At 65.0% G+C, this 86,690-nt stretch carries 82 protein-coding genes, 1 tRNA gene, 1 pseudogene and 1 riboswitch; of the genes and pseudogenes, 42 read left to right on the top strand and 42 right to left on the bottom strand.

Annotated features, from left to right (window positions below):
* Nucleotides 1-481 precede the first annotated feature (481 nt).
* A complete protein-coding gene (locus tag E9536_RS38010) occupies nucleotides 482-1,753 on the bottom strand; it encodes an SGNH/GDSL hydrolase family protein (RefSeq protein ID WP_136472731.1) in 1,272 nt (423 codons plus the stop codon).
* 198 nt (nucleotides 1,754-1,951) lie between these two features.
* Here E9536_RS38010 and paaA point away from each other — a divergent pair, with 198 nt between their 5' ends.
* From paaA to E9536_RS37970, 8 genes are all read left to right on the top strand, one after another.
* Entirely contained in the window at nucleotides 1,952-2,950 is a 999-nt protein-coding gene (paaA, locus tag E9536_RS38005; RefSeq protein WP_027788584.1) for a 1,2-phenylacetyl-CoA epoxidase subunit PaaA, read from the top strand.
* 37 nt (nucleotides 2,951-2,987) lie between these two features.
* On the top strand, nucleotides 2,988-3,272 hold the full coding sequence (gene paaB, locus E9536_RS38000; RefSeq protein ID WP_027788585.1) for a 1,2-phenylacetyl-CoA epoxidase subunit PaaB: 285 nt from the start codon (nucleotides 2,988-2,990) through the stop codon (nucleotides 3,270-3,272).
* A gap of 10 nt (nucleotides 3,273-3,282) precedes the next feature.
* Entirely contained in the window at nucleotides 3,283-4,086 is an 804-nt protein-coding gene (gene paaC, locus E9536_RS37995; protein ID WP_027788586.1) for a 1,2-phenylacetyl-CoA epoxidase subunit PaaC, read from the top strand.
* A gap of 23 nt (nucleotides 4,087-4,109) precedes the next feature.
* Nucleotides 4,110-4,676: a 1,2-phenylacetyl-CoA epoxidase subunit PaaD gene (gene paaD, locus E9536_RS37990; RefSeq protein WP_027788587.1), complete on the top strand. Its 567-nt coding sequence runs from the start codon at nucleotides 4,110-4,112 to the stop codon at nucleotides 4,674-4,676.
* A 5-nt stretch (nucleotides 4,677-4,681) separates the two neighbouring features.
* A complete protein-coding gene (gene paaE / locus E9536_RS37985) occupies nucleotides 4,682-5,770 on the top strand; it encodes a 1,2-phenylacetyl-CoA epoxidase subunit PaaE (RefSeq protein ID WP_059620901.1) in 1,089 nt (362 codons plus the stop codon).
* Nucleotides 5,771-5,898: 128 nt separating this feature from the next.
* Complete coding sequence (locus tag E9536_RS37980; protein ID WP_059490190.1) at nucleotides 5,899-6,723, top strand: DUF1835 domain-containing protein; 825 nt, start codon at nucleotides 5,899-5,901, stop codon at nucleotides 6,721-6,723.
* 16 nt (nucleotides 6,724-6,739) lie between these two features.
* On the top strand, nucleotides 6,740-7,345 hold the full coding sequence (locus E9536_RS37975; RefSeq protein ID WP_011350658.1) for a TetR/AcrR family transcriptional regulator: 606 nt from the start codon (nucleotides 6,740-6,742) through the stop codon (nucleotides 7,343-7,345).
* 244 nt (nucleotides 7,346-7,589) lie between these two features.
* Nucleotides 7,590-8,237 carry a GNAT family N-acetyltransferase gene (locus E9536_RS37970; protein WP_027788590.1) on the top strand — a complete coding sequence of 216 codons (648 nt, stop codon included), beginning with the start codon at nucleotides 7,590-7,592 and terminating at the stop codon, nucleotides 8,235-8,237.
* Between the two features lie 59 nt (nucleotides 8,238-8,296).
* Here E9536_RS37970 and E9536_RS37965 read toward each other — a convergent pair whose 3' ends face one another.
* On the bottom strand, nucleotides 8,297-8,821 hold the full coding sequence (locus tag E9536_RS37965) for an Lrp/AsnC family transcriptional regulator (RefSeq protein WP_021158575.1): 525 nt from the start codon (nucleotides 8,819-8,821) through the stop codon (nucleotides 8,297-8,299).
* 212 nt (nucleotides 8,822-9,033) lie between these two features.
* Here E9536_RS37965 and hppD point away from each other — a divergent pair, with 212 nt between their 5' ends.
* Nucleotides 9,034-10,131, top strand: a complete 1,098-nt coding sequence (hppD, locus tag E9536_RS37960) for a 4-hydroxyphenylpyruvate dioxygenase (protein ID WP_060175012.1) — start codon at nucleotides 9,034-9,036, stop codon at nucleotides 10,129-10,131.
* A 132-nt stretch (nucleotides 10,132-10,263) separates the two neighbouring features.
* Here the strand turns inward: hppD and E9536_RS37955 are convergent, their stop codons facing one another.
* Nucleotides 10,264-10,458 carry a hypothetical protein gene (locus tag E9536_RS37955; protein WP_027788593.1) on the bottom strand — a complete coding sequence of 65 codons (195 nt, stop codon included), beginning with the start codon at nucleotides 10,456-10,458 and terminating at the stop codon, nucleotides 10,264-10,266.
* 329 nt (nucleotides 10,459-10,787) lie between these two features.
* Between E9536_RS37955 and E9536_RS37950 the strand changes: the two genes are divergently transcribed.
* Nucleotides 10,788-14,378, top strand: coding sequence for an indolepyruvate ferredoxin oxidoreductase family protein (locus tag E9536_RS37950; protein ID WP_136472729.1), 3,591 nt, complete (start codon nucleotides 10,788-10,790; stop codon nucleotides 14,376-14,378).
* Nucleotides 14,379-14,520: 142 nt separating this feature from the next.
* Here E9536_RS37950 and E9536_RS37945 read toward each other — a convergent pair whose 3' ends face one another.
* Complete coding sequence (locus E9536_RS37945; RefSeq protein ID WP_027788595.1) at nucleotides 14,521-16,791, bottom strand: NADP-dependent malic enzyme; 2,271 nt, start codon at nucleotides 16,789-16,791, stop codon at nucleotides 14,521-14,523.
* A 458-nt stretch (nucleotides 16,792-17,249) separates the two neighbouring features.
* Between E9536_RS37945 and E9536_RS37940 the strand changes: the two genes are divergently transcribed.
* The 7 genes from E9536_RS37940 to E9536_RS37910 all read left to right on the top strand — a co-directional run bounded on the left by E9536_RS37940 (nucleotide 17,250) and on the right by E9536_RS37910 (nucleotide 24,844).
* On the top strand, nucleotides 17,250-17,936 hold the full coding sequence (locus E9536_RS37940; RefSeq protein ID WP_011546659.1) for an orotate phosphoribosyltransferase: 687 nt from the start codon (nucleotides 17,250-17,252) through the stop codon (nucleotides 17,934-17,936).
* A 240-nt stretch (nucleotides 17,937-18,176) separates the two neighbouring features.
* Nucleotides 18,177-18,797, top strand: coding sequence for a YbhB/YbcL family Raf kinase inhibitor-like protein (locus E9536_RS37935; protein ID WP_027788596.1), 621 nt, complete (start codon nucleotides 18,177-18,179; stop codon nucleotides 18,795-18,797).
* 245 nt (nucleotides 18,798-19,042) lie between these two features.
* The gene (locus E9536_RS37930) at nucleotides 19,043-19,615 is read left to right on the top strand and encodes a flavodoxin family protein (protein ID WP_021158582.1); all 573 of its coding nucleotides are present in this window, start codon (nucleotides 19,043-19,045) and stop codon (nucleotides 19,613-19,615) included.
* 165 nt (nucleotides 19,616-19,780) lie between these two features.
* Nucleotides 19,781-20,731: an N-acetyl-gamma-glutamyl-phosphate reductase gene (argC, locus tag E9536_RS37925; protein WP_021158583.1), complete on the top strand. Its 951-nt coding sequence runs from the start codon at nucleotides 19,781-19,783 to the stop codon at nucleotides 20,729-20,731.
* 437 nt (nucleotides 20,732-21,168) lie between these two features.
* Nucleotides 21,169-22,602 carry a DUF2957 domain-containing protein gene (locus tag E9536_RS37920; protein ID WP_136472727.1) on the top strand — a complete coding sequence of 478 codons (1,434 nt, stop codon included), beginning with the start codon at nucleotides 21,169-21,171 and terminating at the stop codon, nucleotides 22,600-22,602.
* A 139-nt stretch (nucleotides 22,603-22,741) separates the two neighbouring features.
* Nucleotides 22,742-23,992: a DUF2957 domain-containing protein gene (locus E9536_RS37915; protein WP_059694355.1), complete on the top strand. Its 1,251-nt coding sequence runs from the start codon at nucleotides 22,742-22,744 to the stop codon at nucleotides 23,990-23,992.
* A gap of 18 nt (nucleotides 23,993-24,010) precedes the next feature.
* Nucleotides 24,011-24,844, top strand: coding sequence for an OmpW family outer membrane protein (locus E9536_RS37910; protein WP_060175007.1), 834 nt, complete (start codon nucleotides 24,011-24,013; stop codon nucleotides 24,842-24,844).
* A gap of 184 nt (nucleotides 24,845-25,028) precedes the next feature.
* Here E9536_RS37910 and E9536_RS37905 read toward each other — a convergent pair whose 3' ends face one another.
* A complete protein-coding gene (locus E9536_RS37905; RefSeq protein ID WP_060175006.1) occupies nucleotides 25,029-25,958 on the bottom strand; it encodes a LysR family transcriptional regulator in 930 nt (309 codons plus the stop codon).
* Between the two features lie 97 nt (nucleotides 25,959-26,055).
* On the opposite strand from E9536_RS37905, the gene E9536_RS37900 reads away from it, so the two are divergent.
* Nucleotides 26,056-27,339 carry an MFS transporter gene (locus E9536_RS37900; protein WP_136472725.1) on the top strand — a complete coding sequence of 428 codons (1,284 nt, stop codon included), beginning with the start codon at nucleotides 26,056-26,058 and terminating at the stop codon, nucleotides 27,337-27,339.
* A 76-nt stretch (nucleotides 27,340-27,415) separates the two neighbouring features.
* Here E9536_RS37900 and E9536_RS37895 read toward each other — a convergent pair whose 3' ends face one another.
* Together E9536_RS37895 and E9536_RS37890 are read right to left on the bottom strand one after the other, a co-directional pair.
* A complete protein-coding gene (locus tag E9536_RS37895; protein ID WP_059694362.1) occupies nucleotides 27,416-28,057 on the bottom strand; it encodes a LysE family translocator in 642 nt (213 codons plus the stop codon).
* A 75-nt stretch (nucleotides 28,058-28,132) separates the two neighbouring features.
* Nucleotides 28,133-29,077 (bottom strand): NAD(P)-dependent oxidoreductase, encoded by a 945-nt coding sequence (locus E9536_RS37890; protein WP_269139246.1) that lies wholly within the window; start codon nucleotides 29,075-29,077, stop codon nucleotides 28,133-28,135.
* Nucleotides 29,078-29,098: 21 nt separating this feature from the next.
* On the opposite strand from E9536_RS37890, the gene E9536_RS37885 reads away from it, so the two are divergent.
* On the top strand, nucleotides 29,099-29,878 hold the full coding sequence (locus E9536_RS37885) for a Mut7-C RNAse domain-containing protein (protein ID WP_136472723.1): 780 nt from the start codon (nucleotides 29,099-29,101) through the stop codon (nucleotides 29,876-29,878).
* A 79-nt stretch (nucleotides 29,879-29,957) separates the two neighbouring features.
* On the opposite strand, the gene E9536_RS37880 is transcribed toward E9536_RS37885, so the two are convergent.
* A complete protein-coding gene (locus tag E9536_RS37880) occupies nucleotides 29,958-30,191 on the bottom strand; it encodes a hypothetical protein (protein WP_027788607.1) in 234 nt (77 codons plus the stop codon).
* A 370-nt stretch (nucleotides 30,192-30,561) separates the two neighbouring features.
* On the opposite strand from E9536_RS37880, the gene E9536_RS37875 reads away from it, so the two are divergent.
* Genes E9536_RS37875 through E9536_RS37860 form a run of 4 tightly spaced genes read left to right on the top strand, consistent with a single transcriptional unit; the run spans nucleotide 30,562 to nucleotide 34,824 of the window.
* Complete coding sequence (locus tag E9536_RS37875) at nucleotides 30,562-31,767, top strand: efflux RND transporter periplasmic adaptor subunit (RefSeq protein ID WP_136472721.1); 1,206 nt, start codon at nucleotides 30,562-30,564, stop codon at nucleotides 31,765-31,767.
* A gap of 7 nt (nucleotides 31,768-31,774) precedes the next feature.
* Nucleotides 31,775-32,473, top strand: coding sequence for an ABC transporter ATP-binding protein (locus E9536_RS37870; protein ID WP_027788609.1), 699 nt, complete (start codon nucleotides 31,775-31,777; stop codon nucleotides 32,471-32,473).
* Between the two features lie 21 nt (nucleotides 32,474-32,494).
* On the top strand, nucleotides 32,495-33,649 hold the full coding sequence (locus tag E9536_RS37865) for an ABC transporter permease (protein WP_060084488.1): 1,155 nt from the start codon (nucleotides 32,495-32,497) through the stop codon (nucleotides 33,647-33,649).
* Between the two features lie 8 nt (nucleotides 33,650-33,657).
* Nucleotides 33,658-34,824 (top strand): ABC transporter permease, encoded by a 1,167-nt coding sequence (locus tag E9536_RS37860; RefSeq protein ID WP_059694370.1) that lies wholly within the window; start codon nucleotides 33,658-33,660, stop codon nucleotides 34,822-34,824.
* 13 nt (nucleotides 34,825-34,837) lie between these two features.
* Here the strand turns inward: E9536_RS37860 and E9536_RS37855 are convergent, their stop codons facing one another.
* The 3 genes and pseudogenes from E9536_RS37855 to E9536_RS42710 all read right to left on the bottom strand — a co-directional run.
* Nucleotides 34,838-36,175: a carotenoid oxygenase family protein gene (locus E9536_RS37855; RefSeq protein WP_027788612.1), complete on the bottom strand. Its 1,338-nt coding sequence runs from the start codon at nucleotides 36,173-36,175 to the stop codon at nucleotides 34,838-34,840.
* A gap of 17 nt (nucleotides 36,176-36,192) precedes the next feature.
* The gene (locus tag E9536_RS37850; protein WP_136472719.1) at nucleotides 36,193-36,819 is read right to left on the bottom strand and encodes a DUF2239 family protein; all 627 of its coding nucleotides are present in this window, start codon (nucleotides 36,817-36,819) and stop codon (nucleotides 36,193-36,195) included.
* A 122-nt stretch (nucleotides 36,820-36,941) separates the two neighbouring features.
* A pseudogene (locus E9536_RS42710) lies at nucleotides 36,942-37,148 on the bottom strand (glutathione S-transferase); the annotation flags it as partial.
* A gap of 186 nt (nucleotides 37,149-37,334) precedes the next feature.
* Between E9536_RS42710 and E9536_RS37840 the strand changes: the two are divergent.
* The 3 genes from E9536_RS37840 to E9536_RS37830 all read left to right on the top strand — a co-directional run bounded on the left by E9536_RS37840 (nucleotide 37,335) and on the right by E9536_RS37830 (nucleotide 40,572).
* Nucleotides 37,335-38,675 (top strand): MFS transporter, encoded by a 1,341-nt coding sequence (locus E9536_RS37840; RefSeq protein ID WP_027788615.1) that lies wholly within the window; start codon nucleotides 37,335-37,337, stop codon nucleotides 38,673-38,675.
* Between the two features lie 62 nt (nucleotides 38,676-38,737).
* A complete protein-coding gene (locus E9536_RS37835) occupies nucleotides 38,738-40,135 on the top strand; it encodes an enolase C-terminal domain-like protein (RefSeq protein WP_136472717.1) in 1,398 nt (465 codons plus the stop codon).
* Nucleotides 40,132-40,572, top strand: coding sequence for a hypothetical protein (locus tag E9536_RS37830; RefSeq protein ID WP_247873557.1), 441 nt, complete (start codon nucleotides 40,132-40,134; stop codon nucleotides 40,570-40,572). The genes E9536_RS37835 and E9536_RS37830 overlap by 4 nt, the downstream gene beginning before the upstream one ends.
* Before the next feature lie 422 nt (nucleotides 40,573-40,994).
* Here the strand turns inward: E9536_RS37830 and E9536_RS37825 are convergent, their stop codons facing one another.
* The 3 genes from E9536_RS37825 to E9536_RS37815 are packed head-to-tail and all read right to left on the bottom strand — an operon-like array spanning nucleotide 40,995 to nucleotide 43,362.
* On the bottom strand, nucleotides 40,995-41,252 hold the full coding sequence (locus E9536_RS37825) for a PAAR domain-containing protein (RefSeq protein ID WP_136472715.1): 258 nt from the start codon (nucleotides 41,250-41,252) through the stop codon (nucleotides 40,995-40,997).
* An 8-nt stretch (nucleotides 41,253-41,260) separates the two neighbouring features.
* Complete coding sequence (locus tag E9536_RS37820) at nucleotides 41,261-42,727, bottom strand: virulence factor (RefSeq protein WP_136472713.1); 1,467 nt, start codon at nucleotides 42,725-42,727, stop codon at nucleotides 41,261-41,263.
* Nucleotides 42,724-43,362: a DUF3274 domain-containing protein gene (locus tag E9536_RS37815; RefSeq protein WP_166741990.1), complete on the bottom strand. Its 639-nt coding sequence runs from the start codon at nucleotides 43,360-43,362 to the stop codon at nucleotides 42,724-42,726. Before E9536_RS37815 ends, E9536_RS37820 begins: the two co-directional genes overlap by 4 nt.
* 208 nt (nucleotides 43,363-43,570) lie before the next feature.
* On the opposite strand from E9536_RS37815, the gene E9536_RS37810 reads away from it, so the two are divergent.
* Nucleotides 43,571-43,894, top strand: a complete 324-nt coding sequence (locus E9536_RS37810) for a hypothetical protein (RefSeq protein ID WP_136472711.1) — start codon at nucleotides 43,571-43,573, stop codon at nucleotides 43,892-43,894.
* A 555-nt stretch (nucleotides 43,895-44,449) separates the two neighbouring features.
* Here the strand turns inward: E9536_RS37810 and E9536_RS37805 are convergent.
* The 4 genes from E9536_RS37805 to E9536_RS37790 are packed head-to-tail and all read right to left on the bottom strand — an operon-like array spanning nucleotide 44,450 to nucleotide 51,420.
* Nucleotides 44,450-46,057: a type I restriction-modification system subunit M gene (locus E9536_RS37805; protein ID WP_136472709.1), complete on the bottom strand. Its 1,608-nt coding sequence runs from the start codon at nucleotides 46,055-46,057 to the stop codon at nucleotides 44,450-44,452.
* Nucleotides 46,054-47,148, bottom strand: coding sequence for an AAA family ATPase (locus E9536_RS37800; protein WP_136472707.1), 1,095 nt, complete (start codon nucleotides 47,146-47,148; stop codon nucleotides 46,054-46,056). Before E9536_RS37800 ends, E9536_RS37805 begins: the two co-directional genes overlap by 4 nt.
* Nucleotides 47,145-48,458 carry a restriction endonuclease subunit S gene (locus E9536_RS37795; RefSeq protein ID WP_136472705.1) on the bottom strand — a complete coding sequence of 438 codons (1,314 nt, stop codon included), beginning with the start codon at nucleotides 48,456-48,458 and terminating at the stop codon, nucleotides 47,145-47,147. The genes E9536_RS37800 and E9536_RS37795 overlap by 4 nt, the downstream gene beginning before the upstream one ends.
* Nucleotides 48,448-51,420 carry a type I restriction endonuclease subunit R gene (locus E9536_RS37790; protein WP_136472703.1) on the bottom strand — a complete coding sequence of 991 codons (2,973 nt, stop codon included), beginning with the start codon at nucleotides 51,418-51,420 and terminating at the stop codon, nucleotides 48,448-48,450. Before E9536_RS37790 ends, E9536_RS37795 begins: the two co-directional genes overlap by 11 nt.
* A gap of 1,184 nt (nucleotides 51,421-52,604) precedes the next feature.
* Here E9536_RS37790 and E9536_RS37785 point away from each other — a divergent pair.
* The gene (locus E9536_RS37785; protein WP_136472701.1) at nucleotides 52,605-53,606 is read left to right on the top strand and encodes a replication protein RepA; all 1,002 of its coding nucleotides are present in this window, start codon (nucleotides 52,605-52,607) and stop codon (nucleotides 53,604-53,606) included.
* Nucleotides 53,607-54,007: 401 nt separating this feature from the next.
* On the opposite strand, the gene E9536_RS42300 is transcribed toward E9536_RS37785, so the two are convergent.
* Entirely contained in the window at nucleotides 54,008-54,427 is a 420-nt protein-coding gene (locus tag E9536_RS42300; RefSeq protein ID WP_247873556.1) for a hypothetical protein, read from the bottom strand.
* A 397-nt stretch (nucleotides 54,428-54,824) separates the two neighbouring features.
* On the opposite strand from E9536_RS42300, the gene mobA reads away from it, so the two are divergent.
* The 6 genes from mobA to E9536_RS41950 all read left to right on the top strand — a co-directional run bounded on the left by mobA (nucleotide 54,825) and on the right by E9536_RS41950 (nucleotide 58,212).
* On the top strand, nucleotides 54,825-55,094 hold the full coding sequence (mobA, locus tag E9536_RS37775) for a plasmid mobilization protein MobA (protein WP_211097529.1): 270 nt from the start codon (nucleotides 54,825-54,827) through the stop codon (nucleotides 55,092-55,094).
* A gap of 2 nt (nucleotides 55,095-55,096) precedes the next feature.
* A complete protein-coding gene (traI, locus tag E9536_RS37770; RefSeq protein ID WP_247873555.1) occupies nucleotides 55,097-57,109 on the top strand; it encodes a TraI/MobA(P) family conjugative relaxase in 2,013 nt (670 codons plus the stop codon).
* Between the two features lie 50 nt (nucleotides 57,110-57,159).
* Nucleotides 57,160-57,474: a hypothetical protein gene (locus tag E9536_RS37765; protein WP_009932169.1), complete on the top strand. Its 315-nt coding sequence runs from the start codon at nucleotides 57,160-57,162 to the stop codon at nucleotides 57,472-57,474.
* Entirely contained in the window at nucleotides 57,467-57,592 is a 126-nt protein-coding gene (locus E9536_RS42595) for a hypothetical protein (RefSeq protein ID WP_259647389.1), read from the top strand. The genes E9536_RS37765 and E9536_RS42595 overlap by 8 nt, the downstream gene beginning before the upstream one ends.
* 78 nt (nucleotides 57,593-57,670) lie before the next feature.
* Nucleotides 57,671-57,925 carry a hypothetical protein gene (locus tag E9536_RS37760; protein ID WP_232509860.1) on the top strand — a complete coding sequence of 85 codons (255 nt, stop codon included), beginning with the start codon at nucleotides 57,671-57,673 and terminating at the stop codon, nucleotides 57,923-57,925.
* Nucleotides 57,926-58,068: 143 nt separating this feature from the next.
* Nucleotides 58,069-58,212, top strand: a complete 144-nt coding sequence (locus tag E9536_RS41950) for a hypothetical protein (RefSeq protein ID WP_211097528.1) — start codon at nucleotides 58,069-58,071, stop codon at nucleotides 58,210-58,212.
* A gap of 32 nt (nucleotides 58,213-58,244) precedes the next feature.
* Here the strand turns inward: E9536_RS41950 and E9536_RS37755 are convergent, their stop codons facing one another.
* The 4 genes from E9536_RS37755 to E9536_RS37740 all read right to left on the bottom strand — a co-directional run bounded on the left by E9536_RS37755 (nucleotide 58,245) and on the right by E9536_RS37740 (nucleotide 62,041).
* Entirely contained in the window at nucleotides 58,245-58,754 is a 510-nt protein-coding gene (locus E9536_RS37755; protein WP_136472696.1) for a hypothetical protein, read from the bottom strand.
* Between the two features lie 11 nt (nucleotides 58,755-58,765).
* A complete protein-coding gene (locus tag E9536_RS37750; protein ID WP_136472694.1) occupies nucleotides 58,766-60,934 on the bottom strand; it encodes a DotA/TraY family protein in 2,169 nt (722 codons plus the stop codon).
* Entirely contained in the window at nucleotides 60,931-61,497 is a 567-nt protein-coding gene (locus E9536_RS37745; protein WP_136472692.1) for a hypothetical protein, read from the bottom strand. The genes E9536_RS37750 and E9536_RS37745 overlap by 4 nt, the downstream gene beginning before the upstream one ends.
* Nucleotides 61,498-61,813: 316 nt before the next feature.
* Nucleotides 61,814-62,041, bottom strand: a complete 228-nt coding sequence (locus E9536_RS37740; protein ID WP_009971166.1) for a hypothetical protein — start codon at nucleotides 62,039-62,041, stop codon at nucleotides 61,814-61,816.
* Between the two features lie 560 nt (nucleotides 62,042-62,601).
* On the opposite strand from E9536_RS37740, the gene E9536_RS37735 reads away from it, so the two are divergent.
* Complete coding sequence (locus tag E9536_RS37735) at nucleotides 62,602-62,985, top strand: hypothetical protein (RefSeq protein ID WP_136472690.1); 384 nt, start codon at nucleotides 62,602-62,604, stop codon at nucleotides 62,983-62,985.
* 200 nt (nucleotides 62,986-63,185) lie between these two features.
* Here E9536_RS37735 and E9536_RS37730 read toward each other — a convergent pair whose 3' ends face one another.
* The 7 genes from E9536_RS37730 to E9536_RS37700 all read right to left on the bottom strand — a co-directional run bounded on the left by E9536_RS37730 (nucleotide 63,186) and on the right by E9536_RS37700 (nucleotide 67,212).
* The gene (locus tag E9536_RS37730) at nucleotides 63,186-63,470 is read right to left on the bottom strand and encodes a hypothetical protein (protein ID WP_136472688.1); all 285 of its coding nucleotides are present in this window, start codon (nucleotides 63,468-63,470) and stop codon (nucleotides 63,186-63,188) included.
* Nucleotides 63,471-63,544: 74 nt separating this feature from the next.
* Nucleotides 63,545-64,636: a site-specific integrase gene (locus E9536_RS37725; RefSeq protein WP_136472686.1), complete on the bottom strand. Its 1,092-nt coding sequence runs from the start codon at nucleotides 64,634-64,636 to the stop codon at nucleotides 63,545-63,547.
* Nucleotides 64,637-64,756: 120 nt separating this feature from the next.
* Nucleotides 64,757-64,832 (bottom strand) — tRNA-Ala (locus E9536_RS37720).
* A gap of 66 nt (nucleotides 64,833-64,898) precedes the next feature.
* A complete protein-coding gene (locus E9536_RS37715) occupies nucleotides 64,899-65,261 on the bottom strand; it encodes a c-type cytochrome (protein ID WP_136472684.1) in 363 nt (120 codons plus the stop codon).
* Entirely contained in the window at nucleotides 65,258-66,055 is a 798-nt protein-coding gene (locus E9536_RS37710; protein ID WP_027788619.1) for a BON domain-containing protein, read from the bottom strand. The genes E9536_RS37715 and E9536_RS37710 overlap by 4 nt, the downstream gene beginning before the upstream one ends.
* 17 nt (nucleotides 66,056-66,072) lie before the next feature.
* The gene (locus E9536_RS37705; protein WP_027788620.1) at nucleotides 66,073-66,657 is read right to left on the bottom strand and encodes an SIS domain-containing protein; all 585 of its coding nucleotides are present in this window, start codon (nucleotides 66,655-66,657) and stop codon (nucleotides 66,073-66,075) included.
* A gap of 126 nt (nucleotides 66,658-66,783) precedes the next feature.
* Nucleotides 66,784-67,212 carry a YraN family protein gene (locus E9536_RS37700; RefSeq protein ID WP_185734092.1) on the bottom strand — a complete coding sequence of 143 codons (429 nt, stop codon included), beginning with the start codon at nucleotides 67,210-67,212 and terminating at the stop codon, nucleotides 66,784-66,786.
* A gap of 46 nt (nucleotides 67,213-67,258) precedes the next feature.
* Between E9536_RS37700 and rsmI the strand changes: the two genes are divergently transcribed.
* The gene (gene rsmI / locus E9536_RS37695; RefSeq protein WP_136472682.1) at nucleotides 67,259-68,140 is read left to right on the top strand and encodes a 16S rRNA (cytidine(1402)-2'-O)-methyltransferase; all 882 of its coding nucleotides are present in this window, start codon (nucleotides 67,259-67,261) and stop codon (nucleotides 68,138-68,140) included.
* A gap of 108 nt (nucleotides 68,141-68,248) precedes the next feature.
* Here rsmI and E9536_RS37690 read toward each other — a convergent pair whose 3' ends face one another.
* On the bottom strand, nucleotides 68,249-68,860 hold the full coding sequence (locus E9536_RS37690) for a septal ring lytic transglycosylase RlpA family protein (RefSeq protein ID WP_027788623.1): 612 nt from the start codon (nucleotides 68,858-68,860) through the stop codon (nucleotides 68,249-68,251).
* A 657-nt stretch (nucleotides 68,861-69,517) separates the two neighbouring features.
* On the opposite strand from E9536_RS37690, the gene E9536_RS37685 reads away from it, so the two are divergent.
* From E9536_RS37685 to E9536_RS37675, 3 genes are all read left to right on the top strand, one after another.
* On the top strand, nucleotides 69,518-70,162 hold the full coding sequence (locus E9536_RS37685) for an MBL fold metallo-hydrolase (protein ID WP_119339135.1): 645 nt from the start codon (nucleotides 69,518-69,520) through the stop codon (nucleotides 70,160-70,162).
* On the top strand, nucleotides 70,159-70,818 hold the full coding sequence (locus E9536_RS37680) for an exonuclease (protein WP_027788625.1): 660 nt from the start codon (nucleotides 70,159-70,161) through the stop codon (nucleotides 70,816-70,818). Before E9536_RS37685 ends, E9536_RS37680 begins: the two co-directional genes overlap by 4 nt.
* Nucleotides 70,819-70,897: 79 nt before the next feature.
* Nucleotides 70,898-71,368, top strand: a complete 471-nt coding sequence (locus E9536_RS37675) for an Lrp/AsnC family transcriptional regulator (protein ID WP_006477376.1) — start codon at nucleotides 70,898-70,900, stop codon at nucleotides 71,366-71,368.
* 45 nt (nucleotides 71,369-71,413) lie between these two features.
* Here the strand turns inward: E9536_RS37675 and E9536_RS37670 are convergent, their stop codons facing one another.
* From E9536_RS37670 to E9536_RS37660, 3 genes are all read right to left on the bottom strand, one after another.
* The gene (locus tag E9536_RS37670; protein ID WP_136472680.1) at nucleotides 71,414-72,571 is read right to left on the bottom strand and encodes a cation diffusion facilitator family transporter; all 1,158 of its coding nucleotides are present in this window, start codon (nucleotides 72,569-72,571) and stop codon (nucleotides 71,414-71,416) included.
* 243 nt (nucleotides 72,572-72,814) lie between these two features.
* Nucleotides 72,815-73,108: an H-NS histone family protein gene (locus E9536_RS37665; RefSeq protein WP_006491875.1), complete on the bottom strand. Its 294-nt coding sequence runs from the start codon at nucleotides 73,106-73,108 to the stop codon at nucleotides 72,815-72,817.
* A gap of 365 nt (nucleotides 73,109-73,473) precedes the next feature.
* A complete protein-coding gene (locus E9536_RS37660) occupies nucleotides 73,474-74,133 on the bottom strand; it encodes a pyridoxamine 5'-phosphate oxidase family protein (RefSeq protein WP_059694409.1) in 660 nt (219 codons plus the stop codon).
* Between the two features lie 237 nt (nucleotides 74,134-74,370).
* On the opposite strand from E9536_RS37660, the gene E9536_RS37655 reads away from it, so the two are divergent.
* Nucleotides 74,371-75,588, top strand: coding sequence for an MFS transporter (locus E9536_RS37655; RefSeq protein WP_060174994.1), 1,218 nt, complete (start codon nucleotides 74,371-74,373; stop codon nucleotides 75,586-75,588).
* Between the two features lie 104 nt (nucleotides 75,589-75,692).
* Here E9536_RS37655 and E9536_RS37650 read toward each other — a convergent pair whose 3' ends face one another.
* Nucleotides 75,693-76,835 (bottom strand): branched-chain amino acid ABC transporter substrate-binding protein, encoded by a 1,143-nt coding sequence (locus tag E9536_RS37650; protein WP_027788629.1) that lies wholly within the window; start codon nucleotides 76,833-76,835, stop codon nucleotides 75,693-75,695.
* A gap of 415 nt (nucleotides 76,836-77,250) precedes the next feature.
* Nucleotides 77,251-78,330, bottom strand: a complete 1,080-nt coding sequence (locus E9536_RS37645) for a nitronate monooxygenase (RefSeq protein WP_136472678.1) — start codon at nucleotides 78,328-78,330, stop codon at nucleotides 77,251-77,253.
* A 284-nt stretch (nucleotides 78,331-78,614) separates the two neighbouring features.
* Here E9536_RS37645 and E9536_RS37640 point away from each other — a divergent pair, with 284 nt between their 5' ends.
* Both E9536_RS37640 and E9536_RS37635 read left to right on the top strand, forming a co-directional pair.
* A complete protein-coding gene (locus tag E9536_RS37640; RefSeq protein ID WP_136472676.1) occupies nucleotides 78,615-79,307 on the top strand; it encodes a dienelactone hydrolase family protein in 693 nt (230 codons plus the stop codon).
* Between the two features lie 81 nt (nucleotides 79,308-79,388).
* A complete protein-coding gene (locus E9536_RS37635) occupies nucleotides 79,389-80,867 on the top strand; it encodes an amidase family protein (RefSeq protein WP_136472674.1) in 1,479 nt (492 codons plus the stop codon).
* A gap of 98 nt (nucleotides 80,868-80,965) precedes the next feature.
* On the opposite strand, the gene metF is transcribed toward E9536_RS37635, so the two are convergent.
* From metF to flhF, 6 genes are all read right to left on the bottom strand, one after another.
* Nucleotides 80,966-81,796 (bottom strand): methylenetetrahydrofolate reductase [NAD(P)H], encoded by an 831-nt coding sequence (gene metF / locus E9536_RS37630; protein WP_021164275.1) that lies wholly within the window; start codon nucleotides 81,794-81,796, stop codon nucleotides 80,966-80,968.
* 25 nt (nucleotides 81,797-81,821) lie between these two features.
* The gene (locus E9536_RS37625) at nucleotides 81,822-82,175 is read right to left on the bottom strand and encodes a phage holin family protein (protein WP_006477367.1); all 354 of its coding nucleotides are present in this window, start codon (nucleotides 82,173-82,175) and stop codon (nucleotides 81,822-81,824) included.
* Nucleotides 82,176-82,337: 162 nt separating this feature from the next.
* Entirely contained in the window at nucleotides 82,338-83,756 is a 1,419-nt protein-coding gene (gene ahcY / locus E9536_RS37620; protein WP_027788633.1) for an adenosylhomocysteinase, read from the bottom strand.
* A 32-nt stretch (nucleotides 83,757-83,788) separates the two neighbouring features.
* A riboswitch (S-adenosyl-L-homocysteine riboswitch) is annotated at nucleotides 83,789-83,914 on the bottom strand.
* 99 nt (nucleotides 83,915-84,013) lie between these two features.
* Nucleotides 84,014-84,748 carry an RNA polymerase sigma factor FliA gene (locus tag E9536_RS37615; protein WP_136472672.1) on the bottom strand — a complete coding sequence of 245 codons (735 nt, stop codon included), beginning with the start codon at nucleotides 84,746-84,748 and terminating at the stop codon, nucleotides 84,014-84,016.
* A gap of 22 nt (nucleotides 84,749-84,770) precedes the next feature.
* Nucleotides 84,771-85,589, bottom strand: coding sequence for a flagellar biosynthesis protein FlhG (locus tag E9536_RS37610; protein ID WP_027788634.1), 819 nt, complete (start codon nucleotides 85,587-85,589; stop codon nucleotides 84,771-84,773).
* Nucleotides 85,582-86,690: flagellar biosynthesis protein FlhF (gene flhF / locus E9536_RS37605; RefSeq protein WP_136472670.1), on the bottom strand; the 1,109-nt coding region annotated here is incomplete at its 5' end. The genes flhF and E9536_RS37610, both read right to left, overlap by 8 nt.

Here is an 86,690-nt window from a genome sequence, read left to right as displayed (position 1 = left end):
ACTTACTTTAGTGTGAGACTCTTGATACTTTTGCTATCTGATCCGAAGATCAGCTCGCTTCCATCAAGCGCCCACACTTATCGGCTGTTAATTTTTAAAGAGCAATCTGCGAGGAACTTCGTGTTTCTCAGCAGCGCTGCGTTTTCAGCAGCAGAGAAGCGAGATTATGAACCGTGTTTCGCAGCTCGTCAACAACTTTTTACACTACATCGTTGCGACTGCGGGGTTCGACTTCCAGGCCAGCCGCGCGCCCGACACTGCGGCACACCACCAGCTTTGCTTCCCTCTCCCGCGCCGCGTTTCCGTTAGCGCGAAAGAGGCGTGATTCTAAGCACCCGCCCCCATCTACGCAAGCCCTTTGTGAAAATATTTTGAAAAGCCCCCGTGCGCTGACGCGCACGGGGGCTGGGGCTCGGCGGGCCGCCGGTGGCCATCGACCACAAGGGGGCCGGCAACACTTCCCTCTATATATAGAAGCTCATTACTTGCCGCCCACCGCGGCCTGCAGTTGCTCGACCGGCACCGCGTCGGCCATCGCCGTGTATCCAGCGTCGCTCGGATGAATGCCGTCGCCACTATCGAATCGACGCTGCAGCACGCTCGGGCGCGCCGGATCGCGCAGCACCGCGTCGAAGTCCACTACGCCGTCGAACCCGCCACCGCTCCGGATCCACCGGTTCACCTCGAGCCGGATCGCCTCCCGCCCCGCCGGCAGCCCGGCCGGTGTCAGCGTCGCGCCGAAGACCTTCACGCCCTGACGGTGTGCCGTGTCGATCAGCCGGCGGTAGCCGTCGATCAGCGATGCAGCCGTGACCTGCGTATGCGGGTGGTCGCAATCGAGCCCCGCGCGCGGCGGCATCGCCGCAAAGTTGATGTCGTTGATCCCGATCAGCACGATCGCCGCCTTTACGCCCGTGCGCGACAGCGCATCGCGCTCGAACCGCGACGCCAGCGACGTGCCATAGCAAGCCGAATCGCTGAGCAGCCGGTTTCCGCTGATCCCGAGATTCGCGACGCCGATCGATTCCGCGCCCGAGGCGGCCAGCCGACGCGCCAGTGCGTCCGGCCAGCGGCGGTTCCGGTTCACGCTCGAGCGCAGCCCGTCGGTGATCGAATCGCCGATCGCGGCTACGCTTGCGCGCGCGGAACCGGTCTCGACCGCGAGCTCGGTCACCCATGCAAATTGGGTAAAGCGGGTGCGGAACGCGGCAGCCCCCGGATCACTCACGTGCTCGCCCGGCACCGACACATAATTGAACTGGTTCGACACGCGGTGCCAGACCGTCATCCGCTGGTTCGCCCCCATCTGGAGGCTGATCGCATACGGCTGCCCGGCCCTGACGTCGATCCCCACCGGATCGCTTTCGAGTTCCTGGCCCGGCGCAAGCGTCACCGACACCTTGCCGCCGAACCGGACCGGCACGGCCGCGTCGCCGGACAGCGCCGCGCCCTCGCCAGCGCGCGCGAGGCTCGCCGCCTCGACGACGAGGGGGGAACGACCGTATGCATTGCTGACGCGGATCCGTGCGGCGCGCCCCGACACTGTCGGATAGACGATCTGGCGCACGGTGCGACCGGCAACGTCGGGCGCGCGATAAAGCGGCGGCGGTGCGGCAAGGTCGGGAATCGGCTGCAACGCGGTCGCCCACGCGGCAACCCATCCCGCCGGCGCGGCCGAAGCCGACGCCACGAGCGGCGAGACAAAAGCGGCCGCACCCAGCACGGCCGCGGCGATACTGCTTCGGAATGACATCGGCAAAATCCTCGTCGGAAAGCAGGCATTGTGCCGCAGAAGGCGCGGCTCCCGCGTGCCGGCCGCCATCACGCAGCACCATCGCGCCCCGATGTCCCTCGTTTACCCGAGTCTTTCCGCAAATCCGCAAGAAATTTATTAACCGACCGGTCGGTTGGTTTATACTTCGCACACATTCAACCGGACGAGAGCCTCGCCATGTACACGCAATCCCTCGACATCCCCGGCAACGTCGCGCCGCTCGACGCCGCAGCCGAGTCGCCCGAGCAGGCGCGGTTCGATGCGGTCATGGCCGCCGACGGCAAGATCGAACCGCAGGACTGGATGCCCGACGCCTATCGCAAGACGCTGGTCCGCCAGATCTCGCAGCACGCGCACTCGGAAGTCGTCGGCATGCTGCCGGAAGGCAACTGGATCTCCCGCGCGCCGAGCCTGAAGCGCAAGGCGATCCTGCTCGCGAAGGTCCAGGACGAAGCCGGCCACGGCCTCTATCTTTATAGCGCGGCCGAAACGCTCGGGGTATCGCGCGATTCGCTGATCGACGCGCTGCACGCCGGCAAGGCGAAATACTCGAGCATCTTCAACTACCCGACGCCGACCTGGGCCGACGTCGGCGTGATCGGCTGGCTGGTCGACGGCGCCGCGATCATGAACCAGATCCCGCTGTGCCGCTGCACGTACGGCCCGTACGCGCGCGCGATGATCCGCGTGTGCAAGGAAGAATCGTTCCACCAGCGCCAGGGCTTCGACGCACTGCTGTCGATGATGAAGGGCAGCGACGCGCAACGCGCGATGGTCCAGCAGGCCGTGAACCGCTGGTGGTGGCCGGTGCTGATGATGTTCGGCCCGAGCGATGCCGATTCGGTCCACAGCAACCAGTCCGCGAAATGGGGCATCAAGCGGATCACGAACGACGACCTCCGGCAAAAATTCGTCGACGCGACGGTCGACCAGGCGAAGGTGCTCGGCGTGACGCTGCCCGATCCCGACCTGAAGTGGAACGAAGCACGTGGCCACCACGACTACGGCACGATCGACTGGGACGAATTCTGGCGCGTGGTCAACGGCGACGGCCCGTGCAACAAGGAACGCCTCGCGACCCGCGTGAAAGCGCACGAGGACGGCGCATGGGTGCGCGAAGCCGCCCTCGCCCACGAAGCAAAACGCCGCGCGCGCGCCGAACAGCACGCCGCCTGAGCGGCACACCATCGAATTCAGGATTCAGGAGAAAGTGATGAACAAGGAATGGCCGATCTGGGAAGTGTTCGTGCGCAGCAAGCAGGGGCTCGACCACAAGCATTGCGGCAGCCTGCATGCCGCCGACGCGTCGATGGCGCTGCGCATGGCGCGCGACGTCTACACGCGCCGCCAGGAAGGCGTGAGCATCTGGGTGGTGCCGTCGTCGGCGATCACCGCGTCGGATCCGAGCGAGAAGGCCGAGCTGTTCGAACCGGCGGGCGACAAGATCTACCGTCACCCGACGTTCTACACGCTGCCCGACGAAGTCAACCACATGTAACGCCCGCGCCATGACGATCACGCCCGAACACCTCTCCTACGTGCTGCGCCTCGCGGACAACACGCTGATCCTCGGTCAGCGCAATGCCGAATGGTGCGGCCACGGCCCGATCCTCGAGGAAGACATCGCGCTCACCAACATGAGCCTCGACCTCATCGGCCAGGCACGCATGCTGTATACGCATGCGGCCGAACTCGAGCGCCAGCTCACCGGCGCGACGAAGACCGAGGACGACTACGCGTACTTCCGCACCGAGCGCGAGTTCGCGAACTTCACGCTCGCCGAACTGCCGCATTACGGCCCGCTCGCCGGCACCGCGCACGCCGACAAGGACTACGCGGTGACGATCGTGCGCAACTTCCTGTACTCGGCGCTGATGCTGCACGTGTGGAGCGCGCTGGAAACGTCGACCGACACGCAGCTCGCCGCGATCGCCGCGAAATCGGTGAAGGAAACCCGCTATCACGTGCAGCACGCACGCGAGTGGCTCGTGCGCCTCGGCGACGGCACCGACGAATCGCACCGTCGCGCGCAGGACGCGCTCGACTACCTGACGCCGTATACGCGCGAATTCTTCGCCGCCGATGCGATCGACGACGCAGTCGCGGCCGCGGGCATCGCCCCGGCACCGGCCACGCTCGAAGCGGCGTGGCGCGCGGACGTGGACGACGCGCTCGCGGAGGCGACGCTCACGCTGCCGGCCCCCGTGCAGCACGTGACGACCGGCAAGCAGGGCGAGCATTCGGAACACATGGGCTACCTGCTCGCGGAACTGCAAAGCCTCGCACGCCAGCACCCCGGCGCGACCTGGTAACCCCGACGCCACGGAGCCCGACGATGTCCGTCCAGACCGCCCCCGCCAACGCCAACGCCGTGCCTGCCGCGCGCCGCGACGATCCGCTGCTCGCCCGCGCATGGGACGTGCTCGAAGCCGTGCCCGATCCCGAGATCCCGGTCGTGTCGATCCGCGAGCTCGGCATCCTGCGCGACGTCCGCCGCGCGGACGACGGCCAGCTCGAGGTCGTGATCACGCCGACCTACTCGGGCTGCCCGGCCATGTCGCAGATCGCCGAAGACATCGCCGCCGCGCTGCAGGCCGCCGACCTGCCGCCGCACCGGATCGAGACGGTGCTCGCGCCCGCTTGGACGACCGACTGGATCACGCAGGAAGCGCGCGACAAGCTGCGTGCGTACGGCATCGCGCCGCCGGTCGGCCAGTGCGGCACCGCCGCGCCGCGGGAAAACGTCGTGCGCTTCGTGCCGCGGCCCGTCGCGGCGCCCGCGTGCCCGCGCTGCGGCTCGGCACGCACCGAGCGTCTCGCGCAATTCGCGTCCACGGCCTGCAAGGCGCTGTATCGCTGCGTCGACTGCCGCGAACCCTTCGACTACTTCAAACCCTACTAATCGATATGGCGACCCCGCAATTTCATCCGCTGCGTATCCGCGACGTGCGGCCCGAGACCGCCGACGCCGTGACCGTCTCCTTCGACGTGCCGCCCGAGCTGCGCGACGCGTACCGCTTCACGCAGGGCCAGTTCGTCACGCTGAAGACCCACATCGACGGCGAGGAAACGCGCCGCTCGTATTCGATCTGCGTCGGCACGACGGACTACGACCGTGACGGCGAACTGCGCATCGGCATCAAGCGCGTACGCGGCGGCCGCTTCTCGAACTTCGCCTTCGATACGCTGAAGCCCGGCCACACGATCGACGTGATGACGCCGGACGGCCGTTTCTTCACGCACCTGAACGCCGACCACGGCAAGCAGTACGTCGCGTTCTCCGGCGGCTCCGGGATCACGCCGGTGCTCGCGATCGTGAAGACGACGCTCGAACTGGAGCCCCGCAGCACGTTCACGCTGATCTACGGCAACCGCAGCGTCGACGCGATCATGTTCGCGGAGGAGCTCGAGGACCTGAAGAACCGGTACATGAACCGCTTCGTCCTCTATCACGTGCTGTCGGACGACCAGCAGGACGTCGAACTGTTCAACGGCGTGCTCGACCAGGCGAAATGCGCGGAATTCCTCGGCACGCTGACGCCGGCCGACGCGATCGACGAAGCGTTCATCTGCGGCCCGGCGCCGATGATGGACGCGGCGGAAGCCGCGCTGAAGGCAGCCGGCGTGCCGCAGGCGAAGGTGCACGTCGAGCGCTTCGGCACGCCGCTGCCGCAAGCCGGTGCGCCGGTCGTCGAAATCACCGACCAGACGCCGGCCGCCGACCTCGAAATCGTGCTCGACGGCAAGAAGCGCAAGCTGCGGCTGCCGTACGAAGGCGTGAGCCTGCTCGATATCGGCCTGCGGGCGGGCCTCGCGCTGCCCTACGCGTGCAAGGGCGGCGTGTGCTGCACGTGCCGCGCGAAGGTGCTCGAGGGCGAAGTGCGGATGGAGAAGAACTACACGCTCGAGGAGCATGAAGTGAAGGACGGCTTCGTGCTTACGTGCCAGTGCCACCCCATCAGCGACAAGGTCGTCGTGAGCTTCGACGAGCGTTGAGCGACGTCGCGTCGCGGCGCCGGACGGTTTCTCGCCGTCACACATCTCGCTTACACTAGGGGCCGCCGGCCGGCTGGACATCGCAACGTCCGCCCGGCCGGCGGTTTTCTTTTGTTGACGACAGGCCGATGAGTACCATTCATGTGATTCAGGGCGGCACCGCCGCCGCGTCGCTGCGCGAGGCACTCGCGCAAGCCGGGCGCGACGAGCATGTCGTCGGATTGCTCGACGATCTCGGCGTCGGGCCGCTCAAGGGCGCCGACGAGACGCCCGACACGCGCGCAGCCTTCTGGCAGCGCGTGCTCGGCGACCAGATTCCCGACTGGAACGCAGAGATCGAAGCCGAGTTCGCACGCCTCGACCAGCTGGCGACGGAGACGGGCCAGGTGGTGGTGTGGCATGCGCCGAGCGTCGGCGACAAGCTGCTGCTGCGGCGCGTCGCCTATCACCTGCGCAATGTCCCGCAACGCCTGAACGAAGTGCGGCTGTCGGCCGCCGACCTCGACCCGGCGCAGCGCGCGTCGCTGTCGCGCACCGACCAGGCATGCGCGACCGGCATGTTCTCGCCCGCCGAACTGGCGCGCAAGCGTCCGGTGGCCGCGCCGATCTCGGTGCTGCGCATCGGCCGCCTCGCGCTCGAATGGCAGGAGGCGAAGCACCAGAACGCCGAACTTCGCTACTGGGTCAGCAACACGATCAAGAGCGGCCACTATGAAGAACTCGACGCGCTGATCCTCGCGCGCGCGGAAACCGACTGGCTGCCCGCGCGGCGCCTCGTCGGCAGCATCATGGCCGACGCCGATCGCGGCGGGCTGTTCGTCAGCGACTCGATCGCCTGGTGGCGCTGCCGCGAACTCGCGGCGGCCGGCCGGCTCGAGCTGCAGGACGACACGCCCGACGCCCTCTCCTCCACGCAGGTGCGCGCGGCCCGCGCGGCCGCCACGCACCGCTAATCTTCCGCATTCGACCATGGCCCGTACCCGAGCGCCCGACCACGAATCCCAGCGCGAGCAGATCCTCGATCTGGCCGCCGACAAATTCGCGCAGACGAGCTATCCGAGCACGTCGATGTCCGATCTCGCGACCGCGAGCGGCACGTCGAAAGCACGCCTCTATCACTATTACGAGAGCAAGGAAGCGATCCTGTTCGACCTGCTCGACCGCTACACGAAACGGCTGATGCTGATCATCGCCGAGGTCGAAGGGGCGAGCCAGCGGCGCGGCCTCAGCGAGCGCGACGCGTTCGCGGAGCTCGTGCGCGCGTTCCTCGCCGAATACGAGACATCGCACAGCCGCCACGTCGCGCTGCTCAACGACGTGAAGTATCTCGAGGACGCGCAGCGTGAAATCGTGCTCGACCGCCAGCGCGACATCGTCGCGGCATTCACGCGACAGCTGGCGCGCGCGTACCCGGACCGCATCTCGAAGGAAAACCAGACTTCCGTGACGATGATGGTGTTCGGGATGATCAACTGGACGTTCACGTGGCTGAAGCCCGGCGGCCGCCTCGGCTACCGCGACTTCGCCGAGCAGGTGATCGACCTGATCGAACGCGGGCTGTCGACGGCCGCCTGATTGCCGCGCAGCAGCAAGCGTTGCGCGACGGGCACACTGCGACCGCCCGCCGCGCGTTTCATATGATGAATTTTAAATTCGTTTAAAATCAAATAGATAGTGGATTAACTAAGCGGATTTAGAATTCATCCTCCAGCTCAAACATCGTTAAATACGGGTTTTCCCCAATCCGAGGGCTGACGGTCGGGTAAAATGCTGCTGCATTGCACAACCCGCTGTACGGTCACACATTGAGGAACCCACGATGAACACGCGATTCAACGGCTCTGCCGATGTCGTCGGCACCGCCGGTACTGCGCCGGTTCTCGTCAGGGAACTGGCTTCCAAAGACCGTGAGCAGATGCTCACCCACTTTCTCTCGCTCGACGAAGAGGACCGCCTGCTGCGCTTCGGCCAGATGGTGCCCGACCACGTGCTCGAGAACTATGTCCGTACGATCGACTTCGGTCGCGACACCGTGTTCGGCGTGTTCGACCACGACCTCGAACTGATCGGCGTCGGCCACCTGGCCTACCTGCCGGCCGAGGGCGACAAGCGCACGGCCGAATTCGGCGTGTCGGTGCTCGAAAGCGCACGCGGCCGCGGTGTCGGCTCGAAGCTATTCGAACGCGCGGCGATCCGCAGCCGCAACACGCACGTGACGACGCTGTACATGCACTGCCTGTCGCGTAACGCGACGATGATGCACATCGCGAAGAAATCCGGGATGCGGATCGAGTATGCGTACGGCGAAGCCGATGCGTACCTGTCGCTGCCGCCGGCCGACCACTCGACGATCATCGCCGAGATGCTGCAGGAGCAGGCCGCGGTGTTCGACTACGCGATGAAGCGCCAGGCGCGCCGCACCACGAAGTTCATCGAATCGCTGATGCCCGCCGCCCTGACGGCGTAACGTCAGCCAGCCGGGCCGCGCCTTCCGCGCCCCCGGCCCCTCCCTCCCCCGCCGCGCAACTAGCGCACCGACCGAATCGGCAACGCCGTCGTCTCCTTGAAGCATTCGAGCGAAAAGCTCGTCTTCACGTCGATCACCGACGGGTGATGCAGCAAATGCTCCTGCACGAAGCGGGAGAAATGCGCCATGTCCTCGACCTGCACGCGCAGCAGGTAATCCATGTCCCCCGTCATCGCGTGGCACGCGACCACTTCCGGCCAGGTCTGCACGGCCGCGCGAAACAGCTCCGCATGGGTCGCGCCCGCGCGCGCCGACGTTTCGTCGACCCGTACCGGCGCCAGGCCGCCGCGTTTCTCGAGCCGCACGCTCACGTACGCGAGCAGGTCGAGCCCGAGCTTCTGCGGATTCAGCAGCGCGACATAACCGGTGATCACGCCGATCTCCTCGAGCCGCCTGATCCGCCGCAGGCACGGGCTCGGCGACAGGTTCACGCGCTCGGCGATCTCCTGGTTCGACAGGCGCCCGTTCTCCTGAAGAATTGCGAGAATCCGCCGGTCGATGGCATCCAATTCGGCGTGCGCCATCTTCTGCCCTCCAATGATTATTTCAAGACTGGAAATTGCGCCATCGTAGGTTCGGGCGATCAAGTTCGCAAGTTTACGCTCGCGACTGCCCGCTACACTCTGTCGCACGTACCGATTCGTCGCGCACGCCGCCGCGTGTGCCACGTTCGACATCGAACCAGGCCGGACAGGCGCACGTCGCCGCGGCCGATCGCCCCCACAGGAGACACGCCATGCAGATCCCGAACTGGGACAACCCCGTCGGCACCGACGGCTTCGAATTCATCGAATACACGGCGCCGGACCCGAAAGCGCTCGGACAGCTGTTCGAACGGATGGGTTTCACCGCGATCGCGCGCCACCGCCACAAGGACGTGACGCTGTACCGCCAGGGCGACATCAACTTCATCATCAACGCCGAACCCGATTCGTTCGCCCAACGCTTCGCGCGCCTGCACGGCCCGTCGATCTGCGCGATCGCGTTCCGCGTGCAGGACGCCGCGAAGGCGTACAAGCGCGCGCTCGAACTCGGCGCATGGGGCTTCGACAACAAGACGGGCCCGATGGAGCTGAACATCCCGGCGATCAAGGGCATCGGCGATTCGCTGATCTACTTCGTCGACCGCTGGCGCGGCAAGAACGGCGCGCAGCCGGGCGCAATCGGCGACATCAGCATCTACGACGTCGACTTCGAGCCGATCGCCGGCGCGAACCCGAACCCGGTCGGCCACGGCCTCACCTATATCGACCACCTGACGCACAACGTGCATCGCGGCCGCATGCAGGAATGGGCCGAGTTCTACGAGCGCCTGTTCAACTTCCGCGAAGTGCGCTACTTCGACATCGAAGGCAAGGTGACGGGCGTGAAGTCGAAGGCGATGACGTCGCCGTGCGGCAAGATCCGCATCCCGATCAACGAGGAAGGCTCGGATACGGCCGGCCAGATCCAGGAATACCTCGACGCATACCACGGCGAAGGCATCCAGCACATCGCGCTCGGCGCCAGCGACATCTACCGGGCGGTCGACGGCCTGCGCAGCAAGGAAGTGAAGCTGCTCGACACGATCGACACGTATTACGAACTGGTCGACCGCCGCGTGCCGAACCACGGCGAATCGCTGGACGAACTGAAGAAGCGCAAGATCCTGATCGACGGCGCGCGCGACGACCTGCTGCTGCAGATCTTCACCGAGAACCAGATCGGACCGATCTTCTTCGAGATCATCCAGCGCAAGGGCAACCAGGGCTTCGGCGAAGGCAACTTCAAGGCGCTGTTCGAATCGATCGAGCTCGACCAGATCCGTCGCGGCGTCGTGCAGGACAAGGCCTGACGCATCCGGCGGGCGGCTGCCCGGGGCAACCCGGCAACCCGCCCGATCCGGCGGCACAAAGAAAAAGGGCGGGAATCCGAGGATTCCCGCCCTTTTTTCATTCCGGCGCGGCCCGCCGGCCGCGCGAACGGATCAACGCGCGTTCGCCTTCGACGCGACGGCGCGCTCGGCCGACGGCTGCGCGACGGCGTCCTGGGCCGGCGCGATCTGCTGCATCTGCGCGCCGGCTGCCGCCAGTGCGCTCGCGCCTCGCGCGTGCACCGGGCCGGTCATCGAGAAAAACGCGGCGGACACGATCAGGAAACTCTGGATATGACGTGTGTTCATTGCACCTCCTGTAAAACTGCCGGCGCCTCCCCGATGCGTCGAAACAGACCGACGCGACCGGGCACCTCCGGCAGGCCGACAAGATTAACGGCATTTGCGCGCAGATGAACGCGGCCTTACATGCTTTTACATGATGTAACGCATGATTCAGCCCCTTTTTACGGTGCGCCGCCGCGCTTCTCCCCGCATTCCAACCGATGGGCGGCGGGTTTGCCCCAGTGCTACCATCGCTTAAAACCGGCGAACATGCCGGCCACTGCCGACGCATCCAAAAGATGCCGACGCAACCGAAGTTTTGGTGATCCCAGACCGGGTGGAGGAGACAGTTAATGAATGCCCCGCTAGACGCAGACCAACGCGCGTCGCTAGAAGCCGCGCTGAAGTCCGTCACGCTTGACGACAAATACACACTTGAGCGCGGTCGCGCGTACATGAGCGGCATCCAGGCCCTCGTGCGCCTGCCGATGCTCCAGCAGGAACGCGACCGCGCCGCCGGTCTCAATACGGCCGGCTTCATCTCCGGCTACCGCGGCTCGCCGCTCGGCGGCCTCGATCTGTCGCTCTGGAAAGCCAAGCAGCACCTGGCAGCCCACCAGATCGTCTTCCAGCCCGGCCTCAACGAAGATCTCGCCGCCACCGCCGTGTGGGGCTCGCAGCAGGTGAACCTGTACCCCGGCGCGAAGCACGACGGCGTGTTCGGCATGTGGTACGGCAAGGGCCCGGGCGTCGACCGCACCGGCGACGTCTTCAAGCACGCGAACTCGGCCGGCTCGTCGCAGCACGGCGGCGTACTGGTGCTCGCCGGCGACGACCACGCGGCGAAATCGTCGACGCTCGCACACCAGTCCGAACACATCTTCAAGGCCTGCGGGCTGCCCGTGCTGTTCCCGTCCAACGTGCAGGAATATCTCGATTTCGGCCTGCACGGCTGGGCGATGAGCCGCTACTCGGGCCTGTGGGTCGCGCTCAAGTGCGTGACGGACGTGGTCGAATCGTCGGCATCGGTCGACATCGACCCGCATCGCACCGAGATCGTGCTGCCAACCGACTTCATCCTGCCGGAAGGCGGCCTGAACATCCGCTGGCCCGACCCGCCGCTCGTGCAGGAAGCGCGGCTGCTCGACTACAAGTGGTATGCGGCGCTCGCCTATGTGCGCGCGAACAAGCTCGACCGCATCGAAATCGATTCGCCGAACGCGCGCTTCGGGATCATGACCGGCGGCAAGGCCTACCTCGACGTGCGCCAGGCGCTGACCGACCTCGGCCTCGACGACGAAACCTGCGCGCGGATCGGCATCCGGCTCTACAAGGTCGGCTGCGTGTGGCCGCTCGAAGCGCAGGGCGCCCAGGCGTTCGCGCGCGGCCTCGACGAAATCCTCGTCGTCGAGGAAAAGCGCCAGATCCTCGAATACGCGATCAAGGAAGAGCTGTACAACTGGCCCGACGGCCAGCGGCCGCGCGTGTTCGGCAAGTTCGACGAAAAGGACGGCGCCGGCGGCGAATGGTCGGTGCCGATGGGCAACTGGCTGCTGCCCGCGCACTACGAGCTGTCGCCCGCGATCATCGCGAAGGCGATCGCGACGCGCCTCGAGAAGTTCGAGCTGCCGTCCGACGTGCGCGCGCGCATCGCCGCGCGGCTCGCGGTGATCAACGCGAAGGAAATGGCGCTCGCGAAGCCGCACGTGCAGACCGAGCGCAAGCCGTGGTTCTGCTCGGGCTGCCCGCACAACACGTCGACCAACGTGCCGGAAGGCTCGCGTGCGATCGCCGGCATCGGCTGCCACTACATGACCGTGTGGATGGACCGCAACACGAGCACCTTCAGCCAGATGGGCGGCGAAGGCGTGCCGTGGATCGGCCAGGCGCCGTTCACGGACGAGAAGCACGTGTTCGCGAACCTCGGCGACGGCACCTATTTCCACTCGGGCCTGCTGGCGGTGCGCGCGGCGATCTCGTCGAAAGCGAACATCACCTACAAGATCCTCTACAACGACGCCGTCGCGATGACGGGCGGCCAGCCGGTCGACGGCGTGCTGACGGTGCCGCAGATCACGCACCAGCTCGCGTCGGAAGGCGCGAAGAAGATCGTGATCGTCACCGACGAGCCGGAGAAGTACGACAGCCAGAAGGCGCTGCTCGCGCCGGGCGTGCCGATCCATCATCGCGACCAGCTCGACGACGTGCAGCGCGAGCTGCGCGAGATCGAAGGCACGACGATCCTGATCTACGACCAGACCTGCGCGACCGAGAAGCGCCGCCGCCGCAAGCGCGGCACCTATCCGGATCCGGCGAAGCGCGTCGTGATCAACGACGCGGTGTGCGAAGGCTGCGGCGACTGCTCGGTGCAGTCGAACTGCCTGTCGGTCGAGCCGCTGGAAACCGAATTCGGCACGAAGCGCCAGATCAACCAGTCGAGCTGCAACAAGGATTTCTCGTGCGTGAAGGGCTTCTGCCCGAGCTTCGTCACGGTCGAGGGCGGCCAGTTGAAGAAGCCGAAAGCCGTGTCGGTCGACGGCAACGCACTGCCGCCCATTCCCGAACCGACGCTGCCGGAGATCGACCGCGCATACGGCGTGCTCGTCACGGGCGTCGGCGGCACGGGCGTCGTCACGATCGGTGCGCTGCTCGGGATGGCCGCACACCTGGAGAACAAGGGCGTGACCGTGCTCGACGTCACCGGCCTCGCGCAGAAGGGCGGCGCCGTGATGAGCCACGTGCAGATCTCGCACGCGCCGACCGACATCCACGCGACGCGGATCGCGATGGGCGAAGCCGACCTCGTGATCGGCTGCGACGCGATCGTCACGGCCGGCGACGAGTGCACGTCGCGGATGCGGCACGACGCGACGCGCGTGGTCGTCAACAGCGCACAGACGCCGACCGCCGAGTTCATCAAGAACCCGAACTGGGCATTCCCGGGCCTGTCCGCCGAGAATGACATCCGTGCGGCGGCCGGCGAAGCGGTCGACTTCATCGACGCGAACCGCTTCGCGGTCGCGCTGCTCGGTGACGCGATCTACACGAACCCGTTCGTGCTCGGCTACGCATGGCAGAAAGGCTGGCTGCCGCTCACGCTCGTGTCGCTCGTCCGCGCGATCGAGCTGAATGCGGTATCGGTCGAGAAGAACCGTGCGGCATTCGACTGGGGCCGCCGCGCCGCGTACGACCTGGCGAGCGTGAAGCAGGCCGCGGCCGGCGATGCGCGCCCCGCGCAAGGCGCCACGGTGATCGCGCTGCACACGAAGAAGGCGGTCGACGCACTGATCGCGAAGCGCGTGGAATTCCTCACCGCGTACCAGAACGCCGCGTATGCGGCGCGCTATGCGGCGTTCGTCGACAAGGTGCGCGCCGCCGAGCGGGCACTGGCGGACGGCGACACGGTGCAGGAGCAGCTGACTGAAGCAGTCGCCCGCAACCTGTTCAAGCTGATGGCGTACAAGGACGAATACGAGGTCGCGCGGCTGCAGTCCGATCCCGCGTTCCTCGCACGCCTGTCCGCGCAGTTCGAAGGCGACTGGAAGCTGAAATTCCACCTCGCGCCGCCGCTGTTCGCGAAGACGGACTCACACGGCCATCTGGTGAAGAAGGCGTACGGCCCGTGGATGATGACGGCCTTCCGCTGGCTCGCGAAGGCGAAGTTCCTGCGCGGCACGGGGCTCGACCCGTTCGGCCGCACCGAGGAACGCCGCTCCGAGCGCGCGCTGATCGGCGAGTACGAAGCGCTGATCGACGAAGTGCTGGCCAGGCTGAACGCGGCCAACCGCCCGCTCGCCCTCGAGCTCGCGGCGCTGCCGGACGGCATTCGCGGCTACGGCCACGTGAAGGAGAACAACCTGCGCGCGGTACGCCAGAAGTGGAGCACGCTGCTCGCGAAGTGGCGGGCGCCGGCAGGCGGCCAGTCGCACCAGCAGGTCGCGTGACGGCCAGCCGACGGGCGCGGGCATTCGCGGTTCGAACGCCCGCCCCGGCCGGCGATTCGCAATAAAAAAACGCCACGGAACGCAGGTTCCGTGGCGTTTTTCCTTGCGCCGCGCCTGAAGCGCGGCACACGCGGGCGTGGACTTACTTCGTGTTCACGTTCGCGGCGGCAACGGCCGTCATGTTGATGATCCGGCGCACGGTCGCAGCCGGCGTCAGGATGTGGACCGGCTTCGCCGCGCCGAGCAGGAACGGACCGACCGTCACGCCTTCGCCGCCGACCATCTTCAGCAGGTTGTACGCGATGTTCGCCGCTTCGACGTTCGGCATGATCAGCAGGTTCGCTTCGCCCGACAGCGTCGTGCCGGGGAACGCCTGCTTGCGGATCATTTCCGACAGCGCCGCGTCGCCGTGCATTTCGCCGTCGACTTCCAGGTTCGGCGCACGTTCGACGATCAGCTTGCGGGCCTCGCCCATCCGGCGCGACGACGCCGACGGCGCGCTGCCGAAGTTCGAGTTCGACAGCAGCGCGGCCTTCGGCGCGATGCCGAAGCGCTCGATCTCGGCCGCGGCCTGGATCGTCATGTCGGCGAGCTGTTCGGCGCTCGGCAGCTCGTTCACGTACGTGTCGCACACGAACAGGTTGCGGCCCGGCAGCATCAGCAGGTTCATCGCGGCGAAGTGCTCGGCGCCCTTCGCGCGGCCCAGCACCTGCTCGATGAACTTCAGGTGGCTGTGGAACGTGTCGATCATCCCGCAGATCATCCCGTCCGCATCGCCCAGGTGCACGAGCATCGTGCCGATCAGCGTGTTGAACTTGCGCATCGCGGCCTTCGCGACTTCCGGCGTCACGCCGTCGCGCGCGCCGATCTCCTGATACGCCTGCCAGTAGCGGTGGTAGCGCGCATCGTCTTCCGGATCGACGATTTCGAAATCGGTGCCGGCCTTGAGCTTCGAGCCGATCTTCTGCAGGCGCATGTCGACGACCGACGGACGGCCGATGATGATCGGCTTCGCGATCTTTTCCTGCAGCACGAACTGCGCGGCGCGCAGCACGCGCTCGTCCTCGCCTTCGGCGAACACGATGCGCGCCTGCTTCTGCTTCGCGGTCGCGAACACCGGGCGCATCACCATGCCGGTGCGGTAGACGGTCGCGCCGAGCTGCTCGCGGTAGGCGTCCATGTCCTGGATCGGACGCGTGGCGACGCCCGAATCCATCGCGGCTTGCGCGACGGCCGGCGCGATCTTGATGATCAGGCGCGGATCGAACGGCTTCGGAATCAGGTAGTCCGGCCCGAATTCGAGCGAGTGGCCTTCATACGCCTTCGCGACTTCCTCGCTCTGGTCGGTTTCTTCCGCCAGTTCGGCGATCGCGCGCACGCACGCGAGCTTCATTTCTTCCGTGATCGTCGTCGCGCCGACGTCGAGCGCGCCGCGGAAGATGAACGGGAAGCACAGCACGTTGTTGACCTGGTTCGGGTAGTCCGAACGGCCGGTCGCGACGATCGCGTCCGGGCGCACGGCCTTCGCGTCTTCCGGGCGGATTTCCGGTTCCGGGTTCGCGAGCGCCAGGATCAGCGGCTTGTCGCCCATCGTCTTGACCATGTCCTGCTTCAGCACGCCCGCGCTCGAGCAGCCGAGGAACACGTCCGCGCCGACGATCGCGTCGGCGAGCGTGCGTGCGTCGGTGGTCGCCGCATAGCGCTGCTTCGACGGATCGAGATTGCCGCGCCCTTCGTAGATCACGCCCTTCGAATCGGCGACGAGGATGTTCGACTTCGTGAGACCCAGGTTCACCAGCAGGTCCAGGCACGCGATCGCTGCGGCGCCCGCGCCCGAGCACACGAGCTTCACTTCGGCGAGCTTCTTGCCGACGACCTTCAGGCCGTTCAGGATCGCGGCCGACGCGATGATCGCGGTGCCGTGCTGATCGTCGTGGAAGACGGGGATCTTCATGCGCTCGCGCAGCTTCTGCTCGATGTAGAAGCATTCCGGCGCCTTGATGTCCTCGAGGTTGATGCCGCCGAGCGTCGGCTCGAGCATCGCGATCGCCTCGACGAGCTTGTCGGGGTCGGATTCCGACAGTTCGATGTCGAACACGTCGATGCCCGCGAATTTCTTGAAGAGGCAGCCCTTGCCTTCCATCACCGGCTTCGCGGCCAGCGGGCCGATGTTGCCGAGGCCCAGCACGGCCGTACCGTTCGTGATGACGCCGACGAGGTTGCCGCGCGACGTGTACTTCTGCGCATCGAGCGGATCGGCGTGGATCGCTTCGCACGCAGCGGCAACGCCCGGCGAATACGCGAGCGACAGGTCGAGCTGGTTCGACAGCGGCTTGGTCGGGGTGACCGAAATCTTGCCGGGTTTCGGATTCTGGTGATAGGCGAGCGCCGCCTGCTTCAGTTGTTCGTCCATGATTGACCTGCGAGAGACATGCGAAATATTGACGGTTCAGTACACAGCACCTTGGGCCGCGTCTGCTTGAATCGAGGGGATGGTCGACTGCGAGACGGCACGCAGCGCGCCGGGTCGGCACGCCATCGAACCTTGGCGGATGGCAAGAGGAAAGTACAAAGTACTGAACGATTTCTAAGGGTCGCCTAGTGTACACCCCCTAAATGACCTCCGTTGGTGCAGCGCCGCATCCTCCGCATCAGCGCGAGCGGTCCCGCCCCGTTTGTTTCGCCGGTGGTGAGCCGAGCGGCGAACCCGCGTGAATTCCGCCGAAAACCGGCCTGAATCGGGTAAAATAGCCGGCTACGCGCGCAGCGATGCGATTGGCCCTCCGATCGCGCCCCGGCCCCCAGGGCAGGTTCCCCTTGCTGCGCCACCGGGCCCGCGCCCGCTCTTCGCTCATCACCCAAGGAATGCCCATGACAGGCTACGATCGTCAGTCGATCTCGGATACGACCGCCAAAATCCTGCTCGAAGTGCAGGCAGTGCACTTCAACGCAGAAAAACCGTTCATCTTCACGTCCGGCTGGGCAAGCCCCGTCTATATCGACTGCCGCAAGCTGATTTCGTATCCGCGCGTGCGCCGCGCGCTGATGGAAATGGCTGAAACGACGATCACGCGCGACATCGGCTTCGAGCAGATCGACGCGGTGGCGGGCGGCGAGACGGCCGGTATCCCGTTCGCGGCATGGATCGCGGACCGGATGATGGTGCCGATGCAGTACGTGCGCAAGAAGCCGAAGGGTTTCGGCCGCAACGCGCAGATCGAAGGCCATCTGGAAGAAGGCTCGCGCGTGCTGCTCGTGGAAGACCTGACGACCGACAGCCGCAGCAAGATCAACTTCGTCAACGCGCTGCGCACCGCGGGCGCGACCGTGAACCACTGCTTCGTGCTGTTCCACTACGACATCTTCAAGGAAAGCGTGTCGGTCCTGAAGGACATCGACGTCGACCTGCACGCGCTCGCCACGTGGTGGGACGTGCTGCGCGTCGCGAAGGCTTCGGGCTACTTCGAGACGAAGACGCTCGACGAAGTCGAGAAATTCCTGCACGCACCGGCCGAGTGGTCGGCGGCGCACGGCGGCGCGACGGCCCCGAAGGAATGACGCCGCGCCGGCCCGCAGGCCGGCGTCCTGGCTGAACAAGCCGCCCGCTTCATCGCGGGCGGTTTTTTTTCGTCCACCGATTCGCGCAGCAAACGATCGCGACCATGGGTCGCGGCGTGCATCGCTCATCGAACCCTAATGCTAGACTTGATCCATCGTCGCCATCAGCTGCGCGGGCAACGCACAACGCCAACAACGCCGGAAGCATCGGTCCGGCCCACGTGACGGGAGAAGCGCCATATGCGTGTGGATCGCCGGATCACTCCGCCTGCGCCATCGGGTCGCCCGTCGCCGTTCCTTGCCGCCCTCCTCGCTCTCTTCGCCCACCTCGTCCTCCTTTATGCCGCCGCGTTCGCCGCCGTGCCCGCGCATGCAGAAGGCGCGTTCACCGTGACGAGCGACGACCTGACGCCGGGCGGGCGCGTCCGTGCCGCGAACGTGTTCGACCGCGGCGACTGCAAGGGCGGCAACCACTCGCCGCAGCTCGCCTGGCACAACCCGCCGCCCGGCACGCGCGGCTACGCGGTCACGATCTTCGATCCCGACGCGCCGGGGCACGGCTGGTGGCACTGGGCCGTGGCGGGCATTCCCGCGACGGTCACGAGCCTGCCCGCCGACGCGAGCGCATCCGGCTTCCTGCGGCGCATCGGTGCAAGCGAAGCGCGCAACGACTTCGGAATCGACGGTTACGGCGGCCCGTGCCCGCCGCCCGGCAAGCCGCACCGCTACGTGGTCACCGTCTACGCGCTGAAGGGCGACGACCTGCGCGTCGCGCAGGGGCGCCCCGCGCCGATGTTCGAGCACGAGATCGGCACGCTGGCGATCGGCACCGCGCAACTCACGGTCAACTACGGGCAATAACGGGTGACGGGCACCCGGCGGCGGGCATCGCCCCCTGCCGCGCGCCGCCGCGATTGCCTGCCGCCGCGCACTGGCGTACTCCGGGCGTATTCCGCGCCCGCGTGTTTTCGCGTCATTTCGGCTTGCTAGACTCGTCGTCACCGGTCGCGGCGCCACGCCGCGCTTCCGTCGCGTCGCCGGCCGGCGACGCGTGACCCGGCGTGCCGCAACGGCCGCCGTTCCCGTTCCTTTCCGGAGAACGCCTCATGTCGAACATCGTCATCGTCTATCACAGCGGCTACGGTCACACGCAGAAACTGGCCGAGGCCGTTCACGCGGGCGCGCAGGACGCCGGCGCGACCGTGCGCCTGCTCGCGGTCGGCGACGTCGACGACGCGGGCTGGGCCGCGCTCGACGCGGCCGACGCGATCGTCTTCGGGGCACCGACCTACATGGGCGGCCCGTCGGCGCAGTTCAAGCAATTCGCCGATGCAACGTCAAAAGCGTGGTTCACGCAGAAATGGAAGGACAAGATCGCCGCGGGCTTCACGAACTCCGCGACCATGAACGGCGACAAGTTCTCGACGATTCAATACTTCGTCACGCTGTCGATGCAGCATGGGATGGTGTGGGTCGGCACGAGCCTGATGCCGGCCAACTCGAAGGCGGCCACGCGCAACGACATCAACTACCTGGGCGGCTCGACGGGCCTGCTCGCGCAGTCGCCGGCCGATGCGACGCCCGACGAAGGCCCGCTGCCGGGCGACCTCGAAACCGGGAAGGCATTCGGCCGGCGGGTCGCCGAAGCGACGGCCCGCTGGGTCGCCGGCCGCGGCTGAGCACGCGCCGGCGAGCGCGCCGATGAGCGCGCCGGCGTGCGTCAAAGGGACACAAGACGGCCCGCCGGCCGTCTTTTTTTCGACCCGTGCGATGCAGGCCCGCCGGATGACGTCTTAAAATGGCGGATTCAGGGCGCGGGCCCCGTTTCATTCAGTGAGAGCGAAATGAGCACCAAAGTTTTTGTCGACGGCCAGGAAGGCACGACCGGCCTCAAGATCTTCGAATACCTGTCGGCACGCAGCGACATCGAGATCCTGCGCATCGATGAAGCGAAGCGCAAGGACGTCGAAGAGCGCCGCCGCCTGATCAACGCGTCGGACGTCACGTTCCTGTGCCTGCCGGATGTCGCGTCGCGCGAATCGGCGTCGCTCGTCGAGAACCCGAACACGACGCTGATCGACGCGAGCACCGCGTTCCGCACCAGCGCCGACTGGGCCTACGGCCTGCCGGAACTGACCCGCGCGCAGCGCGAGAAGATTCGCACGTCGAAGCGCATCGCGGTGCCGGGCTGCCATGCATCGGCCTTCGTGCTCGCGATGCGTCCGCTCGTCGATGCGGGCATCGTCGCACCGACGTTCGCCGCGCACAGCTACTCGATCACCGGCTACAGCGGCGGCGGCAAGTCGATGATCGCCGACTACGAAAGCGCGGCGCCGGGCGGCAAGCTCGCGAGCCCGCGCCCGTACGCGCTCGGCCTCACGCACAAGCACCTGCCGGAAATGGCCGCGCACACGGGCCTCGCGAACCCGCCGATCTTCACGCCGATCGTCGGCCCGTTCCTGAAGGGCCTCGCGGTGACGACCTACTTCACGCCCGGGCAGCTCGCGAAACGCGCGACGCCGCAGGACGTGCAGCGCGTGTTCGCCGAGTACTACGCGGACGAAGCCTTCGTGCGCGTCGCGCCGTTCGATGCGGACGCGAACCTCGACGGCGGCTTCTTCGACGTGCAGGCGAACAACGACACGAACCGTGTCGACCTGTTCGTGTTCGGCAACGAAGAGCGCTTCGTCACGGTCGCGCGCCTCGACAACCTCGGCAAAGGCGCATCGGGCGCCGCGATCCAGTGCATGAACCTGAACATCGGCGCGGCCGAGGATGCGGGTCTCAAACGCTGATTCAACATCGCATGCAATGCAAAGCCGGCCGCTGGCCGGCTTTTTATTTACCGGTATCACGCAATATATAAAAAAATTACCGATCGCGTATTTACAAATATTTACAAGCTTTCGATTGCGCGATTACCAGTGAATTAATTCCACCCCCTCTTTATCCAGTCAATCCCGAATAGGGATAAACCGGATACCGACCGCTTTAAACGCTGCCGTTATACGCGGGAAGGCTCTTCGCCGGCCTATCCGGCGTCGCACATTCCCCACTCCGGCAGCTTCAGGCAGCCTGTCTCACGTTTTAATTCTTACTGAATACCGTGTCAGACAAGGATTCAAAACACGATGCCCGTTTCAATCGCCTTTTTTAGACGGGTTCATCAATTGACAGCAAAAATCCAGGCAGCGACATTAGCTCGCACAATTAAACGATTGGAGACAGCGGCATGTCGCACGCCTTATCGAAGGGGGTGGCAACGGCCTTTGCCATTGCCCCTTTCCTGGTTGCATGTGGTGGGGGGGACGGCGGCGCACCCGCGCCGATCAATGCGCCCCAATGTTCCGGATCGAGCTGCGGCACGCAAGGGCCGCCGCCTTCGCAGCCCGTCAACGGCGCGCTGTGCCCGGCCAACGCGGACATCGTGAAGAGCACGTACCTCGGCGGCGCCGGTAGCGGCGAGATCGTCAGCGTCAACATCGACGCCGTGGCGATGACCTACACGCTCAAGTGGCTCGAATCGCCGATTCCGCTCGCGACCGGCACGGTCACGCCGAGCCGCGCCGGCACGACGATCACCGGTGCGGTCATGCACCCGCCGACCGGCACGCTGCCGACCGCCGAGCAGACGCGCTGCGCGTTCATCCTCACGCCGGGCACGGGCAAGGCGCCGGGCGGCGCCACGTACTCGACGGCCGCCGACTTCAACCGGGCGAACCCGCCGATGCTGCTGGTCGGCATGGGCGTCGCGGGCGGCGGCATTCCCGGCGCGACGATCCAGTACGACGGGCTGACGATCGCCATCGGCCCGATCGTGGTGGCAAAGGACGTCGGCAAGGTGCCGAACCGTCACTTCGACTTCTATCCGTTCCTCGGCTTCGCGAACACGACGACCGACCTGTCGAAGCTGCCGGGCACGTACAACGCGCTGATCTACCACCTGGTGCCGTCGGGCGACTACGCGACGAAAGGCACGAACTCGAGCGAGACGTTCGATGCGAACGGCGCGTGCACGTCGAGCGGCTCGGGCGGCTGCCAGACGACCGGCGACCCGTGGAAAACGAGCGCGAACGGCGGCTACTTCGACAGCACGAAGGCGCCGCAGACGCTGCCGCAGACGCAATTGCCGATCGTCGGCGCGACCGGCAAGTCGGCCACCGCGCATATGGTGATCGGCCAGCTCAACGGCGCGACGGTGCCGGTGATCGTGCGTACGGGCAACGTGAACCTCGGCACGCCGCCGCTGCATACCGACGCGCAGGTCGACGACGAATCGGGCATCGCGGTGCTCGGTGCGGCAACGGCGATCCAGTCGGGCGCGATCGACGGCGGCTACGCGGGCGCGGACTCGAACTTCAAGTACACGGCGGCCCTGATCCGCGGCAGCAACGCGTCGTTCATCAACCCGAGCACGCAGGTCGAGGAAGACGGCTTCTCGCTCGACTACGGCCAGGCGACGCCGGGCCTGCTGAACGCGACGACGACGCCGAAGCCGCCGCCCGGCACGAACTACCCGTCCGCAACTGGCGTCGTGATCGCGACGGGCGGGCTGTACGCGGCGCTGGTCCAGGGCACGGTGAACGGCGGCGTCACGTCGACGTCGGCGAACTCGACGACTTCGTCGACACCGTACTTCGGCGTGGGCGCGCAGATCAGCAAGTAGCGGACGAGGACGCGACGGCGGGCTGGCCGCCGTCGCGTGACGCACGAGCGCGCGGCACGGCGCAGGCAGGACGAGCACAAGCAACAGAAGCGGCCGACAGGGAGCTGGCCGCCGTACAAGACAAATCTGGAGGAGCAACATGAAGCGCAACCTCATTCTGGCGGCGGCCCTTGCCGCCCCCCTTCTTTCTGCCTGCGGCGGCAGCGGCAGCGGCGGCGACAATCCGCCCCCGCTCGTCGAAGACCGGCTCTGCCCTGCCTCGCTCGACTACACCACCGTGTTTACGGGCGGCGCGGGCAGCGGCGAACTCGCCAAGGTCCAGCTCGACACGACCAAGATGACCTGGCAGGTCACCTATGTCGAATCGCCGGTTCCGCAAACGACCGGCACCGTCGTGCCGACCCGCGCGGGCACCGTCGACAGCGGCACGCTCACGCAGGAAACGCTGCTGCCGACCAACAAGCTGAACCAGTGCGCATTCCGCCTGAACGGCGCGAGCCTCGATCCGTCGCGCCCGGCGCGCATCTTCGTCGGCATGGGTGTCGCGGGCGGCACGATTCCCGGCAAGGAGATCCAGTTCAACGGCGTGCTCGGCCAGGCCGCGGTGCCCGACACGAAATTCCCGTACTACCCGTTCATCGGCTTCTCGTCGATCGAAACCGACATCACGAAGGTGGCGGGCACGTACAGTCACACGGGCTTCGGTGAAGTGCCGTCGCAGAACTTCGCGCCGGCATCGATCGACGCGAAGGTGACGATCAACGCCGACGGCACCTGGACCAAGTGCGACTCGACCGGCCAGTTCGCCGGCGGCGCGTGCACGCAGCGCGGCACGAACTTCGTGCAGTCGGCGGACGGCAGCGGCGCATTCCAGTCGAACAACTATGCGAGCCAGCTGAAACCGACGCTGTCGGCGACGCCACAGGGCAAGGCCTTCATGATCGTCGGCAAGCTGCGCAACCAGCTCGTGCCGATTCTCGTGCGCACCGGGGTGGCGAACCCGAACCCGACACCCGACAGCAACGGGGTGCCGGGCCTCACCGCCGACGACGAATCGAGCATCTCGATCCTCGCGCCGCAGACGGCCATCGCGGCCGGTTCGCAGAACGGTGAATACATCGGCGTCGACAGCCAGTTCGATTACCGGACCACCGCGCTGATCGACAAGCAGGCCACGCTGCTCGATCCGTTCCAGCCGTCGCAGGCATCGCTCGCGACCGCGCTCGACCTGGACTACACGCAGAAGGTGCCGGGCACGGTCACGACAATCCACACGGGTTCGGGCAGCACGTCGCCGACCGGCAAGTTCATCTTCTCGGGCGGCGTGTTCGGTTTCCTCGACAACGCGGGATCGACGCCGTATTTCACGATCGGCGCATTCGTCCAGTAAGCGGAGGGAAATGCCGTGATGAAGAGAACCCTACGCTGCGCGGCGGCCGGCGCCGCCGTGCTGGCGCCGCTCGCGGCGCACGCGCAGAGCGCCGGCAGCAACGTCGTCACGCTGGGCTGGTTCCACGTGATGCCGCAGCAGAGCAGCACGCCGATGACGACCAACGTCGCACCGACACCGATCAACACGCCGCTGCGGCTGCCGCCGTCGTTCACGTCGCCGGGCACCGGGCTGCACACGAGCGGCGCCGACACCGTCGGCCTGACGGTCAGCCACTTCCTGACCGACCACATCGCGGTCACGTCGGTGGCCGGCGTGCCGCCGGTGTTCAAGGTGTCGGGCCAGGGCACGATCAGGCCGCCCGGCCCGGCCGGCGCGCTCGGCACGCAGAACATCGGGCTCGCGTCGGTCAACCCGATCGTGAAGAGCGTGCGGCAGTGGAGCCCGGCCGTGCTGCTGCAGTACTACTTCGGGCAGGCCACCGCGAAGTTCCGGCCGTTCCTCGGCCTCGGCGTGTCGTACAACTGGTTCAGCGACCTTCAGCTCAACACGAACTTCATCAAGCAGACCCAGGACAACCTCGGCGCGATTCTCGCGGCGGGCGCGGGCAAGCCGGGTACGACATCGGTGGAGGCGAAGGCGTCGTCGTCATGGCAGCCGGTGTTCAACGCCGGCCTGCAGTACAACATGACCGAGCATTTCGGGCTGATCGCGTCGGTGACGTACATCCCGCTGAAGACGACGTCGACGGTGACGATCAAGGCGGCCGACGGCACGGTGCTCTCGGAATCGAAATCGGACCTGAAGGCCGACCCGATCATCAGCTACGTCGGGATGACGTACAAGTTCTGAGCGCCGCGACGGACGACGCATGGCATGCCGCGGCAAAATCGCAGGCAAAAAAAAGCCCGCCTAAGAGGCGGGCTGAATCCATATCAGAGGAGACATGGAGGAGACAGGTGCAATTCTAGCGAATCGGTTTCCGCATTGCAACATTTCCGTAGAGAAAATACGGACTTTCCCTCGAATGCCGACTCTAGATCGCCTTCACTGCATCTGACCCCACCCTGTTTTCCCGGTCGAGCACTTCGCCCAGCGCATCGCGCAGCAGCGCGACGGGCCGCACCAGCCGGCCCGGCAGCGCGCCGTGCACGATCCACACGTTGATCCGCGTCTCGAGTCCCGCCGTTTCCACCACCCTCAGCGCGTCGCGGTGCGCGCTGCGCGCCAGCGCGTTCGGCGCGGCGATGCCGATGCCCGCGCCGCGCGCGACGAGCGACAGCTGCAGCTCCGAGCCGAATGCCTCGACCGCGACGTCGAACGGCAGCCCGGCCGCGCCGAGCGTGCGGCTCAGCGCCGAACGCATCCCGCAGCCGTCCTGGCTCAGCACCCACGGAAAACGCGACAGCATGTCGATCGACAACGGGCCGTCGGGCAGCGGAAAGTCGCGCGCGGCGACGAGCACCGTCGGCTGGGTGCCGAGCAGCGTCGACGTGAACGTATCGGGCAGTACCGAACTCGCCGGCACCATCACGGCCGCGACGTCGAGCGTGCCGCGCTCGACGCCCTGCATCAGCGCCGGCGACCAGCCGGCCGTCACGCGCAGCGTGAGGCGCCCGAACGCGTCGCGCAGCCGGTCGATCGGCTGCTCGAGCGCCAGCTCGGACAGGAACGGCGGCACGCCGATGCGCAGCTCGCCGGACGGCTCGCTGTCCGGCGCGCCCGCCGCCATCAGCTCGTCGACCGCGCCCAGCACGTTGCGCGCGAGCGCGTAGACGTCGCGCCCGGCGGCAGTCGGCTTCAGCGGCTTGCTTTGCCGTTCGAGCAGCGACATGCCGAGCAGCGTTTCGAGATTCTGCACGCGCCGCGTCAGGCCCGGCTGCGTCAGGTGGAGCTTCGCGGCTGCGGCGACCATCGACCCGCTGTCGACCACCGCGACGAACGCCTGGAGATCACGCGTATTCAAAACAAACTCGCATAATCATATTAGAGATATTTCAATTGTCGCATAAACATCAGGCACCTACGATGGGGACTCCTTCGACTCACTCGCCAGGCTTCCGATGAACTGCCCCGCCAACCCTTGCCCCGCCGCCGTCCGCATGCCCGCCGGCACGCCGCCCGCGTTGAGCGCGGGCATGACGCTGTTCTTCGCCGCGACGGTCGGCGTGATCGTGATGGACCTGTTCGCCGCGCAACCGCTGACGGGCCCGATCAGCGCCGATCTGCATCTGCCGCCCGGCCTTGCCGGCCTCGTCGCGATGTTGCCGCAGCTCGGCTACGCGGCCGGGCTCGTGCTGCTCGTGCCGCTCGTCGACCTGCTCGAGAACCGCCGCCTGATCGTCGCGACGCTGGCCGCATGCGCGGCTGCACTCGCGCTGCCCGCGTTCACGCGCTCGGGCACCGTATTCCTGCTCGCCACCCTCGTGGCCGGTGCCGCGTCGAGCGTGATCCAGATGCTCGTGCCGATGGCCGCGTCGATGGCGCCCGAGGCGCAGCGCGGCCGCGCGGTCGGCAACGTGATGAGCGGGTTGATGCTCGGCATCCTGCTGTCGCGGCCGCTCGCGAGCCTGATCGCGGGCTCGGCCGGCTGGCGCGGCTTCTATCTGCTGGCCGCGCTTGCGAACGCTGCAATCGCCGTCGTGCTGGCCCTGCGCCTGCCGTCGCGTACGCCGTCGATCACGGCCGGCTACCGCGCGCTGCTCGCGTCGATGGGGCGCCTGCTGGCCGACGAGCCGGTGCTGCGCCGGCATGCACTGTCGGCCGCGCTCGCGATGGCCGCGTTCAGCGCATTCTGGACCGCGGTCGGGCTGCGGCTCGCGCAGCCGCCGTTCGGCCTCGACCTGCACGGGATCGCGTGGTTCGCGTTCGCCGGCGCGAGCGGCGCGATCGTCACGCCGCTCGCGGGCCGCGCCGGCGACCGCGGTCACGGGCCGGCCGCGCAGCGGATCGCGCACGGCACGATGCTCGTGGCGCTCGCCCTGCTCGGGATCGCGGGTGCCGGCTGGTTCGGCTTCGACGCGCACGCGCATCGCGGCCTCGCGCTCGCGCTGCTGGCCGGCGGCGCGGCGCTGCTCGACGCGGGCGTGATCGTCGACCAGACGATCGGCCGCCGCGCGATCAACCTGCTGAACCCGGCCGCACGCGGCCGCCTGAACGGGCTGTTCGTCGGGCTGTTCTTCATCGGCGGCGCGCTCGGCGCGGCGCTCGCAGGCAGTGCGTGGGCGTGGGGCGGGTGGAGCGCGGTGTGCGGCGTCGGGTTCGCGTTCGCCGGCGCGGCCGCCGTCTTCGGGCGCTCGGCCGGACGCGACGCCGGCGCAGCGGCATTGACTCGCCCGCGCGCCTGAGGCGAGCCCCAAAAAGCGGAACGCCCCGCCCTCTCGCGAGGGACGGGGCGTTCGGCGCACCGGCGTCGGATCGAAATCAGTGACGGACCAGCGCCATCATCGCACCGAAGCCGACGAACAGTCCGCCCGTCAGCCGGTTGAAGATCTTCGCAACGCTCTGGCTCTTCAGCGTCGCGCCGATGCGCGTGCCGAACGATGCGTAGACGAGATACCAGCTCACCTCGATCACCGCGAACGTGACGACGAGAATGCCGAATTGCGGCAGCGTCGGCTCGGCCGCGTTGATGAACTGCGGCAGCAGCGCGGCCGCGAACAGGATCGCCTTCGGGTTGCTGCCCGCGACCAGGAAACCGTTGCGGAACAGCACCCCGCGCGATGCCGGCGTGGCCTGGCGCGGCACGGTTTCGACGTCGGCGGCAGGCTGCTCGTCGTCCACGCGTGCGCGCCACGCCTTCACGCCGAGGTAGATCAGGTAGGCCGCGCCCGCGAAGCGCAACGTGTTGAACATCGCCGGCCAAGCCTCGAGCACGGCCCCGAGGCCCGCCGCCGACACCGACAGCATCAGCACCAGCGCGGAGAGGCAGCCTGCCATCGTCCATGCCGAACGCCGCAGCCCGTGGCGCGCGCCGTGCGTCATCACCAGCAGCATGTTCGGGCCCGGAATCGCCGACACGACGAACACCGTCGCCACGAAAAGCCACCACGTATGCAAGTTCATGAACGCCTCTGCCTCGATGCAAGGAAAACGAAACGTCGATTATGCCGGTGCGCCCGACTTCTGTCGCGGGGCGGATCAGCGGCCCGCGCGGCGCAGCGCGACTTCGCCGAGCACCGCGAAATCCTGTTCGCCGCCGCCGTGCGCAAGCGCGTCGAGCAGGTTGTCGCGCACGACGCTCGCCACCGGCAGCGGCACCGACACGGCGTCGCCGGCTTCCAGCGCCAGGCGAACGTCCTTCAGCCCGAGGCGCGCCTTGAAGCGCGCAGGCTCGTAGCGCCGCTCGGCGATCATCGAGCCGTAACCCTCGTAGACGGGCCCCGGAAACACGCTGCCGGTGATCACGTCGAGGAAGTCGCGCATCGCGACGCCGTGCGCGCCCAGCAGCGCGGACGCCTCGCCGAGCGTCTCGATCGCCGACGCGAGCGTGAAGTTCGCGGCGATCTTCGCGACGTTCGCGTGCTGCGGCAGCGAACCGAACCGCCAGGTCTTCTGGCCGATCGCGTCGAACAGCGGCTGCACGCGGTCGATCGCCTCGGCCGGGCCGCCCGCCATGATCGTCAGGCGCGCGGCGGCCGCGACATCGGGGCGCCCCATCACCGGCGCGGCGACGTAATGGATGCCGCGCGACGCATGTGCGTGCGCGAGCGATTCGGCCAGCGCGACCGACACCGTCGCCATGTTGACGTGGATCAGGCCGCGCGGCGCCTGCGTGAGCAGCGCATCGTCGAAGATCTCGCGCGCGGCGGCATCGTCGGCCAGCATCGAGAACACCGCGTCGCCGCGAAACGCGTCGGCCGGCGTGTCGACGATCTGCGCGCCGACCGCGGCCAGCGGCTCGGCGCGCTCGCGCGACCGGTTCCAGACCCGCACCGTGTGTCCGGCCTTCAGCAGGTTCGTCGCGATTGCCTGCCCCATTTCGCCCAGCCCGATAAATCCGAGATCCATTTCCCGCTCCTTCGCTCCGTGAAGCGGGGAGTTAAACACAGATGCGGGGTGCCTGCAGGGCACGCGGCCGGCCATGCGCGGTGCCATACTGCGCGCATGGCGATCGCGACCTTCCGCTTCCACGACGAACTGAACGCGTTTCTCCCGCGCGCGCAGCGCGACCGCGCGTTCGGGCACGCCTGCGCGCGCGATGCGACGGTGAAGCACGCGATCGAGGCGCTCGGCGTCCCGCATACCGAAATCGGCCGGCTGTGCATCAACGACGTGCCGGCCGCGCTCGACCGGCCGCTCGACGACGGCGACCGGGTCGAAGCCTTTCCGGAGCGCGCGCAACCGGCAGCCCGCGGAGTCGCCGCGCCGCCACCGGGGCCATGGCGCTTCGTCGCCGACGCGCATCTCGGCGGCCTCGCGCAACTGCTGCGCCTCGCGGGCTTCGACACCTGCTACGACAACCACTACCGCGACGACGAACTGGCGGCGCTCGCCGCGCGCGAGGGCCGGATCGTGCTGACCCGCGACCGCGAGCTGCTCAAGCGGCGTGCGGTCGAGCGCGGCTGCTACCTGCACGCGCTGCAGCCGGCCGACCAGCTGCGCGAACTGTTCGAGCGGCTCGATCTCGCGCCGCACATGCGCCCGTTCCGGCTATGCCTGCGCTGCAACGCCCCGCTGCATCCGCTCGACGCGGCCGCCGCCGCGCCGCGCGTGCCGGCCGGCGTCCGGCAGCGGCACCGGCGCTTCGCCGCGTGCGACGTGTGCCGGCGCGTGTTCTGGGAAGGCTCGCACTGGCGGCGCATGCGCACGGTGGTCGACGCGATGCGCGCGCCGCCGCCCGGCCGGCTCGACGAACCGGGCGAATCGGGCGAATCGGGCGCCTGAAAAAACAAAACCCCGCATGCCGGAGCATGCGGGGTTGGCCGACCGATGACCGGCAACGCCGGCCGTGGCGGCGAGCCGCTCAGTTCTGCGTGCCTGCGTCGTTCGTGCCGGCGGCCGATGCGGCTGCAGCCTTCGCCTGGCCCTTCTTCGAACCGTGGTGCTTCAGCTGGTGCTTCGGCTTGCTGTGATCCTTCTTGGCGGGTGCAGCAGCCGACGTGTCGCCTGCCGGTGCCGATGCTGCTTCCTGTGCGAATGCCGAAACCGATGCGAGCGCGAATGCTGCAGCGATGATCGAAGCGAGCGTCTTCTTCATTGTTCTTCCTTTAGCGGAGAAAAAATCAAACGTACCGGTAAGTAAAGATGCGAGGCATTCGCATCGGAGCCCCAGGCCGCGAGGCCGGCTTCCGCCGTTCCGTCGCGACAAAACCTGACGCACTGGTTCCATAACGCACCGCATTCGCGGCGAGTTGACACGTTGCTTGCACCCTTCGGGTTTCCCCGGAGGCGTACCCGTATTTCCCTGTCCGTAACCGATCCGCCGGCCGTCGCAGCGGCGCCGCAACCCGCTCGCACGCCGTCGGGGCGACGCTTATACTGGCGTCCATCCGTCCCTTTCCCCGGAAACCGGATCGCGGCCGGCCCCGATACCGATACGGGGCCGCCGCCGTCTCGAGGCGCTCAAATTGCCCGATCACAATCTGGACAAACTGAAGATCGACCGGCGTCCGCTCGCATCGGCGCCCCGCCCGCGCCGGTGGCCCCGCTATGCGGCCGCCGCCGCGATCGTCGTCGTCGCGATCGCCGCCGGCCTCGCGCTGACCGGCCGGCCGGCCGTCGATACCACCACCGTCACGTCCGCCTACCCGTACCAGAACGACACGCAGCTCAATGCGACCGGTTACGTCGTGCCGCAGCGCAAGGCCGCGGTCGCGTCGAAGGGCCAGGGGCGCGTCGAATGGCTCGGCGTGCTGGAAGGCACGCGCGTGAAAAAGGACGAAATCATCGCGCGGCTCGAAAGCCGCGACGTCGAGGCATCGCTTTCGCAGGCGCTCGCCCAGGTGAAGGTCGCCCGCGCGAACCTCGGCGTGCAGCAGGCCGAGCTGAAGGACGCCGAAATCGCGTTCCGCCGCACCGCGGCGCTCGCGCCGAAGGGCGCCGTGCCGGCCGCGCAGCTCGACATCGACACGGCCCGCGTGAACAAGGCGCGCGCATCGCTCAGCAGCGACCAGGCCGCGATCGCGTCCGCCGAGGCCAACGCGCAGGCCGCGCGGGTCGCGGTCGACCAGACGGTGATCCGCGCGCCGTTTGACGGCATCGTGCTCGCAAAACACGCGAACGTCGGCGACAACATCACGCCGTTCTCGTCCGCGTCGGACAGCAAGGGCGCGGTCGTGACGATCGCCGACATGGACACGCTCGAGGTCGAAGCCGACGTCGCCGAATCGAACATCGCGAAGATCCGCGCCGAGCAGCCGTGCGAGATCCAGCTCGACGCGCTGCCCGACATGCGCTTCGCGGGCCGCGTGTCGCGCATCGTGCCGACCGTCGACCGCTCGAAGGCCACCGTGCTCGTGAAGGTGCGCTTCGTCGACCGCGACGAGCGCGTGCTGCCCGACATGAGCGCGAAGATCGCGTTCCTGTCGAAGCCGGTGTCGGCGCAGGACCGGCAGCCCGTGACGGCCGTGCAGGCGAGCGCGGTGGTCGAGCGCGACGGCCGGCCGGTCGTGTTCGTCGTGAAGGACGACGTCGTGCATGCAACCGCCGTGACCGCCGGCATGCGGATCGGCGAGCTCGTCGCGATCCGCGGCGTGAAGCCCGGCGACACGGTCGTGCTCGCGCCGGGCACGAAGCTGAAGGACGGCGCGAAAGTGGCCGTCGCGAAGAAGTAGCGCACGCGTGAACGACGCCCCGCCGCCCCTCGTCGAGCTCAGCCACGTCGCGAAGTCGTACCGGCGCGGCAACCAGATCGTGCCCGTGCTGACCGACATCACGCTCGACATCGGCGAAGGCGACTTCGTCGCGCTGATGGGGCCGTCCGGCTCCGGCAAGAGCACGCTGCTGAACCTCGTGGCCGGCATCGACCGGCCCGACAGCGGCGAGCTGCGCGTGGGCGGGCTCGACATCTCGCTGCTCGCGGAGGCGCAACTGGCCGAATGGCGCGCGGCGAACGTCGGCTTCATCTTCCAGTTCTACAACCTGATGCCGGTGCTCACCGCGTTCGAGAACGTCGAGCTGCCGCTGATGCTCACGCACCTGTCGCGCCGCGAGCGGCGCGAGCGCGTCGAGCTCGTGCTCGACATGGTGAACCTCGGCGACCGCACGAGCCACTACCCGTCCGAGCTGTCGGGCGGCCAGCAGCAGCGCGTCGCGATCGCGCGCGCGCTGATCACCGACCCCGTGCTGATCGTCGCCGACGAGCCGACCGGCGACCTCGACCGCGCGTCGGCCACCGATGTGCTCGCGATGCTGCAGCGGATGAACGCCGAACTCGGCAAGACGATCATCATGGTGACCCACGACGCGCACGCGGCCGGCGCCGCGCGCTCGCTCGTGCACCTGGAAAAAGGGGAGCTGATCGATGGGCACGCCGGCTGACCGGCTGCGGGAGCGCGCGCGATGTACGTGCTGAAGCTGATCGCGCGCAACGCGCTGCGGCACCGGCTGCGCACGCTGCTGACCGTGCTCGGGCTCACCATCGCGGTGCTCGCGTTCGGGTTGCTGCATACGGTGGTCGACGCGTGGTACGCGGGCGCGGCCGCCGCGTCCAGCGGGCGGCTCGTCACGCGCAACGCGATCTCGCTCGTGTTTCCGCTGCCCGTGAGCTACGAGAACCGGATCCGCGGCGTCGAAGGCGTGACGGCCGTGGTGCGCTCGAACTGGTTCGGCGGCATCTACCGCGACCCGAAGAACTTCTTCGCGAGCTTCGCGGTATCGGACAACTACCTCGACCTGTACCCGGAATTCATCGTGCCCGGGCAGCAGCGCGCCGACTACAACCGCGACCGGCGCGGCTGCCTGGTCGGGCGCCAGCTCGCGGATCAGTTCGGCTTCAAGGTCGGCGACGTGATCCCGCTGAAGGGCACGATCTATCCGGGTACGTGGGACTTCGTCGTGCGCGGGATTCTCGACGGCCGCGACGATTCGACGATCACGCGCCAGCTGGTGTTTCACTGGGAATACCTGAACGAGACGGTGCGGCAGCGCACGCCGAAGCAGGCCGACCAGGTCGGCGTATTCGTGCTCGGCGTCGCGAACCCCGACGACGGCGCGGCGATCGCACGCAACGTCGACGCCGTGTTCAAGAACTCGCTCGCCGAGACGCTGACCGAAACCGAGCAGGCGTTCCAGCTCGGCTTCGTCGCGATGTCGAACCAGATCATCGCGGCGATCCGCCTGGTGTCGTACGTGGTGATCCTGATCATCATGGCCGTGATGGCCAACGCGATGGCGATGAGCGCGCGCGAACGCACGGCCGAATACGCGACGCTGAAGGCGCTCGGCTTCGGCCCCGGGTTCCTCGCGCTGATCGTGTTCGGCGAATCGGTCGTGATCGCGGTGGCCGGCGGCGGGCTCGGGATCCTCGCGACACCGCCCGCCGCGAGCCTGTTCAAGCAGGCGGCGGGCGGCATCTTCCCGGTGTTCAAGGTGTCGACCGGGACGGTCGCGCTGCAGGCCGCGTGCTCGGTCGCGGTCGGCTTCGCGGCCGCGATCGTGCCGGCGTGGCAGGCGGCGCGCGTGCGTGTGGTCGAAGGCCTGCGGGCGATCGGATAACGACACGCATGGCCATCCCGCTCAACTACATCGCGCGCAACCTGTGGACCCGGCGGCTCACCACCGCGCTGACCGCCGGCGGGATGGCGCTCGTGATCTTCGTGTTCGCGACGGTGCAGATGCTCGACGCGGGGCTCACGAAGACGCTCGTCTCGACCGGCGAACCCGACAACGCGGTGGTGATCCGCAAGGGCGCCGAAACCGAGATCCAGAGCTCGATCGACCATCAGCAGGCCAATGCGCTCGAGATGCACCCGGCCGTCGCGCCCGGCCCCGACGGCCGGCCGCTCGTGTCGAAGGAAGCGGTCGTGCTGATCTCGCTGGTGAAGACGTCGACCGGCAAGCCGTCAAACGTCGTGATCCGCGGCGTGTCGCCGGCCGGCCTCGCGCTGCGCCCGCACGTGACGCTCGCCGCCGGCCGCATGTTCGCGCCCGGCTCGTCGGAAATCATCGTCGGCAGCGCGATCGCGAAAGGCTTCAGCGGCACGCAGCTCGGCGACAGCCTGCATTTTGCGCAACGCGACTGGACCATCGTCGGCATCTTCGACGCGGGCGGCAGCGGCTTCGATTCGGAGATCTGGGGCGACGTCGACCAGCTGATGCAGTCGTTCCGGCGCACCAGCTATTCGTCGATGGTGCTGCGCATCCCGAGCGCCGACGGCTTCGCGCGCTTCAAGGCCGACATCGACGTCGACCCGCGGCTGACCGACGAGGCGAAACGCGAGCAGACCTTCTACGGCGACCAGTCGAAGGCGCTGTCGAAGTTCATCAACATCCTCGGCATCACGCTGTCGACGATCTTCTCGATCGCCGCGATGATCGGCGCGATGATCACGATGTACGCATCGGTCGCGAACCGCGTCGCCGAGATCGGCACGCTGCGCGCGCTCGGCTTCAAGCGCAGGAACGTGCTCGCCGCGTTCCTGCTCGAAGCGCTGCTGCTCGGCTTCGTCGGCGGCGTCGCGGGGCTCGCGTGCGCGTCGCTGATGCAGTTCGCGTCGTTCTCGACGACCAACTTCCAGACCTTCGCGGACCTGTCGTTCCGCTTCGTGCTGACGCCCGCGATCGTCGTGAAGACGCTGCTGTTCTCGCTCGTGATGGGGCTCGTCGGCGGGTTCCTGCCGGCGATGCGCGCCGCGCGGCTGAAGATCGTCGACGCGCTGCGCGCGCAGTGACGCGCGCCGCCGCTCACGTTCGACGCTCGCGCGGCACCCACGCGCCGTGGAACCCGGCCGGCACGCGGCGCGGCAGGTGCACGGTCGCGACCGGCCCCGCGTCGATCGCGCGCGCATCGAGGATCACGACGTCGCTGGTATCCGTCGCCGCGCGGTAGACCATCACCAGCAGCCAGCCGTCGTCCTCGTCGACGCCGCCCGGGCGCGGCACGAACACCGGCTCGCTGTTCTGGTCGCCGGCCGGCACCGCATAGCGCGTCGTCGTGCCGCTCGCGTGGTCGAAGCGCATCACGCCGCGCATTTCCGCATTGTTCGGCTGTTCCACCGCATACAGGTAGCGGTAGCGGCGCCCCGTGCGGCTTTCGTTGATGCGCGGCATCTCGATGCCGCCGTCGGCGAGCGGCCCTTCGTCGATCAGCCCGTTCGCCGTATCGATCACGTAGCGCCACAGCTCGCCGACCGGGTTGTCGGCGAAGCGGCCCGTGCGCGCGTCGAGCCGCAGGAACCACGGATAACGCACCGCATCGAGCACGATGCACGACGCGTCGCAGTCGTACGCGTTCACGACGTGCTGGATGAAGCACGGCTCGATGCCGAACCAGCGCACCGCGCCGCCGTGGCGCGGGATCACGCCGATGCGCGCGGGCCGGTCGTCGTGCCAGCGCAGCGGCATCCGGTGGCCCTGCTTCAGCAGCGAGAAGTCGTAGCCGACGTTCAGGTCGAGCAGCAGGCTGCGGGTTTCGGTGATCGCGAGGTCGTGCATCATCGACGGCGCGTTCAGGTCGATTTCGATCTCGACGCGCTGCACGCCCTGCGCGTCGGCCACGCCGTAGCGCAGCCACGGCGCACGCCAGTCCGCACGAAAGGCAATCAGCTCGCCCGTTACCGGATCGACCTTCGGATGCGCGGTCATCCCGCCGCCAAGGCCCGCGTGCCGCGCCGGCGCGCCGAGCGAATCGAGCGCGGCCGTGATCGCGAGCGGCGCGCCGCCTTCGGCCAGCGCGAGCAATTCGCCCGCATGCTGCAGCACGTTCACGTTCGGATTGGTGTCGGGAAGATGCGGCGCCTGCCCGGGTGCATGCACCGCGGCCCAGCGCTGCGTGCGTGCCCAGCGGTTGCGGTAGCCGGTCGCGCGGCCGCCTTCGAACGCGATCGCGTGCAGCATCGCGGCTTCCGGCCACCACGACAGCATGTCGTTCCCTTCGAAGCGGCCGCCCGGCGGATTCGGGCCGTTGCGCAGCAACGTGCCGTCGAGATCGTGCGGGACGGCGCCGGTCACGCGCAGGTCGACGAGATCGGCCTCGTCGGCCACCGGCGCGATCGCGCCACGGTTCAGGTCGAATACGGTCATTGCGTCGGAAGCTCCTTTCAGCAGTCGTCGGTGGACGGCGGCAGATCGCCGCGCGCCAGCGCGAGCGCATGGTCGCGCACGTCGTCCGGCCAGCCGGCGATCAGCCCGGCGAGCCGCGCCAGGTCGTTCGCATACAGCGCGCGCGCGGCCTCCTCGAAACCGGGCAGGTCGCCCGCCATCGCCGACATGAAGTGGTAGGCGCGCGCCTGCGCGTCGCGCAGACGATCGGCCGCCGCATGCGTGCGCCGCGCGTCCTCGACGAGCTTGCGCAATGCGACGGACGCGCCGCCCGGCTGCGCGGCAAGCCATTCCCAGTGACGCGGCAGCAGCGTGACCTCGCGCGACACGACGCCGAGCTTCGGCCGGCCGCGGCCGCGCGGTTCGCCCGCGCCGGCCGGCTCGCCGACGGTTGCGGATGCGTCGTCGCCCGACGGCGGCGCGAAGCGCGCGCGGATCTCGTCCGACGTGCCGCGCAGGTCGAGGTCGATCGAGCGGCCGGTCGCGTCGTCGAAGATCAGGATCGTGCCGGCGGCCGCGTCGCCGGCCTCCCGGGCCGCGAGCGCGACCGACACGAGCGGGCCCGTCGCGAGCCGCCGGTGGCCGTCGAACACCGTGTACGAAGGAAGAAGCGTGGAGGTTGTCATCGTGGTCGCCTGCAGGCAGGAATCGGAATGCGCCATTTTCATCCGGGTATAAATTGAATGTCAATATCATCCGGGTAAAAATATCGCCAGCCTCCCGCCGTGCGTGCGACCGCGTGGTGCGGTCAGTTCTTCAGTGCAGGCGTCGCCGCGCCGCGCACGCTCGCGAGCACGTCGTCGAGCGAAACATGGCCCTCGAACGCCGACGAAGCCGGCAGCGGCAGGCCTTCCTCGACGGCGTGCGCGAATCGCACGCCGGCATCGTCGGCGAGCCGCGCCCGCAGCGCGGCGATGCGCGGGAACGCGTCGCGGCCGATCGATTCAAAGACTGAATCGATCAAGTCAGTAATTGGCATGAAAGCGCAAATATCGACATGACAGAATGATCCGGACGCCCCGCTCCGGCCCGCACGGGCCTCGGCGTCCGGCCTCCGGCCGGCAGCACCGTCACCCAGAAACGCGCGCTTTCGACGCGCCAGCCGCACGACGGCACCTTCCGCCCTTCGGAGGAGACAGTCATGAATCCGCTTCACGCGCTGCCGGCGTCCGCGTCGGCAACGGCCCGGCGCACCCGCGTGCGCTGGCTGGTGCTGGCCGTCCTGTTCGCGGTCACGACGATCAACTACGCGGATCGCGCCGCGATCGCGATCGCCGGCCCAAGCCTCGCCCGCGCGCTGCACCTAAGCCACGTGCAGATCGGCTTCATCTTCTCCGCATTCGGCTGGTCGTACGTGGTCGCGCAGCTGCCGGGCGGCTGGCTGCTGGACCGCTATGGATCCCGCATCGTCTATGCGTTCAGCATCTTCTTCTGGTCGCTGTTCACGCTGCTGCAGGGCACGATCGGCTTTTTCGGCGGCGCGGCCGCGTTCGCGCTGCTGTTCGGGCTGCGCTTCCTGGTCGGCGCGGCCGAAGCGCCGTCCTTCCCGGCCAACAGCCGGATCGTGTCCGCGTGGTTCCCGGCCGCCGAACGCGGCACCGCATCGGCGATCTTCAATGCCGCGCAGTACGCGGCGACCGTCGTGTTCGCGCCGCTGATGGGCTGGCTCGTGCACGCGTTCGGCTGGCAGTCGGTGTTCGCGGTGATGGGCGTGCTCGGCTTCGCGTTCGTCCTGGTGTGGAACCGCACGATGTACGACCCGAAGGACCACCCGACCATCAACCGCGCGGAACTCGACTACCTCGCCGAAGGCGGTGCGCTCGTCAACATCGACCAGGCGACGGGCGGCCGCGACGGCGGCCCGTCGATGCGTCACGTGAAGGCGCTGCTGAGGAACAGGATGCTGGTCGGCGTGTACGTCGCGCAGTACTGCATCAACGCGCTCACCTATTTCTTCATCACGTGGTTTCCCGTCTATCTCGTGCAGGCGCGCGGGATGTCGATCCTCAACGCGGGGCTCGTCGCGTCGATCCCGGCCGTGTGCGGGTTCCTCGGCGGGATTCTCGGCGGCATCGTGTCCGATGCGCTGCTCAGGCAGGGCCGCTCGCTGTCGGTCGCGCGCAAGGTGCCGATCGTGTTCGGCATGCTGCTGTCGATGTCGATGATCGTCTGCAACTACACCGATTCGCACGTGCTCGTCGTGCTGTTCATGGCGCTGTCGTTCTTCGGCAAGGGACTCGGCGCGCTCGGCTGGGCCGTCAACGCCGACACCGCGCCGCGCCAGATCGCGGGATTGAGCGGCGCGCTGCTCAACACGTGCGGCAATCTCTCCAGCATCACGACGCCGATCGCGATCGGCTACATCGTCGACCGCAGCGGCTCGTTCAACGGCGCGCTCGTCTATGTGGTCGCGCACGCGCTCGTCGCGGTGATCTGCTACGTGTTCGTCGTCGGCGAGATCCGCCGCGTCGAGCTTCGATGAACGGCGCGGGCCGCGCCGGCCCAGCCGGCGGCCCGTGCACCACCGGAACCAGGAGCGAACCGATGTCCGAATCCCGCCATGCCGGCACCCCGCGCGTCACGCGCATGCGGGTGATTCCCGTTGCCGGCCGCGACAGCATGCTGCTCAACCTGTGCGGCGCGCACGCGCCGTACTTCACGCGCAACCTCATGATCCTCGACGACAGCAGCGGGCACACGGGTGTCGGCGAAGTGCCGGGCGGCGAAGGCATCCGGCACGCGCTCGAGCGCATGACGGATCTCGTGGTCGGCCAGTCGATCGGACGCTATCAGGCCACCCTCAACGCGGTGCGCGCGGCGCTGTCCGGCACGGGCCCGGGCGCGGGCCGCACGATCCGGCACGAGGTGACGTCGGCCGGCGAGGCGGCCGTGCTGCGCCAGCCGCACGAGATCAATCTGCGGCTCGACAACGTGATCACCGCGATCGAGGCCGCGCTGCTCGACCTGCTCGGGCAGTTTCTCGACGTGCCCGTCGCCGCGCTGCTCGGCGAAGGGCAGCAGCGCGATGCGGTGCCGATGCTCGCTTATCTGTTCTATATCGGTGACCGCGGCCGCACCGACCTGCCGTATCGCGACGAGGCGCAGGCGCGCGCCCCGTGGTTCCGGCTGCGCAACGAGGAAGCGCTCACGCCGGCCGCGATCGCGCGGCAGGCGGAAGCCGCCGTCGAGCGTTACGGCTTCGCCGATTTCAAGCTGAAGGGCGGCGTGATGGCCGGCGCCGACGAGATGGAAGCGATCGCCGCGATCAAGGCGCGCTTCCCCGACGCACGCGCGACGCTCGACCCGAACGGCGCGTGGTCGCTCGACGAGGCCGTCGCGCTGTGCCGCGGCCAAGGCCACCTGCTCGCGTATGCGGAGGACCCGTGCGGGCCGGAAGACGGCTATTCGGGCCGCGAGGTGATGGCCGAATTCCGCCGTGCGACCGGGATTCCGACCGCGACCAACATGATCGCGACCGACTGGCGGCAGATGGATCACGCGGTGCGGCTGCAGGCGGTCGACATCCCGCTCGCCGATCCGCATTTCTGGACGATGCAGGGCTCGGTGCGGCTCGCGCAGCTGTGCCGCGACTGGGGGCTCACGTGGGGCTCGCATTCGAACAACCACTTCGACGTGTCGCTCGCGATGTTCACGCATGCGGCGGCGGCCGCGCCCGGCACGATCACCGCGATCGACACGCACTGGATCTGGCAGGAAGGCGACGCGTGGCTCACGCGCGAGCCGCTCGCGATCGTCGGCGGCAAGGTGGCCGTGCCGGAGCGGCCGGGGCTCGGGATCGAGCTCGACATGGCGCAGGTCGAGGCCGCGCATGCGTTGTACAACGCGGTCGGCGGGACGGCGCGCGACGACGCGGTCGCGATGCGGTATCTCGTGCCGGGGTGGACTTACGATCCGAAGCGGCCGAGTTTCGGGCGGGGGTGAGCCTGACGGTGGGCGGTGGGCGGTGGTTGCCAAACACCGGAAACGCCCGCATCCTGCCGGCTGCCCGAGCCGGCCCGCTTGGCGGACGGTTCGGCGCCCTTCTCACCCAACGTGAAGCGCCCGCCATGACGTCTCCCGACCCAACACCGCGGCAAATCGTCGTCTTCGTGCTGTATTCGGTGCTGTGCCTGCCCGCGAGCATGACCGTCGCTGGTTATGCCGCGCCCCGGATCACGCAGAACGTATCGAATTTCGAAGGCGGTGCAGGCTACGCTGCGCTCTGGTGGGTTCTCATTCTGACCTGCGTGTTCTGCGGACTGTCGATCGCCCTCTTCGCGCTGCTGCGCAAGAGGATCGCGATCCTTGCGGCCATCACGGTGGCGTTTGCCGTGCTGTCGGTGCCGGCGTTCAGGTTCATTCACGGATTGCTGACCTGACCCGCCCGTCGTCGCACGACGCTGACCGCGTTACCCCACTTGCTCGCAATCGCGCTCAGTACCAATAGCCCTGGATGCCGTAGTTCGTGCCGTGACGTCGCCCCCCACCACGGCGGATAGGCGTCGTCTTCCCCGCGGATCTGCCTCGCATCAAGCAGTCGGTTGCATCTGAGATTTTTTTACACGGAACACTGACCTGCTTGGCGACGAGTCAGGGAACGAATTGATTACGCAGTCGTGTCGAGCCTCATCCGGCACCGACACGCTCACGGTCATATTTCGTTATGCGTGGTGATTCGATGATTGCCAATGTCGAACAGATGTCCCCAACGCTCTACCCGCGCCCCTCAGCGGAGAGGCACGGATCGAACGAAGCAGTTGTGATACTCCGGCAGAAATCGGGATACACCCGCGCGCCCGGCTCAGGAACGTCCGGACGTAGGCACTGACGAAATGAGTACCGCGCCGCACGACGTCTTGTGACCGTCGAACGACGCGGGTGCACCCTCCACGTCGAAACCGGCATCACCGTCGATGATCACGACCTCACCGTGCAGCGGGCACGTGCAGCGATCTCCCTGACGGGCGACTGCACGTCCCATGACTTCACTGTTCGCGGCACCGGTCTCCACACGGCCACCGTGGCTATGGACGTCTCCTACGCGAATGATGCCGCGCATGCTTCTCCTTAATACGAATAGCCCTGAATGCCGTAGTTCGTGTCGTGACGTCGCCCCCACCACGGCAGATAAGCGTTGTCTTCCCCGCGGGCACGGAACCAGTCGCTATTTGGATTGATCGGCGTGAGCTTCGACGGCGGCAAAACGACAACGGCAGTCGGATGGCCCGCATCCGTTGTGCCCGCAACCAGGGCATTGCCGCCGAAGTGATTGACCCGGCCGATCGCGAGCGCGACGTCTGTCAGCGCCGTGCCCGCGCCCATGTCGCCGAGCAGCGCCGGCGTATTGAAGACCTGCTTCTTATAGTCGAACTCCGGCAGCGTTTCCGTGAGCGTCTGCGACAACGAGGCCAGACGCGCCGAGGCCGCATCGCTGCCCTTGCCCGCGTCGTGCACGACGAACTGAATGCTTGCAGGTTCGACGTTCGCGTTATGGGCGGCCTGTGCGATCGTCGCCTTCCATGCCTGGACTGCACGCGTGGTCCCGGCCCTCGCCTCGTAGTCGCTCACCTTGCCCGTCGCAGCCTTACCGATCCATCCGAGCGGCTCACGTTCAGTCTTCAGATCAGGGCCCGCCAGAAACAGCACGGTGAGGTTTTCGTTTATCTGCTCGTCTTTGGGTGGGAAGCTAGGCGCGTCCCAGTTCATCACCCATACGCTTTCCTGCGGGTGCGCCTGCAGATAGTCGAGCGCGGCGTTCAGCGACGCGAAACCAGCATTGGCACCGCCAACGTGGAGTTGAATATCCGGAGGCGTATCCTTACTCCACAGATCGGGGAAGGATTTGCTCCCAATTGAAAAGGCCGTGATCATTTCATCGCTAAGGTGCGAACGCGCCTCCTGTGGCGACAGTCGTGAGGGAATCGCGAATTCAATACGGATGCCCGCCAGCTCTCGCCAGTGCCGCCTCTCGGACGGCTGGACCGTATAAAAATACTGTCCATTCATGGCGTACTTGCTGTAAAGCAATACTAGAAACGCGTCAATATACTTCTCATAGAACCCATCGAAGCTTTCCCTTCCATTCGAGCCATACGCGATACCGGCGACTGGGCGAACTGTACTGAATCCTTTGGGATCCGTTCTGACCATATCGTCGTTCCTGTTCGGCTTGACCAGCCCCATCGTCCACAGCAGTTGCCATTCCGTCGGATAGTCACGGCGCTGCAGTGGATTGAGCCATTCCAGCCCAACGACCTGGGCGAGAAACGGTTTCTCCTGCATAGGAGCCGACGGTGCCAGTGCGGAAGCGGTCTGAGCAGCCTCGACTGTTGGTACTGCCCATGCAGTGACAAAAGCGAAAACTGCAACTCCTGCCAATGCTGGCAGTCCTATCCATCGAGTCATTTCCTCTCCCATACTTCGCGTGTGCGCACCGTGATTGAACGCCTCAACGGCAACGATACTAATCACTAGGAGTGCTCCGAACAATGCCAGTGCCAGCCGGCGTGGTCGGGACGCAAACAGCGATCTCATAACGCTCCCCCGATTCCGAGCATCGCACCACCCTGGCGCGTGTCATCGATTGAAGCTGGCAGCGTCGCCTCCTGGTCATTTGCGATCCAATCCACAAGCGATGTTTTTTTCATCGTGCCAAACTTAAAGTACTCTGAATAAGGCCTGTTCGAATTATTTTTATCTAACTGCCGACCAAATCGCCAATCCGCTTCGATTCTGAAGTCGTTCAACTGTTGCTGGGAAATGCGACAAATGCCGATCGCGACATCGTAAGCCAGCGCCAACCTGGCGTGCTTTGGATTAGTCATGATCGTCGAGTGGTTCGTCGGGTTATTCACAGCCTCGCCGAGGATATGCACGATCTGCTTGTTTCGCCATTTTTCATACCCGTCGGGCATTTGGGCGTTGGGCCCAGCCTCTCCGATGACCACATCGTTCTTGACCCACTCAGAATTGTCGTCGTGACGGGCCTCCATGCGCGCGATTGCATGGTCCTCATAGCGTTGAGATGCCTCACTGTCCGCGTCACCCTTGGGTGCCATCTCGGCTGCATGCTTGCCTTTGGCCTTATATGTGTCATACGGATCGGCCGTGTTGATGGTTGTCTTGTTCTTGTTTCGCGCAGCCGCCACCGGATCGTTATCCGGACTCACTCTTCCGGCCGATGAGCGATCACAACTCGCCATCGGATGCCTTGACGTCACACTCGAACATCAAGCGGCTATCGCTCTTTTGCATTCCTCAGAGCTCTACGGTTCGATGATGGCGCTGCTTAGAGTCCTGTCGGAGTCATTGGTCAGAGGTCTCTGGCTTCACGCCTGTGCAACTGACGTAGAGCTAACCAAGTTCAAGAGAGGGCGTTTGGAAAAGTCGTTCGGCGCGCTTATCAAGGAATACGAAAACACCACGGAGACATCGGAAGGTGTCCTCTCAGGATTCAAATTATCCGCGTGGACTCAGATGAACGATTTCACCCATACCGGCCTTTTGCAGGTGAGCCGTCGCCACAAGCCTGGCCGAGTGGAAGGAAACTACCCAGACCACGATCTCAGGACGGCTCTTGGTGTCGCCGGTGCTCTAGGTTTGGTGGCCGCAGGGCAACTTATTGCGCTCGCGGAGCGAGCACGATCTCTTGCCGCTGTTTCTGGAGAAGATGTCCGAATACGCCGGATCAAAGGGAACTGATCAAAAACCAGACGTCCCAGAGTCGCAGTAAGCCATGCAGGAGGCGAAGTGGCGTGTGCGCCAACGCTTGCCGCTCTCGACACCTCGAGTGTGTGGCCGTCCGACATGGGCCTAGACCACACCCAGCATATGTTCGGCCCAAGTAGACCATCGCAAGTCGCGTAAAAACAACAAAGCCGGCTTTAAGCCGGCTTTGTATGCGAAGCATAAGGCTGCACTTTTAAGCTGAAGCATAACTCTGCACCCGGTGCAAAATTATCCTACCTGTCTCATGCGATCGGGCCTTTCAAATTCCGTTGGTGGAGCGGAGGAGGATCGAACTCCCGACCTTCGCATTGCGAATGAGGTTTCGATCCGCTTGGGGCCACCTGATCAAAGTTCTTGATTCCGAAGCACTTTTCAGCGATGGCACAAAACCTTTGAAAATCAGCTGCTTGCCGAATATTTCGGGCCGCGCACAAATTTCGGTAGACTCGGGTATGCGCCGGGATTTGGTATCGTACCGAAAAAATCCGTAGTCGAGTGGAGCAGATTTGGAGCGTCGGCCGTGGACAATCACGGCAGCAAAGGCAGTCCCAGTTCGGTGAGGAATTCGTTGTGCTGCTCGGCGGCCTCCCTGATCTTCTTATCCAGCGAAACCAGTTCAGCATGCACCGCCGCGAGGCCGATCGCCTCCTCGGCCTCTGCCGTGCTCACATAGCGCGAGATGTTCAGGTTGAAATCGTTCTTCTCGATTTCCTCCATGCCCACCCGCCGCGAATAGCGTGCCTCTTCCTTGCGGAACTGGTAGGCGTCGATGATCTTGTCAATGTGCTCGGGCAGCAGCTGGTTCTGCCGCTTGCCCTTCTCGAAGCGCTCAGCTGCGTTGATGAACAACACGTCGTCCGGCTTCTTGCACTTTTTCAACACCAGGATGCACACTGGAATACCGGTGGAAAAAAACAGGTTGGCGGGCAGGCCGATCACCGTGTCGACGTAGCCGTCCTTGAGTAGCTTGGCGCGAATGCGCGCCTCCGCGCCACCTCGGAACAGCACGCCATGCGGCAGGATGATGGCCATCACTCCGTCTTGCTTCAGGAAATGTAAGCCGTGCAGCAGGAAGGCAAAGTCCGCAGCCGATTTGGGTGCCAAGCCGTAATTCTTGAACCGCACGTCCTCGGCCAGTGCTTCAGTGGGTTCCCACCGGTAGCTGAAGGGCGGGTTGGCCACCACTGCGTCGAACTTTGGCATCTTGGCCGGGTTGGTCTCACGCAGCATGTCCCACTCGTTGAGCAGAGTGTCCCCATGGAATATCTCGAACTCCGAATCCTTCACCCCATGCAGCAGCATGTTCATGCGCGCCAGGTTGTAGGTGGTAATGTTCTTCTCCTGGCCATAAATCTTGCCGATGCCGTGCGGTCCCATGCGGTGGCGCACGTTGAGCAGCAATGATCCCGAGCCACAGGCGAAGTCCATCACGCTGTCCATATGCTTGCGCTGGCCGGTGGCCGGCTCCTGCCCATCCAGTGTGACGATGGCCGAGAGGATGCTGGAGATACGTTGCGGTGTGTAGAACTCGCCGGCCTTCTTGCCGGAGCCTGCGGCAAACTGGCCGATCAGGTATTCATAGGCGTCGCCCAGGGTGTCGCTGTCAGTGGAAAACTGCGTCAGCCCCTTGGCAATTTCGCTAATGATCTTGCACAGGCGCGCATTGCGCTCGTCGTAATTCTTTCCAAGCTTGTCGGAGGCCAGATTGATCTCGGAAAACAGTCCCCGGAACGTGCTGGCGAAAGATTCGGTTTCGATGTAACCGAAACCCTGTTGAAGTGTATCCAGCAGATACTTGCTCTGCTCACGCGCCATCTGCGCGACGTTACCCCACAGGTATTGCGGCTTTATCACATAATGCACCTTGCGACGCATCTGTTTTTCGAACTCGGGCACATCCTCTAGATTGCCCTCATACCAAAGTTGCAACGGCGTGGAAGCCGCGCCGTCGACCTGTGTGGGGTAATCCGGCCCCAGCTCCTTTTGAGCGGCGACCTCGTAGTTGTCAGACAGGTAGCGCAGGAACAGGAAGGCAAGCATGTAATCGCGGAAATCGTCCGCGTTCATCGCGCCGCGCAATTGGTCGGCGATGGCCCAGAGGGTCTTGCCCAGCTTCTGTTTTTCGAATTCAGTCATGGCTTGCCTGCGGCCTGCTCTGCGAATAAATCGGGATTGAAAGGATAGCGGTTCAGGAAATCGTGCAGAATCTTCCTGAAGTAGGTCTTGTTTTCGTCCAGCATCTGCTGGGGCTCGAACAGTGAATAGTTGCCGTGACTCAGGATGTTGATCAGGCGGGTGTGCAGGATGCCATCCGGGTCGTCGTCCTCTTGCTTGATGCAAGCCGAAAAGTTCTTGTGGCCGTGAAAGCTCGCCGTCTTCTCCAGAATCGTGCGCAGCATGTTGAAGTGGTGAGTGAACAGCCGGTCTTCCTGCGCAGCCTGATACAGCTCGGCCAAAGCGGCGACGTGGTGAAAGAACGGCGTGTCAGCCGTTTCCTCCCGCAACACGTAGCCGCCACCGATTGAGTTCTTGTTGATGAAATACCTCTTGGCATTCTTCAACTCATTGCAGAGGACATTGAAGAACAGCGTGTGGTGCGTCGAAAGGATGGTCTTGAGTTTGCTGTCGGGCCGTTTGAGCAATTGCGCCAGGTGGTTGGCCACAGCGATGGCGTTGTGCTCATCCAATGACGAAATCGGATCGTCGATGTAAATGTATTTGACCCACTGATAAGCCTCAGCGCCATCCAAGACCAATTGCACGATAGCGAGAAAGAAGCACCAGACGAAAATGTTTTCCTCGCCGCGCGAGACCTTGATGTTGTCGATGACCTGCCCGTCCACCGTGCGCGAGAAGCGCACCACCCATTCCTGCGTATCGATGCGAAAATCGAAATCAGCATAACGTTGCAGCAGTGGGCGAATGCGGTTGTCCATCTCCAGCTCCGCCAGGCCGACGAAGAAGCGCGACACCGCATTGAGCGTGAGCCTGCGGTCACTGTCACCATCGAGGTCGTTGTCCCAGTGGAACAGGTCTTCGGTGAAGGCATTGAAGTAGAGCGTGTCGCGCACATCACCCTGCTTGCCGATGTCTTTGAACGCCATGGACAGCCGAGTCTTGCCGGTGCCGTTGTAGGCATAGAGCAGGATGGTTTTCTTATTCTCCAGTTCCTGCCGCAGATGCGCGGCCAGCGCGGGCAGGTCGGCCAAGGTTTGGCTCGGCTTCATGCCTGCACCTCAGCCATGACGGGGAAAAGCTGCTGCATCAAGCCCTTCTTATGGGCTTTCAGAGCGTTGATTTTCTGGCTTTGAGCAGTGATCAGGTTGCCGAGGGCCGAAAGGCAGGAAATGATCCGCTGTTGCTCTGCGATTTTGGGAACGGATACGACCAGTTCATTCCTAAACGTTGTGGGATTGATGTTCGCCTGACTAATACTCGGACGCGCCAATGCCTTGATCTTCTTCTGGTATTGCTGCGTGTTTAGCATGAGGTTACAGAACGCAGGAACAATCTGCTTTTCATCAAGGCGATAGGTGACGATGTACGACGCCGCAATGCACTCGACATCTCGATCAAACATCGAAATTTTCCCAACAAGATCAAGGCTATTTGTGCGGTTCAGAAGAATGTCACCGCGAATCAATCGAATTTTTTCGAATGAGTCAGGATCGAGATCGATGTAGGCCAGGTTGGAGAAATCGAGTCCGCCGTCGACCATGTTTCCCATTCGAAGGACGGGATATTGACCACTCTCCGATGTCGAGCTTGATGTTCCGTAAAATGATCTGACAACCAACCTCTCAAAAGGCATACTTTCCCACTCCCCCGCATCCCGAAACTCAGGAAAGCGCACGCGGGGGACGGTTTCGCCGACACTGGGGAAGAGTTGCTGCATCAGGCCCTTTCTGTGGACCTTGAGAGCGCCCAGCTTTTGGCTTTCCGCAGCGATCAGATCGTCGAGGGAAGACAGACAGTCGGCAATCTTTTGTTGTTCTTTCGGCGTGGAGACTGGAAGAGGCATGCCCATAAAGTCATCATTCGTGATGCTCATGCGGTCATGCCTTGCCCCGGTACTCGAAGCTTGGCGCATGTAATGATGCCAATGCGTCGACTTGAAGTAGTGAGCAAAAAAATCGTTGTCGCTGCCGGTCATCCTGAAGACCGTATATAAGGGAGACATTACCCCAGTGCCGACATTATTCTTGGAAATCGGCCCAACCGGCGCGCTCGTTGACATGCGAGGGTTATAAACGTAGTCGCCTTTTTCAACGATGTAATAGCCCTCAAGATTTCCTTGATTGGCTATGTCTTTTTCGAAGTAGTCGCGCTGATCAACCACCCCATACTCGGCAGAATTGGTCAGCACTCGAGTGTGTTCGCCCTTAGCGTTCTTGCTAGTGCATCGTTGAGCTAATTTTCTTAGCGGTTCAGCCTTCCACTCCCCCGCCCCCCGAAACTCGGGAAAGCGCAACCGTGGCACCAGCGCCCGCTTCTCGTTGCTTTCTTTGTTCATCGCGCCCGTGTCCTTATTGCTCATACGCACTCAGCCCCGAAATCTCGCGTCCCTGGGCGAGCTTGTGCAGCAGCGGCGTCAGGTCTTCCACCAGTGCCAGTTCTTTTTGCGTGCGCGCCTTCCAGCCTAGGCCCAGCGGAGCCATCAACTCGCTCAGTGCTTCGCCGTCGAAGATGCTGCGGCGAAGCACTTCGTCCACAAAGGCTTGCAGCGCATCAGCGGCCAGCCCATGTTTGATGGCGATGTCGGTGAGTTCGCGGGCCTTCTTCTCGGCCTTGAAGCGCTCGTAACCGACGCGGATTTGCTTCTCGTCCAACGCCTCACCCACCGGTAGACCACGAATGTATTCGGCAATGTCCTCGCGCTCGTCGATAAACTTGGCGTCGGACTGGATCAGGCCGATAAGCTGCTCGCGGTTCAGGGTCAGCTTGCCGGGCTTCTCCTGCGTCATGCGGGCGATCAGCCCCATGATGTAGTCGTAGTCGATGACGGCGGAGGCGAAGAGCACAAACTCGAAATCGAGCTGCTGCACCTCGGGCAGAGCCTGATCGCCTTCTTTGTCCTGCTGCTCCTTAAGCCGTTTGGCGGTCTCCAGATACACGCCTTTGAAACCTTGCAACTGCTCGGGTGGCGTGATTCGGCCGATCTGCGCTTTCTGCTCCTCGCTCAGGTCGGTGTACTGATCGAGCTGAGTCTTGAAGCGCTGCACTTCCTTGAACAGATTGACGAACTGGCTGCGCGCAGCGTCGCCCTTGAGGTTAGCCACCTCTTCCGGTGCATTGGCTAGCCCCTGCGATTGCATGAAGTCGGCCAGCTTCTGGGTGGCCGTCTGCAGACTGTCGATGACCATCGGTGCAGGATCCACCAGCCAGATCTCGCGTGGATTGTCGATCTTCTCGCCGGAGAAGAGAGCAATGGCTTCTTCCACGGGCTTTTGCTGCTGACGAAAGTCCAGGATGTTGCCGTAGGGCTTGCTGTCGTTGAGCACGCGGTTAGTACGCGAGAAGGCCTGAATCAGCCCATGGTGCTTGAGGTTCTTGTCCACGTACAGGGTATTGAGGTACTTGGAATCGAAGCCAGTGAGCAGCATGTCCACTACGATGGCGACGTCGATCTTCTGGGCGTGCGGCAGATCGGCATTGGGGTATTGCTGATCCTTGATGCGTTTTTGCACGTCCTGATAGTACAGATCGAACTCGCCGATACGGTGGTTGGTGCCACAGCGAGCGTTGTAGTCGGCAATGATGCGGGTGAGTGCGGCTTTCTTGCCTTCGGGATCCTCTTGGTTATCTTCCTTTTCCTGCGGCAGGTCTTCCTGAATCTGCTGCACGTCCCTGTTACCCTCGGCGGGCGGGGAAAATACGCAAGCCACGTTCAGCGGCTGGAAAGTGTCGTCTTCTTCCAGCCTCTTGGCTTGAAGCGTTTTGAAAGCCTCGAAATACTCTATGGCGTCGTTGATGCGGGCGGTGGCCAGTACGGCGTTGAACTTACGCCCGTTGGTGGCGGCATCGTGCTTGGCGAGGATAGTCTCGATGACCTTGGCCTTGGCCAAGCCTTCGCCGGGCTTGGGCGGGTTCTTGCCCTCGGGCTTGAAGTAGTCCACGTGGAAGCGCAGGACGTTGCGGTCCTCGATGGCGTGGGTGATGGTGTACTGATGCAGGCAGCGCTGAAAGAGATCGTCCGTGGTGCGGTAGCTGGCCTGTTGCCCCTCGACCTGTTGATAGCTGGCGTTCTGCTCAAAGATGGGCGTGCCGGTGAAGCCGAACAACTGGGCATTGGGAAAGAATTCCTTGATGGCCTTGTGGTTCTCACCGAATTGCGAGCGGTGGCATTCATCAAAGATGAACACCATGCGTTGGTTGCGCAGTGGCTCAAGGCGCTCCTTGTAGTTGCGCTTGTTGGTGCCGTCGAGCGCCAAACCGAGCTTCTGGATGGTAGTGACAATGACCTTGTCTGCGTAGTCGTCAGACAGCAGGCGGCGAACCAGCGTTTCGGTGTTGGTGTTCTCTTCGACGCAACCCTCCTGGAAGCGGTTGAACTCCTCTCGGGTCTGGCGATCTAGGTCTTTGCGGTCCACCACGAACAAGCATTTATCGATGTCCGGGTTGTCCTTGAGCAGGGTCGAGGCCTTGAACGAGGTGAGCGTCTTTCCGCTGCCAGTGGTATGCCAGATGTAGCCATTGCCGCAGTTCTGGTGGATGCAGTCCACGATGGCCTTGACGGCATAAATTTGATAAGGCCGCATCATGAGCAGCTTTTGCTCGCTGGCCACCAACACCATGTAGCGGCTGATCATCTGCCCCAAGGTGCACTTAGCCAGAAATTTCTCGGCAAAGCTGTCTAGTTGCGTGATCTTCTTGTTGTCCTCGCTCGCGAACTGGTAAACGGGCAAGAAGCGTTCGTCAGCATTGAAGCTGAAGTGGCGCGCGTTGTTGTTGGCAAAGTACCAGGTATCGGTGCGGTTGCTGACGATGAAAAGCTGGACGAAGCACAACAGCGTCCTGCCGTACCCGTTGCCAGGCGCGCTTTTGTAGTCGACGATCTGCTGCATGGCCCGGCGCGGGCTGACGTCCAGGGTTTTCAGCTCGATTTGCACCACCGGCACACCGTTGATCAGCAGCATCACGTCGTACCGGTGATGGCTGTTGTCGGTGTTGATACGCAACTGGTTGACCACCTCAAAGTCGTTCTTGCACCAGTCACGAATGTTGACGAGGGTGTAGTTCAGCGGCGTTCCGTCGTCGCGCTCGAAGCTGTTGATGTTGCGCAGCGTCTGGGCGGCGTTGTAAACGTCGGGAGTGGTGATGCTGTCGAGCAGGCGCTGAAACTCGCTGTCGGTCAGCCGCACCCGATTGAGCGCCTCGAACTTCGCGCGGAAGTTGGCTTCGAGAGCGGCGCGGTCGCGAATATCGGGCCGGTAGCTGTACTTGAGGTCGCCGAGCTTCGTGATCAGTTCCAGCTCGATCTGGTTTTCTGTCGAGGTCATGAATTCGTTCCTGCCGTAGATGGCCCGTTGGTTTGGCGGGCAGTCTGCCCCGAGTAGTTCATCGAAACCACGTCAGGCGCACCCTTTGGCTGCTTCATGCTCGCTCCCCTTGATCCGATGGAAGGTCTTACCTCTTGGATCAACGACTCGCAGCATTTTTGCTTCCCAATGTCGCGGAACTTGGATTATATCGGTACAGGCCGGTACAATCGGGTCAGTCAGCGCTTTGGCTGTCGCTAAACGGCCAGCTTTTTCCCCAGGCTGCGTAAGCGGACCGTTAGACCGGAAGTAGCCCCGGTTGACGTTTCGGGGCAGAGCCAGCGACAGAGCACTGATGCCTCTTTGAGGCCGTTCTGCTGGCGTGGCAGGCCCCGGCGGGACGAAGGAAAATCTGCAAGGAAAGCCATCGAGGAATCAACGGAACGATGGCGAGTACCGACCTCAATGTACAGATGCGCGCGCGGACGCCTCCCTGAGAGGATAGCTGCAAGACCGGAACGAACACACAGCGCCGCACACCGCGACATCTGTACATACCCTTGGGCGCGGGGGCACCGTTGATGAATACGTACGTTTCCTTTTGCCACCTGACCCGTACGGCAGGCGATGGGGCGATTGCAGAAGGCGTACGTCCATGCAACGCTCCAAACCTCCGTTCCTTGCCAGTCATGCTGGCACTTCTCTCGCGTATCTATCCTCGCTGTATCCGCCCGCCCTGTCCGTCGCACAGGTAGCAGAGATCACCAGCGAGGCGCCCCAGACCATCCGTAATCGGCTGTGCGCCGGTACATACCCTGTCCCGTCGTTCAAGGTCGGCCGGAAGCGCGCTTTCCGCCTAGTTGATGTTGCAGCGTTTATCGATCGGCAATGTGCCGATGACCCGTCCAATCCCTCCAGCCGGCCAGCCCGACGAGGCCGACCGACGAAGGTCGAACAGGTAGCGAAACTGCAAGCGCAGACGAGCGCCCCCCAATCCGCCCCCTCATCCGGGTTGGTAGGGGGTACGCGATGAACGTGAACGTTCGAATCGACCCATCGGCATGGCAAGCCGGATTTGACGCCGGCAAAACGGGTCGCCCAATGACTCCGTGCCCGCAGAAATTCGACCCATTTTCGTACTTTGCTGGATGGATCGAGGGTGACGCCAAGAGACCGGGGGGCGAGTATAGCCGTGGAGGTGCGGCATGAAGAGCCTCCAGGTAGCCCGCGATGCACGGGAAGAACGCCATAGCGACGAGCCCGGTACCTGGGGCCAAATAGCTTCCACCGCGGCTGGAGCAACGACGACGTCGCGGGAAGAACGGCTGATCAATATCGGCCTATCAATTGAGTCGGAACCACCCAGTGGCGACGATATGACCTTCACGCATGCCGTTTTTTGCCAAGTCGGTCTTCCGCGCGCAAAGGTATTGGAACGAGAGTTTGTGCGGCAATCCGGTTCCGTCTGGCTTAGCGTGCAGGCTGGGTTCCTCGACGAGGGTAACGGACCGGTGGTCCAGCCCATTCCCTATGGAGCGATGCCGCGCCTCGCGCTCGCGTGGGTATCCACCTACGCGAAGCGGCACAAGACACGCGAGATTCCAATCGGCGACAGCGCCGCGGAGTTCCTTCGCTTGGTCGGAATGGACTCGCAGGGAAATCGGTATGCCACGCTGCGCAAGCAAATGCATGCTCTCGCAGCATGTCGGCTGCAGCTCGGCTACAAAGGACGCACGTTCAACGGTCAGCCAGTTGAGCAGTTCGACGCCTGGCTCGGCAACCGGGACGCAAGGCAGCGATCATTGTGGCCAGGCGTCATGCTGCTGTCGGAGAGCTACTTCCAGGAGCTGATGGAGAAAGGGGTCCCCTTGGACAACCGTGCCCTGATGGCCTTGAAAGGCTCAGCATTGGCGCTCGACGTCTATGCTTGGCTGGCCTACCGCCTTCACCAGATACAGGGACGTCCGCCGATTGTTCATTGGCGAAGTCTACGCGAGCAATTCGGCCAGGAATACAAGGGCAAAGACCCGGACAAGGACTTCAAGAAGAAATTCCTGGCAGCGTTGCAAGCCGTGATGGCGGTCTACCCAAAAGCCAAGGTCAAACGCGTGACAGGCGGGCTCCTATTGATGGCATCACCGCCGCCGATTCGACCAGCCGTGCATGCTGTTAGCAAGCGTGTGGACTCAGCGAGTTATCCACGTTAGATCGGCCCCCGCGAAGACGTTAAATCGGCCCCCGTCGCAGGGGGTCGACCACGTTAAATCGGCCCCCTCTACCGCGTTAAATCGGACCTCCCCTAAACCTGTAAGGTTTGCTTGTAACGGTTCCTGTAACTTCCTCTAGTAGTTGGTGCCCGTGGACTTGTGGACAATGCGCTTCGCGCACCGTCGACGGCCCGTGGACAACCGCAAGCGGTTGCCCACAGTCCGACGCCTTTGCCCACAGGGTCCACCGGCCTATTCGCTACATGTGGACAATGCGCTGCGCGCACCGGCCCTTCGGGCCTTTGCCCACACTCCGCTTTCCCAGCTATCGATATGTACGATCGGCAAAAAAGCGGCGGCATCGACGGCACCTATGCTCGCCTTGACGCCCGCCCGGGAAGCTACCTAGCGAGCTCGCTCGAACGCACGATTTGGCCGTAAGCCGCGATGGCTTTTTGAACAGCGGCATCATCATCGATACGCAAGCTCCGGCGCTCGCCGCTGAGCCGCTTCTGCAGCTCGAGCAATTCATCAATTCGACGCACATCCGGCCGCGACTTTTCCCGCTCTTCGGTAATGTCACGCGACGCGATCGCAATCACGTTGCCAATCGTCTCGAGTGCCGTCTCGTAGTCCGCCAGTTGATCATCCGTCCAGGTCATCACATCGCCTCTCGTTCTCGTCGATCCATAAGGCCTGTCACGATCGACTTTGTTTCGCAATTTGGCAATCCCGCCAAGCGCACTTCCATCGTCGCCACGCTTGCCTTTCCGTCGTCCATCGATCGGCTTGTTTGCTCCATCAAGCTGCTCAATTTGCATGCAACCTGGCAGCAGTAAGCGCGTGCCGTCTGATGACCGAAAACCGTCTTATCGATCAGCACTTGTCTGGCAGAAACAACACATTTCCATCCGCCGAGTAGTGTGCCGGAAAGAGTTACTTTGAACTATTCGGAGTCCCTCTTCGCACCCTTCGATTTTGCTTCAAAAAATCGTCCACGCGAGCTACCTTCAAACTTCCACAAACAACAGCGTAACTTCGGTGACAGGGTAGGGTTTGTAATACCGCCAAATTGGCGCCATTCCAACCGGCAGCGCACCAGTCGTTTCACTCCCTATGCGCAGCCTACCGTCCCTGCTCAGGGCTTCGCCCCGAGACCCAGACTTCGAGAGAGAGGGCGTAACAATGAGTACGAGCGAGCAACGAAGGAGGACCGGCATGCTTCCACCAATTCGGTGCTACGAAGACGAGGAAGCTTCGGTCCGGGAGAAGGCGCGCGATTGCGGCATGAGCGTCGGGCAATTCGTGCTCGCGGCAGCGCTTGGCCGTCGCACGCGTACGAAGATCGATACGCACATCCTCAACGAGCTTCGCCGCCTCGGTGGTTTGCAGAAGCATCTGTTCAATGAAGGCGGCGGAATGCTGTCGAAAGAATACGCTGCCATCCTCGTCAAAATTCGTGAGGCAATTGCCCGAATCGGTGACTGAAAATGTTGGCCAAAATCCCGCCGCGACGAGAAGATCTGAAATCGAGTTTCAAGGACTTGGTGGAATACATCACCAATCGCGATGAAGAGAGGAAATATCTGGGCGATGAGGTTGATCCCAGCACCCCACTCGATCGGGAACATCTCAAGACTCTTCAGCGTGCTCGAGAGCATCTTCGGGCAGCAGCAGACTACCTTCGACAGTCCCCGGAAATTGATCGCGATTTCCAACAAAAGGCACGAGCGCGGCGCGCCCTTCTGGGGCTCGAAGAAACAACGATTCAGCCAGCGCATAGCCAGGCCGAAGCGGAAGCCCTCGCAGAACTCCGGTCCGGGCGACTCCTCGGCCAGGCCGAACGTCTCGTTACGCCAACTGGCGTCGCGTGCGAACACAACTGCTTGTCACTGTCGTCTGCTGCGGCTGAAATGGAGGCTGTGGCGACCCAGAATACCCGGGTTAAGGACGCCGTGTACCACGTCGTTCTGTCTTGGCCGGCGAATGAATCACCGTCCGATGCACAGGCGTTCGAATGTGGCGCACACGCGCTTGACGCCGTCGGCATGGCGGATCACCAGTACGTTTTTGCCGTGCATCGCGACACCGACAACACGCACCTGCACATTGCCGTGAATCGCGTGAATCCCGATACGTTCGCAGCGGTCTATCCCGAGCGCGACTATTTCAAGCTGGATCGCGCGATGCGCGAGCTCGAGCTCCGATACGGCTGGCAGCACGACAATGGCCCCTACGCTGTTTTCCAACGCAGCGGTCACGTCGTCATCGATTGGGCGAGCAAAGACCCTGCGACGAAAGGCAAGCGACCGACGCCGGCGGCCGACATGGAGCGGCACGCCGATCAGGAAAGCCTGTTTACCTACGCGCGCGGCGAGCCGCGCAAAGCGCTCTTGGCCACGCTGAAAAATGATCAGCTGACGTGGCGTCAACTGCACAATCTGCTCGCCAAGTACGGGCTCGAGATCCGCGAGAAAGGGCAGGGCTTCGCCATCTACGATCTCGCGGCCGTCGCGACGACGCCGATCAAGGCCAGCGACATGCACGAGGCGCTGGGTAAAGCGCGGCTGACCAAACGGCTCGGGTCGTTCGAGCCGTCCGTGTCGACGACCGGTGCTGTTCTGACCTACGACAAGGATCGACCGCCGAAACGCGACCCGAAGATGCGTGAAGATCGCCGCCAAGAGCGCGCACAAGCGCGACGCGAGCTGCGCGCCCGGTACGGTGCATACAAGAGCACCTTCGTATATCGTCGACTCGACCCGGCTACCGTGCGGCAGCGATTCTCGGATATCCGCGAAGCTGCCCGCCAGAAGCGGCTCGAGATCCGAGAGACTGTCCCGTATGCTTCGGCCCGCAAAGTTCTATACAGCGTCGTTGCATTCGAGACGCTGCGGGACCGTGATCGGCTGCGACGCGAGATCCGCAGGGAGCGTGAGGCGCTATGCGCAGAGCCAACGAATCGCAGACTGTCGTACCGCGAGTGGGTCGAGCGCCAAGCGGCCGCCGGCGACAGCACGGCTATCGGCCAGCTACGCGGCTTCGTCTACAGTGAGAAGCGACGGACGCGAGAGCTGGTGCGGGCGCTGGCCAATGATGATGCCGACGGCATCATTCACGTTGACGATGTCGATCCGGTTGCACGAAGCGTCGCTGATGGGCTGTATTTCCGCGTTCGCCGGGACGGAGCCGTCATCTATCGGCTGGACGACGGCCGCGACGCATTCATCGATCTCGGCCGACGCATTGACGTGCTCGCCAAAGGCAACCGCGACAACGTATCAATCACGACTGCGCTGCGATTGGCAGCGGAAAAGTACGGGGGCGCATTCGAGCTCACGGGCAGCGAAGAATTCAAGCGACGCGCGATCGACATCCTGGTCGAACACCGAATTGAGGTGCGGCTCCGAGACGCCGAGCAGGAAGCGCTGCGGCGTGCCAGGGCAGCGGCTGCAGCGCAGCAGTTGCACCGGCAAACGCCCCGCCGCCCCGGCAAGCCATGACTTGGGCAAATCTTGACCATCCGACACCAGAAAGAAGCGAGGTATTGATCATGACCGATGACGAGGCCAAGGCACGGATCGACGTGCTCCACGACGAGGCGGCGACCATTCTGACCGAGCAAGGGCTGTCGCCCCTGCAGGCTTACCGCTTGATCCTCGAGCGGGTCACCACTCGACACGAGCCTACGTTGCAGTTGCTTGCCGACGCAGCAGCCTATGACCAGTGGTATCAGGAAGAGGTTAGCAAGGGCCTTGAAGAGGCGGACGATCCGAATACCAAATGGGTATCCAATGAAGAAGCAGAAGCTAGCTTTGCCAAGCAGCGAGCCGAGTTACAGGCACGGATCAAGAACGGCAATGAGTGACGATTACACACGCTGCGGTACGCCGCTGGTCTATGCTGACCAGCTCGAGTTGCAGCCCGATATTCTCGCCGAGCTCAGCGAGCAGCAGTCGGACCAGGAGACGCCGCCGTCTACCTGATCCACATTAGGCGCCCCGCCCGGGTGTTGCAGCACACGGGTGGGACTTCCACACCACCACCTGGCTAGAGGTGATGACATGGCAACTGAACATCCTATCAGCCCGGATGCAATCCGGTTCGAAATCGCACGTATGCAGTCGGCAAACGACCTCATGCGTGCAGCCAACAAAGCGCTTGCGAAGGGTGACGATGCGGCCTTGGCCGACATGGGTTTTTCGCCGGAACATGTCGATGAGCTGCGGAAGAACGGTGGCTTCCCGTCGACGTCGATCGGCAATAACACGCGGATGATCACCTACCTGCGATCGATTGGAGAGCCCCATGCACGCTGAACCCACCCGGCCGCTGTCGATCGCGGCCGGCGTGCTGACGCCGGCTACGCTGGCCAGCGCTCCATTACCGCGGCTGGCAGATCCTCGATCGCTGGGCGTTCGAGAGCCCTACGCAGCTCCGGGCCCTCGAGGCCGCAGGCAAGGTGATTCTGCTGGGCCGGTTGCTCGAGCAGCAGCGGCTCGAGCACCAGGTGCTGCGATCGGCGGCCGCGCTCAGGCTGCGCCGGCGAGGCGTGGCAGAGCATGAGATCCTTGAGTTGCAGGAGATCCGCGCCACGCTCGCATAGAAAAACCGGGCCATCAGGCCCAGTCTTGTTTGCTAGAACCCCAACGTCATTCGCAACCGCGATGCCGTGTCATCGACACTTCGACGTGGTACAAGCACCCGTGCCGACGGCAACGCATGATCGTTGAACCACAGCACGAGGTACGTGCTGCCCCGTTCGGCATCTTCGAATTCCCACCGCGACACCTTGTTGATCGGCATCTGCTCGGCGATGCCCTTCTTCTTGTCAACGACTACTACACTCCCCGTCTCCGTCGAGATCCCGACGTACTGACCTTCGGTCGGAGCGCTGGCCTCGACGGCTGGATGAAAACCGGGCGGAGCGACGCGTTGTACCTGTCGCTGCAGTTTTTCGGTCAGATGGCTAGCGAATGCCCGGATCCAGACAATGGCCACGACCAAGCCGGCAACGGACGTTACGATCCACGGCATGCCGTCGCGCACGCCTACACCCACGAGCAGTCCAAATCCGCCGAAGACGAGGCCGGCGATCGACGCGAGAGCCAGCACGACCGGAACTAATACGATTGCCAAATTAAGCATAACTTATTTCCTCACGAGCGCATTCCATCGGTTTCACTTGGCCGGCTTCCACCTTTGTTAGGATTGCGCTTGGGCCCGCGTGGCATGATTTGCTCAAGCTTACCTCCAAACACCGCGAGCATCCCGCGCACTTCACCAGTCGTTTCGCGGCCGAGCGTTGCAGCCGCCGAACCGCCCACCCAGTTGATCACCTGGTCGGGCACAACAAAGATCAGGCTAAAGCTCGTGTGAATCAGATTCGCGCCGAGCATGAAATAAATCGCGAGGTACCCGATGACGCTGACGATGCCCGTCATCGAATCAAATTGGGCGTTCGCGACTGCGATTCCGAAAAATTTCGTGAGTACCGTTCCGCCTTCAATCAGGATGGCTCCGCCGGAGAAGAAACCAATTACCATCAGGATCGGGCGCACCGCCACGTTCAGCAGGAAGATATACCCGTGCGTCGTACGTTGACCCATGCCGTCGCCCTCACCGCCTAGGTGCGTCATCGCCCACAGAGGAGCGGCAACGATGGCTTCGCACACAATCACGAGCCAATTGATGACTGCCCCGAACCAGGTGATGAACGGAATCATGGGCAGGTACAGAGACAAGCCGGCACCAATGAACAGGAGCGGGATGAGCAGCGTGAACAACATCGGCTCCGTCGCGTGCAGTGCAGCTCCGGCGGCTGCACCGAGGCCGGACGCAATGTTCGCAACTTTCCCCCAGATGCTGGCATCTGCGCCCGCGACGACAGCGTTCAAGCCGACCCATACACCGAACGCGCCTTCGACGCCTCCCAAGGTATAGTCACCGAGATTTTTCATCTTGATGAGCGGGTTCATGGTGCCACGTTCTGTGTCTCCGCCGCTGGTCATCGCAGCAATGATCTTCTGCCCAAAGCCCGAGAAGATCTGGCTGAGGGCTTTACCGCCATCCTTTTCACTGGCATTCCCTGCGTTGCCCAACGGTTGTGTCGTCGTCGAGCCAGCTTCTTGAAGCTGGAATGCGCTGTCGACTCGGGAGCGCAGCTGGTAAACGCCATCGTTTCCACCCACCTGCTCTTTGTACACATGTGCGACGGCCGACACTGCATCGGAGAGCTTGCTGTTAGCCTGAGCAAACGTCTGATACCACGCGCCAAGCGACCACCATCCGGCCTCCTTGATCGAACTGCTGAGCTGGCTAGCCAGGCTGCCGATGTTGCCGGTGGTTGTCGCTGCCTGGCTCTGTATCGTGGCCTCGTACTGTTGCGCGGCCGACTGGATTGCTACCTCGGCATCTGGGATAACGGTGCCGGCATTCGTTTGCTGATCAATAACGGCTTGCACGAATACGGCTGCCCCCGGCGACAGCGTGCTTTCCATGGCTTTGAGGGCCTGCAGGTGCGCTTGGAACAGCGCCGTCGTATCAATGGTGCCGCCGAACCAGTTGGTAGATTGGTCTTGTGGGGTGAGCTTCGACGCATCGATATCGGCGCCGCCACAGTATTTCGTGCCGATCGGGTTGCGCAATACGAGGCCTTGGGTGCCTGATGTGATTTGCACGTATTCCTTCTGGTCCGGCGGAATACCCCCATTCGCTCCGACCATGGCGAGGCCCGCGTTGTAGGCATGCATACACAGGTTTGCCTGATACAGGTCTCGCGCAAGCTGTATCGTGCTGGGCATCGCCGGTTGCAGCACCATGCCCTTCCCGTCCGAGAAGGCCTGGATTGCTGCGTCGGTCCCCATGTTGGCGATACCGACACCCATAATCGAAGCAGCCCACAACATCAGCAGTTGCGAGAGTGCCCAGCCGTTGGCCGTTGGCACCAGCGATGCCAGTCCCCACACGAGGCGGATCGGCCCCCACATGGTGCCCTTGTTTTCTCCGTAGACCGCCCCGCTATGCGCCGCTTGAGAGAGCTTTTTGAACCACGTATAGCAAGCGAAGAAGGCTCCGACGACGAGCAGTCCGCCGTTCGTTACCTGGAACAGGCTCGCGAGGATCGTATCGCCGCCTCCAGCCCCGCCTGTTGCGAGCGGGTTGTTAACTACGTTACCGAAGACGCCGACCAAGGCTTGCCGGCTGAGATCGCCCGAGCGGCTCGCCGCTTGGCTGATTTCTCCGAGGCTCGTGCCGTCGGCGAATGCGGGCAACGCGACGAAGCCGGTCAGGGCCGCCGCAAGGAAAAGTGCTGCTCTGCGCTTCATGCCCGCTCCCCTTTCTGCTGTTTCCCGAGCTCCGGATCGAGAACGCTGGCAAGCCACCCGGACTCTCGCATGAAGTCATGCAGGCCACCGTGCTCGGCTCGAGACAGTCGCCGGTTTCGCAGTTGCCACAGGCGGAATTGCGCGGTCAGGCTGGCCATGAACATCACTGGCAGACCGGCCACAAGCGTGAAGATACCGAACACGTTGCCACGTGAAAGGGCATAGACGGCCATCAGGAGGAAAACCGCGCCGGTCCCGATGGCGAGACGCTTCTGAAAAAGAAACCGTCGCTGCAGATCTCCAATGCTTGGTGCGCCGACTGATCGGCAGCGCATCATCTCCTCGAACCCCTGCTCGCTAACGGCACCGCCTTCGCCTTGCTGTTCGGCGCGAGCTTTTTGTTTCGCGCGTGCATACAGCTCCTTGATGTAGACGATGTTCTCGTCGTGCTGCTGTTTTGCTGCCTTGAACGATTGCACGTTCTTTCGGAACGCGTAGAACGGGAGGAAGAGGCGTTTTGCGATCTCAACCCCAGCTGATTTTGCGGTTTGCTTCATGTCCATCACTTGCGCTCCCGGGTATTGGATGTTCGCTTGTTGAGCCACGCAGTGAGGGGGTCTTCGTAATCGAATACGTCCCTCCACCTACACGGCGTGCCTCTAACGGCGTTGAGACGCTCATGCGTGCTCAGGGCGATAACCAGACAGACCGCCGCCGAAGCCAGCCAAATCCAGTTGAAGGGATGAGTGAGAACGACGGCCGTCAGGCACGCCGCGAATGCGATCATCCACCCGCGTTTTGCCCACAGCAGAGCCGCAGTGTTTTCGGTTTCGCCTGTCGTGGCAGAAGGGGCCTGTTTGTTGGTATCAGCGGGGCGCGTCATTGCTGCCCCCGATGGCTCTGTTCAATCCAGGCGAAAACGTCGTGCTCGTACCAACACAGCCTGCGGCTGTGCGGCATCTTGAACGGCGTAGGGATGAGGTGCCGATATTGCGCCTTCGAAACAAAGGTGCGAATGGTGGCGGGAGTTTTGCCGATCAGGTCGGCGAGCTGTTCGATGAATATGACGCGCGGGGATCCGCCGTCCGTGGCTGGTAGGGAGCTCACGTTTTCCTCTCATACACGAGCAAGAGCGCGTGTGGGGTGTCGTTCCCCACGTGCGAGGACCCTATTCGGGCGACTAGCGGAGTACCGAGTCAGTGATCAGAGCGGCTTTGCGCGTTATCCGCCCTGCTCGCTGACTCCCGACGCCTAATGCTGGGTTATCTCTTCGCTGACTTGGCCCAGCGGCTCTAGTGTCATCGTGGCGAACGATGTGAGATCGCCGTCACGAATTGTGTGGAGTAATTTAGAACGAGCGGCCAACGCAGTCAATATTCTTTTAAAAAACAATGGCTTACGTACGCATGTACGTACATAAATACGTAGCACAACATGTGACTTGTTGCGAAGGCAGACGAGATTTATGCAACTTGGGAAACGTCGGCGTTATACGAGTGCCTCGGGCTTCGTGAACCTTCCTAACCCGATTGGCGGCTCCATTCATCTGATGTATTCTGAAGTCGCTCCGCCTCGCCCTACGCAGCCCGAACGGTAGCCTGCCCAATGCGGTATGGCCAATTCGCAGTAGGTCTTACGTCGGATTTCAAGCCATGGAAGGAAGAACGATGAACGAACCTACCAAACGCTCCGCATGGGGCTGGCAACTGCTTGGATGCGTGCTGATGTACGTCGGATTTACCTTATTCGCAGCGATGCTAGCCGCACCACCGGAAAATCCATCTACGCCGCCGATTGTCTATCGTCTTGGCGGGCTGGTTGGGCGGCTACCTGGAGCAGACATCTGGCCGCAGCTCGTGGATATCAACGGCACAATGGCAGGCAACGTTCCGGTACCTTTCGTCGGTGGGGCTATTCTTGTTTTACTCGGCGCCGGGGCTATGAAAATGGGCAGTAGGATTAACGCCCAACGGAAACGTGAGGCCGCCGTTGCACGCGACGAAGCCATACGCATTACCGAAAGAGAGCGCCACCAGTCGCGCCCTAGGTAGCAAGCCCCACGGGCACCCGGGATGCATGGCTCATTTCTTCTACGCTGCCGAACCACCTGCGTTTGGGCCTCTGCATAGGCATCGGCGTCGGCGTTATACGAGTCCGCTAACGCTCAGACCTCGCCAACGCCGTCGACTGGCGCCGACTCCTGCAGATGGATCTTAACGGCACGACGGTACTCGCCACACGGCGGCACGCATCACGCCTGCGCCTTCCGTATCTTGCGGTCCAACCTCCTCACCTGTTTCTCTAGCGCCTCAATCTTAGCCAAATAGGGCCAGAGCTTATCCAAAATACGGTCCTCCCGCTCCTGTAGCTCCTTGACCACGAACGCGTATTCTCGCTCGTACTTGAGTCTGGCGACCCGCGTATCAGACCATGCACGGCTAAGGGGCTCGCTTTCTTTTCTCAGCTTGCGCAACTCACGCATACTGGTCTTCAGTTGTGCCTCGTCGGCCAATTCGGCGGCCAGTTCGGGATTCATCGTGGACCTCTTCCGTTCACCGGTCGGTTGCATTAACCGACCCGGAAAACCGCCGAGCCTGGGCAGCACAACAGTCACTTAAGCCGTTTCGCCAGATCCTCAGCTCGAGGATGGTAGTACCGCATCAGCATACGCGGGTCGCGATGCCCAGTAATCTTCGCCAGCTCATGCACTGGAAATATCGAAGCTAGGCGAGAAGTCGCCTCATGGCGAAGATCGTGGAACCGGAGATCCTCCAGATAGGATTTGCTGGGCACCTTCCCAGCATCTTTGCATTCGGCTACGTAGATAGACCGTGCACGCTCAACAGCACGCTCGAACGCTCGTGTTACCGCATCACTACGAATTGGAAAGACCCTGTCGTCCTCGCTACGCGTCTTCGCAGCTTTTCGTTGCTCCTTGAGCACTTCGACGGCACGTGTCGACAAGGGAACGTCTCTGGAACTCCCGTTCTTGGTTTCCGGGAGATGTGCGACCCGTCGGCGTAGGTCAACGTGTTCCCACTGGAGATCGACGATTTCCCCGCGTCGCATAGCCGTTTCAACGGCGAGCCAAATAATGGCAGGCAGCAAGTCCGAACCACTTGCCGCCACGACACGCTCCAACTCCCCGGCTTCCGTTTGACGAGCAGACTCCGTGTCGGTTTCGGCAACAGCGATACGGCGGGTGCGCGCATTGTTGGCCGGTGGCTTGCGCACGAGCTCGAGGGGATTGAGCAAACTTTCCATGCCCCATTCCTTCCGGGCGATGCTGAAGACATGGGAGAGGACAGCGAGGCGCCGCACGACGCTGGCTGGCTTCAGTGGAGGATTGGTCTGCTTCAACCAATCGTCCCTCAGTTTGGCAATGTCCGCGCTTCGCACCGAAGCCATCGGTCTGGACGCGATGGCCGTGCTCTTCCAAATGCGCAGCAGAGACGCCTCCTGCACATAGCCCTTCTTTGAGGCGGCGATTTCGCGATCGTATCGATCGAGCGCTTCCGCGAGCGTGGTCGATTCCGCTTCGGCGCGGCTGACGAAGACGCCGCGATCGATCTCCGACTCGATCAGCCGAGCCCAAGCCTCTGCTTCAGCTCGCGTGTTGAACGTCTTGATCTGTACCGGGTAGCCCTTGCGGCGAACGCGGGCCTGCCACTGAAGATCGCCTCGACGAGTGATAGATGCCATTCACTGCTCCTCAAGTGTTGCGTCCAAGGCTTTGACAGCCCAAGTGGCGCAAAATTGGCGCAATAAATCGAATCTACCAAAGAAAAAGGGCCTAGCCATCAGCTAAGCCCTTGATTCTATTGGTGGAGCGGAGGAGGATCGAACTCCCGACCTTCGCATTGCGAACGCGACGCTCTCCCAGCTGAGCTACCGCCCCAACAGTCGACCATCATACACACGCATTTCTGCGCTTGGCAATAGGGGTTGAGTCACCCCTGAAGCATTACTTTGACGGCGCGCCAGCCAGTACCCATTCGACCACCGAACGCGCGTCGGTGTCGCTCATGCGCGGATGCGCCGGCATCGGAATCGCGCCCCAGACGCCGGAGCCGCCCTCCTTCACCTTCTTCGACAGCTTTGCCACGGCCTGCGGATCGGCCTTGTAGCGGGCGGCGACTTCCTTGAACGACGGGCCGACGAGCTTGCGATCGACCGCGTGGCAGCCCATGCACGCATTGCCGCGCGCCACCTTCAGGCCGTCGCCGACATCCGCGTGCGCAGCGCCCAGCGTGCCCGCCACGAGCGCCGCGGCTGCAGCGCCCTGCATCATCCACTGTTTCAATTGCTTCATCTGCGTGCTCTTCATTGCGACGGTGCCTTCGGGTTGCCCGGGTGCACGCTCGACGAATTCGAGATCGGCGCGGGCGGCTGCAGCGGCGTGGACTGCACCGACGCGTCGGGCACGGCGCCCACCGTCGCGGTATCCGCCGGCGCGGCGGCCTGCGCACCGGACGCGCCGCTCGCGGGCGACGCCGCCTGCAGCGCCTGCGCGTCCTGCGGCTTCACGTACTGGAACACCTTCACGACTTTCTCGACGCCGGGCACCTGGCTGGCGGCTTCCGCGCCGCGATTGCCCTCGTCGACCGTCACGAGCCCCATCAGGTAAAGGTTGCCGCGTTCGCTGACCACCTTGTAGTAGTTCGCCGAGATGCCCTTCGTCGCGATCAGCTCGGACTTCACGCGCCCCTCGAGGTACGAGTCGTTGGCGCGCGACGACAGCGACGACGCCGGCTCGACCGACAGCTCGTTGACGATGCCGTTCACGTTGTTGATGCCGCGCACGATTTCCTCGGCGCGCTGCTTCGATGCATCGTTCGGCACCTCGCCCGTCAGCAGCACGCGGCGGTTGAACACCGTGACGTTCACGTGCGACTGGTCGGGCAGCCCGTTGTTGATCTGCGTGAGCGACTTGACCTGGATCTCACGGTCCTCCGTCTGCGCGCCGAGCGTACGGCGGTCGGTCGCGACCAGCGCGCCGCCGCCGGCCGCTGCGCCGACGATCCCGAGCACACAACCCTGCAGCGACACGGCGAGGCCCGCCGTCAGCGCGGCGAGCAGCGTGGTTCTGACGAGCGTCTGTTTGACGCGGCTTTGATTCATCGACGGCTCTCCTTCGTTCAATCCTCACCCAGCAGCATCGCGTCGATGCCGTCGCACAGGCAGTGGATGGTCAGCAGATGGACTTCGTGGACGCGCGCCGCACGAACGGCGGGCACGTTGATCGGAATATCGGTGTCGGATAGCGCGGCCGCGACTGCATGGCCATCGCCGCCCGTCAGCGCGACGACGGTCATCTCGCGCTCGTGCGCTTCGTCGATCGCCGCCAGCACGCGCGGCGACGCGCCGCCCGGATCGAGCACCAGCAGGATGTCGCCGGTCTGGCCGAGCACGCGCACCTGCTGGGCGAACAGTTGCTCGGCGGACACCGCACCCGCGAGGCCGCCCTGCGACGCATCGGTGGCCAGCGCGATCGCGGGCAGGCCCGGACGCTCGCGCTCGAATCCGCCGACGAGCGACACGGCGAGGTAGTGCGCGGCGGCGGCCGACGGGCCGTCACCACACGCGACGATCTTGTTGCCGTTCGCCAGCGCGGCGAACATCGCATCGACCGCGGCTGCGATCGGCAGCGACAGTGCATCGGCCGCTTCGGCGTGAAGCGCGGCGCTGTCGCGGAAATGTTGCTGAATACGTTCGACTGACATCGATTCCTGGTGAACTGGGCGCGCGGCACGCATCGCGCGACATCGTGGGTGCGGCGAGTTTACCGTACTCCGGCACGCTCTCCGGGGGTCCGGCAAGAACTCTTTACATCTCGTCACAGCTCGCGGCTACGCATCGTCGGCACGAAATGCGTCGCGCAGCCACTCGAGCCGCCCGGCCTCGAACGCGACGACGTCGAAGCGGCACGCGGCACCGGCGCCGTGGCGCGCCCAGAACTGGAGCGCGGCCGCCACCAGGCGCCGCCGCTTGCGCCAGCCGACGCTCGCGGCCGCGCCGCCATGCCGGACGCTGCGCCGCGCGCGCACCTCGACGAACACGAGCATGCCGTCGGCCTCGCGCATCACGAGATCGAGCTCGCCGCCGCGCATCGTCACGTTCGCCGCGACGAACACGAGGCCGCGGCGTTCGAGAAACTGCCGTGCACGCTGCTCGAACGCCGCGCCGACCGGCCTGGATCGCGCCGCGCCGGAAAAGTTGTCGCCCGCGCGCGGCAAACCGCGCCCGTCGCCCGGCCGCGCCGGCGCCGCGTGGCACAATGCCGTCCTTGTTCCGCTTGCGCCGCGATTGCGCGCATTGCCTGCCATGACTGCCCTCCTCGAACTCGCGCAAACGCAGCACTACCCGGAAGCCGCGCTCTACGTGGTCGCCACGCCGATCGGCAACACCGCCGACATCACGCTGCGCGCGCTGCACGTGCTCGGCCTCGCCGACCGCATCGCGGCCGAAGACACCCGCAACACGGGCCAGCTGCTCGCCCGCTACGGGATGTCGAAGCCGCTCCTCGCCGTGCACGAGCACAACGAACGCGAAGCCGCGCAGCGCGTGATCGAACTGCTGCGCGGCGGCGAACGCGTGGCCTACGTATCGGACGCCGGCACGCCCGGCATCTCGGACCCCGGCGCGCGGCTCGTCGACGCGGTGCGCGCCGCCGGCTTCGCGGTGATCCCGCTGCCGGGCGCGAGCGCGGCGGTGACCGCGCTGAGCGTGGCCGGCGACTGGGCCGGCGCGTTCACGTTCGCGGGCTTCCTGCCGCCGAAGGCCAGGCAGCGCGCGACCGCGCTGCAGGGGCTGGTATCGCACCCGTATGCGCTGGTGTTCTACGAAGCACCGCACCGGATCGCCGAAACCGTCGCCGCGCTCGCCGATGCGTTCGGCCCCGCGCGCCGGCTGCTGATCGCGCGCGAACTCACCAAGCTACACGAGCAGCTGTTCCAGGGCACCCTGGCCGAAGGACAGACGTGGCTCGCCGGCGATGCGAACCGGCAGCGCGGCGAATTCGTGCTGGTCGTCGAAGGCGCGCCGGCGACGAGCGGCGAAGCCGACGACACCGCGCACGACGCGCTGCTCAGGCTGCTGCTGGAAGAGGTGCCGGTGAAAAGCGCGGCGAAGCTCGCGGCCGCGCTGACGGGCGCGTCGCGCAACACGCTGTATGCGCGTGCGCTCGCGCTGAAGGATGAAAGCTGACGTGCCAGCCGGCCGGCACCGGGACACCGGTGCCGACGTCGCGCCGTGCAGGAAAGACAAAGGGCTGCCCTCGGGCAGCCCTTTTGCATGAGCGGTCGATCCGCCGCGTTACTTCGTCGAGACCGACGCGAGCATTTCGTCGCGTGCCTCGCGCGCTTCCTGCGGCGACAGTCCTTCGATCTTCACGCGGCCCGTGCCGGCGTGCACGAGGCCGATCATCTTGGCAGCGGCATACGACAGGTCGAGCACGCGGCCGCGCTTGAACGGCCCGCGATCGTTGACCTTCACGACGACCCACTTGCCGGACGACGCGTTCGTCACCTTGATGTACGACGACAGCGGCAGCGTGCGGTGCGCGGCGGTGAGCGCGTTCATGTTGAAGCGTTCGCCGTTCGCGGTGCGGCGGCCGTGGAAATCCCGCCCGTACCACGATGCACGGCCAGTCTGACGGAAGTCGGACACATCCTTGCCGTCGATCGGCTCGGCGTCCGCCAGCGACGACTTCTTCGCGTCCTTGGCGTCGGCAGCCGGCATCGACGCCAGTGCGGAATCGAAATTCAGTTGCTGCTTGTCGTTGTCCGCCTTCGCGGCACCGGCGGTCTTGTCGACCGCGTTCTTCTGGTTCGCGCTTCCGGTGGTCTGGCTGGGTGGCACCGCGCAGCCCGTCAACGCGAAAAATAATGCAATGGTCCCGAAACGAGTCGGAAATCGTACGTTCATCGACGTGTCGCCTTCTGGTTCGGGCCGCTCCTTCGTCACGCCGCTTCACAGCGCGGACACGCGGCCCGGACGGCAAATGCGTGCACGCCCCGCTCGGATGCGAGCAGGCGGCTAGCATGGGCGCGGCTTTCGTCTATGCCGCAACCGTCCTGATTAGCTTTCACGTCTGGCGCAACCTGTCCCCAACAGCCTGACCAGACCCCACATGCCGCCATCGAACATGGCTTTCACGTTCGCGCGCGTCGAAACGACCAACGCACAGGAACGGCGGCACAGGCCTCATCCGGCGGCGCGGCAGCAGGGCCGCAGGCGGGCGCGCAGCACCCGGCCGGACAAGACGTGAGCACCGAATGCTCGGTGCTGGATACACCGCCGGACTCCCCGGCGGCTGATGCTTGACGGTGCTTCCGACACCCCTTTTTAACGGGGCCGAAACACCAGCGAATGGCGTGAAACTCACGCGCAATGGAGCGCATTATACATAAATCAAAACGCTGTCCTGAAAAGCACCGCCGGCGGACCATTGATTCTCACTATGGCTGTAACAATCGACATGCTCCGGGAATGCCCGGAGGCGCGCACCGCGACGCGCGTCGCGCGGCCGGCAAGCGGCACGCGCGACCGGTACAATCGCTCCTTTTAGCCGCCGGTGCCTCCATGAAAGTCACGCTCATTCCGGTCACGCCGTTCCAGCAGAACTGCTCGCTGCTCGTCTGCGAGAAGACGGGCCGCGCCGCCGTCGTCGATCCGGGCGGCGACCTCGACCGGATCCAGCAGGAAGTCGCGCGGCAGAACGTGCGGGTCGAGAAGGTGCTGCTCACGCACGGGCACATCGATCACTGCGCGGGCGCGAAGACGCTCGCGACGCACTACGGCGTGCCGATCGAAGGGCCGCAGGAAGAAGAGCGCTTCTGGATCGAGAAGCTGCCGATGCAGAGCGAGCGCTTCGGCTTTCCGGCCGCCGAAACCTTCGAGCCGGATCACTGGCTGAACGACGGCGACACCGTGCAGTTCGGCGACGAGACGCTCGAGGTCTATCACTGCCCGGGCCACACGCCCGGCCACGTCGTGTTCTTCAGCCGCGCGCATCGCGTCGCGATCGTCGGCGACGTGCTGTTCGCCGGCTCGATCGGCCGCACCGATTTCCCGCGCGGCAATCACGAGGATCTCGTCCGCTCGATCAAGGAGAAGCTGTGGCCGCTCGGCGACGACGTGACGTTCGTGCCGGGCCACGGCCCGGTGTCGACGTTCGGCGACGAGCGCCGCACGAACCCGTTCGTGTCCGACAAGGTGTTCGGATGAACCAGACCGCCATCCCGGAAATCTACGTCAGCACCGACGTCGAGGCCGACGGCCCGATCCCCGGCCCGCACTCGATGCTGAGCTTCGCGTCGGCCGCCTATACCGAGGACAAGCAGCTGATCGCGACCTTCTCGGCCAACCTCGAGACGCTGCCGGGCGCGCAGGCGCATCCGGTGCAGGAAGCGTGGTGGAAGACCGAGCCCGAAGCATGGGCCGCGTGCCGCCGCGACCTGCAGGCGCCCGAGGCGGCGCTCGTCGCGTACGTCGACTGGGTCGAGGCGCTGCCCGGCAAGCCGGTGTTCGTCGCGATGCCGGCCGGCTTCGATTTCACGTTCATGTTCTGGTACATGATGCGCTTCGCCGGGCGCTGCCCGTTCTCGTGGTCGGCGCTCGACATCAAGACGCTCGCGTTCGCGATGACGGGCCTGCCGTACCGCAAGGCGATCAAGCCGCGTTTTCCGAAGCACTGGTTCGACGACCATCCGCACACGCACGTCGCGCTCGACGACGCGATCGAGCAAGGCGCGCTGTTCTGCAACATGCTCGCCGACCTGCGTCGCCAGCAGGCCGCGCTCGCGGGCCTCGCGGTATCGGACACCGATCGGTCGGAAAACGCGGGGGCGGGACAAAACCCCACGGATCCGCGAGCAAATTAGCGAATCTCGCTCAGCAACGCGACGCCAGATTGCCTTTCCTTTCCCGGCCCTCTAACATTCAGCATGTTGTTGCTGCCGCATGGAGGCGCAGGTGACGCTCGATTCCTTTTCGCAAAAAATCCTTCGCCTGTTGCAGCTCGACGCGCGCCGTTCCGTTCAGGAAATTTCCGACCAGGTCGGCCTGTCGAGCACGCCGTGCTGGCGCCGCATCAAGGACATGGAACAGTCGGGCGTGATCCAGCGCTACACGGCGCTGCTCGATCGCGAGAAGCTCGGCCTGCACGTCTGCGCGCTCGCGCACGTGCACCTGACCCGCCACAACGAAGGCGGCGTCGAGCAGTTCGAGCGCGAGATCGCGACCTGCCCGGAAGTCACCGAGTGCTACAGCACGACCGGCGAGGCCGATTACATCCTCAAGATCGTCGCGCCGGACATCAAGGCCTACGACGTGTTCCTGCACGAACGCATCTTCAAGATCCCCGCCGTGTCGCAAGTGCGTACGAGTGTCGTGCTGCGCGAGATCAAGTTCGACACGCAGCTGCCGCTGTAACGGCTGTCACGCGCACGCCCGCGCATACGGCCCGCCGGCGGCAGGTCACGCCTGCGCGGGCATCGTGCGCGTGAAGCCGATCCGGCGCGCGCCGAACTCGCGCTTCAGCGCGTCGGCGTCGAGCCGGCCGGCCAGCGCCGCATCGGTGTCGTGCGGATCGCATGCAAGCGTCACGTCGATCTCGAGCCCCGTGCTCAGGTAATGCAGGTTGATCGCCGCCGCATGCAGCCCGCGCTGCGCGAGCGCGGCCTCGAGCCGCGCCGCGATCTCGCCGCGCGGCGGCAGCGCGAGCGCCGGACGGCGCGCCGCGTCGTTCTCGGGGTCGACGTGGATCAGCGCGTCGAGCACGCGCGGGTCGCGCAGCACGCGTGCACGTGCGGTTTCCGCGATGTAATGCCCTTCGGAGACGGAGATCATCGGATCGACAAGGATGTGCGCGTCGACGAGCGCCGCATCGCCCATCTTGCGCGTGCGCAGGTCGTGCACGTCGCGCACGCCCGGCGTTGCCGCGAGCAGCGCGCGGATCTCGGCCGTATCGGCGGTGTCGAGCGCGCGGTCGGAGAGGTCCTGCAACGCGTCATAACCGAACGTCCAGCCCATGCGCGCGACCATGAAGCCGACGATCGCCGCCGCGATCGGATCGAGCAGCCGCACGCCGGCCAGGCTGCCGACGATGCCAATCGCGACGACGAGCGACGAAGCGGCATCCGAACGCGCATGCCACGCGTTCGCGACGAGCATCGCCGAGCGCACGCGCCGCGCTTCGCGCAGCATGTAGCGAAACAGCGCCTCTTTCGACACGAGCACCGTCAGCGCGACGACCAGCGCGGAAAAATGTACCGCCGGAATGTTTTCGAGATTAACTAGACGGTCGCCGGCCCGCCACAGCATGCCGACGCCGACTGCAATCAGGATTGCGCCGAGAAACAGCGACGCGACGGTCTCGTAGCGGCTGTGCCCGTAATTGTGGTCGGCGTCCGGCGATGCGCCGCTATGCCGATTCGCAACCAGCACGACAAAATCCGAGATCAAATCGGAAATCGAATGCACCCCGTCGGCAATCAATGCTTGCGAATGCGCAATCGTGCCGACGACGATCTGAAATGTCGCAAGCACGACATTCAGCACAATACTGATGAACGTGCTCTTGCGTGCAACCGCGTGCTTATCTGCGCTCTGCGCGTCGCCGGAAAACGTGGACATGAAATATGAGATATCGGTGTGCGGTACCCAATTCTATCAAGGGCGCCCCGCGAATCCCGCCAATACCCGTAAATTTCTTATTCAAATCAATCGCTTATGCGAACAGGTCGTATTCCCATTCGCACCCTCGATTATTACATTTCCATGACAACGCTATGCGCGCGGCGGCCGCTGAAAACAAAAAAGCCGCGCTCCTGAACGGACACGCGGCTCTTTTGAAGCGCAGGTGACTTAAACAGACGTTTAAATCGCAAACTGTTCGCGGTTCTTGCCCGCGATCCAGCGCGGCGGCTTGCCGCGGCCCGACCACGTCGCGCCCGTTTCCGGATCGCGGTATTTCGCGGCGACGCCAGCGCGCGGACGGCCAACCTTGCCTGCCTTCGCGCGGCTGAGACCGAGTTCGGCGAGCGAAAAGCCGTAGTCGGCAATTTTCTGCTTCACGTCATTCAGCACTTCAGCGTATTCACGCGACTTCGCTTCTTCGATTTGCTTCTCCAGCTTCTCCCGCTGGGCCAGCAGGTCCTTGTAAGAAGACATAGTTTCCCTTTCTATCTGACTAATGGCGCCGGTCTGCAGCCAGCTCACCATTCATGAAATATATGTGCCTCGGATTTTCGAAGGCAGAGATTAGCACAAAAAAGATTTGATAGAAGCGAGATTCATGAAAATACCGAGATCAATTGAAATTCACTCGTGTCATTTTGACCGGCCGCGGCCTTTTCTCAAATTTTTACGTTCCTACACAGAGATTAGGACATTAGCCATTGGCTATTAGGTCTATCAACATACGCAATTACCCTGCATTCGGAAAAATAGAAGCTTTCATCGGACGACAGTTTTACGAAAATCGGACGGCGCCGCACGCTAAACGGACAAACCGCGGACAAGCCGGCACCGCGGCGTCACGTCACATCCCGCGCGCACGCAATCAGCCGCTCGCGCAACGCGCCCGCGTCGGCCAATGGCGTATCGAACGGCGTGCGCACACGGCGGCCTTCGTGTCGCCAGTCGGCGCCGTGACGATCGACGCCGAGCAATTCGAGCCCGTCGCGGCGCGCCGCGCCGCCGTCGTACGCGTCCCATAACGCCTGTTCCTCGTCGAAGGCAAGCGGCGGCAGCGCATCGAGATGCGTGCCGTCGACCCAGCCCATGCGCCCGAAACCGCCGATATAGCGCAGCCGCTCGACGTCGAGCGCCCAGAACGTGAAATCGCCGAGCGCCAGATAGCGCGCGGCGTCCGGCTCGTAGCGCAGGTAGCGCGCGGTGACGTGCGGATCGTCGCCGAGCGGCACGAACCGGCCGAGCAGCGTCGCGCGCTCGGCGTTCAGCACGTCGCCGCCGGACGCGTCGACGACGAGGAAGCCCGCGCGCGGATCGGCGGCCAGGTTGCGCGTGTGCTCCGCGAGGCCGCTCACGAGGATCACCGGACGATGGCTTGCATCGGGTGCAAACGGAACGACCGTCGGATACGGGAAGCCCTGCGGATCGCGCGCATGGGTGGCAAGCGTGCCGAGCGCGCAGCGGTGCAGCAGATGCAGGGCGAGAGCGGGATCGATGTTCAAGAGGACTCCTGCGGTCGAAGGGCGGCGCGCCGGGCACGCCATGCGCTTCGATGTTACCCGCGGGCGCGCTACGCCGCGCATCGGCCGAACGGCCAATGCGGCGAATACCGGGCACCAAGACCGCCCGATCATCGGCCAAGCGGCCATCGCCCGGCAGGATCGTAAGCGGTTCGATAGAATCGGACGGGTCCGACGGGCGCCGCGTGCGTCCGCGCATTTCCTTTGACGAGCCTTTCCGTGTCCGAATCCTCCTCCCCCGAATCGTCGTCCCCGTTCGCCGCGCCGCCCGACGCGCATCGCGTGCTGCCGCTGCCGGCCCGCCAGCGCGCGCGCACGGCGTCGATGGCGCTGTTCTTCGTCGCCGGCATGATGTACGCGTCCTGGGGCGTGCACGTGCCGACCGTGCGCGACAAGTTCGCGCTGAGCCCCGGCCTGCTGTCGATCGCGCTGTTCGCGGTCGCCGGCGGCTCGATCGCCGCGATGCTGACCATCGCGCGCTGGATCACCCGCGTCGGCTCGCGCACCGCGTGCCTCGCCGGCGGGCTCGTGATGTCCGCGTGCGCGGCGCTGATCCTCGTCGTGCCCGACTACTGGATGCTGCTCGCGGTGCTCGCGCTGTTCGGTTTCTCGATGGCCACGCTCGACGTCGCGATGAACGCCGAGGCCAGCGCCGTCGAGATCGCGCTCGGCAAGCCGATCATGTCGTCGCTGCACGGGATGTTCAGCATCGGCGGGATGGCAGGCGCGGCCGCCGGCGGCGCGCTGCTGTCGGCCGGCATGGCGCCGGTCGCGCATCTCGCGCTCGCGGCAGCCGTGAGCGCCGCGGTGCTCGTGGCCGCCAGCCCGGCCGTGTTGCCGCACGTGCCGCACCACGAACACGCGCATGGCGGCGGCAACCGCTGGCGCTCGCCCGCGTTGTGGATGCTCGGCGGCATCGCGCTGATCGCACTGGTCGCCGAAGGCGCGATGTACGACTGGGCGACGGTCTACATGCGCGACGTCGTCGCGGCGAGCCCCGCGCTCGCGAGCGCCGCGTATGCGGCATTCTCGGGCGGGATGGCCATCGCGCGCTTCGCGGGCGACGCCGTGCGCGCGCGCTTCGGCGCGCCGCAGCTCGTATTCGCGAGCGCGTCGCTCGCATGCGCGGGGATGATCGGCGCGCTGCTGCTGCCGAACCCGGCCGCGGTGCTGACCGGCTTCACGCTGATGGGCCTCGGCCTCGCGAACATGATGCCCGTGCTGTTCGCGGCCGCCGCGCGCGTGAAAGGCATCCACGCGGCCGAAGGGCTCGCGCACGTGGCGGGGCTCGCGTATTTCGGGCTGTTGTTCGGGCCGGTCGTAATCGGTGCGGTCGCGCAGGCCGCGAACCTGACGATCGGCCTGTCGGTCGTCGCGCTGTGCGCGGCGCTCGTCGCGCTGGTCGCGCCGAAGGTGCTCGCACACCTGAAGATCTGACGGTGCGGCGCTCGCCGCGCCGAACGGCCAAAGGGAAACAAAAAGAAAACGCGCATGCGTTGCCGCATGCGCGTTTTCACCCCTTCTGTTGACCGCCTGTTGCGTTACATCTTCACTTCGTCGAGCAGCGACTTCTTGCCGCCCTTGTAGTTGTACAGCGAGATCACGCCGTGTTGCAGGTCGCCCTTCGAGTCGAAGGTCGTCGTGCCGATCACGCCCGAGTAGTTCGTCGCCGGCATCGCCGCGAGGATCTTCGCCGGGTCGGTCGAGTTCGCGCGCTTCATCGCGTCGACGATGATGTACACGGCGTCATACGTGAACGGTGCGTAGATCTGGATCGGCTGGCCGAAACGCTTCTCGTACTTCGCCTTGAACGCCGCGCCGCCCGCCATCTTCTCGAGCGAGGCACCGGCTTCCGAGCACACCACGTTGTCGGTCGCGTCGCCGGCCAGGTCGGCCAGCTTTTCCGTGCACACGCCGTCGCCCGCGAAGATCTTCGCGCGCAGGCCGAGCTGCTTCGCCTGTTTCGCGAACGGGCCGCCGGTGGCGTCCATGCCGCCGTACATGATCGCGTCCGGGTTCTCGCCCTTGATCTTGGTCAGAATCGCGCGGAAGTCGACCGCCTTGTCGTTCGTCGCGTCATGCGACATCACCTTCAGGCCGAGCGCCTTGGCCTTCTTCTCGAACTCGTTCGCGAGACCCTGGCCGTAGGCGGTCGAATCGTCGACCACCGCCACGCTCTTGATGCCCTTCGAGTGCGCGTAGTTCGCGAGTGCCGGGCCCTGCTGCGCATCGGTGGCCACCACGCGGTACGTGGTCTTGAAGCCCTGCTGCGTGTAGGCCGGGTTCGTGGCCGACGGCGAGATCTGCACGATGCCCGCATCGCTGTAGATCTTCGAGGCCGGGATCGACGTGCCCGAGTTCAGGTGGCCGACCACCGCGACGACCTTGTCGTCGACGAGCTTCTGCGCAACCTGCGTGGCCTGCCGCGGGTCGGCCGCGTCATCCTGCGGGTCGAGTTGCAGCGTGATCTTCTGGCCGCCGACCGTAAGACCCTTCGCGTTGATTTCCTCGACGGCGAGACGCGCGCCGTTTTCGTTGTCCTTGCCCAGGTGTGCAATGCCGCCCGTCAACGGCGCGACGTGGCCGATCTTGACGACTTGATCGGCTGACGCGTTGCTTGCAGCTGCAGCGCACAGCATCGCTGCGGCGGTGATCGGCAACAGCTTTTGCATCTTGATATTCATGTAAGTCTCCAGTTCGGTCCCAAAAAACGCCATCGCCCGGTGCCCCGCTGCCATCCCTGTGTTTGCAATCACTGGACGATTCGCCGGATGCATCGTTCATGCACTTGGCCTCAAGCACGTGAAAACCGCCGCTTTTAGCGGCTGCCCGTCCGTACTTGCGCGCAAGTGTAGGTGATCAAATTAATTTGTGGGACTTTTTTGGGGTAGTGGTAACACTACCGATATGCGCACTTTGGAACGACTACTCGAATATCGCTGCAAGCCCCGCCGGATAAGGGTTTCCGCTAATTCCCGAGGCTTCGCCGAAAGGTCGCTTCAACGCATTCCCGGGTCATTTCGATTCGGTATTTTGTGCCCGGGATCATTGAATGAAACGCGCGTGACAACGCGCGTTTCGTCGTCCGGCATGAACGATTCAGGCAGCCGCCGCACGCCATTCGGCGTCGAGCGCGGCGACGAGCTGCGACGTCGTCAGCGCATCGCCGCGCCGCCGCGCGAGCGGCGCGCCCTGCCCGGCCCACAGCGACAGATAGTCGCCGTCGTTCGCGCGCGCGGCGGCCTGGCGCAGCGGCTGCGTCAGCGCGTTCTGCACCGGATACGGCGCGACGTCGGCCACGCGTTCGCCGAGCCGCGCCATCAGCGTATTGCGCAGCCCGCGCGCGTGGCGGCCGGTGATCGCGCGCGTGATCTGCGTCGACGTATCGGTGCTCGCGAGCAGGCGCGCCTTCCAGTCCGCCGCGATCGCGCTTTCCGTGCAGGTGAGGAACGCGGTTCCGAGCTGCGCGCCCTGCGCGCCGAGCGCAAGCGCGGCCGCGATCCCGCGACCGTCCATGATGCCGCCGGCGGCGAGCACGGGCAGGCCCGTCGCGTCGACCAGTTGCGGCACGAGCGCGAACGTGCCGATCAGCGCGTCGGCGGCGGAACCGATGAACGTGCCGCGATGACCGCCCGCCTCGGCGCCTTGCGCGGACAACGCGTCGGCGCCGGCCGCCTGCCATGCGAGCCCCTCGGCCACGTGCGTCGCCGTGCCGATCACGTAGGTGCCGGCGGCCTTCAGGCGCGCGACGTCGGCCGCGTCGAGCACGCCGAACGTGAAGCTTGCAACGGGCACACGCAGCGCCACCAGCGCATCGAGTTGCGCACGGAAATCCGGCGCGTAGCGCGCGGGCGCGGTGCCCGGCGGCAATCCGAGCGCCGCGTTCAGCGGGTCGATCGCGGCCAGCGCACGCGCGACGGTCGCCGCGTCGGGCGTCGCGTCCGGCAACACGAACAGGTTGATCGCGAACGGGCGGGCGGTCGCCGCGCGGATGGCTTCGACTTCGGCCGCGATGCGCTCGGGCGCGAACGCGGCGGCGCCGAGACTGCCGAGCGCGCCGGCATTCGATGCGGCGGCGACCATCGCGGCCGTGGTCGCGCCGACCATCGGCGCCTGCACGAGCGGCACGCGCAGGCCGAAGCGTTCGGAAAAGGGCGTGGAAAACAGGCGGGCAGACATGGCGAATCCTTCGATGACGATGCGCGAAAGCGCTTTGTAAAGGCTGGCACATCGACTCTATCGAAGCGGCGCCGCGCCGAAAAATGAATAATCGAGATCGAAACGATCGCTGCGCGAGAAGCAGGCACCGTGTCCTGCGCCGATACACGATCGGCGGCACATGAGGCCGCCTCCCTCGCCCCGGGGCGCGCGTCCTGCACCGTCACACGATCGGTGGCACACTAGGCCGCCTCTCTCACCCCCGGGGCGCGCATCGCGCACCCCGTTCGCCAGGAGTTCAGAACGTGACTGCCCAATGGATCGACATCCCGACCGGTAACGACAACTTCGGCGGCTATCTCGCGCTGCCCAAGCGCGGCACTGGCCCTGCCGTCATCATCATCCAGGAGATCTTCGGCGTGAACTCGCACATCCGCGCGGTCGCCGACCAGTACGCGTCCGACGGCTTCGTCGCGCTCGCGCCGGACGTGTTCTGGCGCACGCAGCCGCGCGTCGAGCTGACCTACGAAGGCGCGGATCGCGACAAGGGCATCGAGCTGATGAAAAAGACCGACGTGGGCCTCGCGGTCGCGGACATCGGCGCGGCCGCCGATGCGTTGCGCGCGCGCCCCGAAGTGGCCGGCAAGATCGCCGCGATCGGCTACTGCTTCGGCGGCCAGCTCGCGTACCGCGCGGCCGCGACCGGCAAGATCGACGCGGCCGTGGCCTACTACGGCGGCGGCATCCAGAACGCACTCGACCTCGCCGGCAAGGTCACGCAGCCGATCCTGTTCCACTACGCCGAAAACGACCACGGCATCCCGCTCACGGCCGTCGACCAGGTGAAGGCCGCGTTCGCCGGCCACGGCCATGCGTCGTTCCACGTCTATCCGGGCGCCGAGCACGGCTTCAACTGCACGGATCGCGCGTCGTACAACCAGCGCGCATCGGCGCTCGCGCACGGCCGCACGCTGACCTTCCTCGCCGAGCACCTCTAAAAACGGGCGGCAGCGGGCCCCTTGCAGCGGGCCCGCGTTATGCTGCCGACATCGCCACGCGTCACAACGGGGGTGACTGCGATGCACTCGGACTATCTCGCGCACGACGCGATCGGCCTCGCCGCACTGGTACGCGAACGCAAGGCGAGCCCGCGCGAACTGCTCGACGCCGCGATCGGCCAGGCCGAAGCGGTCAACAGCGCGATCAACGCGATCGTGCTGCAGGACTACGAAGCCGCACGCCAGCGTGCGGTCGCCGCGCCGGCCGGCGGCGCCGACGCGCCGTTCGCCGGCGTGCCGTATCTGGTCAAGGATCTCGGCGCGGCGGTGGCCGGGCTGCCGCTGTCGATGGGCAGCCGGCACTACCGGTATTTCGTGCCTGACGACGATTCGCCGGTGATCGCGCGAAGCCGCGCGGCCGGGCTCAACGTGTTCGGCAAGACCAATACGTCGGAAATCGGCCAGATGCCGTACACGGAACCCGAGCTGTTCGGCGCGTGCCGCAATCCGTGGAATCTCGACCACACGCCCGGCGGCTCGAGCGGCGGCGCGGCCGCGGCCGTCGCGGCCGGCATCGTGCCGCTCGCGCATGCGTCCGACGGCGGCGGCTCGATCCGCATTCCGGCGTCGTGCTGCGGGCTGTTCGGCCTGAAGCCGACCCGCAACCCGGTCCTCGTCGACCGGCCCTCGAACGGCGAGCTGGTCGTCCAGCATGCGGTCACGCGCAGCGTGCGCGACAGCGCGCTGCTGCTCGACGTGACGACCGGCCAGACCTTGCCGGCCGGCGCGCCCGGCACGTTCCTCGGCGAGCTCGACACGCCGCCCGGCCCGCTGCGGATCGGCCTCGTGCTCGACCCGATGCTCGCGCCGGCGCTCGCCGACGACACCCGCGCGGCGCTCGACGACGCGGCCGCGCTGCTCGAATCGCTCGGCCACCACGTCGAGCCGGCGACGCTGAACGTCAACTACGCACGCACGGCCGAAACCTTCCTCACGCTGTGGGCGACGATCGCCGAGGAGATGGTGCTCGGCGCACGCGCGCTGACCGGCCGCACGCCGAAGCGCGGCGAATTCGAAGCCGCGACGTGGGCGATGGCCGTGGTCGGCCGGCGCCTCGCGCGCACCCGCCTGCCGGACGTGCTCGAATGGCAGCGCCAGCTCACCGTGCAGGTCGCCGGCATCGTGTCGCGCTACGACGCGATCCTGTGCGCGTCGCTCGCCGGGCCGCCGGTGAAGATCGGCGAATTGCAGCCGACGCCGTTCGAATCGGCGCAGATGAAGGTGCTCGCCGCGCTGCCGGTGAAGCCGCTGCTGAAGGAAATGCTCGCGAGGTCGTCGGAAAAGGCGTTCACGTGGGCCGGCTGCACCGAGCTGTTCAACCTGACCGGCCAGCCGGCGATGTCGGTGCCGCTCTACTGGAACGCGCGCGGGCTGCCGATCGGCGTGCAGTTCGCCGCGCGCCACACCGACGACGCGCTGCTGCTCAGGCTGGCACGGCAGCTCGAACAGGCGCGGCCGTGGTTCGACCGCCGCCCGCCGCTGATGCAGGCGCAGCGCTGACGCACGCGGCCCCGCTCCACAACCCTCGAAAAAAAGCCCCGCCGGCAGAACCGACGGGGCTTTCGCACACTTTCACGCATGCAGTCGCGTGACCGCGCCTACACGTCGAGCCGTTCACAGATCGTCCGCGTCGCGGCCGCCGTGTTCAGCGTGTAGAAATGCAGCCCGGGCACGCCCGCGTCGACCAGACGCTGGCACAGGCCCGTGACGACGTCCGCGCCGAACGCGCGGATCGACTCGCGATCGTCGCCGAAGCTCTCGAGCCGGCGCGCCACCCAGCGCGGCACTTCGGCACCGCACATCTCGGAGAAGCGCATCAGCTGCGAGAAGTTCGTGATCGGCATGATGCCCGGCACGATCGGCACGTCCACGCCCAGCTTGCGCGCATCGTCGACGAAGCGGAAATACGCGTCGGCGTTGAAGAAGTACTGCGTGATCGCGGAATTCGCGCCGGCTTTCACCTTGCGCGCGAAATTCTCGAGATCGGCCTTCGGCGAACGCGATTGCGGGTGGTACTCCGGGTAGCCGGCGACCTCGATGTGGAACCAGTCGCCATGCTCGGCGCGGATGAAGCTGACGAGCTCGGACGCATAGCGCAGCTCGCCGACCGCGCCCATCCCGGACGGCAGGTCGCCGCGCAGCGCGACGATGTGCCGGATGCCGTACGAGCGGTACTGGTCGAGGATCGCACGCAGGCTGTCGCGCGACGAGCCGATGCACGACAGGTGCGGCGCGGCCTCGAGGCCGTCCTTCTGCATGTCGAGCACGGTATCGAGCGTGCCCTGCTGCGTCGAGCCGCCGGCGCCGAACGTCACGGAGACGAATTTCGGCTTCAGCGGCATCAGTTGCGCACGCGTGGCGCGCAGCTTCTCGACGCCTTCCGCCGTCTTCGGCGGGAAGAATTCAAACGAGAGTTCGATCGGTTTCATGATTCGGTGGGAACAGGCTCAGGCCTCAGCCGATGTCGCGCTGACCGAAGATCAGTGCGGACAGCAGCCACGACACGATGCTGTACAGGATCGAACCGAAGAACGCGGACCAGAACCCCGACACCTCGAAGCCCTTCAGCAGCGACGACGCGAACCAGAAGCACAACGCGTTCACGACGAGGATGAACACCCCGAGCGTGACGATCGTGACGGGCAGCGTCAGCAGGATCAGCACCGGGCGGATCACCGTGTTGATCAGGCCGAGCACGACCGCGATGATCAGCGCCGTGCCGAAGCTCTTGATGTGGATCGACGGCACGAGGTACGTGATGATCAGCAGCGCGAGCGCGTTGATGACCCAGGTGAGGATGACGCTCATGGAGTGCTCCGGTTCGGTTGTCGATCGGTACGATCAGTGGCCGCCGCCGGCCGCCGCGGGTGCCCGAAGGCGCGCCGCGGCAGCCGGCGATCCCGCGCCGTGCCGCCGTACCGGGTGCGCGTCGGCGACGCGCGCACGGCACCGCGGCGGCGGCGCATCGGATCAGTAGCGGTAGTGGTTCGGCTTGAACGGGCCGTCCTTCTGCACGCCGATGTACGAAGCCTGCTCGTCGGACAGCACGGACAGGTTCGCGCCGATGCGCGCGAGGTGCAGGCGCGCGACCTTTTCATCGAGGTGCTTCGGCAGCACGTACACCTTGTTCTCGTACTCGTTGCCGCGCACGAACAGCTCGATCTGCGCGAGCGTCTGGTTCGCGAACGAGTTCGACATCACGAACGACGGGTGGCCGGTCGCGCAGCCGAGGTTCACGAGGCGCCCTTCCGCCAGCAGGATCACGCGCTTGCCGTCCGGGAAGATGATGTGGTCGACCTGCGGCTTGATGTTTTCCCACTGGTACTGGCGGGTCGACGCGACGTCGATTTCCGAGTCGAAGTGGCCGATGTTGCAGACGATCGCGTTGTGGCGCATCGCCTTCATGTGGTCGTGGTTGATCACGTGGTAGTTGCCGGTGGCCGTCACGAAGATGTCGGCCTTGTCGGCCGCGTATTCCATCGTCACGACGCGGTAGCCTTCCATCGCCGCCTGCAGCGCGCAGATCGGATCGATTTCGGTGACCCACACGGTCGCGCCCAGGCCGCGCAGCGACTGCGCGCAGCCCTTGCCCACGTCGCCGTAGCCCGCGACGACCGCGACCTTGCCCGCGATCATCACGTCGGTCGCGCGCTTGATGCCGTCGACCAGCGATTCACGGCAGCCGTACAGGTTGTCGAACTTCGACTTCGTGACCGAGTCGTTCACGTTGAACGCCGGGAACGGCAGGCGGCCGTCCTTTTCCATCTGGTACAGGCGGTGCACGCCGGTCGTGGTTTCCTCGGTCACGCCCTTGATGTGCGCGAGGCGCGTCGAGTACCAGGTCGGGTCCGCGTCGAGGTGCTTCGCGATCGACTTGTACAGCGCTACTTCTTCCTCGTTGGTCGGCTTCGCGATCACCGAACGGTCCTTCTCGGCCTTCGCGCCGAGGATCAGCAGCAGCGTTGCGTCGCCGCCGTCGTCCAGGATCATGTTCGCGAATTCGCCGTTCGGCCATTCGAAGATGCGGTGCGAGAACTCCCAGTATTCGTCGAGCGATTCGCCCTTGAACGCGAACACCGGCGTGCCGGCTTCGACGATCGCGGCAGCCGCGTGGTCCTGCGTCGAGAAGATGTTGCACGATGCCCAGCGGACGTCGGCGCCGAGCGCCTTCAGCGTCTCGATCAGCACGCCGGTCTGGATCGTCATGTGCAGCGAACCCGCGATGCGCGCGCCCTTCAGCGGCTGCTGCGCCTTGTATTCGTCGCGGATCTGCACGAGGCCCGGCATTTCGGTCTCGGCGATGTTCAGTTCCTTGCGGCCCCAGCCGGCCAGCGCCATGTCGGCGACGACGAAATCGTTGGAAGCCTTGGAATCGATAATGGCGTTCATCACGCCCTCCTTTCTAAAAAGTTTCTAGATTGGTGACGTGAGCGCCGTTCAGGAAGCGGGGCCGGTGCGACGGTCGCGATACGCGCGCCGCACGGCTGCTTGGTGAAGCTTTCCGAGCCTGGCGGACGCAGAGGTCCGTCGCAACGCTCCTCGGAAAACGGAGGGGATTGTAGCAAATCGGCGCGCGGAATGCGCACACGGATGCAGATGCCGAACGCGCGCCGTCGACGCGCGCGGCCGTCAGGAACGGTAAAGGGTCAGGATTCCGCGCCGACCCACGCCTGTTCGCGCAGCCGCGCGCGCAGGCGCGCGACGGCCTGGCTGTGCAACTGGCATACGCGCGATTCGCTCACTTCGAGCACCGCGCCGATCTCGCGCAGATTCAGACCCCGTTCGTAGTACAGCGACATCAGCAGCTTCTCGCGCTCCGGCAGCCGCTCGATCGCCTCGACGAGCGCTTCGCGCAGGTGCTCGTCGAGCAATGCCGACAGCGGGTCCGCGTGGTCGACGCGGTAGCGGTCGAGGAACGGCTCGTCGTCGGCCGCGCGGTCGAAATCCTCGTAGTAGATCAGCTGGCTGCCGTGCAGGTCCTGCAGCATCCCCTGGTACTCGCCGAGCGGCATGTTCAGGTGCTGCGCGATCTCGGTCTCGCTCGCCGAGCGGCCGAGATGCTGCTCGACCTGGTGCACCGCGTGCTCGACCTCGCGCGACGTCTTGCGCAGGCTGCGCGGCAGCCAGTCGTTGCTGCGCAGCTCGTCGAGCATCGCGCCGCGGATGCGCTGCGTCGCGTAGGTCTCGAACTGCGCGCCCTGGTCTTCCTTGTAGCGGCCGGCCGCGTCCATCAGGCCGATCATGCCGGCCTGGATCAGGTCGTCGAGGTCGACGCTCGCCGGCATCTTCGCGACGAGCTGCAGCCCGAGGCGACGCACGAGCGGCGCATATTGCGCGAGCACGTCGGCCTGGGACATCTTTCCTTGAGCGTTGTACATCATGGCTCTCTCCTTCCGGTGGCACTCACGCGGCGTGTGCCGCGCCCGCCTCATACGACGGCTTGCCGCCCGCGTGCACGGCGCGGCCCGCACCCGAACGCGGGCGCATCGGCCAGTACAGCAGGTCGGCGGCAATTTGCCGGTAGTCGCGCGCGGCGGCCGACGACGGGAACGCATCGACCGCGGCGCGCGTCAGCTCGCGCGCATGCTCGACGAGCGGATCGGCGCTCACGCAGCCCGCGTCGGCGATCGACACCGTCAGGTAGCGGCTCGCGACGCCCGCGAGGTTGTCGAACGCGACCTTCGCATCCGCGTGGCTGCCGACGTGATTGGTCAGCACGCGGAACTGCGCGAACGCATGCGCGAAATGCAGCCGCTTCATGCACGCGTATGCCTCGGTGATCGCCTGCGCCGCGACCCGCGTCACGACCAGCACGTCGTGCGCTTCGCGGGCGAGCGCCGAGAACGAACCGTCGGCGCCGAGCTGCGCGTCGACGAGGACGATGTCGGCCGGCCCGTCGATGAAATCGCTGAGCTGCGCGTCGGTGTAGCCGGCGCGCGCGAGCCGCGCGGCGGCGCACAGGCCGAAGCCGGCCGCGACCCGCGTGCGTTCGCCGTCACGCAGCCACGCGCCCGCGAGCGTCGCGCTGGCCGAATGCACGTCGGCGCGCTCGTCGACGACGAGCACATCCTTGCCGAGCGACGCGAGCGCCGCCGCGAGGTTCACGACGGTGGACGTGCAGCCGACACCCGCCGGCCCGCCCGTCACCGCGACGATGCGCGACGCGCGCCCGGCCAGCAGGCGCCGCAGCCCTTCGGCCTGGTCGATGATTTGTTTATCCAAATCGCACCTCGTGCAGCTCGGCGGTGGAACGTGCGGTCAGTGCGGAAAGCAGCGTCGGCATGTCCTCGTCTTGCGGCACGAAGGGCGAGCCGTCGCGCGGCACACAGAACGCGCTCTTCAGCAGGAATCGGGTCGATGCGACGTACAGGTTCTCCGGCACCTTCTGGCCGGTCGACACGTAGTGGATCGGCAGCTTGTAGCGGATCACCGTGTCGAGCACGCCGCCGAGGTGGGTCGCCTCGTCGAGCTTCGTGAGGATGCAGCCGGCCAGGTCCGGATGCTCGCCCGCGCTGCGGTACGCCTGCACGACTTCGTTGAGCGTGTCGCCATGGCTCGTCGCGTTGAGCAGCAGCAGGCGCTGCACCGGCGCGTTCGCGCCGTGCAGCATCGCGATCTGGTCGGATACCGCGCGGTCGCGCTGGCTCATGCCGATCGTGTCGATCAGCACGATGTGCTTGTTGCGCAGCTCGGACAGCGCGAGCGCGAGATCGCCCGCATCCTTCACCGCGTGCACGGGCACGCCGAGGATCTTGCCGAAGATGCGCAGCTGTTCGTGGCCGCCGATCCGGTAGCTGTCGGTGGTCAGCAGCGCGACCTTGCTCGCGCCGAAGCGCATCACGCAGCGCGCGGCCAGCTTCGCGGTGGTGGTGGTCTTGCCGACGCCCGTCGGCCCCATCAGCGCGAACACGCCGCCGCGCTCCATCAGCGCGTCCTCGCTGTCGAGCACCGGCAGGTTGGCCGCGAGCACCGACTGCGCCCATTCGGCCGCCTGCTCGAAGCTCTGCGCGCCGTCGCCGGACGGCATGTTGTCGACCAGCATCCGCACGAGCTGCGCGGAGAAACCGGCCGAGAACAGGTGCTTCGTCAGCGCGCCATGCACGGCGCTGCGACGCTGGCGGTCGTGCCACATCAGGCTGTCGAACTGCTCTTCCATCATCCCGCGCAGCTCGCCGAGCTCCTGCATCACCGTGTCGTTGACGATGCGCTCGATGCGCGACTTCACCGCATCGGCCACCGCGGCGGCGGCGTCGGCGGACAGGCGCGTGCGCTCGGCCGCCTTCGCGGCCTGCGCGGCGCCCGGGTCCGGCGCGCGGGTCGCGG

The sequence above is a fragment of the Burkholderia sp. LS-044 genome (assembly GCF_004803625.1).
Lineage (GTDB): Bacteria > Pseudomonadota > Gammaproteobacteria > Burkholderiales > Burkholderiaceae > Burkholderia > Burkholderia cepacia.
This window is presented reverse-complemented; position numbering and strand designations above follow the sequence as displayed.

What these genes read in the sequence shown, in the direction of transcription:
- paaA (WP_027788584.1), top strand. Translation starts at nt 1,952, where the DNA reads ATGTACACGCAATCCCTCGACATCCCCGGCAACGTCGCGCCGCTCGAC.
- E9536_RS37910 (WP_060175007.1), top strand. Translation starts at nt 24,011, where the DNA reads ATGAAGAGAACCCTACGCTGCGCGGCGGCCGGCGCCGCCGTGCTGGCG.
- E9536_RS37820 (WP_136472713.1), bottom strand. Translation starts at nt 42,727, where the DNA reads ATGAGATCGCTGTTTGCGTCCCGACCACGCCGGCTGGCACTGGCATTG.
- E9536_RS37805 (WP_136472709.1), bottom strand. Translation starts at nt 46,057, where the DNA reads ATGACTGAATTCGAAAAACAGAAGCTGGGCAAGACCCTCTGGGCCATC.
- E9536_RS37895 (WP_059694362.1), bottom strand. Translation starts at nt 28,057, where the DNA reads ATGAACTTGCATACGTGGTGGCTTTTCGTGGCGACGGTGTTCGTCGTG.
- E9536_RS37710 (WP_027788619.1), bottom strand. Translation starts at nt 66,055, where the DNA reads ATGAATCAAAGCCGCGTCAAACAGACGCTCGTCAGAACCACGCTGCTC.
- E9536_RS37800 (WP_136472707.1), bottom strand. Translation starts at nt 47,148, where the DNA reads ATGAAGCCGAGCCAAACCTTGGCCGACCTGCCCGCGCTGGCCGCGCAT.
- E9536_RS37965 (WP_021158575.1), bottom strand. Translation starts at nt 8,821, where the DNA reads ATGGCGCACGCCGAATTGGATGCCATCGACCGGCGGATTCTCGCAATT.
- E9536_RS37795 (WP_136472705.1), bottom strand. Translation starts at nt 48,458, where the DNA reads ATGAGCAATAAGGACACGGGCGCGATGAACAAAGAAAGCAACGAGAAG.
- E9536_RS37715 (WP_136472684.1), bottom strand. Translation starts at nt 65,261, where the DNA reads ATGAAGAGCACGCAGATGAAGCAATTGAAACAGTGGATGATGCAGGGC.
- E9536_RS37730 (WP_136472688.1), bottom strand. Translation starts at nt 63,470, where the DNA reads ATGAATCCCGAACTGGCCGCCGAATTGGCCGACGAGGCACAACTGAAG.
- metF (WP_021164275.1), bottom strand. Translation starts at nt 81,796, where the DNA reads ATGAAACCGATCGAACTCTCGTTTGAATTCTTCCCGCCGAAGACGGCG.
- E9536_RS37880 (WP_027788607.1), bottom strand. Translation starts at nt 30,191, where the DNA reads ATGAAGAAGACGCTCGCTTCGATCATCGCTGCAGCATTCGCGCTCGCA.
- E9536_RS37930 (WP_021158582.1), top strand. Translation starts at nt 19,043, where the DNA reads ATGTCGAACATCGTCATCGTCTATCACAGCGGCTACGGTCACACGCAG.
- E9536_RS37885 (WP_136472723.1), top strand. Translation starts at nt 29,099, where the DNA reads ATGGCGATCGCGACCTTCCGCTTCCACGACGAACTGAACGCGTTTCTC.
- E9536_RS37920 (WP_136472727.1), top strand. Translation starts at nt 21,169, where the DNA reads ATGTCGCACGCCTTATCGAAGGGGGTGGCAACGGCCTTTGCCATTGCC.
- traI (WP_247873555.1), top strand. Translation starts at nt 55,097, where the DNA reads ATGTTGGCCAAAATCCCGCCGCGACGAGAAGATCTGAAATCGAGTTTC.
- E9536_RS37835 (WP_136472717.1), top strand. Translation starts at nt 38,738, where the DNA reads ATGTCCGAATCCCGCCATGCCGGCACCCCGCGCGTCACGCGCATGCGG.
- paaC (WP_027788586.1), top strand. Translation starts at nt 3,283, where the DNA reads ATGACGATCACGCCCGAACACCTCTCCTACGTGCTGCGCCTCGCGGAC.
- E9536_RS37670 (WP_136472680.1), bottom strand. Translation starts at nt 72,571, where the DNA reads ATGTCCACGTTTTCCGGCGACGCGCAGAGCGCAGATAAGCACGCGGTT.
- E9536_RS37840 (WP_027788615.1), top strand. Translation starts at nt 37,335, where the DNA reads ATGAATCCGCTTCACGCGCTGCCGGCGTCCGCGTCGGCAACGGCCCGG.
- paaD (WP_027788587.1), top strand. Translation starts at nt 4,110, where the DNA reads ATGTCCGTCCAGACCGCCCCCGCCAACGCCAACGCCGTGCCTGCCGCG.
- E9536_RS37980 (WP_059490190.1), top strand. Translation starts at nt 5,899, where the DNA reads ATGAGTACCATTCATGTGATTCAGGGCGGCACCGCCGCCGCGTCGCTG.
- E9536_RS37625 (WP_006477367.1), bottom strand. Translation starts at nt 82,175, where the DNA reads ATGAGCGTCATCCTCACCTGGGTCATCAACGCGCTCGCGCTGCTGATC.
- E9536_RS37685 (WP_119339135.1), top strand. Translation starts at nt 69,518, where the DNA reads ATGAAAGTCACGCTCATTCCGGTCACGCCGTTCCAGCAGAACTGCTCG.
- E9536_RS37970 (WP_027788590.1), top strand. Translation starts at nt 7,590, where the DNA reads ATGAACACGCGATTCAACGGCTCTGCCGATGTCGTCGGCACCGCCGGT.
- E9536_RS37705 (WP_027788620.1), bottom strand. Translation starts at nt 66,657, where the DNA reads ATGTCAGTCGAACGTATTCAGCAACATTTCCGCGACAGCGCCGCGCTT.
- E9536_RS37675 (WP_006477376.1), top strand. Translation starts at nt 70,898, where the DNA reads ATGGAGGCGCAGGTGACGCTCGATTCCTTTTCGCAAAAAATCCTTCGC.
- E9536_RS37745 (WP_136472692.1), bottom strand. Translation starts at nt 61,497, where the DNA reads ATGGACATGAAGCAAACCGCAAAATCAGCTGGGGTTGAGATCGCAAAA.
- E9536_RS37935 (WP_027788596.1), top strand. Translation starts at nt 18,177, where the DNA reads ATGCGTGTGGATCGCCGGATCACTCCGCCTGCGCCATCGGGTCGCCCG.
- E9536_RS37975 (WP_011350658.1), top strand. Translation starts at nt 6,740, where the DNA reads ATGGCCCGTACCCGAGCGCCCGACCACGAATCCCAGCGCGAGCAGATC.
- rsmI (WP_136472682.1), top strand. Translation starts at nt 67,259, where the DNA reads ATGACTGCCCTCCTCGAACTCGCGCAAACGCAGCACTACCCGGAAGCC.
- E9536_RS37825 (WP_136472715.1), bottom strand. Translation starts at nt 41,252, where the DNA reads ATGCGCGGCATCATTCGCGTAGGAGACGTCCATAGCCACGGTGGCCGT.
- E9536_RS37735 (WP_136472690.1), top strand. Translation starts at nt 62,602, where the DNA reads ATGAACGAACCTACCAAACGCTCCGCATGGGGCTGGCAACTGCTTGGA.
- paaE (WP_059620901.1), top strand. Translation starts at nt 4,682, where the DNA reads ATGGCGACCCCGCAATTTCATCCGCTGCGTATCCGCGACGTGCGGCCC.
- E9536_RS37945 (WP_027788595.1), bottom strand. Translation starts at nt 16,791, where the DNA reads ATGGACGAACAACTGAAGCAGGCGGCGCTCGCCTATCACCAGAATCCG.
- E9536_RS37855 (WP_027788612.1), bottom strand. Translation starts at nt 36,175, where the DNA reads ATGACCGTATTCGACCTGAACCGTGGCGCGATCGCGCCGGTGGCCGAC.
- E9536_RS37890 (WP_269139246.1), bottom strand. Translation starts at nt 29,077, where the DNA reads ATGGCCGGCCGCGTGCCCTGCAGGCACCCCGCATCTGTGTTTAACTCC.
- E9536_RS37760 (WP_232509860.1), top strand. Translation starts at nt 57,671, where the DNA reads ATGGCAACTGAACATCCTATCAGCCCGGATGCAATCCGGTTCGAAATC.
- argC (WP_021158583.1), top strand. Translation starts at nt 19,781, where the DNA reads ATGAGCACCAAAGTTTTTGTCGACGGCCAGGAAGGCACGACCGGCCTC.
- E9536_RS42595 (WP_259647389.1), top strand. Translation starts at nt 57,467, where the DNA reads ATGAGTGACGATTACACACGCTGCGGTACGCCGCTGGTCTATGCTGAC.
- E9536_RS37860 (WP_059694370.1), top strand. Translation starts at nt 33,658, where the DNA reads ATGGCCATCCCGCTCAACTACATCGCGCGCAACCTGTGGACCCGGCGG.
- hppD (WP_060175012.1), top strand. Translation starts at nt 9,034, where the DNA reads ATGCAGATCCCGAACTGGGACAACCCCGTCGGCACCGACGGCTTCGAA.
- E9536_RS37955 (WP_027788593.1), bottom strand. Translation starts at nt 10,458, where the DNA reads ATGAACACACGTCATATCCAGAGTTTCCTGATCGTGTCCGCCGCGTTT.
- E9536_RS37615 (WP_136472672.1), bottom strand. Translation starts at nt 84,748, where the DNA reads ATGATGTACAACGCTCAAGGAAAGATGTCCCAGGCCGACGTGCTCGCG.
- E9536_RS37755 (WP_136472696.1), bottom strand. Translation starts at nt 58,754, where the DNA reads ATGCTTAATTTGGCAATCGTATTAGTTCCGGTCGTGCTGGCTCTCGCG.
- E9536_RS37950 (WP_136472729.1), top strand. Translation starts at nt 10,788, where the DNA reads ATGAATGCCCCGCTAGACGCAGACCAACGCGCGTCGCTAGAAGCCGCG.
- E9536_RS37785 (WP_136472701.1), top strand. Translation starts at nt 52,605, where the DNA reads ATGAAGAGCCTCCAGGTAGCCCGCGATGCACGGGAAGAACGCCATAGC.
- E9536_RS37865 (WP_060084488.1), top strand. Translation starts at nt 32,495, where the DNA reads ATGTACGTGCTGAAGCTGATCGCGCGCAACGCGCTGCGGCACCGGCTG.
- E9536_RS37790 (WP_136472703.1), bottom strand. Translation starts at nt 51,420, where the DNA reads ATGACCTCGACAGAAAACCAGATCGAGCTGGAACTGATCACGAAGCTC.
- E9536_RS37645 (WP_136472678.1), bottom strand. Translation starts at nt 78,330, where the DNA reads ATGTCTGCCCGCCTGTTTTCCACGCCCTTTTCCGAACGCTTCGGCCTG.
- E9536_RS37900 (WP_136472725.1), top strand. Translation starts at nt 26,056, where the DNA reads ATGAACTGCCCCGCCAACCCTTGCCCCGCCGCCGTCCGCATGCCCGCC.
- mobA (WP_211097529.1), top strand. Translation starts at nt 54,825, where the DNA reads ATGCTTCCACCAATTCGGTGCTACGAAGACGAGGAAGCTTCGGTCCGG.
- E9536_RS37850 (WP_136472719.1), bottom strand. Translation starts at nt 36,819, where the DNA reads ATGACAACCTCCACGCTTCTTCCTTCGTACACGGTGTTCGACGGCCAC.
- E9536_RS37680 (WP_027788625.1), top strand. Translation starts at nt 70,159, where the DNA reads ATGAACCAGACCGCCATCCCGGAAATCTACGTCAGCACCGACGTCGAG.
- E9536_RS37765 (WP_009932169.1), top strand. Translation starts at nt 57,160, where the DNA reads ATGACCGATGACGAGGCCAAGGCACGGATCGACGTGCTCCACGACGAG.
- E9536_RS37665 (WP_006491875.1), bottom strand. Translation starts at nt 73,108, where the DNA reads ATGTCTTCTTACAAGGACCTGCTGGCCCAGCGGGAGAAGCTGGAGAAG.
- paaB (WP_027788585.1), top strand. Translation starts at nt 2,988, where the DNA reads ATGAACAAGGAATGGCCGATCTGGGAAGTGTTCGTGCGCAGCAAGCAG.
- E9536_RS38010 (WP_136472731.1), bottom strand. Translation starts at nt 1,753, where the DNA reads ATGTCATTCCGAAGCAGTATCGCCGCGGCCGTGCTGGGTGCGGCCGCT.
- E9536_RS37690 (WP_027788623.1), bottom strand. Translation starts at nt 68,860, where the DNA reads ATGAACGTACGATTTCCGACTCGTTTCGGGACCATTGCATTATTTTTC.
- E9536_RS37650 (WP_027788629.1), bottom strand. Translation starts at nt 76,835, where the DNA reads ATGAATATCAAGATGCAAAAGCTGTTGCCGATCACCGCCGCAGCGATG.
- E9536_RS42300 (WP_247873556.1), bottom strand. Translation starts at nt 54,427, where the DNA reads ATGCAAATTGAGCAGCTTGATGGAGCAAACAAGCCGATCGATGGACGA.
- E9536_RS37750 (WP_136472694.1), bottom strand. Translation starts at nt 60,934, where the DNA reads ATGAAGCGCAGAGCAGCACTTTTCCTTGCGGCGGCCCTGACCGGCTTC.
- E9536_RS37635 (WP_136472674.1), top strand. Translation starts at nt 79,389, where the DNA reads ATGCACTCGGACTATCTCGCGCACGACGCGATCGGCCTCGCCGCACTG.
- E9536_RS37725 (WP_136472686.1), bottom strand. Translation starts at nt 64,636, where the DNA reads ATGGCATCTATCACTCGTCGAGGCGATCTTCAGTGGCAGGCCCGCGTT.
- E9536_RS37915 (WP_059694355.1), top strand. Translation starts at nt 22,742, where the DNA reads ATGAAGCGCAACCTCATTCTGGCGGCGGCCCTTGCCGCCCCCCTTCTT.
- ahcY (WP_027788633.1), bottom strand. Translation starts at nt 83,756, where the DNA reads ATGAACGCCATTATCGATTCCAAGGCTTCCAACGATTTCGTCGTCGCC.
- E9536_RS37940 (WP_011546659.1), top strand. Translation starts at nt 17,250, where the DNA reads ATGACAGGCTACGATCGTCAGTCGATCTCGGATACGACCGCCAAAATC.